The organism is Salinisphaera sp. PC39 (genome assembly GCF_040361335.1).
Classification (GTDB): domain Bacteria; phylum Pseudomonadota; class Gammaproteobacteria; order Nevskiales; family Salinisphaeraceae; genus APNM01.
Genome location: NZ_APNM01000014.1, coordinates 1 through 85,661, shown reverse-complemented (window position 1 = coordinate 85,661; position 85,661 = coordinate 1). Strand labels below are relative to the sequence as shown.

The 85,661-nt window shown below is 68.9% G+C and carries 76 protein-coding genes and 1 CRISPR repeat array; of the genes, 35 read left to right on the top strand and 41 right to left on the bottom strand.

The window, feature by feature from the left end:
* Positions 1-83: 83 nt before the first annotated feature.
* The 3 genes from PC39_RS13395 to dusB form a co-directional block, all read right to left on the bottom strand.
* Positions 84-2,249 carry an acetyl-CoA hydrolase/transferase C-terminal domain-containing protein gene (locus PC39_RS13395; RefSeq protein ID WP_353253904.1) on the bottom strand — a complete coding sequence of 722 codons (2,166 nt, stop codon included), beginning with the start codon at positions 2,247-2,249 and terminating at the stop codon, positions 84-86.
* Positions 2,246-2,581: a TfoX/Sxy family protein gene (locus tag PC39_RS13390; RefSeq protein WP_353253903.1), complete on the bottom strand. Its 336-nt coding sequence runs from the start codon at positions 2,579-2,581 to the stop codon at positions 2,246-2,248. The genes PC39_RS13395 and PC39_RS13390 overlap by 4 nt, the downstream gene beginning before the upstream one ends.
* Positions 2,582-2,755: 174 nt before the next feature.
* The gene (gene dusB / locus PC39_RS13385; protein WP_353253902.1) at positions 2,756-3,736 is read right to left on the bottom strand and encodes a tRNA dihydrouridine synthase DusB; all 981 of its coding nucleotides are present in this window, start codon (positions 3,734-3,736) and stop codon (positions 2,756-2,758) included.
* Between the two features lie 205 nt (positions 3,737-3,941).
* On the opposite strand from dusB, the gene PC39_RS13380 reads away from it, so the two are divergent.
* Together PC39_RS13380 and PC39_RS13375 are read left to right on the top strand one after the other, a co-directional pair.
* On the top strand, positions 3,942-4,472 hold the full coding sequence (locus PC39_RS13380; protein WP_353253901.1) for a BON domain-containing protein: 531 nt from the start codon (positions 3,942-3,944) through the stop codon (positions 4,470-4,472).
* Entirely contained in the window at positions 4,469-4,804 is a 336-nt protein-coding gene (locus PC39_RS13375) for a hypothetical protein (protein ID WP_353253900.1), read from the top strand. Before PC39_RS13380 ends, PC39_RS13375 begins: the two co-directional genes overlap by 4 nt.
* Positions 4,805-4,903: 99 nt before the next feature.
* Here PC39_RS13375 and PC39_RS13370 read toward each other — a convergent pair whose 3' ends face one another.
* The 3 genes from PC39_RS13370 to PC39_RS13360 are packed head-to-tail and all read right to left on the bottom strand — an operon-like array spanning position 4,904 to position 8,392.
* On the bottom strand, positions 4,904-5,728 hold the full coding sequence (locus PC39_RS13370; protein WP_353253899.1) for an SDR family NAD(P)-dependent oxidoreductase: 825 nt from the start codon (positions 5,726-5,728) through the stop codon (positions 4,904-4,906).
* Positions 5,725-7,041 (bottom strand): NADH:flavin oxidoreductase/NADH oxidase family protein, encoded by a 1,317-nt coding sequence (locus tag PC39_RS13365; protein ID WP_353253898.1) that lies wholly within the window; start codon positions 7,039-7,041, stop codon positions 5,725-5,727. Before PC39_RS13365 ends, PC39_RS13370 begins: the two co-directional genes overlap by 4 nt.
* A 55-nt stretch (positions 7,042-7,096) precedes the next feature.
* A complete protein-coding gene (locus tag PC39_RS13360; RefSeq protein WP_353253897.1) occupies positions 7,097-8,392 on the bottom strand; it encodes an NRAMP family divalent metal transporter in 1,296 nt (431 codons plus the stop codon).
* 235 nt (positions 8,393-8,627) lie between these two features.
* Here PC39_RS13360 and PC39_RS13355 point away from each other — a divergent pair, with 235 nt between their 5' ends.
* The gene (locus tag PC39_RS13355) at positions 8,628-9,407 is read left to right on the top strand and encodes a sulfite exporter TauE/SafE family protein (protein ID WP_353253896.1); all 780 of its coding nucleotides are present in this window, start codon (positions 8,628-8,630) and stop codon (positions 9,405-9,407) included.
* A 4-nt stretch (positions 9,408-9,411) separates the two neighbouring features.
* Here the strand turns inward: PC39_RS13355 and PC39_RS13350 are convergent, their stop codons facing one another.
* Entirely contained in the window at positions 9,412-10,188 is a 777-nt protein-coding gene (locus PC39_RS13350; protein ID WP_353253895.1) for a M48 family metallopeptidase, read from the bottom strand.
* 105 nt (positions 10,189-10,293) lie between these two features.
* Between PC39_RS13350 and uvrD the strand changes: the two genes are divergently transcribed.
* Positions 10,294-12,477, top strand: a complete 2,184-nt coding sequence (uvrD, locus tag PC39_RS13345) for a DNA helicase II (RefSeq protein ID WP_353253894.1) — start codon at positions 10,294-10,296, stop codon at positions 12,475-12,477.
* Positions 12,478-12,547: 70 nt separating this feature from the next.
* Positions 12,548-13,585, top strand: coding sequence for a transporter substrate-binding domain-containing protein (locus tag PC39_RS13340; RefSeq protein WP_353253893.1), 1,038 nt, complete (start codon positions 12,548-12,550; stop codon positions 13,583-13,585).
* 284 nt (positions 13,586-13,869) lie between these two features.
* On the opposite strand, the gene PC39_RS13335 is transcribed toward PC39_RS13340, so the two are convergent.
* The 3 genes from PC39_RS13335 to PC39_RS13325 all read right to left on the bottom strand — a co-directional run bounded on the left by PC39_RS13335 (position 13,870) and on the right by PC39_RS13325 (position 18,598).
* Positions 13,870-14,505, bottom strand: a complete 636-nt coding sequence (locus PC39_RS13335; protein ID WP_353253892.1) for an SPOR domain-containing protein — start codon at positions 14,503-14,505, stop codon at positions 13,870-13,872.
* 26 nt (positions 14,506-14,531) lie between these two features.
* A complete protein-coding gene (gene argS / locus PC39_RS13330) occupies positions 14,532-16,274 on the bottom strand; it encodes an arginine--tRNA ligase (protein WP_353253891.1) in 1,743 nt (580 codons plus the stop codon).
* Between the two features lie 149 nt (positions 16,275-16,423).
* Entirely contained in the window at positions 16,424-18,598 is a 2,175-nt protein-coding gene (locus PC39_RS13325; protein ID WP_353253890.1) for a primosomal protein N', read from the bottom strand.
* Between the two features lie 461 nt (positions 18,599-19,059).
* Between PC39_RS13325 and PC39_RS13320 the strand changes: the two genes are divergently transcribed.
* Together PC39_RS13320 and PC39_RS13315 are read left to right on the top strand one after the other, a co-directional pair.
* Entirely contained in the window at positions 19,060-20,295 is a 1,236-nt protein-coding gene (locus tag PC39_RS13320; RefSeq protein WP_353253906.1) for a GGDEF domain-containing protein, read from the top strand.
* Between the two features lie 47 nt (positions 20,296-20,342).
* Entirely contained in the window at positions 20,343-20,912 is a 570-nt protein-coding gene (locus tag PC39_RS13315; RefSeq protein WP_353253889.1) for a Yip1 family protein, read from the top strand.
* Here PC39_RS13315 and PC39_RS13310 read toward each other — a convergent pair.
* Positions 20,902-21,396, bottom strand: a complete 495-nt coding sequence (locus PC39_RS13310; RefSeq protein WP_353253888.1) for a DUF4112 domain-containing protein — start codon at positions 21,394-21,396, stop codon at positions 20,902-20,904. The two genes, PC39_RS13315 and PC39_RS13310, sit on opposite strands and share 11 nt — an antisense overlap.
* A gap of 51 nt (positions 21,397-21,447) precedes the next feature.
* On the opposite strand from PC39_RS13310, the gene PC39_RS13305 reads away from it, so the two are divergent.
* Together PC39_RS13305 and PC39_RS13300 are read left to right on the top strand one after the other, a co-directional pair.
* On the top strand, positions 21,448-22,545 hold the full coding sequence (locus tag PC39_RS13305; RefSeq protein ID WP_353253887.1) for an alpha-hydroxy acid oxidase: 1,098 nt from the start codon (positions 21,448-21,450) through the stop codon (positions 22,543-22,545).
* Positions 22,542-23,618 carry an SMP-30/gluconolactonase/LRE family protein gene (locus PC39_RS13300; RefSeq protein ID WP_353253886.1) on the top strand — a complete coding sequence of 359 codons (1,077 nt, stop codon included), beginning with the start codon at positions 22,542-22,544 and terminating at the stop codon, positions 23,616-23,618. The genes PC39_RS13305 and PC39_RS13300 overlap by 4 nt, the downstream gene beginning before the upstream one ends.
* A gap of 78 nt (positions 23,619-23,696) precedes the next feature.
* Here the strand turns inward: PC39_RS13300 and PC39_RS13295 are convergent, their stop codons facing one another.
* Positions 23,697-23,954: a hypothetical protein gene (locus tag PC39_RS13295; protein ID WP_353253885.1), complete on the bottom strand. Its 258-nt coding sequence runs from the start codon at positions 23,952-23,954 to the stop codon at positions 23,697-23,699.
* A gap of 105 nt (positions 23,955-24,059) precedes the next feature.
* Here PC39_RS13295 and PC39_RS13290 point away from each other — a divergent pair, with 105 nt between their 5' ends.
* Positions 24,060-24,749, top strand: coding sequence for an FFLEELY motif protein (locus PC39_RS13290; RefSeq protein WP_353253884.1), 690 nt, complete (start codon positions 24,060-24,062; stop codon positions 24,747-24,749).
* A 393-nt stretch (positions 24,750-25,142) separates the two neighbouring features.
* Here PC39_RS13290 and PC39_RS13285 read toward each other — a convergent pair whose 3' ends face one another.
* The gene (locus tag PC39_RS13285) at positions 25,143-25,328 is read right to left on the bottom strand and encodes a hypothetical protein (RefSeq protein ID WP_353253883.1); all 186 of its coding nucleotides are present in this window, start codon (positions 25,326-25,328) and stop codon (positions 25,143-25,145) included.
* Between the two features lie 148 nt (positions 25,329-25,476).
* On the opposite strand from PC39_RS13285, the gene PC39_RS13280 reads away from it, so the two are divergent.
* Positions 25,477-25,620 (top strand): DUF3096 domain-containing protein, encoded by a 144-nt coding sequence (locus PC39_RS13280; protein ID WP_353253882.1) that lies wholly within the window; start codon positions 25,477-25,479, stop codon positions 25,618-25,620.
* Here the strand turns inward: PC39_RS13280 and PC39_RS13275 are convergent.
* Positions 25,617-25,763, bottom strand: a complete 147-nt coding sequence (locus PC39_RS13275) for a hypothetical protein (protein ID WP_353253881.1) — start codon at positions 25,761-25,763, stop codon at positions 25,617-25,619. The genes PC39_RS13280 and PC39_RS13275 overlap by 4 nt on opposite strands.
* A gap of 149 nt (positions 25,764-25,912) precedes the next feature.
* On the opposite strand from PC39_RS13275, the gene PC39_RS13270 reads away from it, so the two are divergent.
* Positions 25,913-27,070: an acyl-CoA dehydrogenase family protein gene (locus PC39_RS13270; RefSeq protein ID WP_353253880.1), complete on the top strand. Its 1,158-nt coding sequence runs from the start codon at positions 25,913-25,915 to the stop codon at positions 27,068-27,070.
* Between the two features lie 143 nt (positions 27,071-27,213).
* Here the strand turns inward: PC39_RS13270 and PC39_RS13265 are convergent, their stop codons facing one another.
* Both PC39_RS13265 and PC39_RS13260 read right to left on the bottom strand, forming a co-directional pair.
* Complete coding sequence (locus tag PC39_RS13265; protein ID WP_353253879.1) at positions 27,214-27,732, bottom strand: GNAT family N-acetyltransferase; 519 nt, start codon at positions 27,730-27,732, stop codon at positions 27,214-27,216.
* The gene (locus tag PC39_RS13260; protein ID WP_353253878.1) at positions 27,725-28,138 is read right to left on the bottom strand and encodes a DnaJ family domain-containing protein; all 414 of its coding nucleotides are present in this window, start codon (positions 28,136-28,138) and stop codon (positions 27,725-27,727) included. Before PC39_RS13260 ends, PC39_RS13265 begins: the two co-directional genes overlap by 8 nt.
* Positions 28,139-28,226: 88 nt before the next feature.
* Between PC39_RS13260 and PC39_RS13255 the strand changes: the two genes are divergently transcribed.
* Both PC39_RS13255 and PC39_RS13250 read left to right on the top strand, forming a co-directional pair.
* On the top strand, positions 28,227-29,159 hold the full coding sequence (locus PC39_RS13255) for an alpha/beta fold hydrolase (protein ID WP_353253877.1): 933 nt from the start codon (positions 28,227-28,229) through the stop codon (positions 29,157-29,159).
* A gap of 69 nt (positions 29,160-29,228) precedes the next feature.
* Entirely contained in the window at positions 29,229-30,836 is a 1,608-nt protein-coding gene (locus PC39_RS13250; protein WP_353253905.1) for a cation:proton antiporter domain-containing protein, read from the top strand.
* Positions 30,837-31,641: 805 nt separating this feature from the next.
* Here PC39_RS13250 and PC39_RS13245 read toward each other — a convergent pair.
* Positions 31,642-32,721 (bottom strand): PA0069 family radical SAM protein, encoded by a 1,080-nt coding sequence (locus PC39_RS13245; RefSeq protein WP_353253876.1) that lies wholly within the window; start codon positions 32,719-32,721, stop codon positions 31,642-31,644.
* 359 nt (positions 32,722-33,080) lie between these two features.
* On the opposite strand from PC39_RS13245, the gene PC39_RS13240 reads away from it, so the two are divergent.
* Positions 33,081-34,025: an IS110 family RNA-guided transposase gene (locus PC39_RS13240; protein ID WP_353253875.1), complete on the top strand. Its 945-nt coding sequence runs from the start codon at positions 33,081-33,083 to the stop codon at positions 34,023-34,025.
* A 144-nt stretch (positions 34,026-34,169) separates the two neighbouring features.
* On the opposite strand, the gene PC39_RS13235 is transcribed toward PC39_RS13240, so the two are convergent.
* On the bottom strand, positions 34,170-35,078 hold the full coding sequence (locus tag PC39_RS13235) for an alpha/beta fold hydrolase (protein ID WP_353253874.1): 909 nt from the start codon (positions 35,076-35,078) through the stop codon (positions 34,170-34,172).
* 164 nt (positions 35,079-35,242) lie between these two features.
* On the opposite strand from PC39_RS13235, the gene PC39_RS13230 reads away from it, so the two are divergent.
* Together PC39_RS13230 and PC39_RS13225 are read left to right on the top strand one after the other, a co-directional pair.
* On the top strand, positions 35,243-37,654 hold the full coding sequence (locus tag PC39_RS13230) for a penicillin acylase family protein (RefSeq protein WP_353253873.1): 2,412 nt from the start codon (positions 35,243-35,245) through the stop codon (positions 37,652-37,654).
* Between the two features lie 90 nt (positions 37,655-37,744).
* On the top strand, positions 37,745-38,884 hold the full coding sequence (locus tag PC39_RS13225; protein WP_353253872.1) for a GGDEF domain-containing protein: 1,140 nt from the start codon (positions 37,745-37,747) through the stop codon (positions 38,882-38,884).
* Between the two features lie 57 nt (positions 38,885-38,941).
* Here PC39_RS13225 and PC39_RS13220 read toward each other — a convergent pair whose 3' ends face one another.
* The 4 genes from PC39_RS13220 to PC39_RS13205 form a co-directional block, all read right to left on the bottom strand.
* Positions 38,942-41,005, bottom strand: coding sequence for a TonB-dependent receptor (locus PC39_RS13220; protein ID WP_353253871.1), 2,064 nt, complete (start codon positions 41,003-41,005; stop codon positions 38,942-38,944).
* Between the two features lie 427 nt (positions 41,006-41,432).
* Positions 41,433-42,986 (bottom strand): TolC family protein, encoded by a 1,554-nt coding sequence (locus tag PC39_RS13215; protein ID WP_353253870.1) that lies wholly within the window; start codon positions 42,984-42,986, stop codon positions 41,433-41,435.
* Complete coding sequence (locus PC39_RS13210; RefSeq protein WP_353253869.1) at positions 42,983-46,081, bottom strand: efflux RND transporter permease subunit; 3,099 nt, start codon at positions 46,079-46,081, stop codon at positions 42,983-42,985. Before PC39_RS13210 ends, PC39_RS13215 begins: the two co-directional genes overlap by 4 nt.
* On the bottom strand, positions 46,078-47,241 hold the full coding sequence (locus tag PC39_RS13205; protein ID WP_353253868.1) for an efflux RND transporter periplasmic adaptor subunit: 1,164 nt from the start codon (positions 47,239-47,241) through the stop codon (positions 46,078-46,080). The genes PC39_RS13210 and PC39_RS13205 overlap by 4 nt, the downstream gene beginning before the upstream one ends.
* Positions 47,242-47,505: 264 nt before the next feature.
* Between PC39_RS13205 and PC39_RS13200 the strand changes: the two genes are divergently transcribed.
* The 5 genes from PC39_RS13200 to PC39_RS13180 all read left to right on the top strand — a co-directional run bounded on the left by PC39_RS13200 (position 47,506) and on the right by PC39_RS13180 (position 51,302).
* Positions 47,506-48,066, top strand: a complete 561-nt coding sequence (locus PC39_RS13200; RefSeq protein WP_353253867.1) for an HNH endonuclease — start codon at positions 47,506-47,508, stop codon at positions 48,064-48,066.
* Between the two features lie 123 nt (positions 48,067-48,189).
* Positions 48,190-48,639: a 2,4'-dihydroxyacetophenone dioxygenase family protein gene (locus PC39_RS13195; RefSeq protein ID WP_353253866.1), complete on the top strand. Its 450-nt coding sequence runs from the start codon at positions 48,190-48,192 to the stop codon at positions 48,637-48,639.
* A gap of 114 nt (positions 48,640-48,753) precedes the next feature.
* A complete protein-coding gene (locus PC39_RS13190; protein WP_353253865.1) occupies positions 48,754-50,142 on the top strand; it encodes a cytochrome ubiquinol oxidase subunit I in 1,389 nt (462 codons plus the stop codon).
* A 4-nt stretch (positions 50,143-50,146) separates the two neighbouring features.
* Positions 50,147-51,148: a cytochrome d ubiquinol oxidase subunit II gene (cydB, locus tag PC39_RS13185; protein WP_353253864.1), complete on the top strand. Its 1,002-nt coding sequence runs from the start codon at positions 50,147-50,149 to the stop codon at positions 51,146-51,148.
* 37 nt (positions 51,149-51,185) lie between these two features.
* Positions 51,186-51,302 carry a DUF2474 domain-containing protein gene (locus PC39_RS13180; protein WP_353253863.1) on the top strand — a complete coding sequence of 39 codons (117 nt, stop codon included), beginning with the start codon at positions 51,186-51,188 and terminating at the stop codon, positions 51,300-51,302.
* Here the strand turns inward: PC39_RS13180 and PC39_RS13175 are convergent.
* The 3 genes from PC39_RS13175 to PC39_RS13165 form a co-directional block, all read right to left on the bottom strand.
* Entirely contained in the window at positions 51,296-52,042 is a 747-nt protein-coding gene (locus tag PC39_RS13175) for a DsbA family protein (protein WP_353253862.1), read from the bottom strand. The genes PC39_RS13180 and PC39_RS13175 overlap by 7 nt on opposite strands.
* Positions 52,043-52,118: 76 nt before the next feature.
* Positions 52,119-52,610 (bottom strand): DUF4396 domain-containing protein, encoded by a 492-nt coding sequence (locus tag PC39_RS13170; protein WP_353253861.1) that lies wholly within the window; start codon positions 52,608-52,610, stop codon positions 52,119-52,121.
* Positions 52,607-53,011: a MerR family DNA-binding protein gene (locus PC39_RS13165; RefSeq protein WP_353253860.1), complete on the bottom strand. Its 405-nt coding sequence runs from the start codon at positions 53,009-53,011 to the stop codon at positions 52,607-52,609. Before PC39_RS13165 ends, PC39_RS13170 begins: the two co-directional genes overlap by 4 nt.
* Positions 53,012-53,125: 114 nt before the next feature.
* On the opposite strand from PC39_RS13165, the gene PC39_RS13160 reads away from it, so the two are divergent.
* Positions 53,126-53,761 (top strand): lysoplasmalogenase, encoded by a 636-nt coding sequence (locus PC39_RS13160; protein WP_353253859.1) that lies wholly within the window; start codon positions 53,126-53,128, stop codon positions 53,759-53,761.
* A gap of 280 nt (positions 53,762-54,041) precedes the next feature.
* Here the strand turns inward: PC39_RS13160 and PC39_RS13155 are convergent, their stop codons facing one another.
* Positions 54,042-54,812 (bottom strand): exodeoxyribonuclease III, encoded by a 771-nt coding sequence (locus PC39_RS13155; protein WP_353253858.1) that lies wholly within the window; start codon positions 54,810-54,812, stop codon positions 54,042-54,044.
* Between the two features lie 82 nt (positions 54,813-54,894).
* Between PC39_RS13155 and PC39_RS13150 the strand changes: the two genes are divergently transcribed.
* A complete protein-coding gene (locus PC39_RS13150) occupies positions 54,895-56,694 on the top strand; it encodes an MFS transporter (protein ID WP_353253857.1) in 1,800 nt (599 codons plus the stop codon).
* A gap of 9 nt (positions 56,695-56,703) precedes the next feature.
* Complete coding sequence (locus tag PC39_RS13145) at positions 56,704-57,051, top strand: endonuclease domain-containing protein (RefSeq protein WP_353253856.1); 348 nt, start codon at positions 56,704-56,706, stop codon at positions 57,049-57,051.
* A 175-nt stretch (positions 57,052-57,226) separates the two neighbouring features.
* Here the strand turns inward: PC39_RS13145 and PC39_RS13140 are convergent, their stop codons facing one another.
* The 3 genes from PC39_RS13140 to PC39_RS13130 all read right to left on the bottom strand — a co-directional run bounded on the left by PC39_RS13140 (position 57,227) and on the right by PC39_RS13130 (position 61,136).
* Complete coding sequence (locus PC39_RS13140) at positions 57,227-59,299, bottom strand: M3 family metallopeptidase (RefSeq protein WP_353253855.1); 2,073 nt, start codon at positions 59,297-59,299, stop codon at positions 57,227-57,229.
* 333 nt (positions 59,300-59,632) lie between these two features.
* Complete coding sequence (locus PC39_RS13135; RefSeq protein WP_353253854.1) at positions 59,633-60,544, bottom strand: GIDE domain-containing protein; 912 nt, start codon at positions 60,542-60,544, stop codon at positions 59,633-59,635.
* A 10-nt stretch (positions 60,545-60,554) separates the two neighbouring features.
* On the bottom strand, positions 60,555-61,136 hold the full coding sequence (locus tag PC39_RS13130; protein ID WP_353253853.1) for a LemA family protein: 582 nt from the start codon (positions 61,134-61,136) through the stop codon (positions 60,555-60,557).
* A gap of 201 nt (positions 61,137-61,337) precedes the next feature.
* On the opposite strand from PC39_RS13130, the gene gorA reads away from it, so the two are divergent.
* The 7 genes from gorA (at position 61,338) to PC39_RS13095 (ending at position 67,758) form a co-directional block, all read left to right on the top strand.
* Positions 61,338-62,690, top strand: a complete 1,353-nt coding sequence (gene gorA, locus PC39_RS13125) for a glutathione-disulfide reductase (RefSeq protein WP_353253852.1) — start codon at positions 61,338-61,340, stop codon at positions 62,688-62,690.
* 91 nt (positions 62,691-62,781) lie between these two features.
* Positions 62,782-63,615 (top strand): alpha/beta hydrolase, encoded by an 834-nt coding sequence (locus PC39_RS13120; protein ID WP_353253851.1) that lies wholly within the window; start codon positions 62,782-62,784, stop codon positions 63,613-63,615.
* A complete protein-coding gene (locus PC39_RS13115) occupies positions 63,616-64,035 on the top strand; it encodes a 3D domain-containing protein (RefSeq protein WP_353253850.1) in 420 nt (139 codons plus the stop codon).
* A 116-nt stretch (positions 64,036-64,151) separates the two neighbouring features.
* A complete protein-coding gene (locus tag PC39_RS13110) occupies positions 64,152-64,547 on the top strand; it encodes a PA2779 family protein (protein WP_353253849.1) in 396 nt (131 codons plus the stop codon).
* Between the two features lie 73 nt (positions 64,548-64,620).
* The gene (locus PC39_RS13105; RefSeq protein ID WP_353253848.1) at positions 64,621-65,538 is read left to right on the top strand and encodes a PA2778 family cysteine peptidase; all 918 of its coding nucleotides are present in this window, start codon (positions 64,621-64,623) and stop codon (positions 65,536-65,538) included.
* Between the two features lie 61 nt (positions 65,539-65,599).
* Complete coding sequence (gene gpmA, locus PC39_RS13100; protein WP_353253847.1) at positions 65,600-66,346, top strand: 2,3-diphosphoglycerate-dependent phosphoglycerate mutase; 747 nt, start codon at positions 65,600-65,602, stop codon at positions 66,344-66,346.
* Between the two features lie 188 nt (positions 66,347-66,534).
* Positions 66,535-67,758 (top strand): putative manganese transporter, encoded by a 1,224-nt coding sequence (locus tag PC39_RS13095; RefSeq protein ID WP_353253846.1) that lies wholly within the window; start codon positions 66,535-66,537, stop codon positions 67,756-67,758.
* 67 nt (positions 67,759-67,825) lie between these two features.
* On the opposite strand, the gene PC39_RS13090 is transcribed toward PC39_RS13095, so the two are convergent.
* A complete protein-coding gene (locus tag PC39_RS13090) occupies positions 67,826-68,341 on the bottom strand; it encodes a hypothetical protein (RefSeq protein WP_353253845.1) in 516 nt (171 codons plus the stop codon).
* 47 nt (positions 68,342-68,388) lie between these two features.
* On the opposite strand from PC39_RS13090, the gene PC39_RS13085 reads away from it, so the two are divergent.
* The 3 genes from PC39_RS13085 (at position 68,389) to PC39_RS13075 (ending at position 70,376) form a co-directional block, all read left to right on the top strand.
* Entirely contained in the window at positions 68,389-69,225 is an 837-nt protein-coding gene (locus PC39_RS13085) for a hypothetical protein (protein WP_353253844.1), read from the top strand.
* 189 nt (positions 69,226-69,414) lie between these two features.
* Positions 69,415-69,813: a CoA-binding protein gene (locus PC39_RS13080; RefSeq protein WP_353253843.1), complete on the top strand. Its 399-nt coding sequence runs from the start codon at positions 69,415-69,417 to the stop codon at positions 69,811-69,813.
* Positions 69,814-69,887: 74 nt separating this feature from the next.
* Positions 69,888-70,376: a hypothetical protein gene (locus PC39_RS13075; protein WP_353253842.1), complete on the top strand. Its 489-nt coding sequence runs from the start codon at positions 69,888-69,890 to the stop codon at positions 70,374-70,376.
* A 716-nt stretch (positions 70,377-71,092) separates the two neighbouring features.
* Positions 71,093-74,966: direct repeats of the CRISPR family, unit length 28 nt; unit sequence GGTCGATCCCCGCGCATGCGGGGAAGCC.
* A 47-nt stretch (positions 74,967-75,013) separates the two neighbouring features.
* On the opposite strand, the gene cas2e is transcribed toward PC39_RS13075, so the two are convergent.
* The 11 genes from cas2e to PC39_RS13020 form a co-directional block, all read right to left on the bottom strand.
* On the bottom strand, positions 75,014-75,313 hold the full coding sequence (gene cas2e, locus PC39_RS13070; RefSeq protein ID WP_353253841.1) for a type I-E CRISPR-associated endoribonuclease Cas2e: 300 nt from the start codon (positions 75,311-75,313) through the stop codon (positions 75,014-75,016).
* Positions 75,285-76,184, bottom strand: coding sequence for a type I-E CRISPR-associated endonuclease Cas1e (gene cas1e / locus PC39_RS13065; RefSeq protein ID WP_353253840.1), 900 nt, complete (start codon positions 76,182-76,184; stop codon positions 75,285-75,287). The genes cas2e and cas1e overlap by 29 nt, the downstream gene beginning before the upstream one ends.
* Positions 76,181-76,897: a type I-E CRISPR-associated protein Cas6/Cse3/CasE gene (gene cas6e / locus PC39_RS13060; protein WP_353253839.1), complete on the bottom strand. Its 717-nt coding sequence runs from the start codon at positions 76,895-76,897 to the stop codon at positions 76,181-76,183. Before cas6e ends, cas1e begins: the two co-directional genes overlap by 4 nt.
* Positions 76,888-77,619 (bottom strand): type I-E CRISPR-associated protein Cas5/CasD, encoded by a 732-nt coding sequence (gene cas5e / locus PC39_RS13055; protein ID WP_353253838.1) that lies wholly within the window; start codon positions 77,617-77,619, stop codon positions 76,888-76,890. The genes cas6e and cas5e overlap by 10 nt, the downstream gene beginning before the upstream one ends.
* Positions 77,619-78,899 carry a type I-E CRISPR-associated protein Cas7/Cse4/CasC gene (gene cas7e / locus PC39_RS13050; RefSeq protein ID WP_353253837.1) on the bottom strand — a complete coding sequence of 427 codons (1,281 nt, stop codon included), beginning with the start codon at positions 78,897-78,899 and terminating at the stop codon, positions 77,619-77,621. Before cas7e ends, cas5e begins: the two co-directional genes overlap by 1 nt.
* 11 nt (positions 78,900-78,910) lie before the next feature.
* A complete protein-coding gene (casB, locus tag PC39_RS13045; protein WP_353253836.1) occupies positions 78,911-79,420 on the bottom strand; it encodes a type I-E CRISPR-associated protein Cse2/CasB in 510 nt (169 codons plus the stop codon).
* A 7-nt stretch (positions 79,421-79,427) separates the two neighbouring features.
* Complete coding sequence (casA, locus tag PC39_RS13040; protein ID WP_353253835.1) at positions 79,428-80,975, bottom strand: type I-E CRISPR-associated protein Cse1/CasA; 1,548 nt, start codon at positions 80,973-80,975, stop codon at positions 79,428-79,430.
* Entirely contained in the window at positions 80,965-83,574 is a 2,610-nt protein-coding gene (cas3, locus tag PC39_RS13035) for a CRISPR-associated helicase Cas3' (protein WP_353253834.1), read from the bottom strand. Before cas3 ends, casA begins: the two co-directional genes overlap by 11 nt.
* A gap of 74 nt (positions 83,575-83,648) precedes the next feature.
* The gene (locus PC39_RS13030; RefSeq protein WP_353253833.1) at positions 83,649-83,894 is read right to left on the bottom strand and encodes a hypothetical protein; all 246 of its coding nucleotides are present in this window, start codon (positions 83,892-83,894) and stop codon (positions 83,649-83,651) included.
* Positions 83,875-84,384 (bottom strand): nucleotidyl transferase AbiEii/AbiGii toxin family protein, encoded by a 510-nt coding sequence (locus tag PC39_RS13025; protein ID WP_353253832.1) that lies wholly within the window; start codon positions 84,382-84,384, stop codon positions 83,875-83,877. The genes PC39_RS13030 and PC39_RS13025 overlap by 20 nt, the downstream gene beginning before the upstream one ends.
* A complete protein-coding gene (locus PC39_RS13020) occupies positions 84,381-85,367 on the bottom strand; it encodes a helix-turn-helix transcriptional regulator (RefSeq protein ID WP_353253831.1) in 987 nt (328 codons plus the stop codon). The genes PC39_RS13025 and PC39_RS13020 overlap by 4 nt, the downstream gene beginning before the upstream one ends.
* Between the last annotated feature and the right edge of the window lie 294 nt (positions 85,368-85,661).

The window sequence follows — 85,661 nt, the reverse complement described above, 5'->3', positions numbered from 1 at the left end:
GGTTTTTTGTTGCCCCTCACCCTAGCCCTCTCCCCAGAGGAGAGAGGGGACCAAGGAAACGGTCGAGCAGTGTGCCAGATGGTTCAGCCGAGCACCCCGTCGCGCGCCAGCGCCAGCACCACCACGGCCGCCAGCGCCCGCTCGCGCCAGTTCCGCGGAGTCGCGAGGTCCATGCGTTCCAGGTAGGGGCGGGCCGCGGCCGGCGGGCGCAGGACGGTGCCGGCGTGGCGCAGGGCGTCGGCGGCCAGGCGGGGGCGCGGCAGCGCGGCCAGGGCGCGCAGGCTCCGGGTGAGGGTGACTTCCTCGTCGGTGAGCTCGGTGCCGAACGGGAAACGGGGGAAGGCGCCGCCGGTGTCGGCGCCGTGCAGCAGTTCGCGCACGTGGTCCGGGGTGTTGGCGCGGGCGCGCTCGGGGATGCGCCAGTCTGCCGGGAGCTTGCCGGCGGCGACGGCCTCGGCCCGCAGGCCGTCCTGGAAGCGGGCGTCGGCGATCGAGATCATGGCCGCGATCACCTCGGCGTCGGTCTTGCCGCGCAGGTCGGCGATGCCGTACTCGGTGATGACGATGTCGCGCAGGTGGCGCGGGATGGTGGCGTGGGCGTAGCGCCAGACGATGTTGGATTCGGGGCCGTCGCCGGTCTCGCGCACGGCCCGCACGCACAGGATCGAGCACGCGCCTTCCAGGGCGTGGCCCTGGGCCACGAAGTTGTATTGGCCGCCCACACCGGACAGCACCTGGCCGTTCTCCAGGCCGTCGGAGACCACCGCGCCGTCCAGCGTGGCCTTGAGCGCGGTGTTGATGAAGCGGGCCTTGCGGCGCTGGGCCCGGCGCAGTTCCTCGCCGCCGTAGAGGTGGTTGATGTTGTCGACGGCGGTCATGCAGAACCGATCGCGCTCCTCGGGCGACAGGTCCTTCAGGCTGTCGTAGAAGCTCCGCGGTCCCAGGAAGAAGCCGCCGTGGACCACGGTGGCACCGGCCAGGCGGTCCCCCAGGCAGTGCTCGCAGACCGCTTCGAAATTGGCCGGCTCCGAAAGGTCCGGTCCGATGTGCGGCGGGCAGTCCGGGCCGCGCAGCTCGCCGGCCTCCAGGTGCACGCCCGCCCGGAACACGCCGGTGCGCAGCAGCCAGTCGACGTCCGCCGCGCCGAGTTCGCGGGCCACGGCGCCCTCGTCAAGCAGGGTGCGCAGGGTGTCCGGCGTGACGCGTTCGCCGATGCGGTCCGCGTCGAGCAGGCGCTGCAGGGTGGCGTCCGGGTACACCCGGCGCTTGATGACGCCCGCCCGGTAAAGCTGCATGTAGGCGTCCACGAACATCTCGGTGCAGCCGTAGAGGCCGCGCTCGAAGGGCGCCAGCCCGCCGTGGGTCTCGATCAGCCGGCCGTAGCGTTCGGTCAGGCCGGCGCGGGCCGCCAGTCGGCGGTAGTCCTCGTTGTGGTTGTGGCGGCGGTCGGCGCAGTAGGCGATCGCGTCCGACAGGGCGCCGATGCCGATCTGCAGGGTGCCGCCGTCGGCGAGCAGGGCGGAGGCGTGGAAGCCGATGGCGTAGTCGGGATCGCTGACCGGCATCGCCGGCGGCGCGAACGGGTCGAAGTCGTGGCCGGTGAGCACCGCGTCGAAGGTGGCGGCGTCGATCTCGGCGTCGCGGCCCATGTAGGGCAGGCGGTCGTTGTGCTGCGCCAGCATCACGATGTTCTCGCCGGCGGCGCGGCGGGCCTCGACGTGCGGGATCAGGGTCAGGGTGACGTCCGGGTTGCAGGACAGGCTCACGCGGTCGCCGTCCGGGTGCGGGGCCACCTGCTGCATGAGTACGTTGACGCCGTTGTCCAGCAGGTCGCGCGCGGCGTGCGTGTAGTTGGTGCTGCGGTAGTGGTGCTGGGCGTGGCCCTTGCCGAGCATGCTCGCCGGCTGGAAGAAGAACTCGGAGATCTCGATGTTCTCCGGCACCCGGTCGGCCTTGAGGTCGGCCAGGTAGGCGAGGTCCGGGTAGTCGCCGAAGACCCGGTCCACCAGCGGCCCGACCAGCCGCCGCTCCAGCTCGCCGGAAGCCTTGGGCGTGTCCAGCGACAGGGCCGTGAGCAGTTGCAGGCGGATGGACGGGTCGGCCTTGGCGCGGGCGTACAGGGCGTTGAGCAGGTGGTTGGGCTTGCCCAGGCCCAGCGGGGCGCCCACGGTCAGGTTCCGGCCGACCGTCTCCAGCAGCCAGTCGACGCAGGCCTCGGGATCGTCGAAGGGGCGTGGCCGGGCGCTCATGACAGCGGCGACCGCAGGGCGGCGGCCAGCGCCTCGCGCGCCCAGTCGAGCAGGGTGTCCGGGTCGTCCAGGGCCTCCGCCGGCGCCTCGTGGTAGGGCAGCGTCACCTCGCGCCCGCGCTGGGCGTAGGTGAAGGCGGGCAGGTCCGCGGCCTCGAAGTCGGGCCGGTTGCCGTCGTCGACCCGCAGGTAGAGCGTGTCGTCGAAGATCAGGCCGAACATGCGATCGTCGTAAAAGATGCCGTGGCCGCCGAACATCCGTTTCGCCCGCACCGGTCCCAGCGGGGCCAGGCAGTCGGTCACGAAGTCGGCGAACTCGCTGGATGCGGGCATGACGTCGACGATATCACGGGTATCTGGGAGATTAACCACAGAGGCACAGAGGCACAGGGAAGCAAGGGCGTGAGGCAGACAAATTCCAAAGACATGAAAGTCACCAATTCTTTCTGTCTTTTCTTGAAGTGTCTTCGCTCTGTGCCTCTGTGTCTCTGTGGTTAGTCTTTTCTTTCAGGCGGCTGTCGCTAATGCCGGCGCGTCGTAGTGCAGGCTCATCAGCCGGAGCTGGCGCACGGCGGTCTCGGCGGCGAGGATGTCGTGACGCAGGGCGGGATGCGGGGCGCGGTGCTCGAACTGCCAGGCGATGTGCTTGCGGGCCACGCGCACGCCCTGGGTCTCGCCGTAGAACTCGTGCAGGCTCTCCAGCAGTCCCAGGACGATGCCGCGCTCCTCTTCCAGGGACAGCGCGGGGCGTTCCCGGCCGGTGCGCAGGTAGTCCCCGATCTCCCGGAACAGCCACGGCCGGCGGCAGGCGGCGCGGCCGATCATCAGGCCGTCGGCGCCGGTCGCCGCGAGCACCGCGGCGGCCTTGGTCGGCGAGTCCACGTCGCCGTTCGCGAGCACCGGGATCGAGACCGTCTCCTTGATCGCGCGGATGGTGGCGTACTCGGTCCGGCCCTCATACATCTGCGCGCGGGTGCGGCCATGCACCGCCAGGGCGGCGATGCCGGCGGCCTCGGCGAGGCGGGCCACGCGCACGCCGTTGATGCGGTCGGCGTCCACGCCGATGCGGCACTTGAGCGTCACCGGCACGTCCACGGCGGCGACCACCGCGTCCAGGATGCGGCCGACCAGCGTCTCGTCGGCGAGCAGGGCCGAGCCGGCGGCCTTCTTGCAGACCTTCTTGGCCGGGCAACCCATGTTGATGTCGATGATGTCGGCGCCCCGATCGACGTTGAAGCGGGCGGCCTCGGCGAGCTGGTCGGGCTCGGCGCCGGCGATCTGCACGATCACGGGCGCCGGCTCGCCGTCGTGGTCGAGCCGCAGGCGGCTCTTGCGGGTGTCGCGTAGCCGCGGGTTGGACGCCACCATCTCGCCCACGGTCATGCCCGCGCCCAGGCGCCGGCACAGCGTCCGGAACGGCCGGTCGCTGACGCCGGCCATGGGGGCGGCGGCGAGGTTGTTGGCGAACTGGTAGGGGCCGATGTGCATGGGGCGGTATTGTAACGGTGTGGGGGTTTTTCTATCCCCCCTCACCCTGACCCTCTCCCCCTGAGGGGGAGAGGGGAAAAGATGTAGTCGTCGCCTCTCCTCTGAGTGGGAGGGGGGGGGGGGATGTAGTCGCGGGCTTGTGGCTTTAAATGCCGCGCAGGCGTGGTAGCGTTAAGGCAATGACACTTGCCCGAGGAGATGCCGCGTGATCCGTACAGTTGTCGCCATCGTCGTCCTGATCGCCGTCGCCGGCTGCAGCGAGGATCCGCAGCAGCGCTACGAGCGCGCCGCCGCCAACCTGGAGGCCGCCAAGCAGGCCCGGGCCGAGGCCCAGTCCGCGGTCGACGAGAAGAAGGCCGAGCTGCGGCGTCTGCAGGAGAAGCTGGACGCCGCCGAACAGCGCCTGGCCAAGGCCCGCGAGCGCATGGAACAGGCCTCCGAGGCGGTGAACGCCAGCGTCAACGACGAGGTGCTGTTCCGCAGCATCCAGCGCGCCCTGCTCGACGAGGAGCGCTTCGCGGGCGCCGCCATCGCCGTGGGGGTGCAGGACCGCGTCGTGACCCTGACCGGCACCGTGCCGGACGAGGCCACCCGCAAGGCCGCGGTCCGGGTCGCGGGCGAGCACGCCGGCGTGAAGGAGGTCGTGGACTTCCTCGAGGTCGCCGGCGAGGGCGGCGGCCAGCGCGGCGGCGATAAGAACAAGACCAACCAGAGCGAGAAGGGAGAGGGCTCATGATCCTGAAACTGGCATTGATCGTGTTGGCCGCGGTCGCCGTGGGCGGCGCCGGCCTGGCCTTGATCCGGGGCCTGCCCGGCTGGATGCGCCTGGGGCACGGCGCGGCCGCGGGCGCGGGACTGCTGTTGCTGCTGATCGGCGCCCTGGGTTCCGGCGGCAGCCAGACCATCTGGCTGGCCTTCGGCCTGATCGCCGCGGGCTTCGCGGGCGGCGCCGTGCTGTTCGGCGTGATCTACAAGGACCGCAAGCCGCCGGGCCTGTTCATCGCCGGCCACGGCGCGCTCAACGCCGTCGGCGTGGCGGTGCTGGCCTGGGCGGTGCTCGCGCCGTAGGCGCTTGCAAGCGATCCACCGATTACACGGATTTCGCGGATTGTCCGGAAGGCCATTTGATCCGTGTCATCCGTGTAATCAGTGGATGCTTTCAAGACCTCACGCCATCTTGAGGATGCGGTCCACCAGGCCGACGTAGCGCATCGGCATCAGCCGGGGCAGTAGCTGCAGGAACTTGGCGTCCGCGCCGATGACCACGCGGCCCTTGCCCTTGCGGATGCCGGCGACGATGTCGGCCGCCGCCTTCTCGGGCGAGGTGCGGGCGATCTTGTCGAAGGTTTCGACCGCCTCGTCGCGGCCCTTGCCGCCGATGCCCTGCGAGAAGCGGGCGCGGCGGGCGATCTCGGTGGCGATGCCGCCGGGGTGCACGCAGGTCACGCCGATGGGGCTGTCCGCCAGCTCGATGCGCAGGGTCTCGGTGAAGCCGCGCACCGCGAACTTGGCCGCGCAGTAGGCGCTCTGCGTGGGCACGCCGATCAACCCGAACAGGCTCGACAGGTTGACGATGTGGCCCTCGTCGGCCTTTCTGAGGTGCGGCAGGAAGAAGCGGGTGCCGTAGACCACGCCCCACCAGTTGATCCCGAACAGCCACTCGACGTCCTCGATGGCCATGTCCTCGACGGTCTGGGACAGGGCCACGCCCGCGTTGTTGATCACGATGTTGACGCCGTCGTGCTCGGCGGCCGCGGCGTCGGCCCACTCGGCCATGCGCGCCTTGTCGGCCACGTCCACGGTGTGCTGCGTGATTCTGCGGCCGGCGGCCGCGCGGCCCTCGGCCAGGCGCACGGTCTCGGCCAGGCCCGCCTCGTCCACGTCGGACAGGGCCAGGGCGCAGCCGGCGTCGGCCAGGGCCAGCGCGGTGGCGCGGCCGATGCCGGAGCCGGCGCCGGTGATGGCCGCCACGCGGCCGTCGAGTTGTCTCATCGGGTTCCCTCCTTGGCGAGTTCCTTCTGGAACGGCTTGATCCGGCGGGCGGTCCGGAATTCATTGCGGAAATGGCCGAGCAGGCCGCCCAGCGCCCCCAGCTTGAGGTTCGGCTCGCGGCCGTCGCCCAGGCGCAGGATCTGCATGTAGTACCAGCCCATCATCCCGAAGATGTTCAGGAACTTCATCGCGAACCAGCGGCTCTGCGGCCCGAACAGCCCGCTGCCGATGGTCAGGTCGCGCTCGTGGGTGTCGGCGGCGTCGACCGTGCCCTCGAACAGCCGCTTGACGAAGTGCGGGTCGGTGACCAGCGGGCGGCCGATGCCGATGATGTCGGCGTCGCCGTCGGCCAGGGCCTGCTCCATGACCCGGCGCGAGCGGAAGCCGCCGGTGACCATCAGCGGCACCGTGGCGACGTCGCGCACGGCCTTGGCGTACTCCAGGAAGTAGGCCTCGCGTTCGACGGTGGAGGCCTTGGTGCTGGCGTCGTAGTTCTCGGCCTTGCCGCGGTGGCCGACCATGCCCGGCTGCTCGTAGCTGCCGCCGGAGATCTCCAGCAGGTCGACGCCGGCCTCGTTGAGCCAGCGGATCACCTGCAGGCTCTCCTCCTGGGTGAAGCCGCCCTTCTGGAAGTCGGTGGAGTTGAGCTTGACCGAGATCGGGAAGTCGTCGCCCACCGCCTTGCGGGTGGCCTTGACCGTCTCCAGCAGGAAGCGCGCCCGGTTCTCGGGGGAGCCGCCCCACTCGTCGGTGCGCTTGTTGACGCGCGGCGTGAGGAAGTCGCTCAGCAGGTAGCCGTGGGCGGCGTGGAGCTGCACGCCGGTGAAACCCGTCTCGCGCGCCACCGCCGACACGTGGGCGAAGCGGCCGATGAAGTCCTCGATCTCGGCGCCGGTCATGGCCCGGGGCTTGGCATAGGCGCCCAGGATCTTCAGGGGTACCTCGGAGGGCGCCAGCGGCTCACGGGTGACGTAGTTGGGCGACTGGCGGCCGGCGTGCGCGATCTGCATCCAGAGGTGGTTGCCGCCGCCGACGGTGCCGGCCTCGGCCCAGGCGCGCAGGCGGTCGCGGCCTTCCTCGCTGTCGACGCAGACATTGCCCGGCCGCTCCAGCACCCGCCGGTCGATCTGGACGTTGCCGGTGATCAGCAGCCCGGCGCCGCCCTCGGACCAGAGCCGGTAGAGCCGGTTGTGGCGCTCGGTGGCCCGCAGGCGCTCGTCGGCCAGGCCCTCGGTCATCGCCGCCTTGGCGATGCGGTTGGGCAGGGTGGCGCCGCAGGGCAGCGTCAAGGGCTGTTGCAATGGATCGCTCACGGGTTTTTTCCCCCTCCCGAATGAGCGGTCAGCTTACATGCCGCCCGCGCCGGCGTCAGCCGCCGCGCATGAACAGGAACCACCACAGGAACAGCCCGGTGAAGCCGACGAAGAACGCCATGCCGGCCCAGCTCAGCACGTGCAGCACGGGACCGGGCCGGTACGCGGCGTCCACCCAGGGCGCCCGGATCGCCTTGTAGTTGATGTAGGCGAACACCGGCGAGGTCAAAAACGAGATCACCATCGCCACCTGCAGCATCTGGCCGAGGCCGTGCAGGTAGAACTTGGTGATCACGTAGGTCACGGCGACGCTCAGCAGGATCCAGACGTAGTGCACGGCCCGCAGGCGGTGGATGTCCTCGGTGCCGCCCCGGATCAGCAGGGTGCAGGTCGCCAGGGAGCGCGGCCAGCCGTCCACGCAGGTCAGGGTGGTGCTGAACATGGCGGTGAAGGCGGCCACGGCGATGATCCAGTAGGCCCAGGGGCCGATCGAGGCGGTGTACAGGTCGACGAGCTGGCTGGCGAAGGTCGCGCTGCTCATGGAGATCTCGCGGCCCGAGCCGTGGATCACCAGGGCGCCCAGGGCCAGGAAGAACACCGCCAGCACCACGGTGACGATGTAGCCGAGATGGAAGTCGACCATGGCCTGGGACATGGTCGCGCGGTAACCGGTCTCGCGTTGGCGGGCGGGCATCCACAGCGACGGCCAGACGGCGACGTCGATGGGCGCCGGCATCCAGCCCATGAACAGGATGATGAAGCCGAGCGCGGCGAGGTTCCACGGGTCCTCGCCGACGAAGCCCTCGACCGGTGCCACCGGGTCGACGGCGGCCGCGAACACCGCCGCGAAGGTGGACACCGCCAGTAGCAGGATCACCAGCTTGGCGATCTTGTCCAGCATCCGGTAGTGGCCGACGATGATGATCGCGGCGCAGACCGCGGCCACGATCAGGGTCAGCTCCGCCAGGGGGATGCCCAGCGCCTGCACGCCGAAGTTCAGGGACAGGCTGGCCGTGATCATGGCCACGCCCGCGATGTTGAGGAAGGCGTTGACCAGGTTGAGGCCGAAGAAGGCCAGCAGGTAGGCCAGGCCCATGCGGCGGAAGCCGTGCAGGATGGTCTCGCCGGTGGCGGCGGTATAGCGCTCGCCGTACAGGAAGAACGGGTACTTGAACAGGTTGACCAGCAGCAGCAGGCCCAGCAGCGACCAGCCGTAGCGGGCGCCGGCCTGGGTCGAGGACACCAGGTGCGAGCCGCCGATGGCGGCGCCCGCCATCAGGATGCCCGGCCCCAGGGCCTTCATCAGTTGCTCGCGCGGGGTAAGGGTCGTCGGCTCGGCGGCGTGGCTCATGCGGGAGGCCCTTCTCGTCGGTATCGTTCGTTGATTCGGCTTGTTGCCGCGGGCGGTGCTGGCGGCCGGCGACCGCCCGCGATTATCGTGGGCGCGCCGGCATCCGATCGAAGCGGGGGACAGCCATGCATTCCCTTCCGGCGCCCGGGCGGCGATTCTGCCGCCTCGCGGGCGCGGCCTCAATGGGCGTATTTCCTACACATCGTGCGCGTCGGTCCGCGCGGGGAGACGGCCGATGATCGAGCTCACCCTCGCCACGGGGCTCCTGGTCGCCACGGCGGGCCTGGCCTGCGGCTTCCTCAACACGGTTGCCTCCTCGGGCTCGGCGGTGTCCCTGCCCATGCTGATCTTCCTGGGGCTGGATCCGGTGACCGCCAACGCCACCAATCGCTTCCCGGTCCTGGTCGCCGCGGGCACCGCCAGCGTCAGTTTCCACCGCCGCGGCCACATGCCCTGGCGCACCGCGCTACGGATCAGCCTGCCGTCGGTGGCGGGCGCGGCGATCGGGGTCGGCTTGGCGGAGGCGCTGCCACAGCGCGACCTCGGCCTGGTGATCACGGCGGCGGTGCTGGTGGCGCTGGGTCTGCTCTTCACGAAGGTCAAGGACGCGGTGGCGCGGGCCCCGGAGGGGGATATCCGCCTCGGCCCCGCGCAGTATCTCGCGTTCCTGGCGATCGGGTTGTGGCTGGGGTTCATCGTCCTGGACGGCGCCACCTACCTGCTGCTCGCCCTGGTCCTGGCGGTGCGCCTGCCCCTGGCCGAGGCCAACGCCGTCAAGAGCGCGGTGATCGTGCCGACGTCGCTGGTGGCCCTGGCGTGGTTCGTCTACAACGGGCACGCCGCCTGGGGGATCGGCGCGGTGCTGGCCGCCGGCAGCGTCGCCGGGGGTGTTCTGGGCGCGCGCCTGGCCTGCTCGGATGCCGCCCGGCGCTGGATCTTCCGCATCCTGGTGCTGGCACTCACGGCCGAGACCGTGCACCTCGGCCTGCACTACCTGCACGGGACCACGGCATAGCCGGTCAGCCGCAGCTCGGCGTGCGCCCGGCGCCGCGGGCCTGCTCGTAGAGTTGCCGCGCCTTGGGCATGTTCTCCTGGAGCGCGCCGATGCGGCTGCCGTGGCTGGGGTGGGTGGACAGGAACTCCGGCGGCTGACCTTCCGAACGCTCGGCCATGTTCCGCCACAGGGCCACCGACGCCTCGGGTCGGAAACCGCTCCGGGCCATGAGCTGCAGGCCGAGGATGTCGGCCTCGCTCTCCTGGGCGCGGGAGAAGGGCAGGAGTACGCCCACCTGGGTGCCCAGGCCGAGCAGGGACATCACCTTCTGGCCGGTGGCGCTCTGGCCGGCGCCCGAGACCGCCGAGACCAGTTCCAGGCCGCTCTGGGCGGCGAACGAGGTCGAGACCCGTTCGTTGCCGTGGTCGGCGAGCACGTGGGCCACCTCGTGCGCCATCACCGCGGCGAGCTGGTCCTGGTTCTCGGCCACGTCGAGCAGGCCGGTGTAGACGCCGATCTTGCCGCCGGGCAGGGCGAAGGCGTTGGCCTGGTCGTCGGCGAAGACGGTCACTTCCCAGTTGCCGCCGGTCTGCGCCGTGATGGCGTTGGCGATGCAGCGCACGTAGCGGTTCACCGAGGCGTCGGAGCTGGTCTTGGTCTCCTTCTTGATCTCGGCATAGCTGGCCGCGCCCATCTGCGCCAGCTCGGCCTCGGGGAACAGCTTGAGCTGCGGCCGGCCGAGCGGCGAGGTGGCGCAGGCGGTCACCGCCGCGGCCAGGAGCAGGACGATCGATCGGCGCATGGTTCGGGGTTCCTCTGTTGCCATGCCGGGAACGCGGGCCATTGTGGCGCAGGGTGACTGAACGCGCCATGAATGCCCCCGGGCGTGCGGGTACAATCGGAGCCCATGGATGATGTCTCCCATATCCTCGAGGGTCTGAACGAAGCCCAGCGCGAGGCCGTCGGCGCGCCGCTCCAGCACGTGCTGGTATTGGCCGGGGCGGGCTCGGGCAAGACCCGGGTGCTCACGCACCGCGTGGCCTGGCTGGTGGGCGTCGAGGGCGTCTCGCCGCAGTCGATCCTGGCGGTGACCTTCACCAACAAGGCCGCCGGCGAGATGCGCGGGCGCATCGAGTCGTTGCTGGGCATCTCCGGCACCGCCATGTGGGTGGGCACCTTCCACGGCATCGCCCACCGCATGCTGCGGCTGCACTGGCGCGAGGCCGGTCTGCCCCAAGCCTTCCAGATCATCGACGCGGACGACCAGTACCGGCTGATACGCCGCGTGCTCAAGGGCCTGGACCTGGACGAGACCCGCTGGCCGCCGCGGCAGATGCAGTGGTTCATCAACGGCGCCAAGGAGGAGGGCCGGCGGCCGCAGCACCTGGCCGACACGGGGGATTACGCCCGCGCCCAGATGATCCGTATCTACGCCGCCTACGAGGAGGCCCGCGAGCGCGCCGGCCTGGTCGATTTCCCCGAGCTGCTGCTGCGCGCCCACGAGCTGATCCGCGACAACCCCGACCTGCAGGCGCATTACCGCAAGCGCTTCCGCCACCTGCTGGTGGACGAGTTCCAGGACACCAACGCCCTGCAGTACGCCTGGATCCGTCTGCTGGCCGGCGACGCCGACGGCCGCGCCGGCGGTCACGTATTCGTGGTCGGCGACGACGACCAGTCGATCTACTCCTGGCGCGGCGCGCGGGTGGACAACCTGATGCGCTTCACCGAGGACTTCCCGGACACGCTCACAGTGCGCCTGGAGCAGAACTACCGCTCCACCGCCACCATCCTGGGCGCGGCCAACGGCCTGATCCGCTGCAACAGCGCGCGCCTGGGCAAGGAACTGTGGACCGACGACCGCGAGGGCGAGCCCATCGACGTCTACGCCGCCTTCAACGAATACGACGAGGCCCAGTACGTCATCAACCAGATCCAGGGCTGGCTGGCGGACGGCGGCTGCCGCTCGGACGTGGCCATCCTCTATCGCTCCAACGCCCAATCGCGGGTGTTCGAGGAGGGCCTGATCCGCGCCGAGATCCCGTACCGCATCTACGGCGGCCAGAAGTTCTTCGAGCGCGCCGAGGTCAAGGACGCGCTCGCCTACCTACGCCTGATCAAGGCGCGCGCCGACGACGCCGCCTTCGAGCGCATCGTCAACACGCCCACCCGCGGCATCGGCGCCACTACCGTGGACAAGATCCGCGCCCATGCCCGCGGCAACGCCCTGAACATGTGCCAGGCCGCCGCCGAGATGGCGGCGGACGGCCTGCCCGCGCGCGCCGCCGGCGCGGTGCGCAAGTTCCTGGCGCTGATCGACGACCTCGACGAGGCCGTCGACGACAAGCCGCTGCACGAGGCGATGGAATTCGTCATCGAGCACAGCGGCCTCAAGGGCCATCACGGCAAGGACAAGTCCGAAAAGGCCGAGGCCCGGCTGGAGAACCTGGAGGAACTGGTCTCCGCCGCCCGCTCCTATGTCCCCGACGAGGACGACGTCGCCGACGAGATCACCCAGTTCCTGACCCACACCGCCCTGGAGGCCGGCGAGAACCAGGCCGGCGAGTGGGACGACTCGATCCAGCTCATGACCCTGCACGCCGCCAAGGGCCTGGAGTTCCCGCTGGTATTCCTGGTGGGCATGGAGGAGGGGTTGTTCCCGCACCAGCGCTCGATCGAGGACGCCAACGGCCTGGAGGAGGAACGGCGCCTGTGCTACGTGGGCATGACCCGCGCCATGCGCCGGCTGCACCTGACGCACGCCGAACTGAGGCGGCTGCACGGCAGCGAGAACCTGTGCGCGCCGTCGCGCTTCCTGCGCGAGATCCCGCCGCAGTACCTGCGCGAGGTGCGCCCGCGGGTGCAGGTGAACCGCCCCGTCTACCGGCCCTCGGCGGCGGCCGTGTCCGGTTCGGCGGACACCGGCCCCGACGGCGTGCGCCTGGGCCAGCGGGTGGCGCACAAGAAATTCGGGGAGGGCGTGGTCATGGCCTTCGAGGGCGATGGCGCCCGCGCCCGCATCCAGGTCAACTTCGACGCCGTAGGCAGCAAGTGGCTGATCGCGGGGTTTGCGAAGTTGCAGCCGCTATAGAAAAGTGTCGCGTTTCGAGTTTCGAGAGGGGCTCGGTCAGGACCGGGGGTGTCGGATGTTTCGATGGTTGATGTTGGGCTTGGCGTTCTGGGCCGCCGGCGCGGCGGCGCAGCCGGAGCCGTTGGTCGTGGGTACGCGGGTGGTGCCGCCGTTCGTGATCGAGAACGACGCCGGGGAGCTGTCCGGCATCAGCATCGAGTTGTGGGAACGGGTCGCCGCCGACATGGGCCTGGAATACGAGTACCGGCGCACGGATCTGGCCGGGATGCTCGACGGCGTCCGGAACGGCCGGCTGGACGTGGCGGTCGGGGCCCTGACCATGACCGCCGAGCGCGAGCGCAGCATCGACTTCACGCATCCCTTCCACACCTCCGGACTGGCCGTGGCCGCGCGGCCCGGCGGCTCCGCCTGGGCCGCCCTGGCCGGCTTCTTCTCCGGCGAGTTCCTGCTGGCGGTGGCGGGCCTCGGCGCCCTGCTGCTGGCCGTGGGTGTCGTGATCTGGGTGTTCGAGCGGCGCGGCAACCCCGAGGAGTTCGGCGGCACCACGGTCGAGGGTCTGGGCAGCGGCTTCTGGTGGGCCGCGGTGACCATGACCACGGTGGGCTACGGCGACAAATCGCCCCGGACCCTGGGCGGCCGCGTCGTCGGCCTGATCTGGATGTTCGCCGCCATCATCCTGATTTCCGGCTTCACCGCGGCGATCGCCACCTCGCTGACGGTGGGCAGCCTCGACAACCGCATCGAGGGCGTGGACGACCTGCGCCGGACCACGGTGGCCACGGTCGATCGCGCCACCAGCGGACAGGCCCTGGACGCCCGCGACATCCCCTTCCGCCCGGTCGCCGATGTCGAGGCCGGTCTGGATGACCTCGCCGCCGGCCGGGTCGAGGCCGTGGTCTACGACGCCCCGATCCTGCAGTACCTGGTGAACCACGAGTATCCGCGCCGCGCGACGGTGCTGCCGTTCCGCTTCGAGCGCCAGGACTACGCCCTTGCGCTGCCCGAGGGCAGCGACCTGCGCGAGCCGATGAACCGGCGCATCCTGGCGATCGTCGGCGGCGAGGAGTGGGACGACGTGCTGGCGGACTACCTCGGCGAGCGGCCTTGACTTGATAAGGCTAACCACAGAGGCACAGAGGGCACAGAGGCTGCGAGGTCAGTAAGAGACTAACCACAGAGGCACAGAGACACAGAGGAAGTAAAAGTAGCAGAGCGGGATAAGCGAAGAGTTCCCGGCATGCCACAGTTGCCGGAAATGGGCCTGACCGTCCCTTGTCACGCCCTGGATGTTTCTCTTCTATATCTTGCTTTTCTCTCCGTGCCTCTGTGTCCCTGTGGTTAGTTCTCTTGCCTCTGTGCCCTCTGTGCCTCTGTGGTTAATCTTCTTGCAAATCATTCTTCCCGCGCCCGCATCACCAGCGTGTCGATGTCGTTCTCGCGCAGGCGCTTGAGGATGCCGTTGAGGCGTTCCAGTTCCTCGACGGGGCCGCTGCGCACGCGGTAGACGGTGCGGCCGTCGTCCAGCTTCACGCTCTGGATCTCGGACTCCAGCCCCAGCAGGGCCAGCTCGGCCTTGCGGCGGTCGGCGTCGGCGTACTCGGAGAAGGAGCCGGCCTGGATGCGGTAGCGGCCCGGCTGGCGGACCTTGGGCGAGGTCTTGGCGGTGGCGCCGTCGCTATCGCCGTTCTCGTATTCCTCCTCCGGGATCACCACCTCGTAGTTGGGCAGCATCTCGTAGAAGGCGAAGCGCGGCTCGCTTTTCTTGTCGCCGCCGCCGTCCTTGCCGGCCGGGCGGCGTTCGGCCGGGGGATTGTCGCTGTCCACGGTGGTGATGGTCAGGCCGGACATGCCGCCGGCGCGGCCGAACACGTAGACGCCGGCCGCCACGACCAGGCCCAGGCAGACGCCGCAGACCAGCCAGACCCAGCCCGGCGGGCCGTCGTTGCGGCGCTTGGCGGCGGGGCGGCTGCGGGTGTTTCGCTTCTTCTTGCCGCCGCCGCTGCGGTTACGGGCGTAGTCGCGTGCCATTCAGGGTTCTCGCTTCCGGATGGCTCTCACATGGATTCGGGCGCGGAGACGCCCAGCAGTTCGAGGCCGTTGGCCAGCACCCGGCGGGTGGCGTAGACCAGGGCCAGGCGGGCGTTGCGCAGGGCCGCGTCCTCGACCAGGAAGGTATGCGCGTTGTAGTAGCTGTGGAAGGCGTCGGCGGTGTCGCGCAGATAGTGCGCCAGCGTGTGCGGGGCGTAGCCCAGGGCCGCCGTCTCGATCACCTCCGGGTAGCGCGACAGCGCGGTGAGCAGGCGCTGCTCGTGGTCGGTGTCCAGGCGGGACAGGTCGGCGGCGTCGCGCTCGAATGCCCAGCCGCGGTCGGCGAGCTGGGTGTCGACGCTGCACACCCGGGCGTGGGCGTACTGGATGTAGTAGACCGGGTTGTCGTTGCTCTGCGACTTGGCCAGCTCCAGGTCGAAGTCCAGGTGCTGGTCGTTGGAGCGCATCACGTAGAAGTAGCGGGCCGCGTCCACGCCCACCTCGTCGCGCAGCTCGCGCAGGGTCACGTACTCGCCGGCGCGCGTGGACATGGGCAGGCGCTCGCTGCCGCGGTAGAGGTTGGCGAACTGCACCAGTTGCACCGCCAGCCGGTCCTCGGCGCCGGTCAGCGCCCGCACCGCGGCGGTCACCCGCGGCACGTAGCCGTGGTGGTCGGCGCCCCAGATGTCCACCAGCCGGTCGTAGCCGCGGTCGAGCTTGTGCAGGTGGTAGGCGATGTCGGCGGCGAAATAGGTATGGCCGCCGCCGCTGCGGATCAGCACCCGGTCCTTCTCGTCGCCGAAGCGCGAGGCCGCGAACCAGGTGGCGCCCTCGGCCTCGTACACGTGACCGCCCTCGCGCAGCCGTTCGATGGCCGCCGCCACCGCGCCGTCGTCCACCAGGCCGCGCTCGGAGAACCAGCGGTCGTAGCCCACCCGGAAGCCGGCCAGGTCGTCCTCGATGTCGGCGATCTGGTCGGCGAGGATGAAGTCCAGCAGCTCGCGGAAGGCGTCGTCGCCCAGCAGGGCCTTCGCGCGCCGGATCAGGCCGTCGACGTGGGCATCCTTGTCGCCGCCGTCGGGGGCGTCCGCGGGCACGTCCTCGAATACCGCCGCGGCCGGATGCCGGAAGCGCTCGCCATGTTCGGCGAGCAGGCGGTCCGCGGCCTCGCGGACATAGCCGCCGCGGTAGGCGTTGCTGGGGTAGGTCAGGGTCTCGCCGGCGGCCTCCAGGTAGCGCAACCACAGGGACAGGGCGAGGATGTCCATCTGCCGGCCGGCGTCGTTGACGTAGTACTCGCGGTGCACGTCGAAGCCCGCGGCCGCCAGCAGGCGCGCCACGCAGTCACCGTAGGCGGCGCCGCGGCCGTGGCCGACATGCAGGGGGCCCGTGGGGTTGGCGGAGACGAACTCCACGATCACCCGCCGGCCGGCGCCCGCGTCGCTGGTGCCGTAGGCCTCGCCGGCGTCGAGCACGGTCGTGGCCACCGACTGCAGCGCCGCCGGGGTCAGGAAGATGTTGATGAAGCCCGGCCCCGCGATCTCGACGCGGTCCACCAGTTCCGATTCCGGCATCGCCGCCACGATCGCCTCGGCCAGCTCGCGCGGCGGGCGCCGCGCCGGCTTGGCCAGGGTCATCGCCAGGTTGGTCGCGAAATCGCCGTGCGCGGCGTCGCGGGTACGCTCGATGTGCGGCACCGACGGCGCCTCGACCTCGGGCAGCGCCGCCGCCACCGCCCGGCTCAGGAGCTCCTGCAGGTGCGTCTTCAAGGTGGCTCGCAACGGGTGTCGGGTGGAAAGGCCGTGCAGTTTAACGGCTGCACCGGCGAGCGGCTAGCCGGCAAGCCTCGGGTTGCCGGTTCGTTCGAGGCAGCCCAGCCGCATGAGACATGAAACGATTTGACCCGCGATGGTGCGGATCAAATGAGATCCTGCGGATCCACGTCGATCGCCCAGCGCACCCGCCGGGCGCCGGGCAGCTCGGCGAGCCGGGGCAGCCAGGCGTCCAGGAAGCGGTGCAGGTCGCCCCGGCGACCGGCGCGCAGCAGCAGGTGGAAGCGGTAGCGGCCGGCGCGGCGTTCCATCGGCGCCGGGGCCGGCCCCCAGAGCTCGACCCCGGCGGCGTCGCCGGCCAGGTCCGCGGCGGCGTCCAGGAAACGGGCCGGCGCCTCGGCGCCCGGGGCCTCCGCCTGCAGCAGGGCCAGGTGCCCGAACGGTGGCAGGCCCACCGCCTCGCGCTCGGCGAGCATGGCCTCGGCGAAGGCGTCGTAGCCGGATTCCAGCAGCCGCCGTAGCAGCGGATGGTCGGGATGCCGGGTTTGGAGCACCACCTCGCCGGCCCGGTCGCCGCGCCCGGCGCGGCCGGCCACCTGGGTCACGAGCTGGGCCATGCGCTCGAAGGCGCGGAAGTCGGCCGAGAACAGGCCGTGGTCGGCGTTCACCACACCCACCAGCGACAGGTCCGGGAAATCGTGGCCCTTGGCCAGCATCTGGGTGCCCACCAGCAGCCGGGCCGCGCCGCTGCGGACCTCGGCCAGCAGGTCCTCCAGGCGGCCCTTGGCGGCGACCGCGTCGCGGTCGAAGCGGGCCAGGCGGACGTCCGGAAAGCGCGCGCGCAGGGCGGCGGCGACGCGCTCCGTGCCCTCGCCCACGGCGATCAGCTCCTTGCCGCCGCAGTGTTCGCAGACGGCGGGCGGCGACCGCTGGGCGCCGCAATGGTGGCAATCCAGGCGGCGCCCGCCGCGGTGCAGGGTGAGCGCGGCGTCGCAGCGCCGGCAGTGGGCGATCCAGCCGCAGTCGTGGCAGATCAGGGCCGGGGCGTAGCCGCGCCGGTTGAGGAACAGCAGGGCCTGACCGCCGCCCTCCAGATGGTGGGCGATGCGCTGCAGCAGCGGTTCCGAGAGCCCCTCCGAGAGCTTGCGGCTGCGTACGTCCAGCAGCCGCACCGCGGGGATGTCGGCGCCGGTGGCGCGCCGGGTCAGGCGCAGGTGCCGGTAGCGGCCGCGGCGGGCGTTGTGCAGGGTCTCCAGGGCCGGCGTGGCGGAGCCGAGCACCGCCGGCACGTCCTCGATCTGGGCCCGGCGCACGGCCAGGTCGCGCGCCGAGTAACGCAGGCCGTCCTGTTGCTTGTAAGAGGGATCGTGCTCCTCGTCCACCACGATCAAGCCGGGCCGCGCCAGCGGCGTGAACACCGCCGAGCGGGTGCCCAGGACCACGCCGGCGCTGCCCTCGCGGGCCGCCAGCCAGGCGTCCAGGCGTTCGGCATCGCCCAGGCCCGAGTGCAGCACCGCGATGGGCGTGGCCAGACGGTTCGAGAAGCGCTCGATGAGCTGCGGCGTGAGGCCGATCTCCGGCACCAGGATCAGGGCCTGCCGGCCCGCCGCCAGGGCCCGCTCGACCAGCGCCAGGTAGACCTCGGTCTTGCCGCTGCCGGTGACGCCGTGCAGCAGGTGCACTGCGAAATCCGAGCCCACGGCGCCGACCGCCGCTGCCTGCTCGGGGCCAAGCGCCGGCGTCGGCGCGCCTGCGGCCGGCGCTGCCGGCGCCGCGGCGACCGATTCGATCCAGCCGTGGGCGGCCATCCGCCGCAGCGTGTCCGCCGGGGCCGGGCAGCGCTCGCGCAGGGCGGCCGTGGTCAGGCCGGCGGGGGCGTCCGCCAGCACCCGCCATATCTCTTGCTGACGGGGGGCGCGCGCGAGGTCGGCCCCGTCCAGGGCGCGGCCGGTCTCGGTGAGCCGCCAGAGCCGCGGCGGGCGCCGCTCGGCCGGCCGCCCCTGCCGCAGCAGCACCGGCAGCGTGGCGGCATAGACCTCGCCCAAGGGGTGGTGGTAGTAGCGCGCGGCCCAGGTGCAGAGTTCGCGCAGGCCGGGCGGCAGCACGGGCTCGCTGTCGAGCACGGCCTCGATGCGGCGCAGCCGCCCGCCGGCCACGGCGGGCTCGGTGCTGGTGGCCGTGACCACGCCCACCAGCCGGCGGCGCCCGAACGGCACCCGCACGCGCGCGCCGGGCACCGGCGCCGGTCCGGCGGCCGGCGGGAGATAGTCGAAGCCGCCGTGCAGCGGGGCCGGCACGGCCACGCGGATGGCTCGGCTCATGGCGACAGTCTAATCGCTCGTGGCCGCCGATGGTGGAAACCCGCCGCGACCTGCCGCAAGGTGGGGTGGTGATGTCCGGTCATGGCATGCTGACCGGCGGGAAGCGCGGAAAGTCGCGGGATCGCGGGCGGCAGGCCTGTGGATAACTTTGGGGATAGTCTCGCCCCCGGCCTAGCGATTTTTTGTGGCAATCTTGCGTCTTATTTCAATCGATTTTCGTAATATAAAAATAATGAAAATGGAAACAACACATTACGAAGGGTGTCCGCTATCGTCGGGACGGAGGTTGACTTTAATCGGGGCTCATGTTCCTGGGAGCGGCATTGTGCATAACCTGCCGGCAAGCCGGATTTTCCCGCAAACAAGCGGTATCCGCCGAGGCACGAACGGTCGTCGCCGGCGTCCGTTGTTGCGATGCAGCGCGCAGGGTGCCGTCCCGTGGGCCGGATCGGGGCGTGACCATGGTGGATAGCCGCGGCAAGCATGCCGAATCCGCCGGTCGGTTGCCCTCCGATGCCTTCCAAAACGACGGGGCACGGCGGGGGTTCCACCGACTGCACTTCGAGCCCGGCCTGGAGAGCGAGTTCCGCGTCTACTACGACGCGGTCAATCGCGGCCAGGCCAGGGTCGTGTTTCTGTTCGGCGCGATGATCCTGCTCGTGTTCTCGTTGCATAACCTGCACGCGTACGCCCCGCCGCTCAACCACATGGCGTTTTTCGTGCAGGGCGTCGTGCTGGCCCCGATACTGGCATTGGCCTGGCTGGGGTCGTATGTCGAGCGGCTGCGTCTCGCGGTGTTGTCGCTTGCCTGCCTGTCCGCGGTGACGGTCGGTCTGTTCTCGCTCTATGCGCAGGCCTATCGGCAAGGCGAGCCGTTCCCCTACGAGGGCATGCTGCTCCTGCTCATGGTCGGGTATTTCGCGGTGGGGCTGCGTTTCCCGCAGGCCCTGGCGTTCGGTGTGCTGCTCGTGCTGACGTTCGTCCTCAGCGAGATCGCGTGGTCGCCGGAGCAGGGACGTCTGCCGCGGCACGTGCTGTACCTGATCAGCGCCAACGTCATCGGCGCGATCGGGGCCTATTCGCACGAGTACAGCCGTCGCCACGAGTTCCTGGCGGCCCGCCAGCTCCGCAGCGAGGCCAACCGCGACGGCCTGACCGGGCTGCACAACCGACGCTACCTGGACGAGCAGTTCCCGCGCTTGTGGGCCCAGGCCCAGCGCGAGCGCCGTCGGATCGCCGTGGCCTTCTTCGATGTCGACTATTTCAAGGCCTACAACGATGCCAAGGGTCACCTGGCCGGCGACGACTGCCTGCGGGCCTTGGCGCGGGCCCTGGCCGCGCAGGCCCAGCGGCCGCTGGATATCGCCGTGCGCTACGGCGGCGAGGAGTTCCTGCTGGTCTGGTTCGACCTGGATCCGGCCGAGGTGCTGGTGGATATCGCCGAGCGGGCGCGGCAGCGGGTCGCGGCACTGGGGTTGCCGCACGAGGCCTCGCCGGTCGGGGATTTCGTGAGCGTGAGCTGCGGCGCGGCGGCCACGGTGCCGACCGCCGGGCAGGACCCGATGGCGTTCCTGGAACGGGCGGACGCGGCCCTGTACGAGGCCAAGCGCCGCGGCCGCAACCAGACCGTGGCCGTGCCCCATTTCGTGGCGCCGGAAGAGGTGATGTATTCCCAGCCGGAGATCGTGGAGACTTGAAGCCGTCGCCGCCCGGCTCGAGGGACGGCCCATCGCGGAGACCACCGATGCGGGATTGGAACAAGACATTCGAATTGCTCAAGGGAGCGGTCCTCCAACCCGAACCGACCTGGCGGGCGTTTCGCTCGCGCCGGACCGGTTGGCGGGATACCGCCTTCGCGGTGGCGGTGCCCATGGCGGCCGCGGTCGCGGTCCTGGCGCCGATACTCGCCTGGCTGTTCGGCAGCAACGTGCTGCCGGGTCTGGGCGGCCTGCTGGCGCAGATGCTGTTGCTGTTCGTCGGCGGGCTGTTGGCCCTGGCGCTGTCCGGCGCGGTGTTCGGGCTTATCGCGGGCAGCTTCGGCGGGCGCAGCAGTTTCGACGACGGCTTCGCGGCCGTGACCCTGGCCTCGGTGCCGGGCTTCGCCGGTCAGCTCGTGGGCGCGGTGCCGCTGATCGGCTGGCTGGCCGCCCTGGGCCTGTCCATCTACAGCCTGGTGCTGTTGTATCGCAACCAACCGGTGTTCCTCGGTATTCCGGAGAACCGGCGCGTCGCGCATTTCGTGGTGTCGCTGGTGATCCTGGTGGTGGTCTGGATGCTGGTGAGCGCGCCGGTGGCCGGGCTGTTCATGCCGTAAGGGCGCGCAACAGCCACAGGGATACCGCGGCCGCCAGCAGCAGGCCCGCCGCCAGCACCGCGGCCGCGCGCCAGCCGGCGTCACGGGCCGGCGGTGCCAGTTCGCGGTCGAGCCAGTCCTCCAGCAGCCGCCGGTTGCGGCGGTTGGCCCGCCAGGCGATATCCGCGACGTCGCCCAGCACCGGGATCAGGCCGACCGCGAAATCCAGGGCCAGGTTGAGCCCCATGCGCGCCAGCAGGCGCGGCGGCGCGCGCAGCCGGATCGCCTCCCCGACCAGGGCGCTGGACAGCAGCAGGCCGACGAAGTCCCCCGCCACCGGGATCAGTCCGACCAGGGCGTCGATGCCGACCCGCACGCCGATCACCGGGATGCGTACGGCGTCGTCCAGCCAGCGGGCCCAGCGCGCCAGGCGGTCGCGGCTGCGGCGCCGGCGTTCGGCCAGGGCATCTGCGCTGGCGGCCGTGTCATGGTCGGTACGGGTCATGGCGATGCTATCCTGCGGCGGATCGGATCGGACGATGCGGTGACAGCGAGCATGGACTTGGTGAATCTGGCGGACTATGCGGCCGCCGCGCAAGCCCGCCTCGACAAGGCGGCCTACGAGTATTACGCGGGCGGCGCCCTCGACGAGCTCACCCTGCGGGACAATAGTGCGGCCTACCGTCGTATCGGTCTGCGCTATCGGGTACTCGCCGGCGTCGGGGAGCCGGATCTGCGAACGAGTATCCTCGGCCACGACGTGTCGATGCCGATCGCGGTGGCGCCGACCGCCTTTCACCGCATGGCGCACGAGGACGGCGAGCTGGGCACGGTGCGCGCCGCCGGCGAGGCCGGCACGCTGTTCATCCTGAGCGGTCTGTCGAACACGGCCATGGAGGAGGTGTTCGCGGCCGCCAGCGGCCCCCGCTTCTTCCAGCTCTACATCTACAAGGACCGCGCGGTGACGCGCGACCTGGTGGCGCGGGCCGAGGCCGCCGGCGCCCAGGCCATCGTGCTCACCGTGGACACGCCGGTCTGGGGCAAGCGCGAGGCCGACGTGCGCAACAACTTCTCGCTGCCCGCGGGACTGTCGGTCGAGAACCTGTCGCCGGCGGGCAAGGCCGACTTCCCCGCCGGCGAGGGCTCCGGCCTGGCCAATTACGTGGCGTCCATGCTCGACGGCGCCCTGGGCTGGGACGATCTCGACTGGCTGTGCTCGATCACCGACCTGCCGGTGCTGGTCAAGGGCGTGTGCGTGGCCGAGGACGGCGCCCTGGCGATGGCACACGGCGCCGCCGGCGTGATCGTCTCCAACCACGGTGGCCGCCAACTCGACGGCTGCCCGGCCACCATCGACGTGCTGCCCGAGGTGGTCGAGGCCGTGGCCGGTCGCGGCGAGGTCTACGTCGACGGCGGCATCCGCCGCGGCGGCGACGTCTTCAAGGCCCTGGCGCGCGGCGCGCGCGCCGTGTTCCTGGGCCGGCCGGTCCTCTGGGGGCTGGCCGCCGCCGGCGGTCCCGGCGTGGGCGCGGTGCTGGAGCTCCTGCGGCGCGAGCTCGCGGACACCATGGCCCTGGTGGGCTGCCGCGACGTGTCCGCGATCGGCCCGGAATATCTTGTCGAACGGTGCGGGAACGAAGGGAGGACATCATGAACAAGTTTCTCGGGATCGTTCTGATCCTGATCCTGGCGGGCGCCGCCTACCTGGTCTTCTGGCCGGTACCCATCGAGCCGGTGGCCTGGGATGCGCCCGAGGCGCCCGGACTGGAAGGGCCCTACGCCGTGAACGATCGGCTCGCCGGGGTCGAATGGCTCGCCAAGGGCGTCGCCTCGGGACCCGAGGACGTCGCGGTGGACGACCAGGGTCGGATCTACGGCGCCTACGCCGACGGCAAGATCCGCCGCCTGCAGCCGGACGGCTCCGGCGCGGCAGTGTTCGCCGACACCGGCGGCCGGCCGCTGGGGATGGACTGGGCGCCGGACGGCAGCCTGGTCGTCGCCGACGCCGTGCGCGGCCTGCTGGCGGTGCGGCCGGACGGCACGGTCCGGACCCTGGCCACGGCGGCCGCCGGCGTGCCGTTCGGGTTCGTGGACGATGTCGCCGTCGCCGAGGACGGCACCGTCTATTTCTCCGACGCCTCGCACAAGTTCGGCATGCACCACGTGATGGCCGACATCATCGAGCACGGCGGCAACGGCCGGCTGCTCAAGTACGAGCCGATGGCGGACGAGGTCACCGTGCTGCTGCAGGGCCTGCAGTTCGCGAACGGCGTGGCCGTGGGGCCGGGCGAGCGCTACGTGCTGGTCAACGAGACCGGCGCCTACCGGGTCACGCGTTACTGGCTGACCGGCGATGCCGCCGGCGGCAGCGATACCTTCGCCGCGAACCTGCCCGGTTTCCCGGACAATATCTCCTACGACGGCGAGGACACCTTCTGGCTGGCGATCTACGCCCCGCGCAATCCCTCGCTCGACTACATGTCGGACAAGCCGTTCCTGCGCAAGGTCGCCTATCGCCTGCCGGAGCAGTTGCAGCCGGGCACGAAGAAGCATGCCATCGTGCTCGGCCTGAGCACCGGCGGCGATGTGCTCTACAACCTGCAGGATGCCTCGGCGGATGCCTATGCCCCGATCACCGCGGTGGAGGAGGTCGGGGACATCCTTTACTTCGGCAGCCTGACGGCGCCCGCGATGGCGCGCATGCCGGTGCCAGACGGGACGCGCTAGCCCCGAACGAAAAAGGGGCCGGCCCCCCTCGGGCCGGCCCCCGTGCCCCGCGGTGCGGGGCCGCGTCGGATTCGCTTGTCAGTTCTGCGAATCCTCCGTCGCGTCCTCCATGGACTCCTCCATCCGGTCGCCGGTCTCCTCGGCGGCGTTGCCGAAGTCCTCGGCGGAATCCTCGACGGCGGAGTCGTCCTGGAACATCTCCTTGGTCTCGTCCACGGCCTCGTTGGCCTCTTCCTTCATGTCCTCGCGGGTATCCTGCTCGCAGGCCGCGAGACCGAGGCCGCTCAGGCCGATGAGCGTCGCGGCGGCAAAGGTGACCATCCTGCTACGATTCATACGTTTACTCCCTATAAAGCGTTACAACGTGAATTATCGTCGTACGGTCGTGCCAGCCGCACTGCCCTCGGATATTACGCCGCCGTTGCCCGGATTCAAGTCCGGATGCCCCGGCGCGGCCCCGTGGTCGGTCCGATGAGCGCGGAATTGACGGCCATCCTGCATCGCCACGCGGCGCTGCGCGAGCACCACGATCCGGCGTTCGCCGCCCATGTGGCACGTCTCCGCGGCTGGCAGGCCCGGCGGCTGTACGCACGCCATGCCGATGTCGCCGAGCGTGCCCGCGCCACGCCGTTGCTGCGGTATTTCGCCGAATCCTTCTTTCGCGACCTCGATCTGGGCGAGCTGACCGGCGACCCCGACGCCGCCGGCGCCCGTCTCGGCCGGCTGCTGCCGGATTCGCGCATGCTGCGCGATGCGCTCGCCTTCGCCACCCTGACGCGGGAATTGGACGAGGCCGTGGCCGAGCGGCTGGCGCCGGACCGGGAGATCGTCGCCGCGGCCTATGTGCGCGCCTACCGCGAGGTCGGCGGCCTCGACGACCGGCGCCGTCAGTGCGGGCTCGCCGGCGACCTGGCCGCGGACCTGGAGGGAATCGCCCGCAGACGCTGGGCGCACATGGGTTTCAAGCTGGCGCGCGGTCCGGCACACGCCGCCGGCATGGGCCGGCTATACGACCGGATCGCGGCGGGTTTCGACGCCCTGCGGCGGCTGCCGGACGCCGCCGGCGCGCACCGCGCCGTGCAGCGGATGCTGGCGGACGAGCGCGAGTGCATCGACCGTCTCCTGGGGTGACGCTCGGAAGGTGTCTACGAAACGTAGCGAACGAAGGCAGGTCTGGCGCCGCCGGAGCGCAGTAGTTTTGTAGACACCCTCTCAATCCGCGCACATCCGCGGATTGCTTCTTCCTGGAACCGCCCGCCCAGGTTCGTTTCCACTCCGGCAGTTCGGTCGCCGGGGCGCTACGCGGTCAGCGCCGTGCCAAGCCAAGGCATTTGTTTTATCCGCAGATGGACACCGATTAACGCAGATTGGCTGGGGCTGTTCTTTAATCTGCGTCCATCGGCGTAATCTGCGGATGCTTTCTTCCGGGAAGCGCCTCGGCAAACGGCCAGCCAGAAAATGGAGTGGTTTCATGTCCCGCCAGCCAAAGCCTCGTTCATGCCAGTTGATTGTGTAAACACCCTCTCAGCGCCAAGTGTTGTTATAGATTTCGATAAAGGCCAGCAGCAGGAGATAGGTGCAATACACCATGTCCACCAGCGGCAGGGTGACCGAATAGAAGGTGTCCGGGTGGTCGAAGTCCGTGTTCACCACCGCCAGGTAGCCCAGGAAGATCAGTATCCCGTTGACGACGATGTAGACCGGTCGCATCGGCAATCCCTGCTCGGAACGAGCCTCGACTGTAGCGCGTAGGGCGGGGCGGCACCAACGGGTGGGGTGTGTTGCGCTTGCCGGTGTGTGCGGTCAAGCTGTCTCCGCCGCTTGCGCGGTGAATCCGCAACCACGGGGAGAACGCACCATGACCCTCACCATCGACGCCGCGATGCTCACGCCCCTGCTATCCCTGGCCGCGGGCATCGCGATCCTGCTGGTGCCGCGACTGCTGAACTACATCGTCGCGGGCTACCTGATCGTGATCGGGATCCTGGGTCTCGTGAGCTAACTTTTCCCGGCCCCGCCGGCGGCCGCGACCGTCTCGGCGGGGACGTGGTCGGAGCCCGGTGGATACCACGCGCCCGCCGTGGAGAGCAGAAAGGCGGCGGCGGCCACGAGGCCGATGGCGCCGGCGAACAGTCGGTCGAACATGGCATGCTCCGATAGCGCGGGATTCGTCGGGGTATCTTGACGGCCGGCGATTAACGCTCTGTTACGCCTGCCGCCCCTTCTTTCGGGCGGCCGTGGCGGTCCCCGGTCCTGCTATCCTGCGTCTGCGATCGCTATAACCGGAGGAGAGCATGGCCGCGCTGGAGGAAGATGTCCGGGCCGAGCGGGAACTGTTCCGCGACAGTGTCCGCCGCTTCATCGACAACGAGATACGGCCCCATTACGAGGACTGGGAGGAGGCCGAAGCCTTCCCGCGCGAGGTCTGGACCCAGCTCGGCGAGGCCGGTCTGCTGTGTCTGGACGTCCCCGAGGCCTACGGCGGCGCGGGCGCCGACTTCGCGCTCTCGGCCGTGGTCCTGGAGGAGTTGGGGCGCGCCGGCATGGGCGGCTTGGCCACCGCGGTTTCCGTGCACTCGGACGTGGTCACTCCCTACCTGCTCGATCTCGGCAGCGACGCCCAGAAAGAACATTGGCTGCCGCGGATGGTGGCCGGCGAGGCGGTGATCGGCATCGGCATGACCGAGCCCGGCGCCGGCAGCGACCTCCAGGGCATGCGCACCCGCGCCGACCGCGACGGCGACGGCTGGGTGCTCAACGGCGCCAAGACCTTCATCACCAACGGCATCTACGCCGATGTCATGGTGATCGCGGCGCGTACCCGCCCCGAGGGCGGCGCCCGTGGCACCAGCCTGTTCCTTGTGGACACCTCGCTGCCGGGCTTCCGGCGCGGACGCAACCTGCGCAAACTGGGTCAGCACGCCGGCGACACCGCCGAGCTATTCTTCGAGGACCTGCGGCTGCCGGACGACGCGATCCTCGGCCGCGAGCACCAGGGCTTCATCCACCTGATCGACGAGCTGCCGCGCGAGCGGCTGGCGCTGGCGGTGGCCGCCGTCGCCGCCGCCGAGGGCATGATCGAGTGGACCGCCGACTACGTGCGCGAGCGCAAGGCCTTCGGCCAGCCCCTGTCCAGCTTCCAGAACACCCGGTTCCGGCTGGCCGAGATGCGCACCGACGCCGCCGTGACCCGTGCCTTCGTCGACCAGTGCATGGACCGCTTCCGCGCCGGCACCCTGGACGTCACCACCGCGGCCATGGCCAAGCTGTCCAGCACCGAGATGCAGTGGCGGGTGGCCGACGGCTGCCTGCAACTGTTCGGCGGCTACGGCTACATGCGCGAGTACCCGATCGCCCGCGCCTTCGCGGACGCCCGCGTGCAGCGCATCTACGGCGGCACCTCGGAGATCATGAAGGAACTGATCGCGCGCGACATGCTGGGCAAGGCATAGGCCGGGCCAGGCTTTCCCGGCATGCCGCCGACGACTCGATCGCCGAGGAAATGATCTTGAACCACAGAGGCACAGAGGGCACAGAGATTTAATGGGGTGAGTCTTCCTGACTCTTTTCCTCTGTGCTCTCTGTGCCTCTGTGGTTAGCCTCCTTGGGCCGCCGCGCGGCCCATCAGGTAGTCGTCCATCACGAAGCCGCCGCCGATGTCCTTGATATCGGTGCTCTCGATGCGGAAACCCAGGCGGCGGTAGGCTTCGACGGCGACGCGGTTGTGGCGGTTGACCCGCAGCCGGACGCGGTCGGCGCCGCGCGCGCGGGCGTGGGCCAGGGCGTCGTCCAGCAGGCGGCGGGCCAGGCCGCGACCGCGGTGCTCGCCGGCCACATAGAGCTTGTGCAGCCACAACGTGTCCTCGTCCCCCGCGTCCGGGCCGTGGGCGGCGAAGCCCGCGGGGTCGCCGTCCGCCTCGGCCAGCACGTAGCGCACCCCGTCCTCGATCTCGCGCCGCATCACCGGCAGGGCGTAGCCCTGCGTGAGCATGTAGTCGATCTGGGCATGGCTGATGATGCCGGGATAGTGTTCCCGCCAGATGCGGCGGGCGAGGGCGGCGATCGCCGTCAGCGCGGCATCGTCGTCGGCCGGACGCAGGACGATGTCAGTCATCGCCGCCCAGGCGCCGCAGGACCGCCTCCTGGTATTCCCGCGCCGCGCGGAGCTGGCCCATTCGGCCCTCGCCCAGCCGCGCGCGCAACAGCGACAGGCGCCGCTGGGCGAGCGCGTGCTCGGTGCTGTCCGGGTCGGCCCGCTCCAGCAGTTCCTCCACGCTGGCGATCTCGCGGCGGGTCTGCAGCTCGGGCGGCAGGTAGCCGGCGTTCTTGAGCAGCCGGTAACCCGCGCGCAGTTCCTCCGGCACGAAGCGGTCGTCGTCCAGCTTCAGCGGGCGGCCGGCCCCGGGCAGATCGTCCAGCTCGCCGCGCTCCGCGGCGGCGCTGATGTGTTCCTCGGCGAGTCGGTCGAGCAGGCGCATTCCTATGAGGGTGATTGGTGATTCGTGATTGGCAAAGAGCATAACCCCCTCTTCCCAACGAATCACCAATCACCAATCACCTAAACCAGAACGCTATCCTGTGCGTTTGCCCCCCGAACCGGAAACAGGAATGGATGCAACGGCGACACACAGCGGCATGCGCTTCGTCGAGGGGCGTGCCGCGGCCAACGGCCTGGAGCTGGCCTACGACGATCGTGGCGACGAGGACGCGCCGGTCGTCCTGTTGATCATGGGCCTCGGGACCCAGCTCCTGGGCTGGCCGGAGGCATTCTGCGACGGCCTGGCCGCCGAGGGCTTCCGGGTGATCCGCTTCGACAACCGCGACATCGGGCTGTCCACCAAGATCGAAGGCGCCGGCCGTCAGGACGGCGTGCGGGCGGCGTTCGTCAAGTCGTCGCTGGGCCTGCGGGTGCGCGCGCCCTACCGGTTGGACGACATGGCGGACGACACCCTCGGCCTGCTGGACGCCCTGGATATCCCCGCGGCCCACGTCGTCGGCGCCTCGATGGGCGGCATGATCGGCCAGATACTCGCCGCGCGCCGGCCGGCGCGGGTCGCGAGCCTGACCTCGGTGATGTCCAGCTCGGGCGCGCGCGGATTGCCGCGCGGGCGGCTCAAGGTGCTGATGCGGCTGGGCTCGCGGCCGCCGTCGACGGACCGGGAAGCGGCGGTCGAGCACCTGGCCACCACCATGCGCCTGATCGGCTCGCCCGGCATCCAGCGCTCGCGCGCGGAGTGGGCCGAGCTGATCCGGCAGGGCATGGCGCGCTCGCACTACCCCGCGGGCACCGCCCGCCAGCTCCTGGCGATTCTCGCCTCCGGCAGCCGCGAGCCGCTGCTGCGGGAGATCGCGCGGCCGTCGTTGGTGATCCACGGCGACGCCGATCCCCTGGTGCCGCCGGCGCACGGCGAGCATACCGCCGCCTGTATCCCCGGCGCGCGGCTGGAGACCATCCCCGGCATGGGCCACGACCTGCCGCCGGTGCTGGTCCCGGAACTGGTCGGCCTGATCGCCGACCATGCCCGCGCGGCTGGGCCGTGATCCGGCGTCGTGCGATCATGAGATAGCGGCGGCGGGCCGCGGATCGGCAGAGACAGGGGTATTCCCGTGTTGTTCGAGGTGGTGTGTGTCAGTTTCGCGTTCGGCATGGGCCTGCTGGTCCGGCCGCTGGGTCTGCCGCCCCTGGTCGGATTCCTCGGCGCGGGCTTCCTGATCCACGCCTTCAAGGAACCGCTGCAGCTCCCCGACGAGACCCACGAGGTGCTGCAGCACCTGTCGCACCTGGGCGTGCTCCTGCTCCTGTTCACCGTCGGGCTCAAGCTCAAGCTCGCGAACCTGCTGCGCGCCGAGGTGATCGGCGGCGGCATGCTGCATTTCGGCATTTCCTGCCTGCTGTTCGCGCCCATCCTGCATCTGTGGCTGGGCCTGGACTGGGCCACGGCGCTGCTGCTGGCGGTGGCGCTGTCCTTTTCCAGCACGGTGCTCGCGGCCAAGGTTCTGGAGGCCAAGCGCGAGTTGCGCGCCTTCCACGGCCGGGTGGCGATCGGCATCCTGATCGTGCAGGACCTCATCGCCCTCGGGGTGCTCAGCTTCGCCGGCGATCATGCCCCGTCCGTCTGGGCGCTGGGTGTGTTCGCGCTGCCGTTGCTACGGCCGCTGCTGCACTGGCTGCTGGAGTTGGTCGGGCACGACGAGCTGCTGGTGCTCATGGGCATGTTGCTGGCGCTGGGGGTCGGCGGTGCCGGCTTCGAGCTGGTCGGGCTCAGTCCGGAACTGGGGGCGCTGGTGGCCGGCATGCTGCTGGCGGGGCATCCGCGCGCCCAGGAATTGTCCGATTCCCTCTGGAGCCTCAAGGAAGTATTCCTGGTGGGGTTCTTCCTCCAGATCGGGATGTCCGGCCTGCCGGATGGCCAGTCGCTGGTGTTCGCCGCGGTCCTGGCCCTGGCGCTGCCGCTGAAGGCGATACTGTTCTTCGCCCTGCTGCTGGCCTTCAAGCTGCGCGCCCGCAATGCCTTCCTGGCCGGCGTCGGCCTCACCAGCTACAGCGAGTTCGGCCTGATCGTGGCCGCCGGACTGCTGCCCGAGTGGCTGGTGCCGCTGGCCCTGGCGGTGGCGCTGTCGTTCGTGATCTCGGCGCCCCTCAACCGCATGGCGCACGAGCTGTTCGAGCGGATGGAGGGCGGCCTGATCCCGTTCGAGCGCAGTACACCGCACCCGGACGAGCAGCCGGCTTCCCTGAACCACGCGCGGGTGCTGGTTCTGGGCATGGGCCGGGCCGGCACCGCGGCCTACGACCTGATCGCGCAGCGCGGCGAGTCGGTGATCGGCATCGACGCCGACCCCAACAAGGTGACCGGGCACGTGGAGGCCGGCCGCAACGTGGTGTATTCGGATGCCGAGGACTCGTCCTTCTGGCACGCGGCCGACCTGAGCGGCATCCGCGCCGCGGTGCTGGCGATGCCCGCCACCGAGGCCAGTCTGTTCGCCACCAAGCAGTTGCGCCGCACCGGCTATGCCGGCGTGATCGTGGCCCACACCATGTATCCCGACCAGGCGCGGGCGATCCGCGAGGCCGGCGCGGACGAGGTCTACTCCACCATGAGCGAGGCCGGCGTCGGCCTCGCCGAGCACGCGCTGGAGGCGCTCTCCCCGGGCGCCGAGGCCGGCTCGATCTCAATCAACCACAGAGGCACGGAGGGCACGGGGAGCAAAGATTGAGGCGATCGCGACGCTGAAAAAACCGCTACAACACTACTGCGCTCGGCGCCCAGACAGCCGGCGGCGCTTCGCTTATCCCGGTCCACAGGCTTTTAGTTGGCGGGACCTGAAACCACAGAGGCGCACGGAGGCTTTTGCTGGCCGCTTGCCGGAAGAAGGAATCCACAGATTACGCCGATGTACGCAGATTAAAGAGCAGTCCAACCGATCTGCGTTAATCGGCGTCCATCCGCGGATAAACAAATGCCTTGATTCGGCACGGCGCCGACCGCGCAGCGCCTAGGCGACCGAATTGCCGGGGCGGCAACGGAGCTTGGCGGGCGGTTCCCGGAAGAAACGATCCGCAGATGACGCCGATGGACGCAGATTAAAGAACAGCCCCAATTAATCTGCGTTAATCGGTGTCAATCTGTGGATAAAACAAGCGCCTTGACTCGGCACGGCGCCGACCGCGAAGCGCCCCGGCGCTCGAGCCGCCGGGTTGGCAACGAACCTTGGCGGGCCATCCGCCTCTTCCGCATGAAAACCGTGATCGTGTCCGGGGCAGGCTTCTTTGCGGCTTCCGGGACGACCGTCAGTGCCCTCTGTGTCCCTCTGTGCGCCTCTGTGGTCCATGTTCTGGCGGGCCGCTTGCCGCCGTCGTGATCTTCGGCAGGCGTGGGTTGGAACAAGGGCCGTCTGGCCCGTTTCCGGCAGCTAGAAGATCAACCACAGAGACACAGAGAGCACAGGTGCAAAAAGGCCAAGAAGACTCACCCCATTAAATCTCTGTGTCCTCCGTGCCTCCGTGGTTCGAATCGCCCGGCTACAGAAGCGACATCTGATCGCCGCTGCGCGGCGGCACCCGGAACAGGGCGGTGGTCAGCGGTGCCCGGTCGCCGCGGTCGAGGCCGTGGCGGCGGCTGGCCGCGCGGAAGCGCTGCGCGATCATGTCCGCGAACACCCCGGTGCCGGTCATGCGCGTGCCCCAGGCGGCGTCGTAGTCCTTGCCGCCGCGCGACTGGCGCACCAGGCTCATCACGTGCTCGGCGCGGTCCGGGTAATGGGTCTCCAGCCAGTCCCGGAACACCTCCTTGAGTTCGTGCGGCAGCCGCAGCAGGACGTAGCCCGCGCCGCGCGCGCCGGCCTCGGCCGCCGCCGCCAGGATCGCCTCCAGCTCGTGGTCGGTGATCGCGGGGATCACCGGCGCCGCCATCACCGCGGTGGGTACGCCGGCGTCGGCCAGTGCCCGGATGGTGCGCAGCCGCGCGGCGGGGCCGGCGGTACGGGGCTCCAGGCGGCGCTTGATGTCCGGGTCCAGCGAGGTCACGCTCACCGCCGCGGATACCAGGCCGTGCTCGGCCATCGGTCCGAGGATGTCCAGGTCGCGCGTGATCAGCGCGCTCTTGGTGATCAGGCTCACCGGGTGCCGGTAGGCCCAGAGCACCTCCAGCAGCGAACGGGTGACCCGCAACCGGCGCTCCGCCGGTTGGTAGGCGTCGGTGTTGATGCCCAGCGAGATCGGCGTCGGCCGATAGCCGGGCTTACGCAGCTCCGCCTCCAGCCGCTCGGCGGCGTTGCCCTTGTAGAAGATGCGGGTCTCGAAGTCGAGACCCGGCGACAGGTCCAGGTAACTGTGGCTGGGGCGGGCAAAACAATAAGGGCACGCATGCTCGCAGCCCCGGTAGGGATTGATGGAGGCCTCGAACGGGATGTCCGGCGAGCGGTTGCGGGTGATGACCGTGCGCGCCGGGTCCGCGCGCAGCTCGGTGGCCGGGGCCTCGGGTTCCTCCTCGGCGCTGCCCCAGCCGTCGTCGAACACCTCGTGATCGACCGACTCGAAGCGGCCGGCGGGATTGGATACCGCGCCCCGCCCCTTGAACGCCTGTCGCCGCCGTGCCTTCATTTTGATACTGTATAAACGAACAGCATGTCTGGCAAGCGATGGCGTTCGAAAATTTTTTGTCCGTGGATGGATACGGATGAACGCCGATGAAACGAGATCCAGGATGGGCCGCTCAAGCCATCGCGCCGCCGGCCGGTCCACCCCCTTGTATCTATTTTCCCGTTGTAGGGTGGTGATGAGAGCCGAGTCTGGCAGGCCGTTCACCCCTAGGCCTTCGAGGCCGAGGATGAGCTGGGACCGCCAGACTCGTGGCTCTCGCCAAGCTCGAACAGTTGCCGGGGCGATCGCCCGTATCCACAAGGCAGAGCCGGCGAGAGCCTGCTCTCATCACCTCAGGCAGTATGCAACGGGAGGTAGCCATGACCAAGGCGATCGGTGTGGACGTGGCCAAGCGGGCTCTGGACGTCGCCGCCAGCGATCAAACCCCAGTTCAACGTTTCGATAACAGCCCGGCGGGCTGGTCCGAGCTGATTCAGTGGGCGCGAGGCCATGCGCCAGCCCAGATTGTGATCGAGGCCACCGGAGGCTACGAGCAAGGCGTGCTCGCTGCCCTGTTTGAGGCGGATTTGCCCGTATGTCACGTCAATCCCCGCCAAGTTCGGGACTTCGCCAAGGCCACCGGCGAGCTCGCCAAGACCGATGCGCTGGATGCACGCATCCTGGCCCAGATGGGGGCGTTACTCGATTTACAGCGCCATGTGCCGCCCCAAGCGGCCGAGCAGCAATTGCAAGCGCTGGTCAGCCGACGCAGCACGTTGGTCCGAATGCGCACAGCCGAACGCAACCGCCGGCCCCAGGCTGACCGTGTGGTGCGCGCCTCGATCAAGGAGATCATTGAAGCGCTCGACCGGGCCATTCAGGCGATTGAGGCACGCATCCATCAGCTGTTGACCCAAGCATCGCCGGTGGCGGAGCGCGCCAGACACTTGGACCAAGTGCCGGGTATCGGCCAGATCAATGCAGCAGGCCTGTTGGGACACATCCCGGAGCTGGGTCACCTGAACCGCAAGGCCATTGCCAAGCTGGTCGGTGTAGCGCCGCTGAATCGAGACAGCGGCGCTTGGCGTGGGCGACGCAGCACCTGGGGCGGTCGGGCCGCCGCGCGCAGCGTGCTGTATATGGCGACCTTGGTGGCCGTGCGATATGAACCGGATCTACGAGCCCGATACCAACGCTTGCTGGCAGCGGGTAAACCGCCGAAGGTGGCATTAGTGGCCTGCATGCGCAGCTTGCTAATCCGGCTCAATGCGATGCTGCGGGATGGCACCGAGTGGCAACCCGATACCGTGCCGAGCACAGGCTGAGTGCAAGACAGTTGCTCATCCCGGCCTTCTCCCCCAAGGGGGAGAAGGAGAAAAGCAGCGATCTACAGGTGCGGCATTCACGGGTTCCAGATAAATAATCGGTGTCAATCTGCGTAATCAGTGGATTATTTTCTTCTGACGTCGTCAGCCCAGGTTCGAAAAAAAACGGTGGATTGCCGCCGCCCCTGTGGCCGGGACTTCCATTTGCCAGAAGTGCCCCGCGAACGGCAGCAGTTCCGGGTTGTCGTCGGCGCCGGGGATGTCGCGGGCGAGCTCCACGCCCCAGGAGGGCGGCAGGAAGCGGTCCTGGGCCGCCCAGATCACGTGTGCGGGCTTGGTCCAGGATTGCAGCGCGGATACCGCGTCCTGGCTCCAGTGCGAGGACTGGCTGGCGGTGTAGTCGATCCAGTGGGTCAGGGCCTCGCCGCCGGTGTTCAGGGCGTATTCCCAGTCTTCCCGCGCCGCCTGGAGGATCGGGCCGCGGAAGGTGGTCAGCGGCCAGGGGAAGACCCGCATCGCGTACTGCAGCACGCGGGTCGCGGCGAGCGGCCGGGTCGCCGGCCCCAGACGCATCAGGGCGTCCACCACCGGCACCGGCCAGTTGTCGTAGCACACGCAATCAGTGAACACGGCGGCGTCCACGCGTCCGCCGTGGCGCTTGAGCATTTGCGCGCCGTGGGCGCCGCCCTGGTCGTGGAAGACCGCGAGACAGGTCTCGATGTCGAGCGCGTCGAGCACGGCCGCCAGCATGTCCGCCTGCCCGGGGCTGGCGAGGTCGGCGCCGGCCGCGGGCCGGGAGCGGCCGAGGCCCAGCAGGTCCGGCACGATGCAGTCGTAGTAGGCCCCGAGCGTGCCCAGCAGGGGCTCCCAGAGCCGTGCGGATGTGGGGATGCCGTGCACCAGCAGCAGGGGTGGCGCCCCCGTGGGGCCGTGCCGCAGGTAGGCCACCCGCCCGCATTCGAGGTCCAGGTGGCGGCGCTCGAGGGTGCCGATGGCCAGGGTCGGCGACTCGGGACGGAAGCGGCGCATCGGCCGGCGCGGTGCGGTCAGCATGAGCGGTCTCCTATGGCAACCGGAAGTACATTTTTACCATTGGCCGACGTGTAAGCGCAGGGTAGATTACTGCGTCAGTAAATTCCTACAACGAAAGACCGGGCCTGGGGGCAAGGTGCGAGAGTGCCGCCGGTAGGCGGGGGAGGGATCCGATGAGGCGATCTTTGACAGCGGCCGTTCTGGCCGCTTTTTTGTCCGCGTGTGGTGATGGCGGCACGGGTGCCGGCGACGGTCTGTCGCTGCCCTATGACGTCGATATCCGGACCGATTCGTTCGGCATTCCGCACATCGAGGCGGACGACTACGCCAGCCTCGGCTATGGCCTGGGTTATGTCCAGGCCCGCGACAACCTCTGTGTGCTGGCGGAGGATTTCCTCACCATCAACGGCCGCCGCGCCGAGTTCCTGGGCCGGGACGGCAGCTACAGCATCCCGGCCAACGGCACCACGGCGAGCAACGTCGAGTCGGATTTCTTCTGGTCGTTCGTGCTCACCGACGCGCGCTTGGACGCCCTGGAGGAGGCCGCGGCCGGTCCGGCCGCGCGCGCCACGCGTGGCTTCGCCGAGGGCTATTCCCGCTACGTGCGCGAGATCCAGGACGGCGAACATGCCGGCCGGCACGCCGCCTGCCGGGATGCCGACTGGGTGCGCGAGATCGACGCCCGCGACATGTACCGGCGCTACTTCCGGCTCGGCGTGCTGGCCAGCTCCTCGGTGTTCGTGAACGAGATCGCCGGCGCCGCGCCGCCGGCGCCCGGCGAGATCCTGGAGACGCCGCCGATCGATACCATCCTGGACACCCTGCAGCCCTCGGACATGCCGCTGGGGGATCTGGATATCGGCAGCAACATGTACGGGCTGGGGTCGGAGGCGACCCAGACCGGCCGGCCGATGCTGTTCGGCAATCCGCACTTCCCCTGGGAGGGCACCGAGCGGCTCTACCAGATGCACCTGACCATCCCCGGCCAAGTGGATATCTTCGGGGCCTCGCTGTACGGCGTGCCCGCGGTGCTGATCGGTTTCAACGAGCACGTCGCCTGGAGCCACACCGTCTCCACCGCGTACCGCTTCAGCTTCTACGAACTCAAGCTCAATCCCGCGGACCCGACGCAGTATCTCTACGACGGCGAATTCGTCGACATGGAGAGCGAGGACGTCACCATCCGCGTCCGCGAGGCGGACGGCAGCCTCACCGAGGCCACGCGTACCCTCTACCGCTCGCATTACGGGCCGATGCTGGAGCTGTCGGTCTCGGGCATCCCGGTACTGAGCTGGAACGGGCTCACCGCCTACACCTTGCGCGACGCCAACGCCGAGAACACGCGCCTGATCAACCAGTTCTTCGCCTGGAACCGGGCGCGTTCCCTGGACGAGTTCATCGACCTGCACGCCGAGATCCTGGGCGTGCCCTGGGTTAATACCGTGGCCACTGGTCCGGACGAGCCGGTCTACTACGGCGACGTCACCGTGGTGCCCAACGTGCCCGACAGCAAGGTCACGGAATGCGCCACGCTGCTGACGCCGGTGCTGGGCCAGCTCATGCCCGGCCTGCCGATCCTGGACGGCTCGCGCAGCGCCTGCGAGTGGGACACCGACCCGGACGCGCCGGCGCCGGGCATCTTCGGCCCCGGCAACCTGCCGACCCTGGTCCGGCGGGATCACGTCTCCAACATGAACGACAGCTATTGGCTGACCCATCCGCAGGAACCGCTCACGGGCTTCGCGTCCATCATCGGCCAGGAGGAGACCGAGCGCAGCCTGCGCACGCGCCTGGGCATCCTCCAGATCCAGCGCCGGCTGGACGGCACGGACGGCCTGCCCGGCACCGGCTTCACGCTCGACAATCTCCAGGAGATCGTGCTCGACAGCTCGATCCATTCCGGGGAACTGGCGCGCGACGCCGTGGTCGGCAGCATCTGCCCGCTGGGCACGGTCGTGACCGACGGCGGTCCCGTGGACGTGAGCGCGGCCTGCGACGTGCTTGCGGACTGGGACCTGGCGACCAATCTCGACTCCCGCGGCGGCCATCTGTGGCGAGAGTTCTGGACCCGCGCCAGCGAGGCCCTGCTGCCGGTGGGGCCGGACGTGCCGCCTCTGTGGCTGACGCCGTTCTCCGCGGACGAACCGGTGACCACCCCGCGCGACCTCAACGTCCTGAATCCGCTGGTGCAGGCGGCCCTGGGCGATGCCGTGACCGCGGTCACCGACGCCGGCTTCGCGCTCGACGCGCCCATGGGCGAGGTCCAGTACTCGGGTATCCACGACGAACGCATCCCCATTTTCGGCGACCTCGGCAACGCCACCGGCTCGTTCACGGTCACCGGCGGCGCGCCGCTCGACGAGACCGGCTACCCGGTCCTGCGTGGCAACAGCTATATTCAGACCGTCACCTGGGACGACGAGGGCACGCCGATCGCCGAGGGCTTCGTTACCTACTCGCAGTCCAGCGATCCGGCGAGTCCGCACTACAAGGATCAGACGTGGCGCTATTCGGCGAAGGAATGGGTGCCCTTCCGGTTCACCGAGGCGCAGATCGCCGCCGACCCCGGACTGACCGAGGAGCACCTGTCGGACTGACCCCCGGCCCGCGCCGCGGTTTTCTGCGGCACGGGCGTAATGTGCGGCTGGCCGTCAGCCGATAGAAAGGCAATGGCCGGCGCGGATCGCATGAACGACGTGAAGGCGCTGCGTGCCCAAAGGGCGCGCGGCTATCGCCTGCTGCGCTTCGCGTCGCCCCTGGAATCCCGGTTCTGCGAGGATTACCGCGAGTCCGGCCGCGGCTTCCGGCTGGCGCTGTTGTGTCTGGGCCTGCTCACGGTGCTCGGCACGCCGCTCTACAACGATCTCCTGAACGCGCCGGAAGGCTTCCAGCGCCTGACGGTACCGGTGCTGTACGGCCTGCAGGTGCCGGCGTTCGTGATCGCGATCGCGGTGACCGCGGTGCCGGCCTGGCGCCGGTATGCCGATATCGCCCTCGTCGGCTCGGCGTTGCTGCTGGCCTTCGGCTTCCTGGCGGAGCGGGCGATCGGCGCCGTCTACGGTTTCGACATCCCCCTGGAGTTCATCGGCGTCCTCGTGGTGGCGGTGTTCTTCATCGCGCGGCTGCGCTTCCGCGCCTTCCTGCCGGCGGCCCTGCTGATGACCGCGATCATGGTCGCCAACGAAGCGCTGCTGGTCGTGCCGGAGTCGGACGAGTGGTACCGGGTCATGGCGATGCTGTTGCTGGTGGCCGTGGCCTTCGTCGGCGGCTACTCCCAGGAATACCTGGCGCGCTCGGTCTGGCTGGAACGGGGCATCCTGGAGCACCTGTCCATGCACGACGACCTCACCGGGGTGCTCAACCGGCGCGCTGCCCTGGAAACGATCGACCGGGGCCTGCGCCACGCCGCGCGCGAGGGCGCGCGCTACGGTATCGCCATGATCGACCTGGACCACTTCAAGGATTACAACGATGCCTACGGGCACGCCCGCGGCGACGATTTCCTGAAGCATCTGGCCGACCTCCTGCGCGGCGCCGCGCGCCGGCCCCAGGACTGTGTCGGCCGCCTGGGCGGCGAGGAGTTCGTGCTCGCCTGGTACGACGCCGACCCCGCCGAGATGGTCTACCGGGCCGAGAGCCTGCGGCGCGAGCTCGAACTCGGCGGCTCGGGCGGCGTGGAGCCGTGGTCGGCCACCATGAGCGTGGGATTGGTCACGCTGTGCCCGCGCCCCGACACGCGCCCCGAGCCCGTGATCGAGGCCGCCGACGGGCTGCTCTACCGTGCCAAGGACGCGGGCCGCAACCGCGTCATCGTCGAGCACTGGTAGGGCCTGATCCGCGTCCAGCCGCGTGAATCCGCGGATCGCTTTCGGCCTCGAGCCGGTTCACCAGGCCAGCGAGAGCCGCACGTAGCCGTTGATGCCGTCGCCGGGCAGGCGCTCGCCCACGGCGATATCGCTGTCGACCACCCGATTGATCCCCGCCAGATGCGGCCGGTAGGCCTTGTCCAGCAGGTTGTCCATGCCCGCGCTCAGGGTCAGGCCGTGACGCGGGAATTCGTAGCGCCCGGAGACGTGGAGCAGGCCGTAGCCGCCGGATTCGGTCTCGCCGTTGGTCGCCGAGACATGGTCCTGCCCGTCGTGGGCCTCGCCGGTCAGCGTCACCGACCAGCGGGCGCGGCGGTGGCTCAGCGCCACGCGGGCGTTGGGCGGGGCGACGCGGTACAGGTCGTCGTCGATGTCGCGGCGCTCTCCGCGCACGTAGGCGAGGCTGCCGTCCAGGAACCAGCGGTCGGCGAGCTGCACCGACCACAGGGCGTCGATGCCGTAGAGCTCGGCGTCGACGTTGGCGAAGCGCAGCGGGGTCGGATCGCCGGTCATGCCGCTGGCCATGAGCACGGCGGGATCGGTGGCGGGCACGCCCTGGATGTAGTCGTCCACCCGGCGGTAGAACGCCTGCGGCGAAACGCGGAAGCGACCCGGATGCCAGTCCAGGCCCAGGGTCGCCTCGTGCGACACCTCGGGGTCCAGGTCGATGTCGCCCACGTAGTTGTTGCCGTCGGCCAGTCCGCCCGCCGATTGCAGCGGCAGCCACAGGTAGCGCGTCTGGTAGGAGGGCGTGCGGGTCTTGCGCCCGAGGCCGGCGGTCAGGTCGAGGTCGTGGCGCAGAACGTATTCGAGGGCCAGGGCGAGATCGAGGTTGTCGTCGGTGCGTTCGCGGTCGGCGGCGTTGAAGCGGTCGCGCAGGGTGGCGGCGGCCGGCATCATCATCGCCGGGGTGCCGTCCACCCGCCCGGCGTCGGTCGTCGCCCGGGTGTAGCGCAGGCCCAGGGTCGCGCCCAGCCGCGCCGACAGTGGCCCGGACCATTCGCCGAACAGGCTGTGCAGATCGCGGCGGACGTCGTTGAAGTTGCGCACGAAGAAGGCATCGTTGTCGGGTGCGAAGATGTCGGCGTCGTGGCGCGCCAGCCGGCCGTCCACGCCCACCGCCAGGCTGCCTGTGGCGAGCGGGATGTCGGCGCGCAGCCGGTAGGAGCCGCCGTCGGCGTCGGCCACGGTGTAGCGCCGCATCATCGGGTTGGCGGGCGGCCGCAGACTGTCGTTGCTCATGCGGTGGTGGACGTCGTTGTAGGCGACGTCCGCCGACAGCCCGATGCCGCGGAACGAAGTCGCGTACCCGGCGCGCAGCAGGTCGGTGTCGATGACGTCGATATCCATGGGCAGCGCCGGCGTGCCCGTGGGGCCGGTCTCGTTGCGGCGGTAGTCCAGCGAGACACGGCGATCATCCTCGCGGTGACCGTAACCCAGTTCGTAGACATCGCGCTCGTGGCGCGAGGCGGCCACCGTGCCCGCGGCGGTCTCGCGGTCGTCGCCGCGCTCGCGGGTCACGGCGGCGTGCGCGCGATGCCGTCGACCGGCCACGCCCGCCAGGCCGGTGACGCTCCGGCCGTCGTCCGCGCTGCGCAGGCCTGCGGCGGCATCGCCGTACAGTTCGACGCCGTCGCCGCTCGCGAAGCGCCCCGCCCGCGAGGTGGCGCGCACGGTGCCGCCCAGGGTCTCGATGCCGTCGCTCACCGGCGCGATCCCGCGGTGGATCTCGATGCGTGCCAGGCGCGCCGCCGGCAGGTAGCTCAGGGGCGTGTCCATGGCGTTGGGGCCGCCGGATACCGGGCTGGCGCCGTCCACCAGGACATTGAGGCGGTCGCCGTACAGGCCGCGGTACTGGGCGATGCCGGTCAGCGGGCCGTTGCGGTTGACGCCGGCGCCCGGCAGCCGGGCCAGCGCCGCGGCCGTGTCCGGTGCCGGATCGCCGAGCTCATCCGCGGCCACGGCGGCGGTCGCCGCGCGGTCGGCGGTGACGTCGATGCTTTCCAGGGTTTCGGCTTGGTCGGCGAGGGCGGCGGCGGGCAGCAGCAGGGCCGCCGCGGCGAGCGGGCGCAGGCGTGTCATCGCGGGTTGTCCGGTCGGTTCTGGGTTTTGCACCGCCTGGGACGGCGCGACCGGACGGTAGGTTAGTCGGGACGCCGCCGCGGCGGAATGCGACCGAATGTCGCAGGTCCGGGGGGAATCCACAGATTACACGGATGACACGGATTGAAGGACAAGAATCGGTGTAATCGGTGAAATCCGTGGATCGCCTTGCGTTCCGGAACTATTCGTAGTCCTGGCTCTTGCAAGTAATCCGCAGATGAACGCGGATTGACGCAGATGATTGGTTGTTAATGGGTTAATGGACTGCCGGGCCAATCCGTGTCATCCGTGTGATCGGTGGATGGGTTTGCGTTGCGGGGCCGCCCGTGGCGCCGGTCCTGAAAACGATCCGCCGATGATCAGCGTCCATCGGCGTGAATCGGCGGATTGCCCTGTCCATGCGGCATCACTGGTGCCCCTGGCGTTCCCAGTTCAGGCTCGGCGGTTCCCAGCCCGGCGCCTCGATCATGCGCCGCACCAGCAGGGTGCCGTCCAGGCGGTACAGATCGATCAGGGCCTGGCGGTAGGCGATGTAGGCATCGGCCTCGTCGAGCCGCGCGGCGACCAGGTCGCGCTGGGCCTGGGCCACCAGCAGGCTGGTGGAACGGCCGACGTCGAAGCGGGCCTCCTCCGCCGCCAGGGCCTCCTCGCGCAGGGCGCGGGTGGCGCCCGAGGCCTCGATCTGGGCGGCGGCGCGTTCGGCTTCCAGCACGGCCGCGCGCACGTCCGCGCCGACCAGGCGTTCCAGGTTGGTCAGGCTGGCGCGCGCCGCGGTGCGGTCGGCCAGGGCGCGGCGGTTGTCGGCGCGGGCGGCGCGGTTGCCCAGCGGGTACTCGAATTCCAGCGCGGCGGAGAGGTCGTAGGTGTCGGTCTCGTCCACCCCGCGCCAGGCGTCGCCGTAGGATTCGGCGAAGCCGGTGCCGCCCAGGGTCACGAACAGGTCCAGGCGCGGCAGCAGGCCGTTGCGGGTGGCGACCACTTCCAGCTCGTTGCGCGCCAGCAGCAGGCGCGCCTCGTTGAGCTCGGGGCGGCGGTCCAGGGCGAGCCGGACGTGGTCCGCCGCGGCTTCCAGCGCCACCGGCTCGAGGTCGACCTCGCTCACCGGCTCGACGCCGCGCCCGTAGTCGGCCTCGCCGGGCGGCGCGATCAGGCGCAGCAGCTCGGTGCGCAGGCGGGCCGCCTCGGCGCGGCCGTCGATCAGGTCCTGGCGGCGTTGGGCGGCCTCGGCGCGCACGGCCGCCAGCTCGGTCTCGGCGAGAGTGCCGGCGTCGATGCGCTGCCGGGTCTCCTCGACCTGGCGCTCGGCCAGCTCGCGCGAGGTCTCCAGGATGCGGATGCGTTCGCGCGCGCCCAGGTAGGCCCAGTAGGTGGTCTCGACGTCGGCCACCAGCGTGGCCACGAAGCCGCGTAGCTGGTAGGCCGAGGCCAGGGTGTCGGTGCGCGCCTGGCGCAGGGCGACCAGGTTGGTGTCGATGCCGGCGCCGCGCAGCAGCGCCTGGGTGATCGACAGGCCCGCGCGGGCGCCGCTCTGGGTCGGGTTGCGGTTGGATTCGATCCGGTCCTGGCTCAGGGTCAGTTCCAGCTCGGTGCCCGTGGGCAGGGTCTGGCGCAGGCCGATCCGGGCGCTCTCCGTGTCCCGGTCCACGAGGATGTTGTCGCCGGAGTCGGCGAAGGTCTGTTCCGTGACCTCGGCGCCGCGTTCGATCCCGGCGAACAGCGCGGGGTCGAAGACGGCCCGCTCGATCGCCTCGAACGCCCCGGCCACGATCGGCTGCTGGCGCTCGGCGAGCAGGGCGGGGTTGTGCTGCAGGGCCAGGGCCACGGCCTCTTCCACCGACAGCCGCAGGGGGCCGGACTCGGGTGCCGTCACCACCTGTGGCGGCGATACCCGCGTGTCCGGCTCGGCCGCCGCGGCGGGCCAGGCCAGCACCACGGCCAGCGCGATCGCCGCGGCCCTCACGACGGGGCCTCCGCGTTCCCCCGGCGGGCCGGCCAGGCGCCGTGGAAACCGGCGTAGACCACCGGGATCACGATCAGGGTGATCAGGGTCGCCGACAACAGGCCGCCGATCACGGCCCGTGCCAGCGGCGCCTGGGAGTCCGCGCCCTCGCCCAGGCCGATCGCCAGCGGCAGCAGCGCCAGCATGGTGGTGGCCGCGGTCATCAGGATCGGCCGCAGCCGCCGTCGCCCGGCCTCCCGGATCGCGTCCGCCACGGTCCGCCCGCCGCGGCGAAGCAAGTTGGCCTGGTCCACGATCAGGATGGCGTTGTTCACCACGATGCCGATCAGCATCAGGCAGCCCACCAGCGATTGCGCGTTGAGGGTGGTGCCGGTGACCAGCAGGGCGGCGACCACGCCGATCAGTGCCATCGGCACCGTGGTCATCACGATCAACGGATCGCGCAGGGATTCGTACAGACATGCCATGACCATGTAGACCAACAACAGGGCGAGCAGGACGTTGAGTCCCAGCTCGCCGAAGGTTTCCACCTGTTCCTCGTATTCCCCCGACAGGATCAGGTCGTAGTTCGCCGGCCGCGCGATGCCGTCCAGGGCGGCCTGGACGTCCGCGGCCACCGAGCCCAGGTCCCGGCCGGCGATGTTGACATAGACCGTCTTCAGCCGCTGCTGGTTCTTGCGGTCGATCACGGTCGGGCCGCTGGCCTCGCGCAGGTCGGCGACATTGCCCAGCCGCACCCGACGGCCGTCGGCCGCCGGTACCGGCAGTTCCAGCAGTTGCGCGGGGGTGACGGTGAGGTTGTCCGCCAGCTTGACCACGATCGGCACTTCGTCGCCGTCGTCCAGGAAATAGCCGGCGTTGCCGCCGGCGATGGCGGTCTCGACCGTGCGGGCGACGTCCTCGACCGACACGCCCAGGTCGGCGGCGCGGGGTCGGTCGACCACGACCAGCCGCTGCGGCTCGCCGCCGGTGCGCGGCAAGCGCGCGTCGGTCACGCCGGGAATGGACCGCACGCGCTCGGCGACCCGGGTAGCCAGGTCGTCGATGGTCGCGAACTCGTAGCCGCGCACCTCGATCTGCAGGCTCTCGGCCTCGCCGCCGCCCTGCAGCATGCGCAGGAAGAACGGCTGGCGCACGCGCACCCGTACCGTGGTGTCGGGCAGGGCGCCGATCGCCGCCCGCAGGTCGGCGGCGATCTCGGCGCTGCCGCGGTCGCGCTGCGCCAGCGGCGCGAGTTCGACGCGGATATCCGCCTCGGCGCCGCCCTCGGCGCGGTGGGACGAGGCCCCCACGCTGGTCACCACGGAGGTGGCCTCCGGCACGGCCTCCCGGATCACGGCCTCCGCCCGGCGGGTCTGGCGGTCCAGGACCTCCAGGCGGGTGCCCGGGGGCATCTCCAGGCTCACGCGCACCTCGCCCTCGTCGCTGGCGGGCATGAATTCGGTGCCGATCAGGGGCAGGGCGGCGACCGCCGCGGCGACCGCCAGAGCGGTCCCGGCGAGCACGGTCCGCGGCCGGGCCAGGGCGGTGTCCAGCACGTGCCGATAGCGTTCCCGGAAGGCCGCGAAGCCCGCCGCGGCCCGGTCGCTCAGGCGCCGCAGCGGCGCCGGCCCCGGCGAGTCGCCGTCGCGGACCACGCGCGCGGCGAGCATCGGTACCAGTGTCAGGGCCACCAGCAGCGCGCAGACCAGGGCGAAGGCGACCACGATCGCGAGTTGCCGGAAGAGCTGGCCGGCCAGCTCGCGCGCGAACAGCATGGGCACGAAGATCGCGAGGGTCGTGAGCGTGCTGGCGACGATGGCCGCGGCGATCTCGCGGGTGCCGGCCACCGCCGACTCGCGCGCCGCCTCGCCCAGCTCCTGGCGCCGCCGCATCACGTTCTCCAGCACCACGATCGCGGCGTCCACCATCAGGCCCACGCCCAGGGCGAGCCCGCCGAGGGTCATGAGGTTGATGGTGAAGCCGTTGAAATAGACCAGGGCGAAGGTCGCGATCAGCGACACCGGGATCGCCGTGGCCACCACCAGCGTCGCCCGCGGGCTGCCCAGGAAGGCGAGCAGCACCAGCACCGCCAGGGCGCTGCCGTAGAGCAGCGAGCGGGAAACGTTGCGGATCGACTGACGGATATAGTCCGAGGTGTCGAAGAAGGGGGTGAGCCGGGCCTGCGGGAAGTCGCGGTTGAGCCGTTCGACCTCGTCCATGATCCGGGAGACGACCTCCACCGTATTGGCGCCGGACTGCTTGCGCACGCCCATGCGCACGCCGGGCTCGCCGTCGATCCGGATCAGGCGCGTCTCGCGCCGTTGGGTATCGGCCACGGCCGCGATCTGGCGCAGGCGCACCGGGGCCCCGTCGACGGTGGCGACGACGGTCTCGCGCAGGGTGGCCAGATCGCTGAGTCGCCCCGGCGTGCGCAGGGTCAGCTCGCGGTCGCCGACCAGGATGGAGCCGGCCGGCAGGTTGCGGTTGGCGGCGGTCAGGGCTTCGCGGACCTGGGTCAGCGACAGGCCCAGTGCCTGCACCTGCCGCCGGTCCAGGTCGATGTGGATCTCGCGTTCGGGACCGCCCCAGACCTCCACCGCGGCCACGCCCGGCACTTGCTGCAGGCGATGCGAAAGCTGGTTGTCGATCAGGCGCCGCAGCTCGATCGGGTCGATGCCGCTGCTGATGCCCAGGATCAGGATCGGCAGGTCCGCGCTGTCGAACTTGCGCAGTTGCGGCCGGCCGGCGTCCTCGGGCAGCTCGTCGAGCTCGCTGAACAGCCGGTCGCGGACATCGTTGGCGGCGCCGTCGACATCGGTGCCCCAGGCGAAGCGCAGGGTGACGTTGGTCACGCCCTCGGCGGAGGTGGAGATCATTTCCTCCAGCCCGGGCGTGGAGGCCACGGCCCGCTCGACGGGCCGCGCCACCAGCTCCTCCATGGTTTCCGGCGCGGCGTTCTCGTAGTCCACCGACACGGTCAGGGCCGGGGTCTCGATATCCGGCAGCAGGTCCACCGGCAGGCGCAGCAGGGCCACCAGGCCCAGGAGCACGGCGATCAGCGTCACCATGACAGTGAACACCGGCCGGTCGACGGCGAGGGCGGGCAGGTTCATGCGTCGCCGTCGTCCGTGTCGGCGCGGACCACGGCGGTGCCGTCCTCGAGCTGGTTCTGGCCCAGGACGACCACGTCGCCGTCCAGGTCGCCGGGGGCGGCGAGGGCGGCCCGGCCGTCGGCGCGCAGGGCCACGTCCACGGGCACGAAGCGCGCGGTGTCCGCCTCCGGCGCCAGCACGAACACGCCGGTGCGGCCGCCGCGCTCGACCAGCGCGGTCGCCGGCAGCAGGGGGGCGTCCTCGACCCGCCCGGCGGCCACTGCCACCTGGACGAACATGCCGGGCACCAGGGCGCGTTCCGGGTTGTCCACGGTCAGCTCGACGCGCGCCTGGCGGGAGTCGGTGTCGAAGCGCGGCGCGATCCGGGCGACCGTGGCCGGGAAGACGCGGCCCGGCAGGGCGCTCGCCCGGACCTCGGCCTGCTGACCCGGCGCCACGCCGGCGTAGACATCCTCCGGCACCCGGATCACGGCCTTGAGCCGCCGGATGTCCAGGATCGTGAGCATGGCCGTGTTCGCGGCTACGGTGTCGCCGGTATCGACCAGGCGCTCGCCCACCACGCGCGCCTCGCCGGCACCCGGCCAGTCGGCCGCGATCCGGGTATAGCCGAGCCGTACCTGGGCGGCCTCCAGGGCCGCGCGGGCCCGGGTCACCTGGGCCTCGGCCACGGCGGTCGCCGCGGTCTGCGCGGCGGCCTCGGTCTCGGCCTCGTCCAGCTCGGAAGCCGCGGCGATGCCGCGCTCGCGCAGGCGGCGCACGCGCTCCAGGCGCCGCTCGGCCAGGGTGCGGTTGCTGCGCGCCTCGCGCCGTTGCGCCCGCGCCACGGCGAGCTCGGCCTCGGCCTGCGTCACCGCCTGCCGGTACTCGGCGTCGTCGAGCCGGACGACCACGTCGCCGCGGGCGACGCGGTCGCCGATGTCCGCCAGCATGGCCTCGACCCGGCCGCCGACCTTGGGCGCCACGGTGAATTCGGCCGCCGCTTCCAGGCTGCCGGGGAACTCGCGCCGGTCCACCAGCGTGCCGCGCCCGATCGGCGTCGTCTCCACGGCGATGCGGCGCCCCTCGGGCGCGGCGCCGGTCGGGTCGGCGGGGATCAGCGCGTAGGCCGCGAGCGCGAGCAGGGCGAGTGCCGCGCCGGCCGCCGCCAGGCGTTTGGCCATGTGGGGAACTCCTTGTTCAACTGGTCGGACGGCGGCGCCCGACGGCGTGCCGTCGTCGGGCGTTCGTCATTGTACGGCCCGGGCACGCATCCGGATGGCCGTGGCTGTCGTTGATACACGACGGGGGGACGATACCCTGCGCGCCGGTCCTGCTACACTCGACTGGGACCGCGAAATGCCGCAATCTTTCCGTCATCGTGCCCCCCGATACTCGGGGCGGGGCGGGAGAATACGGTCGAACATGTCGAGGAAGGGATCTTGGAGGTGTTTCCGAGGATTCTGAAACTGGACGCCGGCGGTCTGCCGGTGGAATGGATCGACTGGCGCGAGGCCGTGGGGCTGTACTTCACGGGCAAGATCGCCTGGGAGGCCGGCTGTCAGAAGATCCGGCTGCGCGGCGGACGTTCGCGCGAGACCGGCATCCGCAGCCACATGGCCATCGATTCCATCGTGGCGGTGCACGACCGCTCGCACCGCTTCGCCCGCAACCTGATGCCGCCGCTGTCCCGCCGCGAGCTCTATCACCGCGACGGCGGCCTGTGCCTGTACTGCGGCCGGCGGCTGGCCTACCGCGAGATGCAGATCGAGCACGTGGTGCCCCGCTCGAAGGGCGGCGTGCACGAGTGGACCAACGTGGTCGCCGCCTGCGAGACCTGCAACCGCCAGAAGGACGACCGCACCCCCGAGGCCGCCGGCATGAAACTCCTGGCGCTGCCGTACGCGCCCAACCTGGCGGAGTGGCTGATCCTGGCCAACCGCCGCATCCTCGCCGACCAGCAGGCCTTCCTGGAGCGCCTCGCCCCCAAGCGCACCCGCCTCTGCTGAGACCTCGCCCGGCTTGCGGCCCCGCCGCCGGGGGCGTAGTTTCGGTTACCCCGCCGGGGCGCACGCCCGTGCGGGAGGACAACAGCGATAAAACCCATCGGTGCGAAACGAGGAGAATCCATCATGGCCGCAGCGATCGAGCCCAATAGCCGCGACACCCTCGACGTGGTCCACGGTCCCCGCGTGGACTGGATCCCCTGGGCCTTCGAGGGGGCCTATTTCAAGCTCCTGCACGCCGACCGCGAGAGCGGGCGCTTCACCATCCTGATCAAGGTCGATCCGGGGGTCAGTGCTCCGATCCACCGCCACCTGGAGCCGGTCGAGGCCTATGTGACCAAGGGCGGTTTCCACTACGCGGACGATCCGGCGATCCGGTTCGAGGAAGGCTCCTACCTGTTCGAGAACGTGGGCGCCATCCACGAGCCGGTCAGCCCCGAGGGCGCCGAGATGCTCGCCGTGTTCCACGGCCCCGTGGAGGGCGTGGCGGAGACCGGTGAGATGGCCGGACGCTTCGACGCCGCCTGGCACATGGACGCCTGGCGCGCCGCCGGCAACGACGTGCCCGGCGGCTGAGCCGGGCGGGCGCACGCCCGCGACACTTTGCCGCACCCGTCGACCGGCGCCTTCACTTAACCGGTGGAGCCGTGTCGGGTATGATATGACGCACTGCAGCAAGGAGCGTCGGATATGGAACTGGACCCGCTACTGCTATCGCGATTGCAGTTCGCCTTCGTGGTCTCGTTCCACATCCTGTTCCCGGCGTTCACCATCGGCCTGGCGAGTTGGCTGGGCATGCTCGAATTCCTGTGGCTGCGCACCGGCCGCGACGTCTATCGGCGGCTGTTCCGCTTCTGGGTGAAGATCTTCGCCGTGTCGTTCGGCATGGGCGTGGTCTCGGGCATCGTCATGAGCTTCCAGTTCGGCACCAACTGGAGCGAATTCTCCGAGGCCACCGGCAACATCCTGGGGCCGCTGCTCTCCTACGAGGTGCTCACCGCCTTCTTCCTGGAGGCGACCTTCCTCGGGATCATGCTGTTCGGCTGGGAGCGGGTCGGCAACGGCCTGCACTTCTTCGCCACCTGCATGGTGGCGCTCGGCATGCTGCTGTCGTCGTTCTGGATCCTGTCGGCGAATTCCTGGATGCACACCCCGGCGGGCTACGAGATCCGCGACGGCATCTTCTTCCCGGTCGACTGGTGGGCGATCATCTTCAATCCGTCGTTCCCCTACCGGCTGGTGCACATGGTGCTGGCGGCCTACCTGACGACGGCGTTCGTGATCCTGGCGGTGGCCGCCTGGTACCTCAAGCGCGGGATCGCCAACGAGGCGGCGCGGGTGATGATGGGCATGGGGGTCGGCTTCGTGGCCATCGTGGCGCCCCTGCAGATATTCGCCGGCGACCTGCACGGCCTGAACACCCAGGAACACCAGCCCGCCAAGGTCGCGGCCATGGAGGCGCACTGGCACACCGAGCGCGGCGCGCCCCTGCACCTGTTCGCCTGGCCCGACCCGGCCACCGAGAGCAACCGTTTCGCGTTGTCCGTGCCCAAGCTCGGCAGCCTGATCCTGGCGCACGACCCGGACGGCGAGGTCACCGGCCTGGAGGAGTTCGCGCCGGCGGACCGGCCGCCGGTACGCACGGTGTTCTTCACCTTCCGGGTCATGGTCGGGCTCGGGCTGCTGATGCTGCTGCTCGCGGTCTGCGGGCTATGGTTGGCCGCCCGGCGGCGGCTGTTCCGGTCGCGTCCCTTCCAGAATTTCTGCATCGCGATGGCGCCCTCGGGTTTCGTCGCGGTACTCGCCGGTTGGTTCACCACCGAGATCGGCCGCCAGCCCTGGGTGGTGTACGGCCTGATGCGCACGTCCGAGGCCGGCTCGCCGGTCGCCGGCGCCAGCGTGCTCGCCACGCTCGCCGTGTTCGTCGTGGTCTACGGCATCGTCTTCGGCGCCGGCCTGTACTACATCCTGCGGCTGATCCGCTCCGGCCCCGAGGGACCGCCGTCCGCCGCCACGCCTTACCGGACCGCGGCGCGGCCGCTGTCCTACCCGGACGTCCCGGCGGACGAGGAGGGCTGACGCCATGCTCGAACTGATGCCGCTGCTCTGGTTCGCCGTGATCGGCTTCGGCGTGTTCATGTACGTGTTCCTGGACGGTTTCGTCCTGGGTATCGGCATCCTCTCGCGCCTCGCCCGCGACGAGGGCGAGCGCGACGTGATGATGAACTCCGTGGCCCCGGTCTGGGACGGCAACGAGACCTGGCTGGTACTGGGCGGCGCCGGCCTTCTGGCGGCCTTCCCGCCGGTCTACTCGGCGATGCTGCCGGCGCTGTACCTGCCGCTGTCGCTGATGCTGATCGCGCTGATCTTCCGCGGCGTGGCCTTCGAATTCCGCTTCAAGGCCCGACGCAAGGCCGGCTGGAACGCGGCCTTCAACTACGGCTCCATCGTCGCCACGTTCTGCCAGGGCCTGACCCTGGGCGCGATCGTGCAGGGCATCGAGGTCCGCGGCGGCCAGTACGTCGGCGGCAGCTTCGACTGGCTGAGCCCGTTCTCGGTGATGACCGGGATCGCCCTGGTGGCCGGCTACGCCCTGCTGGGCGCGAGCTGGCTGGTGATGAAGGCCGAGGGGCCGCTGCAGACCGCCGCCTTCGGCTGGTGCCGGCGGCTGCTGTTCGCGGTGATCGGCTTCATGGCCCTGGTCAGCCTGTGGGTGCCGTTCCTGGAGTTGGCCTACGCCGAGCGCTGGTTCTCCTGGCCCAACATCGCCTACCTGGCACCGGTGCCGGTGCTGGTGGCGGCCGTCTCGCTGGGCCTGTACCGCGCCGTCAGCCGTCGCTTCGAGCGCGCGCCCTTCGTCTATTCGCTGGCGATGTTCGGCCTCGGCTACGCGGGCCTGGCGATCTCCATGTGGCCGCATATCATGCCGCCGCACCTGACCATCTGGAACGCCGCCTCGCCGCCCGAGAGCCAGGCCTTCCTGATGGTGGGCGTGGCGGTCCTGGTGCCCTTCATCCTGTTCTACACCGGCTATTCCTACTGGGTCTTCCGCGGCAAGGTGACCGCCGATGCCGGCTACCACTAGCCGGCATCGGCCGTCATCCCGGACGCGCTCAAGGCCCGTGAAACGCCGCACCCGCCAATGGCTCTGGTTCGTCGGCCTTTGGCTGGCCGGCCTGGTCGTGGTGGCCGGGGCGGCCTACGGTCTGCGGGGACTGCTGACCCTCCTGCTCTACTGAGCCGCGTCCTGGCCCGCCGTGGCCGCCGCCAACCGGTTCTCGATCTCGCGCTTGAGGGTGTCGTAGCCGGTGGCCCCGGAGAACACGCGGTCGCCGATCAGGATCGTGGGCGTGGCCACGGCGCCGACATCGCGCGCGATCTGCGCGTTCTCGTCCACCACCGCGCTGGTAGCGTCCTGGCTCAGGCAGCGCTTGAAGGGCTCCAGCGGTACCTCGGTCTGCACCGCCAGGTCATAAAAGAAGCCGGTGGCGTCGGATTCCCGCGCCCACTCCCGCTGCGTCTCGAACAGCCGGTCGTGATAGGGCCAGAAGCGATCGGCGCGGGCCGCGCAGCGCGCCGCCTGCGCGGCCTCGTGCGCATGCTGGTGCATGGGCAGGGGGAAGTCGAAGAACACGAAGCGCACCCGGCCGTCGGCGACGTATTCTTCGCGAATCCGCTTGGCGGTATCGGCGAAGGCGCCGCAGGCCGGGCACTGGTAGTCGGCGAACTCGCGCATCACCACCGGGGCGTCGGCCTCGCCCACGGCCATGCCCTTGGCGTCGTACTCGGATTCGAAGCGGGCCATGAGCTGTTCGCTCACCCGGCGCTCGCCGTCGGCGGAACCGCCGCCGTTATCCGCCAGCTTGTCGCCGAAGGCCAGTACCACCAGGGCGATCAGGATCAGGCCGCCGAGGATCAGCCCCGGCACGAACAGGGCGTTGTACAGCGTGGAATGCGAGGGCTTCGGGTCTTGCGCCATGACGTTCACTCACCGGATGTCGGAAACCGGAAAGCATACCGATCTTGACGCGCCCTGCCGAGACACGGGACGGGCCTCAGTGGCATTTCTTGAGGTTGCGCTTGAGCAGCAGGTAGTTCACCGGCCAGGCGGCGACGTAGCCGGCGGGCACGGCCGCCGCGAAACCGATCCAGAACAGCGGGTTGGCCAGGGAGCCGGCCTGGACGCCGCCGATGGCGAGGTCGATGCCGTTCATGGCGATCTCCATGGCGGTGATCGACATCACTTCGCCCAGCCAGACCGTCGCCAGGGCCTGTTTGAGGGTCATGCCGTGGTTCCGCATCACCGGGAGCACCGCCAGGCTGATACCCACGACGAAGGCGAAGACCACCGCCAGAGCCACCGTGCCGAAGACGCCCAGGCCGATCAGGGTGCCCAGGAACAGGCCCAGGAACTCGCCGATGCTGCAGCCCACCAGACAGTGCAGGGTGACCTGCGACGTGGTCCGGAACATGCCGCCGGCATGCTCGTGGCCGTCGTCGTGGCAGGCATGATGGCTGTCGTGTGTCGCGTGAGCGTGCTGGGTCATGTCGCCTCCTGGTCGCTCAGTGCCTGGATGATGGGGCAGCCGTGCACCGGACCCCGGCCCGAGCAGCGGGCCTCCAGGTCCGCCAGCGCCTCGCGCATGCGGGCCAGGTCGGCCAGGCGCTCGTCCAGGTCGGCCAGCTTGCTGCGGGCCAGCGCCTTGACCTCGGCGCGCGCGCCGGCGCCGTCGTGCAGGGCCAGCAGGTCCCGGGTCTCCGCCAGCGTGAAGCCGAGCCGTTTGGCCCGGCGGATGAAGCGCAGGCGGTCGGCGGCGTCCGCCGGATAATGCCGGTAGCCGTTGGCGCCGCGCGGCGGCGCCGGCATCAGGCCGCGCCGCTCGTAATAGCGGATGGTCTCGACGTCGCTGTCCGCGGCGCGGGCCAGTTGTCCGATGGTATAGCTCATCGCCGGCTGCCTCCTTGTCGATCCATCACCATAATCCCGTATCACACTACGGGGTCAAGCCGGTGCCGTCGAGGTTTGGTAGCCTCCGACGCAACGTTCCATGCCGGTACCGCGATGACCACGATCCAACTGCTGCTCTGGCTGCCCGCGATCGCCCTGTCCGCCCTGGCGACCATCGACGGCGAATACCGCGGCCGTCGCCGCCAGGTCTATATCTGCAAGCCGCTGACCACGGCGCTGATCCTGCTGGGCGCGCTGATCGCCGACGGCGGCGGCGCCTACCGCTGGCTGATCGTGGCCGGCCTGGTGTTCTCGCTGGCCGGCGACGTCTTCCTGATGCTGCCCCGAGACCGGTTCCGGGAGGGCCTGGTCAGCTTCGCCGTCGCGCACTTGCTCTATATCGGGGCCTTCGCCGGCGGCTGGGCCTGGACCGGCGTGCCGGCCACGGCCTGGCTGGTACTGCTCGCGGTCTGGGCCGCCTTCTCGGCGGTGCTGTTGCCCGGCGCGCGCGGCTTGCGCGTACCGGTGGCGCTCTATGGGGCCCTGCTGCTGCTGATGGCCGGCGCCGCGATAGGGCGTGCCGACGCCCTCGGTGGCCCCGCCTGGTGGGCGGCCGTGGGCGCCGTACTGTTCGCGTTCTCGGACGCGGTCATCGGCTGGAACAAGTTCCTGCGCCCGTTCCGCGCGGCCCAGGCGTTGATCCTGGGCAGCTATTTCCCGGCGCAGGCGTTGATCGTGTTGTCGATTTAGGCGGCGCACCCCCTCACCCCGACCCTCTCCCCCTCGAGGGGGAGAGGGAGGAAAACGGAGGCGCCGTGTCCCCTCTCCGCTGGCGGGAGCGAAAGGGGCAACGTATTCCCCTCTCCCTCTTGCGGGAGGGTGCGCGGAAGAACCGTATTTCCCTCTCCCGCGGGCGGGATAGAGCGCGGAAGAATCGTATTTTCCCTCTCCCGCGGGCGGGAGAGAGCACGGAATAATCGTATTTCCCCTCTCCCGCTGGCGGGAGAGGGGCCAGGGGTGAGGGGGGTCTTCAGCCGAACTCCGCCACCACCGGCACATGGTCCGACGGCCGCTTGCGGCCGCGCTCGCCGACGTGGGCGGCGCAGTCGCCGCAGGTCTCCGCCAGGGCGGGGGAGGCCAGGATGTGGTCGATGCGCAGGCCGGCGTTGCGGGCCCAGCCGCCGTTGCGGTAATCCCACCAGGTAAAGCGGCGCCGGCCCTCGCGGTCCGGGAACAGCCGCCAGGTGTCGACCAGGCCGGCGTCGATCACGGTCTGGAGGGCTTCGCGTTCCGGCGGCGAACAGAGGATGCGGCCTTCCCACTTCTCCGGGTCGTGGGTATCCTCGGGCCGGGGCGCGACGTTGAAGTCGCCCAGCACCACCAGCCGTTCGTGGCGGGTAAGCTCATCGGCGACGTAATCGCGCAGGGCCGCGAACCAGTCCAGCTTGTAGCCGTATTTGGGAGAGTCCAGGTCGCCGCCGTTGGGGCAGTAGACGTCGATCACCCGCACCCCGCCGATCGTGGCCGCGAGCACGCGCTTCTGGTCGTCCTCGTAGCCGGGCAGGTCCGGGACCTCGTCCTCGGGCGCCTCGCGCGCCAGGATCGCCACCCCGTTGTAGGTGGGCTGGCCGTTCCAGACCGCCCGGTAGCCGGCCTCGGCCAGGGCGTCCGCCGGGAACTTGTCGTCGGTGAGCTTGGTTTCCTGCAGGGCCAGCACGTCCACCGGCTCCTTCTCGAGCCAGGCCAGCACGTGCGGCAGGCGGACGTTGAGCGAGTTGACGTTCCAGGTGGCGATACGCATGTTCGGGTTTTCCGGGCTCCGGTCGACGGGCCCGACAGTGTAACCCCGCCCGGCGGGGCGGCGACGGGGGAGGGAACCACGGATGACGCCATCGGAGCGGCTGGGCACGGGCACGCGGGTGGTCTTCGCCCTGCCGGCGGCGGTGGGCGCGGCCATGGCGCTGCTGCTGGCGGTCTACCTGACCAAGTTCTATGTCGACGTGGTGGCGCTGCCGGCCGGGATCATGGCGGTGGCGATCGCGGCCGGCCGCGCCTTCGACGCCATCACCGATCCGGTGATGGGCTGGCTCTCGGACCGCACCCGCAGCCGCTTCGGCCGGCGTCTGCCCTGGATCGCCGCCGGCGTGCTCGGCAACGCCGTGATGTTCTGGCTGCTGCTGAACCCGCCCCGGGTGTTGCCGGAGGCGGGGCTGGCGGGCTGGGCCGTCGGCGCGCTGCTGCTGAGCTTCCTGTTCGTGACCCTGTCCAACGTGCCGCGCCAGGCCCTGGCCGTGGAACTGACCCTGGACCAGGGCGAACGCCAGCAACTGTTCGCCGCCATCGCCGGCTTCGCCGCCCTGGGCACGGTGATCGGCGCGGTCCTGCCGAACGTCCTGGCCGGCGCCGGGATCGAGGACGAACGGGCGCGCATGTCCTGGCAGGCGACGCTCTACGTCGGCGCCTACCTGGCGGCCAACGCCCTGTTCCTGTGGCGCATCCGCGAGCGGCGCGAGTTCGCCGGCCGCGGGCGCGTGCCGCTGGTGCCGGGCGTGCGCCGGGCCCTGCGCAACCGGCCCTTCCGGGTGATGTTCGCATCGCACGTGATCACCGCGATCCCGTTCGCGATGCCGGCGACCCTGATGCCGTTCTACGCCGATTACGTGCTCGGCGTGGACCAGGCCTGGGTGGGCTATTTCCTGGTCGCCTATCTCGTGTCCGGGCTGGTGGCCCTGCCGGTGTGGCTGATGGTGGCCGAGGCGCGCGGCAAGCTGACCGTGTGGCTGGCGGCGGCCTTCGTCGCGGTCACCGGCGGCGCCTCCCTGTTCTTCATGGGGCCGGGCGACGAGCGCACGGTGCTGTTCCTGCACGTCTACGTGGGGCTGCAATCGGCGGTCTGGCTGTTCGTGGGCGGCGCCATGCACGCCGACGTGGTGGACTACGACGAGCTGCTAACCGGCAAGCGCCGCGAGGCCCAGTTCTCCGCCCTCTGGGCGATCATCCCCAAGTTCGCGCTGATCCCGGGGGCCTCGCTGCCGCTGGCGATTCTCGGGGGCATGGGCTATGTGCCCGGCGCCGACAGCCAGTCGCCGCAGGTGGTGCTCGCGATCAAGTGCCTGTATGCCCTGGTGCCGGCGGCGCTGAATGCCCTCGGACTATCGATCATGTGGTGGTATCCCCTCTCGGAGTCGCGGCACGCCGCCGTGCGCGCGGCCGTCGCCCGGCACGCGCGCGGCGAGGCCGTTGCCGACCCGATCACCGGCGCGACATTGCCGCCGCCGGCCGCGCGTCCCGTGGACGAGGCCACGGCCTGGCGGCTGGATCATTTTTCCCGCGCCGAGCTGCGCCGCCTCGCCGCCGGCGACGGGAGACGGGTGCTGACGGGGATCCGGGCCCGGGTGCTGGGCTGGCTGGCCGCGGCCGGCATCCTGTTCGCCCTGGTTCCGGCGACCGCGCGCGGCGGGCTGGAGACCGACCCCGGCCCCTGGCCGTCGCTGGCCATCGTCGCCGCCGGCCTGGCGCTGACCGCGGCGCTGTTCCATGCCGCGCGCCTGGGGCCGGCGCGGGGCATGTGCCGCGAGCCGGTGGCGGCGGAGACGGTGCGGGCGCACCTGGACGCCTTGGGGCCATTCACGCCGGCCCTGACTTTTCCCCTCTCCCCCCGCGGGGAGAGGGGCCAGGGGTGAGGGGAATCGATGAATCGGTTCGCCCGTCGGCTACGACGCGAACAAACGGATGCCGAGAACCGGCTGTGGTGTCACCGGCGTGCCAGGCGCCTGGAGGGCTACAAGTTTCGGCGTCAGCATCCCCTAGGTCGCTATATCGTCGACTTCGTGTGCTTGGAGGCCGAGCTTATTGTGGAGTTGGATGGTGGCCAACATGCCGAGCAAACGCGTGCCTACGATGCGGCGCGTACCGCGGCTCTTGAATCACATGGATTTCGCGTGATTCGGTTCTGGAATGACGAGGTACTTCGGGAAACGGAGGCAGTATTGGCGTGTATTCGTGAGCATCTGGTGGCGGGGGACGGGTCGTCGACCTAGCTGGCCCCCCTCACCCTGGCCCTCTCCCCCTGAAGGGGGAGAGGGAATGATATTAGAGTGCGGAGTCTCTCCCCCTGAAGGGAGCCGGGAATTGAACTACAGCTTTCAGGGTTTCTCTATTCAAGCCCCTCTCCCCCTTGGGGGAGAGGGGTTGGGGTGAGGGGGAAGGGAAGATTCAAGCCGCCCGCCCCCCGTCCAGCAACCCGCTCTGCCGCAGCAGCGGCCCTAGGTCCGGCTCGCGGCCGCGGAAGGCGACGAAGTTCTCCAGGGCCTCGCGCGAGCCGCCGGTCTCCAGGATCTCCTCGCGGAAGCGGGCGCCGGTCTCGGCGTCGAAGATGCCGGCCTCCTCGAAGGCGTCGAAGGCGTCCGCGGACAGGACCTCGGCCCACTTGTAGCTGTAGTAGCCCGCGGCGTAGCCGCCGGCGAAGATGTGCGCGAAGCCGTGGGCGAAGCGGTTCCACTCGGGCGGTGTCATCACCGCCACCTCGGCGCGGACCGCCTCCAGCGTCGCCTGCACGCGGGCGCCCTTCGCCGGGTCGTAGTCCCGGTGCAGCAGGAAGTCGAACAGCGAGAACTCGATCTGGCGCAGCATCATCAGCCCGGACATGAAGTTGCGGGCGTCGGTCATGCGCCGGAACAGGTCCTCCGGCATGGGCTCGCCGGTCTCGTGGTGGCGGGCGAACAGGTCCAGGGCCTCGCGCTGCCAGCACCAGTTCTCCATGAACTGGCTGGGCAGTTCCACCGCGTCCCAGGACACGCCGCTGATGCCGGCCACCGGCGCGGTGTCCACGCGGGTGAGCAGGTGGTGCAGGGCGTGGCCGAACTCGTGGAACAGGGTGGTCACCTCGTCGTGGGTGAGCAGGGCGGGCTTGCCGGCCACCGGCGGCGCGAAGTTGCAGGTGACGAAGGCCACCGGCCGCTGGACGCCCGCCGGGGTGCGCCGCCGGCCCACGCAATCCGCCATCCAGGCGCCGCCGCGCTTGTCCTCGCGGGCGTAGGGATCGAGGTAGAAGCCGCCCACGGGGTCGCCGCCGGCGTCCTCGATGGCGTAATAGGTGACATCGTCGTGCCAGACGTCGACGTCCGCCACCTGTCGGATGCGCACGCCGTACAGGCGCTGGACGATGGCGAACAGGCCGTCGATCACGCGGTCGGCGCGGAAGTAGGGGCGCAGGTCCTCGGCCGACAGCCGGAAGCGCTCGCGCTTGAGTTGGTCCATGTAATAGCCCAGGTCCCAGGCCTGGAGCTCGTCGATGCCGTCGCGCCCGCGGGCGAAGGCGGCCAGCTCGTCGCGCTCGGCCTCGGCGCGCGGCCGGGTACGCCCCGCCAGGTCGCGCAGGAAATCGATCACCTCGTCCGGACTGCGGGCCATGCGGGTGGCCAGGGCGCGCTCGGCGTAGTCGCGGTAGCCGAGCAGGTTGGCGGCCTCGTGGCGCAGGGCCACGATCTCGTCCATCAACTCGCTATTGTCGTACTCGCCGGCGTGCGGCCCCTCGTCGGAAGCGCGGGTGACGAAGGCCTGGTAGACCTCGCGCCGCAACTCGCGGTCCTCGGCATAGGTGTGGATCGCCAGGAAGCTGGGCGCGTCCAGGGTGACCAGCCAGCCGTCCAGGTCCTTGTTGCGCGCGTTCTGGGCCAGGAGGTCCTTCTGGCTGTCGGGCAGGCCGGCGAGTTGCGCCTCGTCGGTGATGTGCTTGCGCCAAGCCTGGGTGGCGTCCAGCAGGTTCTGCTGGAAGCGGGTGGACAGTTCGGACAGCCGCTGCATGATCTCGGCGTAGCGGCGTTTCTCCGCCTCCGGCAGGTCGACGCCGGCCAGGCGGAAGTCGCGCAGGGCGTTGTCCACCACCTTGCGGCGCGCGGCGTCCAGTCGTTCGTACTCGGGTCCGTCCGCCAGCGCCCGCCAGGCATCGAACAGGGCGCGGTTCTGGCCCATCTCGGTGGCGTAGGCGGTGAGCTTGGGCAGGCAGGCCTCGTAGGCGGCGCGCCACTCGGCGGAGTTCATCACCGCGTGCATGTGCGATACGGGGCTGAAGACCCGCTCCAGCGCGTCCTCGGCGGCCTCCACCGGCTCGGCGACGGCCGCCCAGGTCGGCTCGGCGGCCGCGCTCGCCGTCGCCACCGCGTCGCGGGCGCGTTCGAGCAGGGTGTCCACGGCCGGCTCGGCGTGCTCCGGCCGGATGGCGGAGAAGGGCGGCAGGCCGCCCTCGTCGGCGAGTCTGAGAAGGGGGTTGTCGACGGTCTCGGGCATGGGTCGGGCATGTCGTTCGGGTAGCCCGTGAATCTAACATGCGCCCGCGAGCGACATCGTCGTGGCATGGGGGAAAACGCAAGGACCGACAGGCTCGTTTGCGGCGGCAAGAAGACTAACCACAGAGGCACAGAGTGCACAGAGGCAGAGGGTCAAGAAGACTAACCGCCGGAGGGTGGGGGGGATCCGCGACATGCCGGGAACGCTTCGCTTATCCCGGCTTGCCCCTTGCTTTTATCCCCTCTGTGTCCTCTGTGTCTCTGTGGTTGGCGAGTCTTGTCTTTGTTGCCTCTGCACCCGCTGTGCCTCTGTGGTTAGCTCCAGAAATCAGGCTCAGAGAATCCCCCTGACCTGCAACACCCATAGCAGCACCGCCCCGCAGACCACGAACAGCGCGAAGCCGCCGAAGCCCTTGCGCAGCTTGCGGCGCAGGAGCTGTTTCTCGGTGAGCGCCGCCAGCAGGTAGGGGCGGCCGCTGCCGCCGCGGTGCAGGACGTGCGCGGCGGGGGCGGTCTCGGCGCCGTCGCGGTCGCGCCGCACCTGGGACTTCGCGGCGCGGCGCGCGGCCTCCCATTCCTGGAGGCTCACCTCGCCGTCGCCGTCCACGTCGAACATCGCCATGCGTTCGGGGTCCCGCTTCCATTCCGCGAGCAGCGCCTTGACCTCCTCGGCTTCGCTGCCGTGGCCGGCGCGGCGGGTGGTGAACTCGCCCAGGCCGTAGAGCGGATCGCCGACACGGATCAGGGCCTCGTGGTAGCGGTACCGGCGGCCGAAGGCGAACGCGATGCCGTGGCCCGCCGACGGGCCGCGGTCCGGCCGCGCGGTGGCGCCGAACCAGGTATGGGTCTCGGCGGCGATCACCTTGGCGCCCTCGGGGTCCACCACGCAGGCGCCGGTGTCGTCCTCCAGGTGGAACAGATCGTCGCTGCGGCCCTTCTCGACGGTGCGCCAGTGGGAGCTGCGCCCCGACTGCACCCGGCGCTCGATCTTGTAGAACCAGTACACGCAGCGGCGCGCGGTCAACGGCGAGATGATCGGCGGCCCCGCCATCGCATTGGCGGTGCCCTTGAGCTCGACGTAGCCCTGGGGCGCCGAGCGCACGCGGGCGGTGGGCGTGTCCCCGATCAGGCGCGCGTGGCGCAGGCCGCGCACGCTCCAGAACAGGCCGAAGCCGCCGGCCGCCGCCAGGAAGGCGATCAGCCAGACGAGCCCTTCGCCGTCGAGGCCCGCGACGAGTCCGGTCATGGCGCCGGGGTCAGCCCGCGAAGGCGGCGCCGACGTCGACGTCGGTCAGTTCCTCGCGCGGGAACTCCAGCAGGTCCGCCGGCCCGAAGTTGAACAGGCCGGCCACGATCACGTCGGGGAACTGCTCGATGCGGACGTTGTTCAGGTTGACCGCCTCGTTGTAGTACTCGCGGCGGTCGGCGATGGCGTCCTCCAGCCCGGAGATGCGCTGCTGGAGCTGGCGGAAGGATTCGTTGGCCTTGAGGTCCGGGTAGGCCTCGGCCACCGCGAACAGCTTGCCCAGGCCGAAGCGCATCTCGCCCTCGGCGCGGCCCACGCCCTTGACGTCGCCGTCGGTGCGCGCGCGTTCGGCGTCGGCGCGGGCCCGCATGACCGCCTCCAGGGTCTCCTTCTCGTAGTCCATGTACTGCTTGCAGGTGTCCACGAGCTTGGGCAGTTCGTCGTGGCGCTGCTTCAGGAGCACGTCGATGTTGCTCCAGGCCTTGGACACGGCGTGCTTGAGCCGCACCAGGCTGTTGTAGATCAGGATGCCGTAGCCGAGGAGCCCCCCGACCAGCGCGAGGGCGACGAAGCCGACCACCAGACCGCTCATGCCGTTCTCCCGGATTTATGATTCGTTCAAAGAATACCAACCACAGAGACACAAAAAGCAATCATCAACCACAGAGGCACAGAGCACACAGAGAAAGGCGGCTTGATGGGCACAAGGTGTTATGGCTTCAAATTCTTCCCGGCTCTGTGTTCTCTGTGTCTCTGTGGTTAGGTTTTTTGCCGGCACCGGTACAATGCAGACATGAGCAAGCACGAATTCGATTTCATCGTCCTGGGCGGCGGCAGCGGCGGCATCGCCACCGCGCGCCGGGCCGCGAAGCACGGCGCGCGGGTCGCGCTGATCGAGGCCGGCCGGCTGGGCGGCACCTGCGTCAACGTCGGTTGCGTCCCGAAAAAGGTGATGTGGCACGCCGCCGATCTGGCGCACAAGTTCGCGGACGCGCCGGGCTACGGCTTCGAGTCGTCGTCGCCGACGCTCAACTGGAACCGGCTGGTGGTCCACCGCGAGGACTATATCCGCCGGCTCAACGGCATCTACGGGCGCAACCTGGACAAGGACGGCGTCACCGTCTTCCGCGGTCGCGGCAGGTTCGTCGACACCCACACCCTGGAGGTGGACGGCGAGCGATTGAGCGCGCCGCACATCCTGATCGCCACCGGCGGCTTCCCGACCTGGCCGGAGATCACCGGCGCCTCGCTGGGCACCGATTCCGACGGCTTCTTCGCCCTGGATGCCCGCCCCGAGCGCGTGGCGGTGGTCGGCTCCGGCTACATCGCCGTGGAACTGGCGGGCGTGCTCCAGGCCCTGGGCGCGCAGACCACGCTGCTGCTGCGCAAGGACCACGTGCTCAAGTACTTCGACGCCATGCTCGGCGAGACCCTGATCGGGCACATGCGCGACGCCGGCATCGAGGTGGTCATGGAGACCCCCGTGGCCGAGTTGTCCGAGGATGGCGCCGGGGTCCGCGTGCACTACGCCACCGACCGCGCCCCCGAGACCTTCGACACCCTGATCTGGGCCATCGGCCGCACCCCGAACACCCACGGCATCGGCCTGGACCGGGTCGGCGTCGAGCCGGACGCCGGCGGTTACGTGCCCGTGGACGATTACCAGAACACCAGCGTCGAGGGCGTCTACGCTGTGGGCGACGTCACCGGCCGCGCGGAACTGACCCCGGTGGCGATCGCCGCCGGCCGCCGCCTGGCGGACCGGCTCTTCGGCGGCCAGGCGGACCGCCACCTGGACTACGCCAACATCCCCACGGTGGTGTTCAGCCATCCGCCCATCGGCAGCGTGGGCCTGTCCGAGGCCGAGGCCCGCGAGCGTTTCGGCGACGGCGCGGTGACGGTCTACGAGACCCGCTTCAACTCCCTCTACTACGGCGTGCTGGAACACAAGGTCGCCAGCCGCATGAAGCTGGTCTGCACGGGCGACGAGGAGCGCATCGTCGGTGCCCATGTGATCGGCGACGGCGCCGACGAGATGTTGCAGGGCTTCGCGGTGGCGGTGCGCATGGGCGCGACCAAGCGCGACTTCGACGATACCGTGGCGATCCATCCGACCAGCGCGGAAGAGTTCGTGACCATGACGTGAGGCGGCAAATCCGTCGCCCCGCCGCCCGCGTAATGAGGCAGACACGCCCCCAACCGGAACATCCCCGATGGCATGGCCCCGGATATTCGTCATGGCCGGCCTGCTGAGCGCCCTGGCCGGGTGCAGCGGCCAGGGCCTGGTCAACGCCCTGACGCCGTCCGCCGGCTATCGCCTGCACACGGGCCTGGCCTACGGCGACGCGGCGCGCCAGCGGCTCGACGTGTATGCCCCACGCGCCGCCGCCGGCGAGGCGCCGGTGGTGGTGTTCTTCTACGGCGGCCGCTGGAGCCAGGGCGAGCGCGCCGGCTACCGTTTCGTTGGCCAGTACCTGGCCGCGCAGGGCGCGGTGGCCGTGATCCCGGACTACCGCCTGCACCCGGCGGTAGGATTCCCCGCGTTCGTGCACGACGGCGCGGCCGCGGTCGCCTGGGCGCGGCACCACGCCGCCGACTACGGCGCCGATCCGTCGCGGCTGTTCGTGATGGGGCACTCCGCCGGCGCCCACATCGCCGCCATGCTCGCCACCGACGCCCGCTACCTGGCCGCCGAGGGCGGCGACCGCGACTGGCTGGCCGGCATGATCGGCCTGGCCGGGCCCTACGATTTCCTGCCGCTGACCGACGCCGATCTCAAGACCATCTTCGGTCCGGAGACGGCCTGGCCGCGGTCGCAGCCCGTTAATTTCGTCGACGGCGGTGAGCCGCCCATGCTCCTGCTGCACGGCGCCGCCGACGCCACCGTCCACGCCGAGGACAGCGAAATCCTCGCGGCGCGCGTCGAGGCGGCCGGCGGCCGGGCCCGGCTACGGCTCTACGAGGGCATCGGCCACATCCGCATCCTGGCGGTTCTGGCGGCGCCGCTGCGCTGGCTGGCGCCGTCCACCGCGACCGATGTCGCCCGTTTCCTCAAGGGCGGGGGGCACTGAATGCGCCGCGCCGTTTGGCTCCTGGCGATCGTCCTCGCGCTGCCGGCCTGCGCTGAGGAGGTGGAATGGCGTTCGTTGGAGGTTACCGCCAGCGCCTATAGCCCCTCGCCGGCGCAGACCCATCCCGATCATCCGCGGCTGACCGCCTGGGGCGACACCCTGGAACCGGGGATGAAGGCGATCGCGGTCTCGCGCGACCTCATCGAGCTGGGACTGGATCACGGCACCGAGGTCAAGATCGAGGGCCTGTCCGGCACCTACGTGGTCCGGGACAAGATGCACCGGCGCTGGCGGCGCAAGATCGACATCTACATGGAGGACGCGGAGGCCGCGCGGGAATGGGGCCTGCGCGCCGTCACCATCCGCTGGCCGGTGCCGGTGGAGGCCGCCGCCGGGGATGACGCGTCGGAATTGCGGTAGACTGGTGTAGGACAGACGCCGAGAAACGAGGGAGGCGTACCGGGACAGGGCCGCCATCGCGGCCGCCGGAACCTATTCAGGCCGTGCTTTGGCTTCAATTCGCAGGAGACGAAACGATGCATAGCGACAAGACCTCCCGTTTGCGTTCGCCGCTCGCCCTGATGGCGGTGTTTGCCTACCTGTTTTCCTTCATGGCCATGCCCGCCGCCCAGGCCGGCATGATCGGCACCGGCGCCGCGCTCGACGCCGAGGCCCGCGCCGAACGCGTGGCCGAGGTGCAGCGTCTGCTGTCCCAGGACCGCGTCGAGGCGCAGATGGTCGAGCTCGGTGTCGACCCGGCGGCCGCCAAGCAGCGCGTGGCCGGCCTCACCGACGCCGAGTTGAACACCCTGGAGCAGGAGCTGAAGAACCTGCCCGCCGGCGGTGATGCCCTCGCGGTGATCGGTGTGGTCTTCCTGGTTCTCCTGGTCCTGGAAGTCGTCGGTGCCATCGATCTGTTCAACCGGCTCTAGCCGGCCACCGCGATACCGCGACGCCCGGGGCCCCGTCCGGCGAGGGCGGGGCCCCGGTGCGCTCGCGTGGCTGATGCGTTGCCTGCCGGCATTGCTGCTGGCGGGTTGCGTGGCCGGCCCCCAGATCCTGTCCCCGCAGCAGGACGGGGTCGAACTCGCCGCCACGCCCTTCTTCCCGCAGGAGCGCTACCAGTGCGGTCCCGCTGCGCTGGCGACGGTCCTGGGGGCGTCCGGTGTGTCCGTGCAGCCGGAAACCCTGGTGCCCAAGGTCTATCTGCCGGAGCGCCAGGGCTCGCTGCAAGTGGAGATGATCGCGGCCACCCGCGGCTACGAGCGCGTGCCCTATGTCCTGCCGGAATCGCTGGACGCGCTGCTCGCCGAGCTGCGCGCCGGCCGGCCGGTGCTGGTGATGCAAAACCTGGGCTGGGAGTTCTATCCGCGCTGGCACTACGCCGTGGTCATCGGCTACCGGCCGGCCGCGGACAAGCTGATCCTGCGTTCGGGCACGACCGAGCGCCTACTGATGGACACCGAGGATTTCCTGGACGACTGGGACAAGGCCGGCCGCTGGGCGATGGTCACCCTGGTGCCGGGCGACCTGCCCGCCGCCGAGGCCCGCCGCGAATACCTGCGCGCGGTCGCCGGACTGGAGGCGGCCGGGAAGGTCGATACCGCCGCCCGCGGTTATCGCGCCGCCGCCGACCGCTGGCCGGACGAGCCCGGCCCCTGGCTCGGGCTGGGCAACACGCGCCACGCGCGCGGCGACCTGGACGGCGCCGTCGCCGCCTTCCGCCGCGCCCTGAAGATCGACCCCGGCCTGGTCGTGGCCCGCAACAATCTCGCCCAGGCGCTGGCCGAACGCGGCTGCAAGACCGCCGCCGAGCGCCAGATCGAACGCGCCCTGGACGAGGCCCCGCCCGACCTTGCCCCGGCCGTGCGGCGCACCCGCGACGAGATCGCGGCCATGCCCGGGGGCGCCTGCTCGGGCTGATCCGGGACATCCCGCCCCGATTCCGCTAGAATCCGCCCGCGTTTCGGCACGGGATATCGTCATGGCAAGCGACCTGGTACTGCTCCGCCACGGCCAGAGCCAGTGGAACCTGGACAACCGCTTCACCGGCTGGGTGGACGTCGACCTCACCGAGACCGGCCGCGCCGAGGCGCGCGAGGCCGGCCGCCTGCTGGCCGCCGAGGGCCTGGCCTTCGACATCGCCTTCACCTCCGTGCTCAAGCGCGCCATCCGCACCCTCTGGTTGTCGCTGGAGGAGATGGACCGCATGTGGCTGCCGGTGCAGCGCTCCTGGCGGCTCAACGAGCGCCACTACGGCGCCCTGCAGGGCCTCAACAAGGCCGAGACCGCCGCCGAGCACGGCGAGGAGCAGGTCCATATCTGGCGCCGCAGCTACGACATCCCGCCGCCGCCGATGGCCGTGGACGACCCCGGACACCCGGCCAACGATCCCCGCTACGCGCACCTGGACCCGCGCGTGCTGCCGGGCAACGAGTCGCTGGCCCTGACCCTGGACCGGGTGCTGCCGTTCTGGCACGACGCCATCGCCCCGCAGCTACGCGACGGCCGCACCGTGCTGGTGGCCGCGCACGGCAACAGTCTGCGGGCCCTGGTGAAGTATCTCGACGGCATCGCCGACGACGAGATCACCGGCCTCAACATCCCCACCGGCATCCCGCTGCACTACCGGCTGGACGACGACCTGAACGTGATCGAGTCCCGCTACCTGGGCGATCCCGAAAAGGCCAAGGCCGCCGCCGAGGCCGTGGCCAACCAGGCCAAGGGCTGAGCCCCCGCGCGGCACCGTCCGCGCAGATACCGCCTTGCCGACCATGGCCGCCGCTCCGTCACCGGGGCGGCGGCCCGTCATGAGCGCCCGCGAATTTTTTTTGCCGCCGGCTATTGCATTTTGATGGCGGCGCACCTAGTCTTTAACTCTGAAGTTATGCCAAGGCTGAATTTATTTAACCGGGCTACATGACCGCCGCCATACTCGCAGCCAAGCGCCGGATGCTCGACCTCCACGCCTGGGGCCGGGAAATCCTGTCCTGGCGGGTGCTGATCCCGCTGGGTCTGGCGACGCTCGCCTGGGCCTCCCCCGAGGCCGGGCGCATCCTGGTCGAAACCCTGAGCGAGGCCTATCTCCAGGTCAGTGTCTTCGTGGCCGCCACCCTGGCGCTGATCTACGGCGCGGAGCGGTTGTTCGACATCGATACCGCGGACCTGCTGGCGCGTCATCCCCGCATCCAGGTGCCGGTGGCCGCCTTCCTGGGCGCGTTGCCGGGCTGCGGCGGCGCGATCGTGGTGGTCACCCAGTACGTCAACGGCCACGTCGGTTTCGGCGCGCTGGTGGCGGTGCTCACCGCGACCATGGGCGATGCCGCCTTCCTGCTGCTGGCCCAGGAGCCCACGACCGGCATGCTGGTCTTCGCCCTGGGCATGGTGGTGGGCAGCTTCTCCGGCTACCTGCTGGAGGCGATCCACGGGCCCGACTTCATGCGCATGCAGGCCCTGGCCGGTCCCGAGGAGGCCGAGCGACGCGCCAGCCTCGGCCGGCGCCCGCGGGACGGCTCGCCGTTCAATCCCCTGTGGCTGGCGATGATGATCCCGGGCGTGGTGTTCGCGGTGCCGATCGCCATGCAGCTCGACCCCAACACCTGGTTCGGGCCGCTGGCCGCCTATGAACCGGTGACCTGGCTGGGGTTCGCGGGGGCGGTGTTCGCGCTGCTTATGTGGGCCGCGCACATGACCGCCGAGCCCGGCCGGCACCACATGGGCAACCCCGCCGCGAACCCCAACGACCGCGTGCTCTGCGAGCGGCCGACCATGGCCTCGCGCGTGATCAACGACACCAACTTCGTCACCGTCTGGGTGATCGCGGCCTTCCTGGTCTACGAGCTGGGGGTGCACTTCTCCGGCGTCGACCTGGGCAGCTGGTTCGAGGTCTGGGCGCCGATCACGCCCATGATCGCCGTGCTGGTCGGCTTCCTGCCGGGCTGCGGCCCGCAGATCGTGGTCACCACGCTCTACCTGACCGGCGCCATCCCCATGGCCGCGCTGCTCGGCAACGCCATCAGCAACGACGGCGACGCCCTGTTCCCGGCCATCGCCCTGGCGCCCAAGGCCGCGATCGTGGCCACCCTGTACACCGGCATCCCCGCGATCATCGTCGGCTACGGCGCCTACTTCCTGCTGGGCTGACGCCCGCCGTCCCCTGGGATGGGCGCGGCGCTTCTCCCTCCTTTTCAAAGGGGGATCAAGGGGGATTTCAGGCCCCCCGACAACGCCAGGTAACCGCCCCGTCCCGATCCAGCACCCCGCGCTCCTGCAGCCACGCCCGCGCGTCCGCCGCGTCCTCCGCGAACCACGCCGCCGCCGATCCCAGCCGGAAGGTGTAGCCCCAGGCGTCCATGTCCGCGCACATGCGGTCCCGGTCCATGTCCGGCAGGTGGTCCGCCAGCAGGATCTGCAGGTAGCAGACCCCGTTCTCCTCGTCGTAGTCGCCGCCGGCGTCCGTGTCGAGCGCGGATCGCCTGGCCGGGTCCATGCAGATATAGTGTCCGGATTCGTGCAGGATCGAATGCAGGGGCGTGTCGGGCCGCGCGTACAGGCGGTCGCCGGCGAGACCGGCCTCCTCCTCGCCCCAGAAACTGCCGGGGATGGGTTCGCCGCCCGGCACGCGGACCAGCGTCAGCCCGAAGCGCGCGAGCAGGGCGGCGAGGGCGTCGTCGTCCACGTCGGCCAGGCGGCTGACGTCCGTTTGGCGTTCGTCTGCGTAGGACATAGTGTTCGTCCCAGGTAAGGGGGCATTCGTGCGAGGAGATGAAAACGATGCGTAGTCTAATCGGCGCCGCCGTCGCCGCGACAACCGCCGCCGCGCTGGCCGGTTGCGCCCTGTTCCCCGACCGGGTCGACGAGAACCGCGAGGCCCGGCGCATCGTCGAAGCCTACCGGGTCGACGCCATGCTGGCCCAGTCCGCGCCGATCATAACCGACGCCGTCATGGCCAACCTGCCCGCGGGCCCCGGCGAGGACGAGCGCGAGCGGCTGCGCGCCGCCATCCATGCCGCCTACGACGCCGAGCGCCTGGAAGCCGCGGTCGCCGAGCGGCTGGCGGAGTGGGCGCGCGTCCAGGATCGCGCCGATGCCCTGCGCCACGCTGCCGAGCGCCTGGAGAGCGAGCTGGCCCGGGACATGATCGCGCGCGAGGACGCAGCGGCCGACGACCAGTTCGCGCAGGGTTTTCAGACCTTCCTGCAGCAGCCCGCCAACGATGCGTCGGACCAGGCCGTGCGGCGCATGCGCGGCCTCGCCGACGATCTCCGGCTCGTCGAGCTCCAGACCGCCTTCAACCTGGGCATGATGCAGGGCATGATCGCGGCCCGGAACACCGTCGTCTCCGACGACTACAGCATCTCGCCCACCAACGAGCGCATGATGCTGGAAGAGACCCGCGCCGGCCTGGACATGCGCCTGAGCCAGCAGATTCCCGTGATGCTGCTGTACGCCTACCGCGACGTGGACCAGGCCCGCCGGGCCGCCTACGCCGAACTCCAGCACGACGAGGCCCTGCGCTGGGTCAACCGCGCCCTGGCCGAGGCCCTGGAGACCGCCCTGGCCGACGCCGCCGAGCGCGTGGCCCACCTCTACCAGCCACCCGGTGCGTGACGGCGGGCCCCGCCTTCCTCCCCCTTTGCAAAGGGGGACCGAGGGGGATTTAGGACCCCAACCACAAAGACCGCTACAACGCCCCAAACAACAACCCCCGACAGGAGCCCCGGCCCAGGATAGAATCGGTCAGGTCTCTCCGGCGGCCGACTGCGCCGCCAATGGTCTCACTGCAACCCAGGCCCCGACATGACCGACGACGACATCAAGCGCCTGCTCGAACGCACCAAACGCATCGCCGTTATCGGCCTTTCCTCCGACCCCGGCCGCCCCAGTCACGGCGTCGCCCGCTCGCTGCAGGGCTTCGGCTACGAGATCGTGCCCGTGAATCCCAGGGAGACCGAAGTCCTGGGCGAGAAAAGCTATCCCGACCTCGCCTCGGTACCGGGCGACATCGACCTGGTGGACGTCTTCCGCGCTCCCGAGCACGTGCCCGGCATCGTCGACGCCTGTATCGAGCGCGGCGTGCCCGCCCTCTGGCTGCAGGAGGGCGTGGTCCACGAGGACGCCGCCCAGCGCGCCCGCGACGCCGGCATCGAGGTGGTGATGGACCGCTGCGTCTACAAGGAGTACCGCCGGCTCATGTGACGCGGGCGTTCAGGCGCGGTTCACGCGGCGCCCCCTAGAGTCATCCGCGAAAGATCGATATCGCGAGGTGACCCATGCGCCGCAAGCTCATCGCTTCGACCTGTCTGGCCGCCGTGCTGACGGCCGCCTCCCTGCCGGGACACGCCCACGAAGAGGGCGGGGACTGGCTGGACGTCCTGTTCGCCGCCGCCGGCGAGCGCAATCACGACCATGACGACCGCCGCCGCGAACTGCGTCTGTCCGACCGCGAGCGCGACCTGATCCGCGATTACTATCGCGATCATGACCGCTGGCAAGAGCGCGGCCGCGACCACCGCGGCCTGCCGCCGGGCCTGCAGAAAAAGGTTGCGCGCGGCGAACCGTTGCCGCCGGGGTGGCAGAAGAAGATCGCCCGCGGCGAAGTCCTGCCCGGAGACGTCTATCGCTACCGCCAGCCGTTGCCCGGCGACCTCCTGCGCCGCCTGCCGCGCCAGCCGGACGGCACCGAGCTCTATCGCATCGACGACGACATCGTCCGCGTGATCGTGGGCACGCGGGTGCTGGCGGACATCCTCGATCTGTAGATACGATTCCCCTGCCGAAAGGGGCAACCATACTGGCCGATCGATAAGCCAAGCCGTGGTCTGCCCCATGGCCATAGGACAGACCATCGACACTACCGACCGCGACGAGACTGCCGCTCCTGGTCGCGGAGTTCATCAAGTCGTTAGGTGGTCTCGCGCTTGTCGCGCTGCAAGGCTGAGATTTCCTCGGGCGTCAGCTTCCGGTAACGAGGGTGGCCCGAGGCCGCATCACGTCCGCCGGACGAATCTGTCGATGACGTATCCAGGCTTTTCATGCCGGCATTGCCCGAATTGTTTGGACATATCCGTTTCCCCGCTTCCTCGCGTAGCGCTACGACTATGCGGGCTCAATAACCCTCATCTCGCTGCTCTCTCACGATAGCGGCAAGGGTCTTTTCGTGGGGGAGACATTTGGGGCCATCCTTAAGGCCCAGGGCTTTGCGACGCTTGGAGCTTTTTGTCCAAGCAGCTGCCTCAAGATGTCTTCTCGTAGGCGATCGTGTCATTGTTTCCTCTCCAGACTGTTTCAAGTCGGTATGTTAATGCCACTCGCCGCACATGACGTCCTGCCCATGCCAACCTTTGTCTGGCCATCAGACATTATTTGATGGCGGGCTGAACCCCCGCTAATGCTGCGAAGAGAGCGGCATCAGTGATGCCAACCAGCCGCTTCTCTCGAAAACACCCGCGGCAGCGGGAAAGTAGTATATGCTTGTTGATGATTCCCGCGCATGCGTGGAAGCCCTTCACCGCCGGCGCCGCGCCGGGCGCTCTGACCGGGGTCGATCCCCGCGCATGCGGGGAAGCCTATCACCAGTCACGGCGAGGACGACGACGGCCAGGTCGATCCCCGCGCATGCGGGGAAGCCACCTACGTACTCCTGGACACCCTGCCGAAGCAGGGTCGATCCCCGCGCATGCGGGGAAGCCCGAAAGCCCCACCGCCGAAGTAGAACAGCAGGAGGTCGATCCCCGCGCATGCGGGGAAGCCGGCCATGCGATCCGCCAGCTCAGGGCAGTGGGAGGTCGATCCCCGCGCATGCGGGGAAGCCCTGTTCTGCGGCCTCGGCGGCGGTGCGGCCGGGGGTCGATCCCCGCGCATGCGGGGAAGCCGCGGGTGGCGTTTTCGAGGCCGCCTAGCGCGCGGGTCGATCCCCGCGCATGCGGGGAAGCCGCCGCCCGAGACGTTGTTAAGAACCTGAATCTGGGTCGATCCCCGCGCATGCGGGGAAGCCGTTTCGGATAACGCGCGCTCCTGGGGCGTCGAAGGTCGATCCCCGCGCATGCGGGGAAGCCGGCGGCCCTCTTTGTCAATTTTCGCGTATTTCAGGTCGATCCCCGCGCATGCGGGGAAGCCGCGCGGTCAGTCTTTTTTTGCGGCGTCGACCTGGGTCGATCCCCGCGCATGCGGGGAAGCCAAGAAGTGCCGCAACCCGGACTGCCGGCAGTGGGGTCGATCCCCGCGCATGCGGGGAAGCCGAGGTCCAGCGGCACGATGTCCGCCTCGAGAAGGGTCGATCCCCGCGCATGCGGGGAAGCCGCCAGCGGCGAGCAATGCCGATCCGATCCGCCAGGTCGATCCCCGCGCATGCGGGGAAGCCGGACGGTCCTGTTTCGGCGGCGGGATCAGGGCGGGTAGATCCCCGCGCATGCGGGGAAGCCTATTCATTTTTGGACAGGCCGATCCCGTCAGGGGGTCGATCCCCGCGCATGCGGGGAAGCCCATAGCCGCGATCTCGCCGGCCAACCGGGCAAAGGTCGATCCCCGCGCATGCGGGGAAGCCCTACCCCGAGCCCCAGGCCCTGCACGATTACAGGGTCGATCCCCGCGCATGCGGGGAAGCCGCCGAGGATGACGCCGTTGGCCGCCTTCCAGGAGGTCGATCCCCGCGCATGCGGGGAAGCCCACCCAGTTGAACAGCGGTAGTGATATCCCACGGGTCGATCCCCGCGCATGCGGGGAAGCCGTGGCCTTCGTGGAGGACGGCTTCGACGCCGAGGGTCGATCCCCGCGCATGCGGGGAAGCCAGCAGACCCAGGCGGCGCAGTCCCTGGCCGAGAGGTCGATCCCCGCGCATGCGGGGAAGCCGGGGTGGTCCAACCCGCCGCCCCTCTCCCGCGTGGTCGATCCCCGCGCATGCGGGGAAGCCGCCGCGGCGGTCATGTAGCCGTCGCTGTCGGCAGGTCGATCCCCGCGCATGCGGGGAAGCCCGAGGATGACGCTGCTTTTACGTTCCGCCATGGGGTCGATCCCCGCGCATGCGGGGAAGCCGGCAGCATCACCGCCGTCGCCGGCCGCGGCGAGGGTCGATCCCCGCGCATGCGGGGAAGCCGGCGCTATCCGCGAGATCTGCGGCGTCGAACCGGGTCGATCCCCGCGCATGCGGGGAAGCCAGCACATGCAGACCGCTGCGACCGGTGTCGACGGGTCGATCCCCGCGCATGCGGGGAAGCCCCACGCAGCGCATCGTCGAACTGCGCCAGGAAAGGTCGATCCCCGCGCATGCGGGGAAGCCTGCCCGAAAGACGCCGATCACGGTGTGCACGAAGGTCGATCCCCGCGCATGCGGGGAAGCCCAGGTCGGGTGCGGCGGCCAGCTCCGCCGGCGGGGTCGATCCCCGCGCATGCGGGGAAGCCTGCTGATCTCCCACATCCGCGAAGCCATCAGTAGGTCGATCCCCGCGCATGCGGGGAAGCCTTGGGCACCGGCGACGGATTGCCGCCGGCGTTGGGTCGATCCCCGCGCATGCGGGGAAGCCCTCGGTGGTGGCGTCGAGGATCTCCAGCTCGTAGGTCGATCCCCGCGCATGCGGGGAAGCCCCGGGGCCGGTGTCCGTGGGCGCGCGGGCGATGGGTCGATCCCCGCGCATGCGGGGAAGCCTTCGCCTCCTCCGGCGTCGGATGCCCCTCCAGGGGTCGATCCCCGCGCATGCGGGGAAGCCGTCCGGAAGGATTCCGCGAAGAACGACGGAGAAGGTCGATCCCCGCGCATGCGGGGAAGCCCGCGATGTCTGGCAGGCCGAGCACCAGGCCGCGGGTCGATCCCCGCGCATGCGGGGAAGCCGCGCTCACTCAGGCCATGACCGTCGCCGGCATAGGTCGATCCCCGCGCATGCGGGGAAGCCTCCTCCTTGACCCGGATCAGCACCCGCGCCTTGGGTCGATCCCCGCGCATGCGGGGAAGCCGCCAGAGATCGGCGCCATCGGTGTCTATCCGCAGGTCGATCCCCGCGCATGCGGGGAAGCCCGCGCCCGACAGTTCCTTCATGTCCCCGTGCAAGGTCGATCCCCGCGCATGCGGGGAAGCCAGGCGCGGCCAGGTTGTCGGCGAGCCGCCCCAAGGTCGATCCCCGCGCATGCGGGGAAGCCGACGAACCCTTCACCAGTCCGAGCGGCGCACGGGGTCGATCCCCGCGCATGCGGGGAAGCCCCGCCGGGGTTCAACGGCTGGAGATCGACCAGGGGTCGATCCCCGCGCATGCGGGGAAGCCCCTCGGCCCGCTCCCGCGCCTCGCGCTCGGCAGGGTCGATCCCCGCGCATGCGGGGAAGCCTCCTCGCCGCGCGGCAGTTCGAGCCCGTCCTGAGGTCGATCCCCGCGCATGCGGGGAAGCCCGCCGAAAGGGCGATGGCTGGCACTACGCCTGGGGTCGATCCCCGCGCATGCGGGGAAGCCACGTCCGACATGACCAACGGCAACATGACGATGGGTCGATCCCCGCGCATGCGGGGAAGCCGCCCCTGCTGTCTCGCGGCCACGCATGGCCGGAGGTCGATCCCCGCGCATGCGGGGAAGCCGTGAAAGACGGGGACGACCAGTCGAAACTATTGGGTCGATCCCCGCGCATGCGGGGAAGCCGGAACTTCGAGACGGATCGGGCGTGGCGGGAACGGTCGATCCCCGCGCATGCGGGGAAGCCTCGGCCAGTAAGTCGGCCTTGAGCTGCGGGTCAGGTCGATCCCCGCGCATGCGGGGAAGCCGCATGACCACCACCCGCTACGCCATCCGCGTCAGGTCGATCCCCGCGCATGCGGGGAAGCCGGCAAGAAACTCCCGCCGATGCTGGACGCGGCGGGTCGATCCCCGCGCATGCGGGGAAGCCGGCATTCTCGCCGGTGCTGACTGTCGCACTGGAGGTCGATCCCCGCGCATGCGGGGAAGCCAGTGCATGTCGTCGTCGCGCTGCCTCCACAAGAGGTCGATCCCCGCGCATGCGGGGAAGCCTCGGAGCCATTGCTACCGATGTCGCCAAGGGAGGGTCGATCCCCGCGCATGCGGGGAAGCCGAACGCAATCTTTCTCGTCTCGAGGCGGACCAGGGTCGATCCCCGCGCATGCGGGGAAGCCAGATGTATGCCTTGGGTGCGAGCAGCAACAAAAGGTCGATCCCCGCGCATGCGGGGAAGCCCCGGCGAGCACGCGGGACATGCGGCCTTCGTGGGGTCGATCCCCGCGCATGCGGGGAAGCCATGCTCAGAGGGATTCTGGCAGCCCTGTGCCTGGGTCGATCCCCGCGCATGCGGGGAAGCCCGCAAGGCAGGCGCCATCCGCCGCCGCGCCATGGGTCGATCCCCGCGCATGCGGGGAAGCCTCTAGCTAATAGTGCCCTGTCTTATATTGATTTTTAAAGAGCGGAGTTCAATTGGAAGGACGTCGCGCCAAGACGATGCCATCAATTTCGATGAGATCCACAGGTGGAATACCTAGGGTTTTAACGGCTTGCCCGGCCGGTACTTTGTTTTCGTGCCAAACCATAATGATCGAAGCATCTCGTTCGTAAGGCCACCACTCTTCGAGTACTGTCCATATGCGTTTGCGTACAGCAGCAGAGAGGCGAGGTGCACTGTAGACGCCTGCGGAAAGTTCCAGCATAGATGAGGCCAGGAAGCCGCGTGTCCTGTCGCTGACGTTACGAGTCACCACCATTGTCATCGGCATCGAGCAACTCCTTGATACGATCGATCATCTTGGGCACGAGTTGGCGCTTACGAAACTCCGCTGCACTGTCGTGTCGAAGTGTTCGTTCAATACTGAGGCTCGGATCGTTCAGTACCTTGCGGGCTGCCTGGAAAGCCAGCGGAATGGTGACTTCGGCCCGGTACAGATCGGCTATATCCAGTGTAAATGCATTGCTGGAGTCTTCATGGATGAAGCCAAGCGGCGGCAGTGCGCCGGTTGCAGCTACGGCGATATCGGTAGCAGATTCCACGAACGTTGCCGCGTGATTGATTGCTTGGTTCGGTATATCAGCCGCTGTCGGATTGGATCGGTCATAACGGCGTCCCTTCCAGGGGATACCAAACCGTTCTGCCTCGACGCGGTACAACTCCTTGACGCGACCGCCTTCGATACCACGGAGCACGGAAATATCTCGGTGCGGCAGCACGCGGCCGAAGCGGAATGCGTACATGCGCCGGGCTATGTCCAGGCGGGCAGTCTCGTTTGCCCACAATGTTGCCTGTCGCCGTGCGGTCGCCGACCGTCCTTGTCCCATGGGCGGTGCGGTGTAGTATTTGGTGCCGCCTCCGCCGATCGCGGCGAGCAGCGTTCCGTGGCGAGCAAGCACACGCAGCACGTCATGCGTGACGCTGCAGCCCGGGCCGAGCAGGATCATGGACAAGCCCTGATAGGGGATGGCGTAGTCGCCGGCCGCCAAATCGTCCGAGTTGGAGCAGACGAATCGCAGCGTACCGTCCTCGACGGACAGCCGGCCGCGCGAGAGCCACAGCAGGCCATGGCGGTCGGCGTGGGGGATGCGGGCACCGGACAACCCCAAGCGCCCGGGCAGGAACCCACTACGACTACTCATGCGGGGCGCAGAAGCAGCATGCCGAAGCCGAAAGCCCGATGACGGCCTATGCCATTATGCAGCAGAGTTCGGAAGGCGTCGGGGTCCCGGACTGTAAGTCGTCCGCTGAGCAGTGCATCCGGCCGCACAACACGACGGCCGGCCCGATTCCGTGTGTCGGCCGATCGGCCTTGGCGCCAAGTGGAAACCAGCCGAAAGGCTTTCAGGTTGAACGTGTCATCGTCGAGGCTTGCAGCGCCGTTCAGCCTGGAGGAAAGCCAATCTCGATACACGCTCGTCCGGCTATGCACTGTCGGTTCCCCGCTGCTAGGCAGCTGCGCGAGGAAGGCATCACGTTCGCCCAGTTTGCCGCGAACGATGGGGCAGATGCGAACTTCGAAGCCCAGCGTCTGCCCCTGCCGCCATGTGATATCGCCTATCGGCTTGGAAGCCGCGCTGTCCCAATCGCAGACTGCCATAGCCTGCGGTGTCGCGAACAACTGCACATGCTCACGGAGCATATCCGCGTCCGCCTTGCCATAGCCCAGCAGCCGAAGCGATCCGTTGCGTTGCTCCATCGGTCGGAAGGTGCGGGGTGCGAACTCACCCAGCGCGTCCGTCAGCCAGCTGTGAATGGCGTAGCCGAGGTCCTCGTCGTGAGCATGGTTGTGTCCCTGTACCTGGGCATGCCTCACGAGATGATCCGGTCTGAGCTGTAAGTCGATCATGTGCATGGCGGCACCTCGCTGATGTGCCCGACGATCACGGGGCGAAGTCCGACATGGGCCTGGATGCGCCAGTCCCGTTCATCCGTTCGGTTCTCGCGCTGCCGGACTTCCGTCGGGGCATCCTCGCAGCCCGGCGGCCAGCAGGCCTCGAAACGCTCCGTGTCCGGTGAAGCCCGCCTGTCCCGCGGTTCGGCCCCGAGAGCTGAGAGCGTATTCGCCGCCTCGCACTGCCCGAGAACCAGCCGCCCCGCCGGCAGACAGGTCTTCCGGCCTAGGAACAGCGGGCGGGCTGGGTGTTGCAGGGCAGCCGTTACGGCGTCGAGATCGGGAGATCCCTCGCGCAGAGCAAGAGCAAGCGTCATGACGCCATCGGCCCAATAGTGGCGATACCTCTGGTGAGTGCCCTTTTTTGCTGCCTCTCCCCCTTCCCGATGCTCCGGGACACCACGCGTCGTCCAACCCGGTTGGACCAAGTGAGGCTGCCCGAGATCAACCGTGTGGTAATCCCTCAACGGCGTCGGCGGCACATCCCACCGGGCGGCGTATTCGATGCGGGACTGGAGTTCGTTCAGGGCTTCAGCGTCGCCGTGATGCCAGCCCAGGGCGTTCGCGATCAGCCCGGTCAGCATGGCCCGGCCAGGAAAGCGGTCCGTGCGGTTGTGCTGATCGACGAGCACGCCGCCGAAGCTCATCAAGGGCGCGTCGAATCGCAGCATCAGACAACGCATCACGCACCTCCGAAGATACTGTCCAGCGCTGACTCGATGGTCTGGTTCAGTGGTGCCCTGCGGGCTTCGGGGACGGCGTCGGTATCGCGGGTCGAAGCGATGAAGCGTGATCCCTCGACCCCGTACATACCGTCGAGCTGTCTCAGGTAGCCTCCTAATGTGTCCACGGCCTGCTGCATGACATCGCCGTTCGGGCGGAGGCGGTTGAGGTAGGCATTGGCAAGGGACCGCGGTTGCGTGTCCCCGGTTTCCAGCAGGGCGTAGTCGGTACGAGCGTAAGGGGCGGTCGCGCCCAGCTTGGCGCCGGGGGACACCGTTGCAATCGAGTTGACCAGGCCGGTGATCACCTCGCGTGCGTCGCCGATCGCCTCGGGCTGGCTCCGCCACTCGCTCCGGTCGCAGCCGGAGAGATTGGAGATCAGCAGCGGCACGTCGACTACCACGTACCCGTAGAAGAGACCGGCCCCGAGCTCCATGTCACCCGCGTGGGCAGCGCCGGCGTCCTCGCCGACCTCCTTGAGGTCGTCCACGACAGTGAAGTAGTCCACTTCGTTATCCAGCGCGTGGACTGTAAAGGCGTGAGCGACGTGTACGCTTGCATCGGTGCGCGCGAGAATGTCGGAGGTGATGAAGCGGCCGAACAGTGCTCCTTCGATGCCGGCGAACCAAGTGCCGCGTGCAAGCAGAGCATCAAAATTCGACCCTAGATTCGCGTTACCATTCTTCGCATTTTCCAGATTTTTGGCCACATTAGCTCGAAGCTCACTGCGCGCATCTTCCTTAGAGCGCATTCTCCCGTTCTCATCAACAGCAGCTTCTTGGATCATGTTTGCCAGAAACCGAGCCTCCGGGTAGCCAAACAAAATAGGCTGCGACGGCTCTAAAATTCCGTTTCGTTCCTCCATGGAGTCTGGCGCTTTGAGATCCTTTACATCGCTGTCTTTGAGCGCCTTCTTTCGAGCATCGGATTTCATGAATAATAATATGGCGAGTTCTCGGGTCAGATCCTTAACCACTTCTTCGTCCTGTATCTCGTCCTTGACAAGTGGCGTTACCGATCTGCCGAAGAAATAGCGAGTTCGATATCCACTGATCGCTTTGCGGTCACCACCGCTTGATAGTTTGTTGACCAATGCCATGCGCCAGTGCCGCTTCAAGCACTGCGAGGACACGCGCATGCGCTCAGTACCACCGAAGGGAATCCGCTTGGCGAGACCGGCATCGTCCCGGTTCAGAAGCGCCGCGTGGTAGGAAGTTAGTGTGTGAATCTGCAGAAACATGGTGGTCCTCCTCAGTCGGTCTCGACGGCGTGGCCGTCCGTAGCGGATGGGGTGAGGTAAAAATTGCGGGCAATGCGCTGGTTGACGCGTTCGCGGGTCTCGTCGTCCCGGGCGAACAGCAGCCAGGCGATGTCCTTCCAGTTGCAGCGGATCCGCTGGGCCGCCAAGCGCGTGGCGGCGCGTAGGGTCAGAGTGGCGAGTACGCGGCCTTCCGCCGCGAGCAGACTCTCTAGTCGCAACTCGGAGTAGTCGCAGTCGGTCAGGGCGCTGCCGAAGGGCGCCGACGGATTGTGGGGATTCTGGTGCTGCTGGGCGAGTGCCGCAATCAGCGTCCGCCACGCCAACGCCTGCTGCTCGCCCTGCCAGTGCTCGGGTACGTGACGAAGCAGAAAGCGGTGGTAGGACAACGGTGTCGGCCCGCTAATGCCCATGCGCTTGAGACGGGCTCGCTCGCCATTGGGGAAGCCCTCCCCGTGAATGATAGCCGCCAGGCGGGGTACGAGGTCGGCTGGATGTTTCACTTCCGATTCAGCTTGCGACATCGCTCATCTCCTTATCAAAATGCCTCCGGAAGGCGCCGTGGAACAGCCCGGTCGCTCGGACCTTGCCGCGATAGCGTCGCCCCGTGCGCTGAGGTGCGGTCTGCAGTGCGTTTTCCAATACCCTGATGGCCTGCGTTTGCAGTTCACTGAGCCATTCGGCCCGGACAGCGTCGTCCGTTTGGTTGATGGTTTGCCAAAGCCAAGGGAAATAACCGCTCGCCCAGTGCTGGTCGTAGCGGGCCAGCCAGGAATCTACCCAGTGGCCGGCTTCGCGGCGGTTGGTATCGGGCCACTCCTCAGGACCGCCTTCCACGAGTGCGAACAGGGCGGGGCGGAGGGCTTTGCTGCGGACATCGCGTGCCCTAGTCAGTGCCCAGTCGGATAGTTTCCCCAGCCGGTCCTGGGCTTCGCCATGCTGCAGCAGCAGCTTTTTTGCCTTTGGCGTGATGTAGATGCGAGCTTCGTGGTATCCGTTCGTGGTGCCCTCTCCTCGTGCGAGTGCTGAAGCGTGAAACCATGCAGGCCCTTTGTCTGGGCTAAGCGATTGCATCGGGGCCGGCTGATGGTTGACATTCGCGAGAATCAGGTCACGTAATTGCTCAGGATCGAAACCGCGACCTTGAACATTCAGAGCACTTTGATCCTTGCGTCTTATCGGAGTCCACGGGTCTCCTACATTGCCTTTCGTTTCTTTGGCCACCGTGATCCGGACAGTCTTCGCGGATGCCCCCACGGCGGTTATGGTCTTTCCGGCGGCAATCAGGCGTACTAATCGGGAAACTTCGATGAAGAACGGATGCAGTGCATTCAGACCCAGGCCTGCCTTGCCGTCCCAGGAGATCAGCCATAACAAACAATTACCGTTGCGTTGATAAGGCCAAGGTTCGCAAAGCATTGTTTCTAAACGTTCCAAGAGTCGAGTAACGTCCTCTTTCCAGCGGTGGGAAGGCTGTAGGTCGGTGTTGTATGCCACACACGGTCGGGAGCCATATCCTCCGTTCATGCGGCAGATGCCGTAATTCCCACTACCTCCGTAACCACTCATCGTTTGCATCGAAATCAGCGCCAAAGCCCAGGCCTCGGCCGTCGCCCCGCTCAGCCGTGCCCCTTTCAGATCGTGATTCTTCGCCGTCTGCAGCACATCGAGTTCGTCGGGCGTCGCCGCCTTTGGTTTGTAAGTCTCGAACTCCTTAGTGCTAGGAGTCGGCGGCTGCATAAAGGCCGGCCGAGTGGGATCGTCCACCACCAGTGTCCAGGCATCGTCATCATCACGGCCGGTCAGAAGCCGAAGGCCGTTCCGCCAGAACGTGTCGTCCTGAACGGGATCGGATTCACCCTCCCGATTAAGCACCGTGCCGGCCAGATAGCAGAGGAAGATGTGAAAGGCGTCGGCTTGATGCCGCTGAATGCCCGTTAGGTTCTCGACCTCGCCTCGCCCCAGCGCCTGCAGCAACGTTGGGAGGGATAGGGACTGCCGTTCTCCTGAGGGAAGCTGAATGCCGAAGACATCATCGAGCAACAGATTAGCGTTCATCGTCGAGCTCCAGTCCGAGGCGGGTATATCGATAGGCCTTGTTGCCGTAGTGGAATCGCAGAGTCGATCCGTCTGTTTCCGGCGGCTCGGTCAGTTCAGTGGCGTCTGCCCCCTGAGCCATCCAGCCGGGGACGGCCAGCTCGTAGAGCATCTGGCCGAAGGGGCTCGTCACAGGCTCCGGCAGCGGAATGCGGCGGTCCTCCAGGCCTAGCCGGGTCTTGAGCTTCTCGTTCAGGGCACGAAAGCGCAGGGCGGGGTCGCCGAAGACCTCGGTCTCCGGGATCAGCGCGCTTCGCGCCGTCTGTCCGTGTGCCATGGCCACGGCGCAGAGTTCATTGCGATGGCGGACCCAGGGACCGCTGTCGAACCGGTTAAGGTTGTCGGGGTGGGTGGCCCACTCCACCAAAGAGCGGTTATCCGCCGGAATGCGAATATCGCAGCCCCCGCCGATGTGCTCCAGGGTCAGTCGGGCGATGCGCAGGTCGGGATAGACCTTGCCGAGCCCGGCTTCGCCGCGGACATCGCCGCGTGCGTTGAAAAAGGACTCCAGAGTGGGATCGTCGGGAACAAGCACTGTGCAGCGGGGCGATTCGAAGCCGGTGGGGCGTGCACGCTTGTGCCGGTGTAGCCGGCCGATGCGCTGGAGCAGCACGTCCATCGGGCAGAGATCCGTCACTAGCCAGTCCGCATCGATATCGAGGCTTTGTTCCAGCGTCTGCGAGCCGATCAGCAGCAGCGGCCCGGCACCACTTTCCTTCCCCAGTCGTTCGCTTACCTCCCGGTCGAGCAGCAGGCGGTCAGCGCGAGCGAAGCGGCCGTGGTGCGGACAAACGATGTCACCGACCCGGAACAGAGACTCCGCCAGCCTGAGGACCGTCTCTGCGGCCCGGAGTAGGGAGATAACCCTGGAAACAGTATTGAGAACAACAAGCACACGCGCGCCGCTCTCGATGGCCTCCGCCAGATCCGGCAGGATTCGCTCCGGGTCCGATAGGTGCGGCGCCGGCTCGATTCGGACGTGCTTTTCGCGTTTGGATACAGCAGCCACTGGCTCGATCCGCCCCTGACTGTCTGTGATCGACGGATAGGGCAGATTGCTCGCTTTCTCCAAAGGGGGAGGGGTATGCACGGACTGCAAGGGTGCTAGCAGCTCAGTACGCGCATCGCTTCCCAGGGTGGCAGAGAGCAGCAGGGCATGGCCGCCCGCCGCACGGTGGTGGTCCAGTACCGCCCGGAGCAGGCCACGCATGTAGGTATCCGACGCGTGCACCTCGTCCACCACCAGTAGCGACCGATCCAGGCAAACCGAGCGGAGGTGAGCGTGCTTCGTCTGCATCACAGACAGGAGCGCCTGATCGATCGTGCCAACTGCGATCGGTGCCGCAAGGAATCGTTTCGGTATCTCTGATGACCACGCTCGTTCTCGCAGTCCAGCTGAGAGATCATCATCCCAAAGACAACTCGCCGTCGGTAGCAGCCGCTTAACGTCAACGCCATCGACCTGAACATAGCCAGGTACGGCCAATAACACAGGTGGGTGATCCTCCCCGAAAGCGGTCTTCGCAAAGTCCAGCATGCGCTCGTAGAGTTCCCTCGCCGCGACCCGTGTCGGAAGCGCGAAGTAGAGGGAATCCACCTCGCCGGTTGTGAACAGCCGAAAAAAGTGACCGAGCGCCGCCTCCGTCTTGCCCGATCCGGTTTCGGATTCCGCGATCAAGACGGGTGATTCGCTTGGCTTGAAAAGCGCAGTCTGTAGCGGTGTAGGCTTGGGTTCGAAGGAGAACAATTCCGGGAAGGCGCTATGTGGATTTACTCGTGCCCGGACATCCGTCAGATCCAAACCCACTGCCCGGAGAGCCCGCTCTGCGGCTTGCCGGGCAAACTCGGCACGCGATGCGTGTTCGTGGTGATAGGGGAAGAATCCTTCGGCATGAGAGCCCAGCCAGTCCGCCAGCATGACGAGACCGGCAAAGCGGTGTTGTAACGCTGGCGTGGCGGAAAGCGGCGGGTCATTGGGAGCAAAGGCGCCGGGAAATATTTCTCGGGCTTCGCTCAGGAGGCAGGCGATATCGGCGATCGGATCGACGCCTTGTTTTTCGAGCCAGAGTGCTCTTTGTATGTGAACTTCCGTGTCGTCCAGTTCGATGGGTTTGCCGTGGTGCGAGATGCTGGCGAGCAGCATTCGCAGTGCGTCCTCCGGGCCATCAAACCAAGTCTGGAGCGTTGTATAGTCGATGGCTTCCAGAAAGCGCGGCTGCAGGTTCTCGTCACAGATCAACGCGCTTACTATCTTGACGTGACCGGCGGTTTGCGATGGATGCCGTAGGGCCTTGGCCTGAAAGCCATGATTGCACTTTCCAAGGTCGTGGAGGAAGGCGAGAACGGCAAGTCGCTCGATATCCGTAGCCGTTAGTGGCCGCCCAACTGTTTTGGCCAAGGAACGTGTTATGGCGTTCTGTTGGCACAGAGCCTGGAAGACACTGGCGACATCCGTGCAATGGTTGGATAGAGATAGCCAATCCTCGACATTGCCATCGTCATCCTTCTTTAGCTTGCCCCAGAGCCTGGGTTCAGAATTTTGCGGATAATAAGAGGACAAAGGATTTTCACGAGCTTGTTTGATATGTGCCGATCACTACTACCATCCGAAGTTCGCAAAACCTGCGAACGGCATCATTTCTTGGGATGGCTCAAATTCCCGTAGTCTGTTTTGGATTCGACAACCTTTTGTTGCCCTTTCGATGACTGGATGTCGTGGCCAAGGGCTTCTGCCAGCTCGGCCATCTCTTCCTGTGCGGCCAGGATTCGTTCCAGCGGCAGCGCGGCCCAGCGGCGCATGGCCTCGCGTCTGGCACCCTCCCAGGTGCCGGCTTTCCAGTCACTCTGCGGATCGTGGCGCTTATTCCTGCCCATCGTCATCCAGTATGAGCCGCAGGTTCTCTATATCGATGCGGTCCTGATCGCGTCCGGCGGCCTCTTTCATGCGGATCAGTGTCGGGATGGAGACGAAGCGGACTTCGATGTCGCCGTAGAGCGGTTTGATCAGGGCGCGTTCGTACTCGTCGTCGAATGAGAAGGGGACTTCCACGAAGAGGTCGATCGGCGTCTCCCGATGTTCATCGCTCCAGAGCTGGAATACACGCATGCCTTTCTCGCGTATCCAGCGTTGGCGCTGTTCGGCGTCTGCGAACTGGTCGGTAGTAACGGGGAGGACGGGCTTGTAGCCGATGCTTTGCAAAGCGTCGAGAGCACGTCCGACATTATCCGGTGCCAGGTCCAGAACCACGTCGGCGTCCTTGGTGAACCGCAGATATCCATGTGCGTTGACCGCTACGCCACCGGCGATCAGGTAGCGTACGTCGGCGTCGTTGAGAGCGCGGACGATTGCCTCGAAACTGGCCAGCTTCACTGGTTGTTCCCCGATGTTCGATACCGCATCGCCGCCTTCTCCAACTTCTGTGCTATTTGCCTGCGTAAAGTCTCTGGCTCGGCCACCTCAACATCATCACCATAGCGCAGGATATCGAGGATCAGTTCGGTCGGGTCGCCGTAGGGAATCCGAAGCTCGTAGCGGCCGTCGTCGCGCCAGCGGCTTTGTTGTTCAGGATGCCATGTCTCGTCGGCGATCCACTCGGCGCGTTCGTGCTGGAATATCAGCACGGCGATGTTTGTCGGTTCGCCGGAGAAGATGCCGTAGGCGGTGGCCAGTCGTCGGTCGAGTTCCGGTTCGTCGATATGCTTCGCGGCCTCGGCCGAGGTTCTGGGATTGTCGATGCGGTCAACGGCGAAGCTGCGCAGGTCCTCGCGTTGGTGGCACCAGGCATCGAGATACCAGTTGTCCCGATAGCGGGTGAGTCGCTGTGGCGAGACCTCGCGTTCGCCGGATCGGTCGCTGGACCGTGGGCGGTAATGCAGTGTCAGACGCCGGCGCTCGATCAGGGCGGCAGCCAGGGTTCTGAAGGTGTCGGCTTCGATGGGGCGATCGGCGATGCTGAGGATGCGGATACGCCGTGCCAGTTCGCCGTTGCCCAGGCGTCTATGCGACAGGATACGGTTGATGCGATCACGCAGCGGGGCGATCTCTGCGTCGATGACGCCGGGTTGGACATCGACCAGGAGTTTCTGGGCGGCGAGGAGGGCGTAGAGTTCGGAGGCGTTGAACCAGAGGCCGGGCAACTCGAAGTTGTCCGCCTCGGGGCGAGGGTAGTACAGGCGGCCGGTGCCTTCCTCGCTTTCCACCGGCGCGCCGAAGTGCGAGATCAGGGCGTCGCGCACGCGGTAGACGGTGGACTCGGAGCAGTCCAGTTCGTCGGCCAGTTGTTGGCGGGATACCGGATAGCGGCGTGCCTTGAGTATCCCGTGGAGTGCGTAAATCCGGTCCAGGCGGTCCATCGCGCCCTATGCCTCGTTCCCTGAGCGTCAACCCTAGCAGAATGTGGCCGAGTCGAGGCGTAGGGATTCCCGGCGCATTGCCGTCGGTCCGGCTTGTCTATCGTCGTGCTTTATCGGTTCGTGGGGGCTGAGGGGCACGAGCCGCCGGCGGAGGGTGGACCGACGGCGAGGTTGCGGTACGGGTGTTGGTGGGTTGCGGGGTGCCGGTGCGGCTTCGGTGATGGTTTGTTTTCCCCCTCACCCTAGCCCTCGTATGTTGCCAACGCCACGGCAATCAGGAGCATGAGAAGAGTT

What these genes read in the sequence shown, in the direction of transcription:
- PC39_RS13395 (WP_353253904.1), bottom strand. Translation starts at nt 2,249, where the DNA reads ATGAGCGCCCGGCCACGCCCCTTCGACGATCCCGAGGCCTGCGTCGAC.
- PC39_RS13390 (WP_353253903.1), bottom strand. Translation starts at nt 2,581, where the DNA reads ATGCCCGCATCCAGCGAGTTCGCCGACTTCGTGACCGACTGCCTGGCC.
- dusB (WP_353253902.1), bottom strand. Translation starts at nt 3,736, where the DNA reads ATGCACATCGGCCCCTACCAGTTCGCCAACAACCTCGCCGCCGCCCCC.
- PC39_RS13375 (WP_353253900.1), top strand. Translation starts at nt 4,469, where the DNA reads ATGATCCTGAAACTGGCATTGATCGTGTTGGCCGCGGTCGCCGTGGGC.
- PC39_RS13370 (WP_353253899.1), bottom strand. Translation starts at nt 5,728, where the DNA reads ATGAGACAACTCGACGGCCGCGTGGCGGCCATCACCGGCGCCGGCTCC.
- PC39_RS13360 (WP_353253897.1), bottom strand. Translation starts at nt 8,392, where the DNA reads ATGAGCCACGCCGCCGAGCCGACGACCCTTACCCCGCGCGAGCAACTG.
- PC39_RS13355 (WP_353253896.1), top strand. Translation starts at nt 8,628, where the DNA reads ATGATCGAGCTCACCCTCGCCACGGGGCTCCTGGTCGCCACGGCGGGC.
- PC39_RS13350 (WP_353253895.1), bottom strand. Translation starts at nt 10,188, where the DNA reads ATGCGCCGATCGATCGTCCTGCTCCTGGCCGCGGCGGTGACCGCCTGC.
- uvrD (WP_353253894.1), top strand. Translation starts at nt 10,294, where the DNA reads ATGGATGATGTCTCCCATATCCTCGAGGGTCTGAACGAAGCCCAGCGC.
- PC39_RS13340 (WP_353253893.1), top strand. Translation starts at nt 12,548, where the DNA reads ATGTTGGGCTTGGCGTTCTGGGCCGCCGGCGCGGCGGCGCAGCCGGAG.
- PC39_RS13335 (WP_353253892.1), bottom strand. Translation starts at nt 14,505, where the DNA reads ATGGCACGCGACTACGCCCGTAACCGCAGCGGCGGCGGCAAGAAGAAG.
- PC39_RS13325 (WP_353253890.1), bottom strand. Translation starts at nt 18,598, where the DNA reads ATGAGCCGAGCCATCCGCGTGGCCGTGCCGGCCCCGCTGCACGGCGGC.
- PC39_RS13320 (WP_353253906.1), top strand. Translation starts at nt 19,060, where the DNA reads ATGGTGGATAGCCGCGGCAAGCATGCCGAATCCGCCGGTCGGTTGCCC.
- PC39_RS13315 (WP_353253889.1), top strand. Translation starts at nt 20,343, where the DNA reads ATGCGGGATTGGAACAAGACATTCGAATTGCTCAAGGGAGCGGTCCTC.
- PC39_RS13310 (WP_353253888.1), bottom strand. Translation starts at nt 21,396, where the DNA reads ATGACCCGTACCGACCATGACACGGCCGCCAGCGCAGATGCCCTGGCC.
- PC39_RS13305 (WP_353253887.1), top strand. Translation starts at nt 21,448, where the DNA reads ATGGACTTGGTGAATCTGGCGGACTATGCGGCCGCCGCGCAAGCCCGC.
- PC39_RS13300 (WP_353253886.1), top strand. Translation starts at nt 22,542, where the DNA reads ATGAACAAGTTTCTCGGGATCGTTCTGATCCTGATCCTGGCGGGCGCC.
- PC39_RS13295 (WP_353253885.1), bottom strand. Translation starts at nt 23,954, where the DNA reads ATGAATCGTAGCAGGATGGTCACCTTTGCCGCCGCGACGCTCATCGGC.
- PC39_RS13290 (WP_353253884.1), top strand. Translation starts at nt 24,060, where the DNA reads ATGCCCCGGCGCGGCCCCGTGGTCGGTCCGATGAGCGCGGAATTGACG.
- PC39_RS13285 (WP_353253883.1), bottom strand. Translation starts at nt 25,328, where the DNA reads ATGCGACCGGTCTACATCGTCGTCAACGGGATACTGATCTTCCTGGGC.
- PC39_RS13280 (WP_353253882.1), top strand. Translation starts at nt 25,477, where the DNA reads ATGACCCTCACCATCGACGCCGCGATGCTCACGCCCCTGCTATCCCTG.
- PC39_RS13275 (WP_353253881.1), bottom strand. Translation starts at nt 25,763, where the DNA reads ATGTTCGACCGACTGTTCGCCGGCGCCATCGGCCTCGTGGCCGCCGCC.
- PC39_RS13270 (WP_353253880.1), top strand. Translation starts at nt 25,913, where the DNA reads ATGGCCGCGCTGGAGGAAGATGTCCGGGCCGAGCGGGAACTGTTCCGC.
- PC39_RS13265 (WP_353253879.1), bottom strand. Translation starts at nt 27,732, where the DNA reads ATGACTGACATCGTCCTGCGTCCGGCCGACGACGATGCCGCGCTGACG.
- PC39_RS13260 (WP_353253878.1), bottom strand. Translation starts at nt 28,138, where the DNA reads ATGCTCTTTGCCAATCACGAATCACCAATCACCCTCATAGGAATGCGC.
- PC39_RS13255 (WP_353253877.1), top strand. Translation starts at nt 28,227, where the DNA reads ATGGATGCAACGGCGACACACAGCGGCATGCGCTTCGTCGAGGGGCGT.
- PC39_RS13245 (WP_353253876.1), bottom strand. Translation starts at nt 32,721, where the DNA reads ATGAAGGCACGGCGGCGACAGGCGTTCAAGGGGCGGGGCGCGGTATCC.
- PC39_RS13240 (WP_353253875.1), top strand. Translation starts at nt 33,081, where the DNA reads ATGACCAAGGCGATCGGTGTGGACGTGGCCAAGCGGGCTCTGGACGTC.
- PC39_RS13235 (WP_353253874.1), bottom strand. Translation starts at nt 35,078, where the DNA reads ATGCTGACCGCACCGCGCCGGCCGATGCGCCGCTTCCGTCCCGAGTCG.
- PC39_RS13225 (WP_353253872.1), top strand. Translation starts at nt 37,745, where the DNA reads ATGAACGACGTGAAGGCGCTGCGTGCCCAAAGGGCGCGCGGCTATCGC.
- PC39_RS13220 (WP_353253871.1), bottom strand. Translation starts at nt 41,005, where the DNA reads ATGACACGCCTGCGCCCGCTCGCCGCGGCGGCCCTGCTGCTGCCCGCC.
- PC39_RS13210 (WP_353253869.1), bottom strand. Translation starts at nt 46,081, where the DNA reads ATGAACCTGCCCGCCCTCGCCGTCGACCGGCCGGTGTTCACTGTCATG.
- PC39_RS13205 (WP_353253868.1), bottom strand. Translation starts at nt 47,241, where the DNA reads ATGGCCAAACGCCTGGCGGCGGCCGGCGCGGCACTCGCCCTGCTCGCG.
- PC39_RS13195 (WP_353253866.1), top strand. Translation starts at nt 48,190, where the DNA reads ATGGCCGCAGCGATCGAGCCCAATAGCCGCGACACCCTCGACGTGGTC.
- PC39_RS13190 (WP_353253865.1), top strand. Translation starts at nt 48,754, where the DNA reads ATGGAACTGGACCCGCTACTGCTATCGCGATTGCAGTTCGCCTTCGTG.
- cydB (WP_353253864.1), top strand. Translation starts at nt 50,147, where the DNA reads ATGCTCGAACTGATGCCGCTGCTCTGGTTCGCCGTGATCGGCTTCGGC.
- PC39_RS13175 (WP_353253862.1), bottom strand. Translation starts at nt 52,042, where the DNA reads ATGGCGCAAGACCCGAAGCCCTCGCATTCCACGCTGTACAACGCCCTG.
- PC39_RS13170 (WP_353253861.1), bottom strand. Translation starts at nt 52,610, where the DNA reads ATGACCCAGCACGCTCACGCGACACACGACAGCCATCATGCCTGCCAC.
- PC39_RS13165 (WP_353253860.1), bottom strand. Translation starts at nt 53,011, where the DNA reads ATGAGCTATACCATCGGACAACTGGCCCGCGCCGCGGACAGCGACGTC.
- PC39_RS13160 (WP_353253859.1), top strand. Translation starts at nt 53,126, where the DNA reads ATGACCACGATCCAACTGCTGCTCTGGCTGCCCGCGATCGCCCTGTCC.
- PC39_RS13155 (WP_353253858.1), bottom strand. Translation starts at nt 54,812, where the DNA reads ATGCGTATCGCCACCTGGAACGTCAACTCGCTCAACGTCCGCCTGCCG.
- PC39_RS13150 (WP_353253857.1), top strand. Translation starts at nt 54,895, where the DNA reads ATGACGCCATCGGAGCGGCTGGGCACGGGCACGCGGGTGGTCTTCGCC.
- PC39_RS13145 (WP_353253856.1), top strand. Translation starts at nt 56,704, where the DNA reads ATGAATCGGTTCGCCCGTCGGCTACGACGCGAACAAACGGATGCCGAG.
- PC39_RS13140 (WP_353253855.1), bottom strand. Translation starts at nt 59,299, where the DNA reads ATGCCCGAGACCGTCGACAACCCCCTTCTCAGACTCGCCGACGAGGGC.
- PC39_RS13135 (WP_353253854.1), bottom strand. Translation starts at nt 60,544, where the DNA reads ATGACCGGACTCGTCGCGGGCCTCGACGGCGAAGGGCTCGTCTGGCTG.
- PC39_RS13130 (WP_353253853.1), bottom strand. Translation starts at nt 61,136, where the DNA reads ATGAGCGGTCTGGTGGTCGGCTTCGTCGCCCTCGCGCTGGTCGGGGGG.
- gorA (WP_353253852.1), top strand. Translation starts at nt 61,338, where the DNA reads ATGAGCAAGCACGAATTCGATTTCATCGTCCTGGGCGGCGGCAGCGGC.
- PC39_RS13120 (WP_353253851.1), top strand. Translation starts at nt 62,782, where the DNA reads ATGGCCGGCCTGCTGAGCGCCCTGGCCGGGTGCAGCGGCCAGGGCCTG.
- PC39_RS13115 (WP_353253850.1), top strand. Translation starts at nt 63,616, where the DNA reads ATGCGCCGCGCCGTTTGGCTCCTGGCGATCGTCCTCGCGCTGCCGGCC.
- PC39_RS13110 (WP_353253849.1), top strand. Translation starts at nt 64,152, where the DNA reads ATGCATAGCGACAAGACCTCCCGTTTGCGTTCGCCGCTCGCCCTGATG.
- PC39_RS13105 (WP_353253848.1), top strand. Translation starts at nt 64,621, where the DNA reads ATGCGTTGCCTGCCGGCATTGCTGCTGGCGGGTTGCGTGGCCGGCCCC.
- gpmA (WP_353253847.1), top strand. Translation starts at nt 65,600, where the DNA reads ATGGCAAGCGACCTGGTACTGCTCCGCCACGGCCAGAGCCAGTGGAAC.
- PC39_RS13095 (WP_353253846.1), top strand. Translation starts at nt 66,535, where the DNA reads ATGACCGCCGCCATACTCGCAGCCAAGCGCCGGATGCTCGACCTCCAC.
- PC39_RS13090 (WP_353253845.1), bottom strand. Translation starts at nt 68,341, where the DNA reads ATGTCCTACGCAGACGAACGCCAAACGGACGTCAGCCGCCTGGCCGAC.
- PC39_RS13085 (WP_353253844.1), top strand. Translation starts at nt 68,389, where the DNA reads ATGCGTAGTCTAATCGGCGCCGCCGTCGCCGCGACAACCGCCGCCGCG.
- PC39_RS13080 (WP_353253843.1), top strand. Translation starts at nt 69,415, where the DNA reads ATGACCGACGACGACATCAAGCGCCTGCTCGAACGCACCAAACGCATC.
- PC39_RS13075 (WP_353253842.1), top strand. Translation starts at nt 69,888, where the DNA reads ATGCGCCGCAAGCTCATCGCTTCGACCTGTCTGGCCGCCGTGCTGACG.
- cas2e (WP_353253841.1), bottom strand. Translation starts at nt 75,313, where the DNA reads ATGCCGATGACAATGGTGGTGACTCGTAACGTCAGCGACAGGACACGC.
- cas1e (WP_353253840.1), bottom strand. Translation starts at nt 76,184, where the DNA reads ATGAGTAGTCGTAGTGGGTTCCTGCCCGGGCGCTTGGGGTTGTCCGGT.
- cas6e (WP_353253839.1), bottom strand. Translation starts at nt 76,897, where the DNA reads ATGCACATGATCGACTTACAGCTCAGACCGGATCATCTCGTGAGGCAT.
- cas5e (WP_353253838.1), bottom strand. Translation starts at nt 77,619, where the DNA reads ATGCGTTGTCTGATGCTGCGATTCGACGCGCCCTTGATGAGCTTCGGC.
- cas7e (WP_353253837.1), bottom strand. Translation starts at nt 78,899, where the DNA reads ATGTTTCTGCAGATTCACACACTAACTTCCTACCACGCGGCGCTTCTG.
- casA (WP_353253835.1), bottom strand. Translation starts at nt 80,975, where the DNA reads ATGAACGCTAATCTGTTGCTCGATGATGTCTTCGGCATTCAGCTTCCC.
- PC39_RS13030 (WP_353253833.1), bottom strand. Translation starts at nt 83,894, where the DNA reads ATGACGATGGGCAGGAATAAGCGCCACGATCCGCAGAGTGACTGGAAA.
- PC39_RS13020 (WP_353253831.1), bottom strand. Translation starts at nt 85,367, where the DNA reads ATGGACCGCCTGGACCGGATTTACGCACTCCACGGGATACTCAAGGCA.